Source organism: Corallococcus sp. CA041A (genome assembly GCF_003612075.1).
GTDB classification, from domain to species: Bacteria; Myxococcota; Myxococcia; order Myxococcales; family Myxococcaceae; genus Corallococcus; species Corallococcus exiguus.
Genome location: NZ_RAWF01000005.1, coordinates 1 through 87,324 on the forward strand (window position 1 = coordinate 1; position 87,324 = coordinate 87,324).

The 87,324-nt window shown below is 69.9% G+C and carries 60 protein-coding genes; 38 read left to right on the plus strand and 22 right to left on the minus strand.

Annotated features, from left to right (window positions below):
• The 6 genes from D7V77_RS01445 to tssK all read right to left on the minus strand — a co-directional run.
• On the minus strand, nt 1–445 hold a 445-nt coding region (locus D7V77_RS01445; RefSeq protein ID WP_120574474.1), incomplete at its 3' end, for a hypothetical protein.
• Nucleotides 442–4,143 (minus strand): type VI secretion IcmF C-terminal domain-containing protein, encoded by a 3,702-nt coding sequence (locus D7V77_RS01450; protein ID WP_120574475.1) that lies wholly within the window; start codon nt 4,141–4,143, stop codon nt 442–444. The genes D7V77_RS01450 and D7V77_RS01445, both read right to left, overlap by 4 nt.
• A 3-nt stretch (nt 4,144–4,146) precedes the next feature.
• Nucleotides 4,147–4,464, minus strand: a complete 318-nt coding sequence (locus D7V77_RS01455; protein ID WP_233596578.1) for a hypothetical protein — start codon at nt 4,462–4,464, stop codon at nt 4,147–4,149.
• The gene (locus D7V77_RS01460) at nt 4,461–5,099 is read right to left on the minus strand and encodes a DotU family type IV/VI secretion system protein (protein ID WP_120574476.1); all 639 of its coding nucleotides are present in this window, start codon (nt 5,097–5,099) and stop codon (nt 4,461–4,463) included. The genes D7V77_RS01455 and D7V77_RS01460 overlap by 4 nt, the downstream gene beginning before the upstream one ends.
• Nucleotides 5,100–5,112: 13 nt before the next feature.
• Entirely contained in the window at nt 5,113–5,691 is a 579-nt protein-coding gene (locus D7V77_RS01465; RefSeq protein WP_120574477.1) for a hypothetical protein, read from the minus strand.
• A 27-nt stretch (nt 5,692–5,718) separates the two neighbouring features.
• The gene (tssK, locus tag D7V77_RS01470) at nt 5,719–6,972 is read right to left on the minus strand and encodes a type VI secretion system baseplate subunit TssK (protein WP_120574478.1); all 1,254 of its coding nucleotides are present in this window, start codon (nt 6,970–6,972) and stop codon (nt 5,719–5,721) included.
• Between the two features lie 310 nt (nt 6,973–7,282).
• Here tssK and tssB point away from each other — a divergent pair, with 310 nt between their 5' ends.
• Genes tssB through D7V77_RS01485 form a run of 3 tightly spaced genes read left to right on the plus strand, consistent with a single transcriptional unit; the run spans nt 7,283 to nt 10,091 of the window.
• Nucleotides 7,283–7,843, plus strand: coding sequence for a type VI secretion system contractile sheath small subunit (gene tssB / locus D7V77_RS01475; RefSeq protein WP_120574479.1), 561 nt, complete (start codon nt 7,283–7,285; stop codon nt 7,841–7,843).
• Between the two features lie 50 nt (nt 7,844–7,893).
• Nucleotides 7,894–9,411, plus strand: a complete 1,518-nt coding sequence (tssC, locus tag D7V77_RS01480; RefSeq protein ID WP_120574480.1) for a type VI secretion system contractile sheath large subunit — start codon at nt 7,894–7,896, stop codon at nt 9,409–9,411.
• A gap of 32 nt (nt 9,412–9,443) precedes the next feature.
• The gene (locus D7V77_RS01485) at nt 9,444–10,091 is read left to right on the plus strand and encodes a hypothetical protein (protein WP_120574481.1); all 648 of its coding nucleotides are present in this window, start codon (nt 9,444–9,446) and stop codon (nt 10,089–10,091) included.
• A gap of 63 nt (nt 10,092–10,154) precedes the next feature.
• On the opposite strand, the gene D7V77_RS01490 is transcribed toward D7V77_RS01485, so the two are convergent.
• Nucleotides 10,155–10,754, minus strand: a complete 600-nt coding sequence (locus D7V77_RS01490; protein WP_120574482.1) for a hypothetical protein — start codon at nt 10,752–10,754, stop codon at nt 10,155–10,157.
• Nucleotides 10,755–10,809: 55 nt separating this feature from the next.
• Here D7V77_RS01490 and D7V77_RS01495 point away from each other — a divergent pair, with 55 nt between their 5' ends.
• From D7V77_RS01495 to D7V77_RS01515, 5 genes are read left to right on the plus strand one after another with little or no spacing between them, the layout of a single operon-like run.
• On the plus strand, nt 10,810–11,796 hold the full coding sequence (locus D7V77_RS01495; RefSeq protein WP_120574483.1) for a type VI secretion system protein IglI family protein: 987 nt from the start codon (nt 10,810–10,812) through the stop codon (nt 11,794–11,796).
• 13 nt (nt 11,797–11,809) lie between these two features.
• A complete protein-coding gene (locus D7V77_RS01500) occupies nt 11,810–12,754 on the plus strand; it encodes a hypothetical protein (RefSeq protein WP_120574484.1) in 945 nt (314 codons plus the stop codon).
• Between the two features lie 14 nt (nt 12,755–12,768).
• On the plus strand, nt 12,769–13,155 hold the full coding sequence (locus D7V77_RS01505) for a GPW/gp25 family protein (protein ID WP_120574485.1): 387 nt from the start codon (nt 12,769–12,771) through the stop codon (nt 13,153–13,155).
• Entirely contained in the window at nt 13,152–14,783 is a 1,632-nt protein-coding gene (locus tag D7V77_RS01510) for a hypothetical protein (RefSeq protein ID WP_120574486.1), read from the plus strand. The genes D7V77_RS01505 and D7V77_RS01510 overlap by 4 nt, the downstream gene beginning before the upstream one ends.
• Nucleotides 14,784–14,786: 3 nt before the next feature.
• Entirely contained in the window at nt 14,787–16,454 is a 1,668-nt protein-coding gene (locus D7V77_RS01515) for a type VI secretion system baseplate subunit TssF (RefSeq protein WP_120574487.1), read from the plus strand.
• Nucleotide 16,455: 1 nt separating this feature from the next.
• On the opposite strand, the gene D7V77_RS01520 is transcribed toward D7V77_RS01515, so the two are convergent.
• From D7V77_RS01520 to D7V77_RS01530, 3 genes are read right to left on the minus strand one after another with little or no spacing between them, the layout of a single operon-like run.
• Nucleotides 16,456–16,842, minus strand: a complete 387-nt coding sequence (locus D7V77_RS01520; RefSeq protein ID WP_120574488.1) for a DUF4280 domain-containing protein — start codon at nt 16,840–16,842, stop codon at nt 16,456–16,458.
• Entirely contained in the window at nt 16,842–18,524 is a 1,683-nt protein-coding gene (locus D7V77_RS01525) for an AMP-binding protein (RefSeq protein ID WP_120574489.1), read from the minus strand. The genes D7V77_RS01520 and D7V77_RS01525 overlap by 1 nt, the downstream gene beginning before the upstream one ends.
• The gene (locus D7V77_RS01530) at nt 18,521–19,552 is read right to left on the minus strand and encodes a hypothetical protein (protein WP_120574490.1); all 1,032 of its coding nucleotides are present in this window, start codon (nt 19,550–19,552) and stop codon (nt 18,521–18,523) included. Before D7V77_RS01530 ends, D7V77_RS01525 begins: the two co-directional genes overlap by 4 nt.
• Nucleotides 19,553–19,856: 304 nt before the next feature.
• On the opposite strand from D7V77_RS01530, the gene D7V77_RS01535 reads away from it, so the two are divergent.
• Entirely contained in the window at nt 19,857–21,008 is a 1,152-nt protein-coding gene (locus tag D7V77_RS01535; protein ID WP_120574491.1) for a hypothetical protein, read from the plus strand.
• A gap of 75 nt (nt 21,009–21,083) precedes the next feature.
• Here the strand turns inward: D7V77_RS01535 and D7V77_RS01540 are convergent, their stop codons facing one another.
• Both D7V77_RS01540 and D7V77_RS01545 read right to left on the minus strand, forming a co-directional pair.
• Entirely contained in the window at nt 21,084–23,405 is a 2,322-nt protein-coding gene (locus D7V77_RS01540) for a PAS domain S-box protein (protein WP_158624258.1), read from the minus strand.
• Between the two features lie 201 nt (nt 23,406–23,606).
• Nucleotides 23,607–23,981 (minus strand): DUF1622 domain-containing protein, encoded by a 375-nt coding sequence (locus tag D7V77_RS01545; protein WP_120574493.1) that lies wholly within the window; start codon nt 23,979–23,981, stop codon nt 23,607–23,609.
• A 273-nt stretch (nt 23,982–24,254) separates the two neighbouring features.
• Between D7V77_RS01545 and D7V77_RS01550 the strand changes: the two genes are divergently transcribed.
• The 22 genes from D7V77_RS01550 to D7V77_RS01645 all read left to right on the plus strand — a co-directional run bounded on the left by D7V77_RS01550 (nt 24,255) and on the right by D7V77_RS01645 (nt 58,815).
• Entirely contained in the window at nt 24,255–26,213 is a 1,959-nt protein-coding gene (locus D7V77_RS01550) for a hypothetical protein (protein WP_120574494.1), read from the plus strand.
• A 16-nt stretch (nt 26,214–26,229) separates the two neighbouring features.
• A complete protein-coding gene (locus D7V77_RS01555; protein ID WP_158624259.1) occupies nt 26,230–28,551 on the plus strand; it encodes a phage tail sheath subtilisin-like domain-containing protein in 2,322 nt (773 codons plus the stop codon).
• A complete protein-coding gene (locus tag D7V77_RS01560; protein ID WP_120574496.1) occupies nt 28,551–29,114 on the plus strand; it encodes a phage tail protein in 564 nt (187 codons plus the stop codon). The genes D7V77_RS01555 and D7V77_RS01560 overlap by 1 nt, the downstream gene beginning before the upstream one ends.
• A gap of 24 nt (nt 29,115–29,138) precedes the next feature.
• Nucleotides 29,139–29,630, plus strand: a complete 492-nt coding sequence (locus D7V77_RS01565) for a phage tail protein (RefSeq protein ID WP_120574497.1) — start codon at nt 29,139–29,141, stop codon at nt 29,628–29,630.
• 1 nt (nt 29,631) lies between these two features.
• Complete coding sequence (locus D7V77_RS01570; protein ID WP_120574498.1) at nt 29,632–30,507, plus strand: hypothetical protein; 876 nt, start codon at nt 29,632–29,634, stop codon at nt 30,505–30,507.
• An 18-nt stretch (nt 30,508–30,525) separates the two neighbouring features.
• Complete coding sequence (locus D7V77_RS01575) at nt 30,526–30,738, plus strand: hypothetical protein (protein ID WP_120574499.1); 213 nt, start codon at nt 30,526–30,528, stop codon at nt 30,736–30,738.
• The gene (locus D7V77_RS01580; RefSeq protein WP_120574500.1) at nt 30,735–31,463 is read left to right on the plus strand and encodes a hypothetical protein; all 729 of its coding nucleotides are present in this window, start codon (nt 30,735–30,737) and stop codon (nt 31,461–31,463) included. Before D7V77_RS01575 ends, D7V77_RS01580 begins: the two co-directional genes overlap by 4 nt.
• Before the next feature lie 10 nt (nt 31,464–31,473).
• Nucleotides 31,474–31,752: a LysM domain-containing protein gene (locus D7V77_RS01585; RefSeq protein ID WP_120574501.1), complete on the plus strand. Its 279-nt coding sequence runs from the start codon at nt 31,474–31,476 to the stop codon at nt 31,750–31,752.
• The gene (locus tag D7V77_RS01590; protein WP_120574502.1) at nt 31,752–32,939 is read left to right on the plus strand and encodes a phage late control D family protein; all 1,188 of its coding nucleotides are present in this window, start codon (nt 31,752–31,754) and stop codon (nt 32,937–32,939) included. Before D7V77_RS01585 ends, D7V77_RS01590 begins: the two co-directional genes overlap by 1 nt.
• Nucleotides 32,939–33,313: a GPW/gp25 family protein gene (locus tag D7V77_RS01595; protein ID WP_147451950.1), complete on the plus strand. Its 375-nt coding sequence runs from the start codon at nt 32,939–32,941 to the stop codon at nt 33,311–33,313. The genes D7V77_RS01590 and D7V77_RS01595 overlap by 1 nt, the downstream gene beginning before the upstream one ends.
• Entirely contained in the window at nt 33,310–37,077 is a 3,768-nt protein-coding gene (locus tag D7V77_RS01600; RefSeq protein WP_120574504.1) for a baseplate J/gp47 family protein, read from the plus strand. The genes D7V77_RS01595 and D7V77_RS01600 overlap by 4 nt, the downstream gene beginning before the upstream one ends.
• Nucleotides 37,074–39,587, plus strand: a complete 2,514-nt coding sequence (locus tag D7V77_RS43545) for a hypothetical protein (RefSeq protein WP_158624261.1) — start codon at nt 37,074–37,076, stop codon at nt 39,585–39,587. Before D7V77_RS01600 ends, D7V77_RS43545 begins: the two co-directional genes overlap by 4 nt.
• Nucleotides 39,584–43,354 (plus strand): phage tail protein, encoded by a 3,771-nt coding sequence (locus D7V77_RS01605; protein WP_158624263.1) that lies wholly within the window; start codon nt 39,584–39,586, stop codon nt 43,352–43,354. The genes D7V77_RS43545 and D7V77_RS01605 overlap by 4 nt, the downstream gene beginning before the upstream one ends.
• On the plus strand, nt 43,351–50,958 hold the full coding sequence (locus D7V77_RS01610; RefSeq protein ID WP_120574506.1) for a right-handed parallel beta-helix repeat-containing protein: 7,608 nt from the start codon (nt 43,351–43,353) through the stop codon (nt 50,956–50,958). Before D7V77_RS01605 ends, D7V77_RS01610 begins: the two co-directional genes overlap by 4 nt.
• Nucleotides 50,959–50,989: 31 nt before the next feature.
• The gene (locus D7V77_RS01615; protein ID WP_120574507.1) at nt 50,990–51,331 is read left to right on the plus strand and encodes a hypothetical protein; all 342 of its coding nucleotides are present in this window, start codon (nt 50,990–50,992) and stop codon (nt 51,329–51,331) included.
• Nucleotides 51,331–51,540, plus strand: coding sequence for a hypothetical protein (locus D7V77_RS01620; RefSeq protein WP_120565664.1), 210 nt, complete (start codon nt 51,331–51,333; stop codon nt 51,538–51,540). Before D7V77_RS01615 ends, D7V77_RS01620 begins: the two co-directional genes overlap by 1 nt.
• A complete protein-coding gene (locus tag D7V77_RS01625) occupies nt 51,537–52,724 on the plus strand; it encodes a phage baseplate assembly protein V (protein WP_120574508.1) in 1,188 nt (395 codons plus the stop codon). Before D7V77_RS01620 ends, D7V77_RS01625 begins: the two co-directional genes overlap by 4 nt.
• Before the next feature lie 4 nt (nt 52,725–52,728).
• Complete coding sequence (locus tag D7V77_RS43135) at nt 52,729–52,923, plus strand: hypothetical protein (RefSeq protein ID WP_147451951.1); 195 nt, start codon at nt 52,729–52,731, stop codon at nt 52,921–52,923.
• The gene (locus D7V77_RS01630) at nt 52,892–54,502 is read left to right on the plus strand and encodes a hypothetical protein (RefSeq protein WP_120574509.1); all 1,611 of its coding nucleotides are present in this window, start codon (nt 52,892–52,894) and stop codon (nt 54,500–54,502) included. The genes D7V77_RS43135 and D7V77_RS01630 overlap by 32 nt, the downstream gene beginning before the upstream one ends.
• On the plus strand, nt 54,499–56,661 hold the full coding sequence (locus tag D7V77_RS01635) for a hypothetical protein (RefSeq protein WP_120574510.1): 2,163 nt from the start codon (nt 54,499–54,501) through the stop codon (nt 56,659–56,661). The genes D7V77_RS01630 and D7V77_RS01635 overlap by 4 nt, the downstream gene beginning before the upstream one ends.
• Nucleotides 56,662–57,865: 1,204 nt before the next feature.
• Complete coding sequence (locus D7V77_RS01640) at nt 57,866–58,597, plus strand: hypothetical protein (RefSeq protein WP_147451952.1); 732 nt, start codon at nt 57,866–57,868, stop codon at nt 58,595–58,597.
• Nucleotides 58,594–58,815 carry a hypothetical protein gene (locus D7V77_RS01645; protein WP_120574512.1) on the plus strand — a complete coding sequence of 74 codons (222 nt, stop codon included), beginning with the start codon at nt 58,594–58,596 and terminating at the stop codon, nt 58,813–58,815. Before D7V77_RS01640 ends, D7V77_RS01645 begins: the two co-directional genes overlap by 4 nt.
• Nucleotides 58,816–58,857: 42 nt before the next feature.
• Here D7V77_RS01645 and D7V77_RS43140 read toward each other — a convergent pair whose 3' ends face one another.
• From D7V77_RS43140 to D7V77_RS01675, 6 genes are read right to left on the minus strand one after another with little or no spacing between them, the layout of a single operon-like run.
• Nucleotides 58,858–61,113, minus strand: a complete 2,256-nt coding sequence (locus D7V77_RS43140) for an NACHT domain-containing NTPase (RefSeq protein ID WP_147451953.1) — start codon at nt 61,111–61,113, stop codon at nt 58,858–58,860.
• Between the two features lie 35 nt (nt 61,114–61,148).
• Nucleotides 61,149–62,702, minus strand: a complete 1,554-nt coding sequence (locus D7V77_RS45650) for an SUMF1/EgtB/PvdO family nonheme iron enzyme (RefSeq protein WP_120574513.1) — start codon at nt 62,700–62,702, stop codon at nt 61,149–61,151.
• Nucleotides 62,702–63,472: a hypothetical protein gene (locus tag D7V77_RS01655; protein ID WP_120574514.1), complete on the minus strand. Its 771-nt coding sequence runs from the start codon at nt 63,470–63,472 to the stop codon at nt 62,702–62,704. The genes D7V77_RS45650 and D7V77_RS01655 overlap by 1 nt, the downstream gene beginning before the upstream one ends.
• 15 nt (nt 63,473–63,487) lie before the next feature.
• Entirely contained in the window at nt 63,488–64,012 is a 525-nt protein-coding gene (locus tag D7V77_RS01660) for a hypothetical protein (protein ID WP_120574515.1), read from the minus strand.
• 12 nt (nt 64,013–64,024) lie between these two features.
• Nucleotides 64,025–72,037, minus strand: coding sequence for a hypothetical protein (locus tag D7V77_RS01665; RefSeq protein WP_158624265.1), 8,013 nt, complete (start codon nt 72,035–72,037; stop codon nt 64,025–64,027).
• A gap of 31 nt (nt 72,038–72,068) precedes the next feature.
• On the minus strand, nt 72,069–74,417 hold the full coding sequence (locus tag D7V77_RS01675) for an AAA family ATPase (RefSeq protein ID WP_158624267.1): 2,349 nt from the start codon (nt 74,415–74,417) through the stop codon (nt 72,069–72,071).
• A gap of 146 nt (nt 74,418–74,563) precedes the next feature.
• Between D7V77_RS01675 and D7V77_RS01680 the strand changes: the two genes are divergently transcribed.
• Nucleotides 74,564–75,064, plus strand: a complete 501-nt coding sequence (locus tag D7V77_RS01680) for a flavin reductase family protein (protein ID WP_120574519.1) — start codon at nt 74,564–74,566, stop codon at nt 75,062–75,064.
• Between the two features lie 46 nt (nt 75,065–75,110).
• Entirely contained in the window at nt 75,111–75,695 is a 585-nt protein-coding gene (locus tag D7V77_RS01685) for a superoxide dismutase (RefSeq protein WP_120574520.1), read from the plus strand.
• A gap of 72 nt (nt 75,696–75,767) precedes the next feature.
• On the opposite strand, the gene D7V77_RS01690 is transcribed toward D7V77_RS01685, so the two are convergent.
• The 4 genes from D7V77_RS01690 to D7V77_RS01705 form a co-directional block, all read right to left on the minus strand.
• The gene (locus tag D7V77_RS01690) at nt 75,768–75,977 is read right to left on the minus strand and encodes a hypothetical protein (RefSeq protein WP_120574521.1); all 210 of its coding nucleotides are present in this window, start codon (nt 75,975–75,977) and stop codon (nt 75,768–75,770) included.
• 45 nt (nt 75,978–76,022) lie between these two features.
• On the minus strand, nt 76,023–78,746 hold the full coding sequence (locus D7V77_RS01695; RefSeq protein WP_120574522.1) for a serine/threonine-protein kinase: 2,724 nt from the start codon (nt 78,744–78,746) through the stop codon (nt 76,023–76,025).
• Between the two features lie 30 nt (nt 78,747–78,776).
• Nucleotides 78,777–79,739, minus strand: a complete 963-nt coding sequence (locus tag D7V77_RS01700; protein ID WP_120574523.1) for an SMP-30/gluconolactonase/LRE family protein — start codon at nt 79,737–79,739, stop codon at nt 78,777–78,779.
• A 77-nt stretch (nt 79,740–79,816) separates the two neighbouring features.
• Entirely contained in the window at nt 79,817–80,638 is an 822-nt protein-coding gene (locus tag D7V77_RS01705; protein WP_158624269.1) for a sigma-70 family RNA polymerase sigma factor, read from the minus strand.
• Between the two features lie 221 nt (nt 80,639–80,859).
• On the opposite strand from D7V77_RS01705, the gene D7V77_RS01710 reads away from it, so the two are divergent.
• The 5 genes from D7V77_RS01710 to D7V77_RS01730 all read left to right on the plus strand — a co-directional run.
• A complete protein-coding gene (locus D7V77_RS01710; RefSeq protein ID WP_255424541.1) occupies nt 80,860–81,729 on the plus strand; it encodes a class I SAM-dependent methyltransferase in 870 nt (289 codons plus the stop codon).
• Nucleotides 81,614–83,467 (plus strand): phosphopantetheine-binding protein, encoded by a 1,854-nt coding sequence (locus D7V77_RS01715; RefSeq protein WP_199733717.1) that lies wholly within the window; start codon nt 81,614–81,616, stop codon nt 83,465–83,467. Before D7V77_RS01710 ends, D7V77_RS01715 begins: the two co-directional genes overlap by 116 nt.
• A 97-nt stretch (nt 83,468–83,564) precedes the next feature.
• Nucleotides 83,565–85,292 (plus strand): DUF6178 family protein, encoded by a 1,728-nt coding sequence (locus tag D7V77_RS01720; RefSeq protein ID WP_120574527.1) that lies wholly within the window; start codon nt 83,565–83,567, stop codon nt 85,290–85,292.
• Nucleotides 85,289–86,041 (plus strand): thioesterase II family protein, encoded by a 753-nt coding sequence (locus D7V77_RS01725; protein ID WP_120574528.1) that lies wholly within the window; start codon nt 85,289–85,291, stop codon nt 86,039–86,041. The genes D7V77_RS01720 and D7V77_RS01725 overlap by 4 nt, the downstream gene beginning before the upstream one ends.
• A gap of 6 nt (nt 86,042–86,047) precedes the next feature.
• Nucleotides 86,048–87,324: 3-hydroxyacyl-CoA dehydrogenase NAD-binding domain-containing protein (locus D7V77_RS01730; RefSeq protein WP_233596586.1), on the plus strand; the 1,277-nt coding region annotated here is incomplete at its 3' end.

Sequence of the window (87,324 nt, forward strand, 5' to 3'; positions counted from 1 at the left end):
GCTCGGGCGGCTTCGCCGCGTCGTCGCCTTCCTTGGGCACCGCGGGCTGGGTGCCCGTGCGGATGCGGCCTTCGAGCAGCTCGATTTCCAGCGAGCCGGGCGCGGGCGCGTTCACGAACTGCTGCCAGGTGCCGTCCGGCGCGGTGAAGAGGAACGACACCGCCACCGGCGTGTTGTCCGGCAGAGGCACCTTCATGCGCTGCAACCTGCCCGGGTAGATGACCTCAGACAGCAGCACGTCCGCGTCCGGCTGGAAGATGCGCGCGGACACCTCGCCGTAGGACTCCACGGCGAACTGCTTCGGATCCACCTTGCGCACCAGCATGTACATCGGCCGGCCCTGGTTCGTCCCTGACGGGGCCTTCACGCTCAGGTGCAGCGTGCTCGGCTGACACGCGGCCAGGAAACACAGCGCCAGGGGGATGCAGCCTGCCCACGGTTTCATCGCGGCACCTCGCGGAACGGGATCCAGGGCTCACCCTTGAGCCCGACGCGCAGCTCCATCACCCCGTCCGGGGGCGTGGCTGCTCGCGCTCTCAACGACCACTTGCGGTGCTGCGGGTCTTCCGTGGCCTGGGATGACTCCAGCAGCCGGAAGCAGCTCCACGCCGAACGCGACTTCTCCAGCGACGCGTACTGCACCGACTGCTCCGTGGGCGCACGCAACTCCAGCATCAGCGACGCCGTCTGCTGGTCCCACCACGCCAGCGGGAACTCCTGCCACGACGGACTCTGGTTGTACGCGAGGAACGTCGTCTTGCCGCACTTGAGCGAACCCAGCGTCACGAAGCTGCCCGGTACGGGCGCCTTCGGCAGCGGCAGCGGCATCACCTGCAACATGAGCGGCCGGGGCCTGCCCTCCGCGTCCCACAGCACGCGGGCCAGCCGCGACAGCTTCCCCAAGGAGGGCAACATCCCCTGCGGGAACGCCAGCCGCGACTGGAGCGCGCTTCGCGGTACCCACTCCGAGCCTCGCTCCTCGCACACCGGTGTCAGCACCCGCGTCACGAAGTCCCAGAAGGCTCCGTCGAGCCGGCGCAGCACCTCCAGGTCTTCCTGCGCCACCTCCTGCGACGCGTCCGGCGTGAACGGATAGTGCTTCAGCAGCGGACGCAGGAACCGGCCCGAGGCCTCGTCCCACTGCCGCTCCAGGGTTCGTTCAATCTCCCGCTGGCCCAGCTCGCGCACCGCGAGGAACGGCTGGCGGAAGGGCTGCCGCAGCTCTCCTATGAGCCCCTGCTGGTCCAGCCACGCGTCCACCTTGCGCAGGTAGGACGTGTCGTCCTCCATCATCATCGCGAAGGCCAGCCTCCCCAGCGGCGTGAGCAGCTCCTGGAGCTTCGCGGCCCCGCCGGCCGGCTGAGCGCTGCCAGTGGCCAGGCCTCCCGTGAGCGACGCTGTCGCCTCCGCGGGCACCATGCCCGGACGGGGCACCGCGTTCAGCTCGTCCGACATCTGGGCCACCAGCGCCCGGTAGGGGTTGAGCGCCGTGTAGTTGCCCGTCTCGTCCGGCTTCATCACCGTGGCGATGGGCTTGAAGGGCGCCACCGCGTTGCGCAGGGATTCGTAGAAGGGCCCCTCCAACGGCTCCAGCGCCACGCTCTGGGCGACGTCGCGCAGCATGTCCACCAGGTCCGAGGACGGCTGCGTGAGACGCGACAGCTCCTCCGCCAGGAGCGCGGGAATCACCGCCTGGAAGCGGTAGCCGCCCACGCGCTGGAACAGGCGGTTGCGGTACTGGACCGCGAACTGGTTCACCTTGCGGCGCACGTGCTCGTGGCGCTGCAACACCTCCTCCACCGGCAGCCCCGAACCCTTGATGCGCGTGGTGAACTCATCCACCAGCGGGCGCAACCGCGTGTCGAACTCCAGCCGGTCCGACGCCAGGCTCGCGCCGCTCCGCGCCGCCACCGCCTCCTCGCCCTCCACCACGCCGAAGGGCATGCGCCCCGTCTTCTCGTGGTAGCGCAAGAGCGCCTGGTGCAGGAGCCGCGAGCTGTCCTTGGGCCGGAACTCGAAGGTGCTCTGGAGCACCGGGACCTGGAGCACCGAGGGGCCGTTGCCCGGCAGCCACAGGCCGTCGCGCACCAGCAGCTCCGCCACGTTCATCTTCTGCACCGCCTTCACGCCCAGGAAGGCCTCTTCCTCCATGCGCAGCACGTTCGTCAGCACTTCGCGGTGGTCGTTGATCCACGCCACCGTCCTGATGGTGGAGGGGATGCCCCGGAAGCGGCTGGTGTCCACCCGCGCCTCGGAGGCGGCCAGGAGCTCCAGCGCGCGCGGCAGGCTGCTGAAGCGCGCGCTGTCATCCAGCAGCGTCTGGAGCCTCCGTCGCTCGTCCTGCATGGACTCCAGCTCCGCGTCCAGTTGCTCCAGCGCGCGCGGCTCCACGGCCCGGTTCGCCAGCAGGTCCTGCAACCGCCGCAGGTGCGCCTGCCACGGCATCAGCTGGGACTCCTGCGTGAGCGGCTCCGGGTAGGGCCAGCGCGCCCAGCTGGCTTCGGGCGTGTCCGGCGCGGACCACGGCGGATTGCTCATGACGACGTAGTCGGCCACCAGGGAGTCGTTCAGCCCCACCGCCGTCACCCACGAGCGCCCTCCCTCCAACGCCGCCGCGTCCGCGGCAGGCTCCGCCGAGCCGTCCTCCGACACGAAGCCCCAGTTCGGACGCGTCTTCAGGCTGGACAGCACCAGTTGGCCCAGCGGCTCCTCGCGCGAACCGTGCAACGCGGCCAGCAGGTAGACGACCTGCTCCGGACGGCACGTGTCCGGCTGGCGGTGGCACTTCTCCAGGGCGGGCCGGATGTGGGCCTCGCGGATGCCCCGCGCCAGGCGCTGGCGCAGGTCCTCGCGCGCGTCGGTGAAGCTGTAGCGCAACAGGGGCCACGTGTTCATGGCCCGCCACAACGAGTCCAGGGAGTGGCCCGCGGCGACCACCGGTTCCTGCACCGCGGCCCCGGACACCTCCTGCCCCTGGTCGCGGATGCGCTGGACCATCTCCTCGAAGCGCTGCACGCGTGTGCGCGCCTGGCCCAGCCTCCACGCGAAGTGCCCGTACACGGCCAGGAGCGGCAGCGCGCACGCCAGCCCCAGCAGCACCGCCCGGCGCAGGTGGATGTGCAGGTAGCGCTCGTGGACCGCTTTCGCCGTGCTGGCCTCGGCGGACACCGAGAGGACGTCAGGGTCTCTCGTGTCCTTGTCCGCGGACGACAGCGACACCGTGGCGAGCCGGGGCGCGTACGCCAGCGTCTGGCCCTCCATCAGCGCCGTCACGAAGCGCGACAGCGCCTCGAAAGGGGCGTGGCCCTCCGAATAGAAGTGCTCCAGCCGTTCGAAGGACTCCACCGGAAGCGACGTGAGACCCAGCGCGAGGTAGTGCTCCTGCGCCTTGAGCAGCGAGCCCACCTGTCCCTCCTGGCCCGACGGGGGCAGGGGGAAGCGCAGCGGCACGTGGTAGGCGCGCAAGAGCTTCGCGAAGTCCGCGTAGCCCTCCCGCTCATCCAGGTGGGTGAGGCACAGGCGCGTCTCCAGCTCGCCCCCGCGCACCTCCGACAACAGGTTGAGCTTGCCTCGCAGCAGCTGCGCCGCGCGGCGCACCTCGTCCGGGGGCGTGTCCTGCAGCCAGCGCGCGTCCAGCACCAGCACCGCCAGCGCCTGCTGGCCGCTGCCGAAGCTGTCCTTCCACAGCCGGCGCAGCGCCTCTCGCGCCTGGGGCGACTCGTCCTCCACGAGCTGCGCGGACAGCTCCTGGGCCACCACGTCCGCGCCCAGGTAGACCTGGAGCAGCGAGTCCGTGAGGAGGCTGGGCAGGAACTGCCGCGCCTGCCGCTTCCAGTCCAGGTCCAGCTCGATGAGCCGCGACTTGCCCGCGCCCGCAGGCCCCAGCACCACCACACCTGGCAGGTCCCGTACCGCCACGCGGTGCCGCAGCGGTAGCCCGGCCAGGAACTTCTCGCGCACCTTGCGCAGCCGGTTCTTCGCCAGGGGCTCCGGCGCGGCGGCCCCTCCGGCCGGCGCGCTCTTGCGCTTCGCACGCCACACGAGGAACAGCGGGATGCCAATGGCCAGCAGCGCCATGAGGAGAAGCGCGTAGGGCTTCCACTTCGGTGGGATGAACGCGATCAGTTTCTTGATGACATCCATGGCTCAGCGCTCTCCCCAGCCCAGGACGTTCCCAGCCCGGCCCGAGCGATGCAGGGCCTCCAGGACGTCCTCCAGTGTGTCCACCGTGCCCGCGAACGACGCGCGGGCCTTCTCCTGCTCCTCCGGCGACAACCGCGCGTCACCCGGCCCCGGCATCAGGCGGGCCAGCGTCTGGCCCAGCTCGTCCAGCATCGGCTCCAGGCCATGACGCCCCACCCCCAGGCGCGCGGCGACGGTCTTGCGCACCTCCTGGAGCAGGGCGGGCGCCGCGTCGATGGGCGCCGCGGCCGGAGCCTGGGGTGCGGCGGCTTGTGGCTTCACCGGGTCACCCACCAGAGCAGGCACTGCAGCCCCAGCACGCTCGCGGCGCTGGCCGCGTAGTAGCGGGCGGGAAAGGCGTAGAGCAGCGGCCCGGAGGACTCACCAGCCCCGGCGAAGGCGGGCGGTGGCGGGGGCGTGACGATGCGCGCGGACAGCCGCTCCTGGTACTCGCGCAGCTTCGCGGTGTGTCCCAGGTAGCGGCCTCCGAAGCCCGCCGTGATGCAGAAGTGGAGCATCTCGAAGAGCAGCGCGGGTGAACCCGGCTGATCCAGCCGTTGATCCGCCAGCGTGTAGAAGGCCTCGCCGCCGCCGTCCTCGCCGAAGAGGCGGTACTGCAACAGCGGCCACAGCGGCTGCTCCGAGTCCGCGAGCCTCAGGAGGACGCGCTCGTCCACCAGGTACGTGAAGGGCTTGAGCGCGTCCTGCACCTCCTCGTCGCGGGCGTGGGCGCCCAGGCCCGCGCGCAGCCGCTCAATCACCTCCAGGAGCTCGTCGTGGAGCCTGCGCAGGCCCTCGCGGCCCAAGAGCCCCACGGCCGCGGCCGAACCGGGCGCGGACTGCGGCAGCCACCCGTCCAGCACGGACTGGGCCTGCCGGTACTGCGTGAAGACGACCTGCCAGTGCTCGAGCTTCATCCGCGCCCCCCCGTCAACCCACGTTCACCATGCCGCCCTTGAGTTCCGCCACGCCGTCCGCCTTGAGCCCCAGCTTCGCCTTGGCGGTCACCGTCACCTGCGCTCCCTCCATGGCGACGTCCTTCTGGCCCTCCGCCTTGATGGACGGGGCCTTCAGGGCCACCGCGCCGGTCTTGGCCTCCACCTGGACGTCGTCACCCTCCACGCTGAACTTCTTCGCAGCCTTCAGCGTCACGGCCTCGTCCGAGGAGAGGGTCGCGTCCTTCGCAGCCTTCTGCGTCAGCGCGTCCTTCGTGGTGACCGTGAAGGCCTTGGCGCTCTCCAGCGCGAACGTGTCGTCGCTCTTCCACGACGACGCCTTCGTGGACGTCACCTCGATGGTCTCCGCCTTCAGCACGAAGGACTTGACGGTCACCGTGACGCTGTCCTGCTTCTGCACGATGGTGCTGGTGGCGCTGTCACCCTTCACCTCCAGGGTGATGGCCTCGCCGTCCATCTTCACTGTCTGGAGGATCTTCCCGTCCTTGTCCTCCGTGGTGAGGGTGAGGCCCTTCTCCTTGTCCATGTCGATGATGCAGATGAGCTTGGGCATGCGCGCCGTTCCCCCGTCGGTCCTCCGTCAGGCCCTGCGCCAGTAGAGGAGCACCTGCGCCCCTTCGAGCGCGGGCGTGGCGAAGAAGGTGAGCCCGTCCTCGCGCGTCGCGGACTGCCATTCCTCGCTCTGGGGCGTCAGCTGATACCAGTCGATGTCCGCGTCGAAGGCGTGGGGGAACGACGGGAAGGCCACGTGCCGGTACGGCACGCCCTTCAAGGCCTGGCGACGCACCGCCGGCAGCCGCAGGGGACTGGCCAGCTTCACGCCCTCCATGGAGCGGGGCCGGTCGCGCTCCTGCCGGCGCACCAGCAGGTAGAAGTCATCCGGCGCCGGCGTCTCCCTGGGCAGCGGGGTCAGCTTGAAGTGGCCGTCCTGGAAGTCGAAGACCCGGTAGGACAGGGGGCTGGCCTGAGGGCGGAACCCGCGCGTGAGCAGCTCCATCCACCGCGCGAGCCCCGGGCCCGGCGCTTCGTGCTCGTACGCGGGCAGCTCGTCGTCCGGCTCCGCCTCCAGGTAGCAGCACGTCTCGAAGTACAGCCGCCGCAGCGCCTGCACCAGCGGGTAGGGCGGCGGTTGCAGGCCGTGACGCATGTCCTGGCGCAGCACCTGGAGGCTTCGCACCTCGCACAGCGCCCGCCGCGCGCTGGCCAGCCGGTCGCCTCGCACCAGGCCCTCGCGCAGCGATGTGCGCAGCTGCCCCTGCGCCTGCTGGAGCAGGCCGTCCAGCTGCTCGAACAGGGGCTCCAGGAACGGGTGGGGGCCCACGCTCAAGAGCGGCGGCAGGTGCGTGGCGGACAGCTGCCAGGGCCCGTCCGCGTTCCGGGTGAAGACGGCCAGCGACAGGCTGCTCACCGTGTCGTCCACCACCGGCTCCAGCGACAGGCACAGCCGCCGTCCCGCGCGCACCACGCTGGGGGCTTCTCCGCCCGCGGGCGCCATGTCCTCGCGGGGCTCCAGCACCCCCAGCAGGTGCAGATACACCGTCACCCGCATGCGGCCCGTCTCCTCGAGCGACAGCGGTGTTACATCCGCGTTACCCGGCACCTCCACCAGGTGGCCTCCCGGTAACACCGCGGTCAACTCCTCCAGCGCCACCGAGCCCTTGGCGAGCAACACATTGTTGAAACGCAGCGCGCTCACGCCCACTACCGGAAGGCCCGCGAACCCCGCGTAGCGCCGGGCCTCCGTGGAGAGGGATTCCTCCTGCGCCCGGAAGTGTTCGGGCAGCAGGGTCTGCCCCTCCTGCCACAGGACTCTCGCGAGGGTGTCTGGGTTCATGTCCAGGAGCGGCGGGAGCGGGTTTCCTGTCACGGGGACCGCCCGGGGCAAAAACTTGCTTGGGCTGGGTGACAGTGTTTCAAAAAAACTACCGGCCTGATGCCGGTGGCGTCAAGTCAGCCTGGATGATCCACCGTGCCTGGTTTCTCGCACTGAGGGGCAGGGGATGCCCTGGGTTGAGTCCAATTTGTCTCACCGGGTGCGGATGCGCCCAATGTGTCGGGTTATACGTTGGAGGCGTATTGATTTTTTGTATTCGTATGGTTTATCAATTCCTTCACAAACGGCGGTTCAGTTCTTGGGGGTACTCATGGCCATCACCGACGAAATTCCCAGATCACGCATCACGCTGACCTACCGCACCCAGGTGAACGGAACCCGGGCGGACAAGGCGCTTCCGTTCCGGCTGCTGGTGATGGGGGACTTCTCCAAGGGCACCTCCATTGACCGCAAGAAGGACCTGGATCAGCGGGAGATCCGCAACCTGGATGGCAAGAACCTGAACCAGGTCATCCAGAACATGGGCATGACGCTGAACTTCAGCGTGCCCAACCGCGTGGACAAGAAGGACCCGGTGGATGGGTCGGCGCCGGCGCCGCTGCAGGTGAGCCTCAAGCTGGACTCGATGAAGTCCTTCAGCCCGGTGGACGTGGCGCGTCAGGTTCCGAAGATCAACGCGCTGCTCACGCTGCGCAAGCTGCTGCTGGAGCTGCAGGGCAACCTGGACAACCGCAAGGAGTTCCGCCAGCTGGTGCGCCAGCTCGCGCAGAACCCGGAGGCCGTCCAGAAGCTGAAGACGGAGCTGGCCGCGTTCAAGTCGATGAGCCTGCCGAAGCTGGCCGCGACGAACCCGCAGCCGCCGACGACGTGATGCCGGGCGCAAGCCCCTCCCCACGACCTTCCTGAACGAGAGCTCCTGCCATGCCTACCGCTCCTGCGTCTTCCACCACCGCGACGACCGCCGTGGCCGATGTGCCCCTGGACCTTCCGCTGTTCCTCAACAGCGTGCGCCTGGGCTCCGTGCCCACCGCGCGCGACGCCTCCACCCAGACCGACCTGCTGGTCATCCCCGACGACGCCACCCCCGAGGAGCGCTTCGTCTCCAGCCTGGCGGCCATGGTCCACAACATGGACACGGACGAGGGCCGCTTCGACAAGCAGACGGTGCAGGAGCTGGTCGGCACCATCGACGCGCTGGTGTCGGATCAGCTCAATGCCGTGTTGCACGCGCCGGAGTTCCAGGAGGTGGAGGCGCAGTGGACCGCGCTCAACGACCTGGTGCGTAACACCAACTTCAAGGCCAACGTCGAGCTGAGCCTGCTGGATGTCTCCAAGGAGGAGGCCTACAGCGACCTGGAGACGAACGCGGCGGACGTCGCCGGTTCGGAGTTCTTCAAGAAGCTGTACGTCGCTGAGTACGATCAGTACGGCGGCGCCCCCTACGGCGCGCTGGTGGGCATGTACGAGTTCGCCAACACGCCGCAGGACATGCTGTGGCTCAAGACGATGGGGAAGATCGCCGCGGCCAGCCACGCGCCGTTCGTGGCGTCCGTGTCTCCGCGCTTCTTCGGCTGCGACACCATGAAGGAGGTGTCCCAGCTGCGTGACGTGGCCAGCCTGCTGGACTCGCCCAAGTACTCCGCCTGGAACGCGCTGCGTGACACGGACGAGGCCGCCTACGTGGGCCTCACGCTGCCGCGCTACATCGTCCGGCCGCCCTACAACCCGGAGACCTACCCGGCCCCCGGCATGAACTTCACGGAGGCGGTGAAGGGCGACAAGGAAGAGGAGTACCTCTGGGGCAACGCGGCCATGCTGTTCGCGCGCAACCTGGTGCGCTCGTTCGCGGGCTCCGGCTGGTGCCAGCACATCCGCGGCCCCAAGGGCGGCGGCCTGGTGGCGGGCCTGCCCGTGCACCTGACGCACCTGCGCGGCGAGGAGGAGATGAAGCTGCCCGTGGAGATGTCCATCCCGGACTTCCGCGAGCTGGAGCTCGCCAACGGCGGCTTCATCCCGCTCATCCACAAGAAGGGGAGCGCGGAGGCCGTCTTCTTCAGCGTCCAGTCCCTCAAGAAGGCCAAGGTCTTCGAGGACACGAAGGACTCGGAGAACTCGCAGCTGGTGACGAACCTGGCCTACACGTACTCCATCAGCCGCATCGCGCACTACGTGAAGGCCATCATGCGCGAGAACATCGGCAGCACGGCCAACGCGGCGTACATGCAGCAGCAGCTGGACCGGTGGATCTCCCGGTACGTCACCACGCTGGTGAACCCGGATGACCTGACGCTGCGCTACTACCCCTTCAAGGCCTACAACCTCACCGTGGCGGAAGTGCCCGGCAAGGTGGGCTGGTACCACTGCAACCTCTCCGTCCTCCCGCACATCCAGTTCGAAGGCATGAACGTGGACCTCCGCGTGGATGCGCGGCTCGGCTGACAAACCCCGCAGCAAAATGGAGGACCGAAACCATGGGTGATGGACCGCTTGGCATTTCGTGTGACTGGCAGCAGACCATCCAGCAGCGCCCCCAGAAGAACATCCCGGTGGGCTACCTGCTGGACATCAAGGGGATGGGCAAGGACGACGGCTCGTTCCCCAAGAGCAGCAGCCTCTTCTACACCCCGTTCGTCGGCGATCCCGCCTACGCCGGTGTGGCGTTGGAGGACGTAGGCGCGAAGAAGGCCGTGCGCGCGGTGGGCCTCATCACCCAGCTCCAGTGGGAGGGCGGCAAGCTCGACCCCATTGACTTCACGGTGCTGATCTCGCCGGAGAACAAGGCGGACTTCACCGGCATCACCAACACGGAGATCCGTCAGCTCAAGTTCTGGATCTGCGAGTGGGACAGCGCCCAGGGCAAGTGGTTCGAGAAGTGCTATCCGCTCGGTGACGAGGCCGGTGGCCCCGCCAACGAGATGTCCGCCCGGCTGAACCAGAAGGGCAGCGAGGTGATGATGCACGTGGGTGATCCGGAGAACGTGGGCGTCACGGACGTCAAGTTCTGCCAGATGACCTTCCAGCTCATCCCGGACAAGGCGCACCTGTGCAACATCCACTACGGGCACAACTCGCTGGACAAGGACGTGTACGCCTGGGGCTACGTCGAAGGCAAACAGTAGTCAGCGGTTGAAGCAGGACGGGGAGGGCGGGAAAAGCGCCTTCCCCGTTTCCGCGTTGGGGGGCTACTTGTCAGAGCCCCACTTGGTGACGCGGCGCTCCTGGGAGTTGGTGGCGAACTCCAGGGTGGTGCTCTTCTTGGGCGCGGGCACCACCCGGAACTGGAAGCGGTGGAAGCGGATGTCCAGGTCCTCGGCCAGCGTGGCGGGCTGATTGTCCAGGAAGACCTTGGGGCGGCCCTTCTCCGTGTCCATCAGCGCCTCGGCGGAAGCAGGGCTCTTCAGCTTGGCGGCTTCGAACCAGGTGTCACCCGCTTCATCGAAGTCGATGATGGCCCACGCCAGCTTCAGCCGCAGGTTGTCCAAGGGCTTGGCGAAGTGGTTGAGCACGTTCGCGGCCGTGACGCGGCCCACGTACACGGTGAAGTCCATGGGGCCGGAAGCACCATTCATGGCCAGCCGTTCAATGAGACCAATGCATTGCGCCTTGGGCCCGAAGTCACCCACCGTGGGGGAGAACAGGGTGAGGTCCTTCGCCAGGTTGAGCCCCCCGCAGCCGTTCCATTCCAGCAGATATCCCAGCGCTCCACGAAAGCCGGGCCGGTATTGAAACCCGGTCTGCCAATTGCATTCGAGTTCGAGTACGTCGGGCTTGGCGATGGGCATGGGGTGTCTGTCCTTGTGAATGAAAGACATGTAACATGAAGTGGAAAGACAGACCATGAGAGACCTGAGCCTGTGCCTGCGCCCCGTGGAGGGCGGATCGCTGGAGCGCCTGGAGTCGCATGATCCGCGCTTCCTCACGGTGGCGGACCTGGTGCAGCGGGAGGCCTACGTCGAGGCCGCGGACGCCATCGAGGCCCTGGACGGTGAAGGGGTCTACGAGGTCCGGCTGTCGGCCTACTACCTCTTCGCGACGCTGCGCGAGGACGGGCTCTCGCGCCTGCCGGAGGTGCTGGAGGTGCTGGTCGCGCTCTCGCGCGCGGCGGCGGAGGAGGCCGCGCAGGGCGAGGGGAAGGACAAGTCCAAGCCCGCGGTGCTGCTCAACAAGGCGCTGACGTGGCTGTTCCAGCTCCTGGTGAGCGCGCTGAAGTATCACCACGGCAAGCGGGACGCCGGCTGGGAGGCGTGGACCAAGGGCTTCACGGACGGCAAGCGCAAGGACGCCCTGCGCGGCATCCAGACCCTGCAGGGCGTGCTGGAAGGCCCCGCGTTCCGCAACGGGGCCCAGGGCCTGGCGGGGCTGGGACAGTGGCTGCGGGAGACGACGCAGGAGCGCGCGGCCGCTCCCGCCCCGTCCCCGGAGCCCGCGAAGCCGGCCGCCCCCTCGAAGGGGCGCGGCGCGAAATCCTCCGCGGCTGCGGCGGCCACGCCGCCATCGCCGTTCCCCCGCACGACGGGGCCGCTGCAGCTGCGGGGATCCGTGCACCTGCTGGAGCTGTGCGACAAGCTCAAGGCCTTCGAGGTGCTGGTGGAACGCGGCGACTTCCAGAAGGCCGCGATGGTGAGCGACGACGTGCTCCGGACGCTGGAGGAGTTCGACCCGCGGCGCTACCTGCCGGAGCTGTTCTCGTCGTTCGGCGCGCTGCTCAACCGCCACGTGGGGGACATCCAGGAGCACTGGGAGCGCAAGGACACGATGGAGTGGCGCACGCTGTCGCAGTTCTACCAGGTGGACCTGGGCGCCTTCGTGGGGCCGGGCGAGTGAGGCGGCTCCGCTCATGATCGGCGCCTCGCCGCTGCTGTCCCCGCTGGAGCGGCGCATCCGCGCCCGCGCGAAGGACTTCGACCTGGGACCGCTGCTGCGGCTCTTGGAGACGCAGGGCTATGGCCGGGACCGGGTGCTCTTTGAAAGCAACCCGGAGCCGGTGGCGTCCGCGTCGCTGGTGGAGGCGGTGACGTTCCACCTTGCCCCGGTGCGCCGGGTGGTGGTGACGCTCAACCTGGGCCTCCTGGCCACGCCGGGCCTGTTGCCCAGCTACTTCCTCCAGGTGGCCGAACAGCTGCCGGAGCCGGAGCCGTTCCTCGACTTCATCCGCTTCTTCGACCACCGGCTGCTGCTGGCGCTGGTGGACGCGCTGCACCCCGAACGGGACGCGAGCCTGGTGGGGGACTGGGAGCGCACGAAGGGCTTCTACCTGCGCATGGTGGGCGTGGATTCGCAGGCCACGCTCCAGTGGCTGTTCCAGCAGGTGTTCCCGGAGCTGCGCGTGACGTGTGTCCGCCGCTCCTTCCGCACGCGCTTCTCCGGCATGCGGCCCGCCTTCGGGCCCACGCCGCTGGATGGCACGGGCATCCTGGGCCAGACGTACGCGACGGACATCGGGGGCTTCCAGGTGGAGGTGTTCGCGGACGAGGAGGCGGACATGCGCGGGCGGGACTGGCCCGCGCGGGTGCGCCACCGCTTCCACCGGCACATCCTGCCGCTGCTCGTGCCCGCGCGGATGCAGCTGGAGGTGGTGCTGACGGTGCTCGCGCACGGGCGGACCGTGCGCCTGGGGCCTCGGGGGCAGCTGGGCTACGAACGGCTGCCGGGCGCGGAGGGCAAGCCGCTGCGGCAGCTCATCTTCCTGGGCGACACGTCCGTGCCGGTGGCCGCGCCTCCGCGTGTCGAAGGCGACCGGCAGGGCATGGCCATGGGCACGCCGAAAGCAGCTGGACGTTAGGAGGGGAGGGGACCGTGGGCTTTCTGCACCGGAAGTTCCTGGGGGTGGTGGAGACGCCTCGTGAAGCCGTGCTCCGCAACCTGGGCCACCTGCTCCAGGCCAAGCGCGGCGCGGCGTCCGTGCTGCCCGGCTTCGGGCTGACGGAGACGGGGTTCCGCTCGGACGCGGAGCGCCTCGCGGGCCTGGGCCTGGAGATCCGCGAGACGCTGTCGCGCTACGAGCAGCGCGTGGAGGTGGTGTCCATCGACGAGGCGCCCGCCACGGCAGGCGGCGCGCCCGGCCTGGTGGTGCGCCTGCTCCTGCGTGACTCCCACGAGCCCATGGACCTGCTCCTGGACCCGGGCTCGCGCCGCCTGCGCGAACGGCCTCCGGAAGAGGCAGCTGGGGAGGACGACCCATGAAGTTCACCGAACAGCTGAAGCTGACGCTGGACCTCAAGGCCGGCGACGAGTCCTTCACGCTGCCCGCGGGCAGCATCAAGCGCTTGTCGGTGAAGGCGCGCTCCTACGGCTTCGAGGCCCAGGTGGAGTGGTGGGTGATGTGCAAGGAGAGCGGGGACGAGGACACGCTCTTCACCCCCTTCACCGACACCAAGCCCCTGACGGCGACGCTGACCGTGGATCGCCGCTACGGCGCGCAGGCGGAGGGGCGCGAGGGCGCGGAGGCCCTGCCGCTGAAGTTCATCGGGCGGGTGGAGGAGCGCCACGTCCGCGAGCGCTCGCTGGCGAACGTGAAGGACGCGCCGGTGATGCAGCGGCGCTACCGCATCCGCCTGGTGGACCCCGCGGCGATGCTGTGGCGCCGCCACTTCCCCAGCGGCGTGTGGGTGGACGAGACGCTGCAAGCGGTCATCCAGGCGAACACTCCCGGAGGCCTGGACGTGGCCTACGAGTGGGAGGCGGCGGGGACGAAGCACGGCCTCCACGCGCTGGGGCTGGGCGCGGACGACGACTCCGGCGCCAGCTTCCTGGACTTCCTGCACTGGGTGCAGGCGCGCATGCACGCGGGCATGTTCCTGAACTACGCGGAAGGGAAGTACACGCTCGCGGCCGCGAAGCCCGAAGGCGGCGAGGCGCTGGTGCTCACCCGCGACGAGGTGGCGGAGGTGGACCTGCGCTACCCGGAGCCGCGGCGGGACGCGCTGTCGGTGCTCAACAGCTACGTGGACGCCGGCACGAAGCGCAAGGCGGTGGAGAACGCGGACGCCATCGCGGGTGTCCTCACCGAATGCCTGGTCACCTCCACGCTGGAGGGCACGCTCACGGACCGGGTGACGCTGGAGACGAACCGCCAGCAGATGGAGGGCCCGGAGGTGCGGCTGTCCTTCGCGGGCTATCCCCGCGCGTCGCTGGTGCTCAACGGGCTCTACACGCTGGGGGACTTCAGCACGCAGGCCGCGACGCACGGCAAGCAGTACCGGCTGCACACGCTGGAGCTGGAAGCACGCGCCGTGGAGGCCGACGCCGCGCACGACCCGGACAGCGACGCCAACGACTACGAGCTGAAGTTGAAGGCCACGCTGGAGGAGGCGGCGGACCCCACCTTCCGGCGCCCTCGCTTCCGGCCGCCGCGCTGGCCCTTCCTCGCGGAGGGGCGGGTGGTGAGCGAAGAGGGCGGGGATCCGGACCGCACGTATCAGATCCGCCAGGACGACGAGACGTCGGTGGAGTCGTACCGGGTGAAGTTGCCCTTGTGGGACAAGGAGGTGCTCGTCCCCTATGAGCCGCACCAGCAGCCCGGGCACTTCTACTTCCCCATGGACAAGGGGACGCGGGTGCTGGTGTCGCTGGGCTACCAGCACGCGCGCATGGACCGCTTCCTGGAGTGGCGCCCCGGCGCGCGGCTCCCCAAGGAGTCGCAGGGCAACCACCTGCTCCTGGGCAAGACGGACAAGAGCGAGACGTCCATCCAGCACCTGTACCAGGACTCGAAGCCCATGCTGCGCATCCAGCGCACCCTGGAGAAGGACACCCAGCTCATCGAGGTGACCGAGGGCCGGATGTTCCTGCGCGTGCAGGAGGGGGATTAGGCCATGCGGATGGATGAAGCGCTCTACGCGTCGTTCCTGGAGGAGCTCCAGGCGCTGGAGAAGTTCCGCCTGGGCTACACGGCCCTGCACCCATCCGCGCCGCTGGACGGCGAGGACGCGGACGTGCGGCGGCTCACGGAGGCCATGGCCCTGTTCACCGCGCGCACGCGCCGGGCGGGGCAGCGCGCGTTGGAGCGGAGCACGCTGCGGTTGTTCCAGCAGCACTTCGCCTACCTGCTCAATCCCATTCCCGCCATGGCCATGTTCCGCGCGGAGCCGGACGCGCGCTTCGTGGACGCCGCGGAGCTGCCCCGGGGCACGCCCTTCCTCCTCAACCCGGGCCTGGGCGGCGGTCCCACCGGGCCGCTCTCCCTGCGCACGTTGGCCCCGCTGCGGCTGTTGCCCGTGCGGCTCACCCAGGCGCGGCTGGAGCGCCAGGGCGAGGACGGCGCGCTCCTGCGGCTCGTCTTCGAGGGCGGCTTCCCCCGCAACGACTCACCGGGCGAGGTGCGGCTGCACATCAACCACCTCAACGACTTCCGTGCGTCCCTGGCGGTGTTCTTCCAGCTGAAGGGCGCCGTGCGCTCCGCCACCGTGAGCTTCGATGACGAGGCGATGGAGCACGAGGTGAAGCCCTTCGACGCGCACTCGGGCCCGGTGCGCTTCGGCGCGCCCCGGCCGGTGGCGGCGGATGGCGAGGCGTCCGAACACCCGCTGCAGCGGCTGCGGCAGTTGCTGCACTTCCCGCAGCAGGAGCTGTTCCTGGAGGCCCGCATCCCGCCGGCCCCCCGCAACTGGCAGGGCTTCACCCTGACGCTGCGCCTGACGGGCCGCTGGCCGTCGGAGCTGGTGGTGGGGCCGGACTCGTTCGTGGCGCACGCGGTGCCGGTGGTGAACCTGCAGCGCGCCATGGCGGCACCCGTGGAGCACGACGGCACGAAGGAGCGGCACGCGGTGCAGCACCCGGATTCGTCCATGGGCTTCCGGCTGAACACGGCCACGGGCGTGTACCAGCTGACTCCGAAGGGCATGGTGCCCCTGCGCCCTGGCGCCATCTCCGGAGGCGCGGACACGTACGAGCTGGAGCACGAAGGTCAGGGCCTGGCGCGCACGTCGTGGCTGGCGCTGGACATGCCGGAGGCGTTCCTCAAGCCGGTGCGGCTGGGCGTGGACGGCCTGTGGCACCAGCCGCTGCCGCCGCGCTTCGATGCTCGGGGCTACCGGCCGGTGCTGGCGGACCGCTTCCTGGAAGGCGTGCCGTGGAGCCTGGTGGGCGCGGTGGCGCCCGGCGGGGACAACCCGGTGGAGCACGGGCAGCAGGCCCTGTTGCAGCTGCTGGCGCTGCGCACGCAGCGGTTCCTGGGGCGCGAGGACCTGCTGTTCCTCCTGGAGGTGCTGGGCGTGCGGACGCAGCGGCACTTCAGGGACCTGCTGCCGTCCCTCACGGAGGTGTCCGTGAAGTCCAAGCCCTTCGCCCGGAGCGCCGCGGGCTTCAAGTACGTGTACCAGCTGGGCTTCGGGCCCATGGACGCGTCGCTGCTGCCGCTGGTGGACCTGTTGTGCGGCCGGCTGGTGGAGCTGTTCGCCGTCTGGAGCGCGGAGGACGTGGTGGAGCTGGAGGTGCGCCTGCCCCAGCGGGAGGCGCCCCTGCGCTACGTGCCCCTGCCGTGAGTCACTTCACCTGCGTCTTCGTCTGGCCGGGCACGTTGATCTTGATCATGCCGCCGTAAGCGCAGGTGCACATGGACTTGTCGGTGAGCGCGGGCTTGCCCTTGATGAGTACCGTGGGCGAGCCCGGCGTCCAGGGCGCGGGGAGCATGGGCATGCACGGCATGGGCGTGAGGGCGCCCATCGCGGCGGCGGTGGCGGCGGCCACGGTGGGGTTGGCCATGGACTGGCACATGCCGAAGGGCGGCACGTTCATGCCCGGGATGTTGTCCATGATGGTTGCCGCCGGCGCGGTGGCGTTCACCTGGTTGACGGGCGGCACCGACAGCGTGGAGGGCGCCAGACCGAAGCTGCACTGGAGCATGGCGCCGGACACGACCTGGATTCCCATCAGCGTGACTCCACCCGGGCGCGCAGTGACGTGAGCGCCTGGAACAAGGGGTCCCCCGCCTTCAGCTTCAGGGAGCCCGTGAGGTACTGCGAACGGCACCACTCCTCGTCCACCGGTCCGTCCTGCTTGCCGTCCAGGCGCCGCGCGTGAAGCGCGAAGCGCTCGATGCGGTCCGGCAGCGCGTCCGCGCCCAGGGCCTGTTCGATGCGGCGGCGCACGTCCGCTTCGCTGACCTCCACGCCGGGGGGCAGGTCGCCGGTGAAGACGAGCAGCACGCTGCGATACGCGCCCGCCATGCCGCTCACCGGCACGGCCAGCCCCACCGCGTCCAGCCGGGGGCCAGGGGGCTCGCGCAGCGCGTCCGCGGCCTCCGTGAAGAGGAACACCCGGCCCTCGCGCCGGGGCTCGCGCACGCCGAAGTGGTGGTACTGGCCGCGCACCCGCGTCAGGACGACGTGCGCGGGCGGCCGTCCGGCGTCCGGCAGCGGAGTGAAGAGCCCTGTGTCTCCCGGGGCGTCCTGCCCGCTGTCGGTGAAGTCGCGCAGCGCCCAGGCGCGCCCGGGCGCGGGGGAGATGTCCGTGTGCACGTCCGCCGCCACGCGCCGGTGCGAGCACAGCACCGCGCCCCCCCACGCCGGGTCCACGCACACGTTGCCGCCGGGCACGCTGGCCAGCCCACAGGCCTTGAGCGCGTCGCGCCACGCGTGGAAGTCGAAGGGCGCCTGCGGATCCCTGAACCACAGGCCCACGTTCTTGAGCGGCAGGCGCGCGCGCGCCACCAGGTCGCGCACGGCGGGCGTGAGGCCCAGGGCGCGCACGGGGTGTTCAGTCAGCAGCGCGGGAGAGACGTCCAGGTCCGCGGGATCCACGTGCAGGTACGTCGCGCCGCGCAGGAGCGTGGTGAAGTACAGCGCAGGCAGGTGCTGGAGCGGGTGGAAGCCCGGCGCCGCCAGGTGGTCCCCCGGGTTCAGGCCGAAGGTCAGCAGCCCGTCCACCAGCGCGCTCCGCCACGCGTCCCCGGCGGTGAGCGGCACGGGCACGTCGCTGGGGTTGGCCAGGGGAGAGAAGAGCAGGCCCACTGGCTCCGTCGGCTTGTACGTGTACGACGCGAGCGCGGGCGGCACCTGCGTCTGCATCGGCAGGAGCCGCGCGGCGTGCTTGCCCAGGAGCGGCGCCTGGTGAGGCTCGGCGGCGATGTGCTGGGGCGCGAGCGCGTCCAGCCGGCGCGCCACGAAGGCGCGGGCCCCGGGAGGCAGGAGGCTCACGCACGCGCCCAGGCCCAGCGCGGCGCACAGCGACACCATCAGCTCCGGTCCCGGCGGCAGCATCAGGCACAGCTTCGCGCCCGGCTTCACGCCCAACCCCGCCCAGGCGGTGGCCCGCCGCGTGGCCTGCTCCTGGAGCTGGCGGTAGCTCAGCGTGCGCCAGCCCTGCGTCCGCGAGTACGAGCGCAGCGCGATGCGGTCCGTGGTGGCGTGACGGGCCACCAGGTCGTGGAAGAAGTCGTGGTGCTGGCCGGTGCGGCTCTTGAAGGGCGTGCTCCGGCCGGCGTGGATGGGGGCCATCGCGGAGGCGAAGCCGTCCGGATCCTCCCAGCTTCGCGCGAGCCACGCGGGCACGCTGTCCGGAGGCGGCTGGGTGCCGTCGAACGCGGCGAGCACGATGCGTGGCTCGAAGGTCATGGCGAGGACTGGGGCGCGGGTTCAGGGGGGAGCAGCTCGCGGGTGGGCACCGGCTCCACGCTCGTGTCCGGGACGTACTCCGGCTGCTTCTGGAACTCCTCCAGGCGCAGCTGGGGCACGGGCTCCGGGAGCACCTCCATCCGGGGAGGAGGCTCCTGGCGGAACGACACGCCCAGGAGCACCCGGGCGATGGGCGTGCCCGGGGTGCGTCCCAGGCCGGGCCCGGCGAGCGCGTGCAGCTCCAGGCCCTCCGACAGCGGGATGCGCCCGCCGCCGAGCACCTCCACCGCGGGCTGGTTCATGTCCGACGCGAAGGCGGCCTTCACCGCCAGCTCGCCGCGCAGCCCCTGGCCGGCCGTCGTCAACCCGGCGCCCAGGCGGACCTCCAGCATCTGCCCGGAGGCGCCCGGCGCGGAGAGCGGAATGCGCGAGCGCAGCAGCACGCCGGCCTCCAGCGCGGGCTTGAGGAACCCCACCTGCGTGCCCATGGCGGCCAGGGCGCGCACGCGGATGCCCGCGTCCCGGCCCAGCACCGCCGCGCTGCCGATGGGCAGCCCCACGCCCAGGTCCATGGAGAGGTCCACGGGGTGTTCGTCCCGGCGCGACAAGAGCCCCAGGCGCGCCTGTATCTCCGGGGTGCCCAGGCCCTGCGAGGCCAGCGGCGTCAGGCCCAGGGGCGCTGGATCATCCCCCTGCTGCCACAACACCACGGGCACCTGCGCGCCCACCTCCAGCCACGGCAGCACCCCGTAGCTGCCCGCCAGGACGGAGGACGCGCGGTTGCGCACGGCCTCCAGGCGGCGCTCGCCGTTGAGGAGCACGAGCGGCAGCCGCTGGTACTGGCCCACCAGCCCCAGGCTCATGCCGCCGGGCACCAGCAGTTCGCCGTTGCGCATCACCGCGGTTCCCCGGCCGGGATTGATCTCCAGGTGCTCCAATTCGAAGCCGGGCAGGGCGGACTGGGCCCAGGCGGGCAGGGCGCCCAGCAGGAGCCCCGCGACGAGGGCTCTGTGTACCGACAAGGACATGGGTGGGGCGCTCCGGCCTGCTTCCGTGAAACCCGGTGGCGGGTTCCTTCACGCCGTCATCATACAGAGACATAGCGATGAAAACAGTCTCGCCCCTCGCCTGGATGTTTCAGGGAGTGGGTCCGGGGCACCCTGCCCCCCAGGGTCGTTGACCCGCCGGGTCCTGGAGCCGCTGCGGCGATGTCTGGATGATGGGGCTTCCCATGCTTCGACGGCGGCTCCCGCTTCGCGGCTCGGGCCGGTCAGCGACCTGCTGGAACGGACATGGGGCCTTCGTTCCCAATCCCTGAAGGAAAGCCAGACAATGAGTCTTCTGGATGGACAACCGGGCGGCCTGGATCCGCTGCATGCGGATGTTATCACCGTGAGCACGCTGCTGGGTTTTCTCGCCACGCGAGTGGAGCTCCTGCAACCCGTCACCCTCCACTTCGAGTACGAGCCAGGCCCTACGCGAAGGACGCACGAAGCGGTGGTCCGCCGCCTGGATCAAGCCCTTTATTCAGCGGGCTTCGATTCGGGCGGCATCGGTGGCATCAAGGCTCAGGCGACCGAGCCCTACAACCCCCAGGATCCCAGGACCACGAGTGGCATTGCCATCACAGGGCGTCCCGGAGGGGCGGCGTCGGACGACAAGCACCGGCCCATGAGGGGCCTCAGCTCCATGGCGTTCGCGCAAGATCTTCTCCTGGGCTCGCGCCAGCAAGGCGCGGTGACCACCCAGGAGCGTGGCGCGTACTACGGCGTGGTGGATGACCCCGTCACGGAACAGGTGCGCATGGTTTCCACCGTCCGGAGACTCATCGACTACAACGGTCACGAGGGCAGACGGTGGAGTGCGCAGACGCAGTATCAGGGGGTGATCCGTGCCGGCCCGAATCCAGTCCTGGATCCGTCCTGGGGCTCCTTCGAGCGCGCAAACCTCATCCGTGGCTGGTCGGGCGATCGCATGGTGGTGGGGTATTGCCATGGGATGAACTGGGCAATCCAGCACTGCAAGCTGATTGGACCGTGGACCACTCCGTACGAGGTCGCGGTGGGGAACGCCACCACGAAGCTGGCCTCATGCTTCGGCTGCACGACGTTCATGTACGCGACAGGATATCCGCCCAGCGCAATCCATCTTGGCCGGGCGGAGTCGTGGGTCCCCCTTCCCACCACGCTGAAGGACAATCCAGACTTCAACTTCAGCGAAGACACGCGCATGATCCAGGGGTTGAATGATCTGTGGGCGAGAGATGTGGCGTCATATCTGGAGTTGGGGGCCGATATCGTGGCCGGCGCCGGTGTGTTCGAACAGGGCGTGAGGGACGTCGCGCGTCAGTTGTTGATGCAGGTCAAGTCGCGCATCAGCACCCATGGCAAGAGGGACGCCGCGAACCTGTTCCTTGATGCCCTGACTGTGCATGACTCGGAGACGAACCGGCTCGTGCGAGCACTCAAGAAGCCTCTGGTCTAGCAGGCGTGCGCGCAGCGGCAGGAGTTGGAGCTGCCGCCGCGCCTCCGGCGTGGTGCTGGGTGGGGGTGTATGGAGTCAGCCCAGGGGCAGCTCCACGACGAAGGTCGCGCCGTGGCCGGGCTGGCTCTCCACGCGCAGGGTGCCGTGGTGGGCTTCGACAATCTGTCTGGTGATGAAGAGGCCCAATCCCAGACCGCCGTAATGCCGTGTCGACACGGCGCGGGTGAATTTCTCGAAGATGGCCTGGAGGCTCCCCGGCGAGATGCCGATGCCTTCGTCCCTCACGCTCAGCCTCGCCCGGCCGTGGACCTGCTCCACGCGAATCGTCACCGGGTGGCCCGAGCCGTACTTCAGCGCGTTGGACAGCAGGCTGCTCGCCACCTGTTCCAGCCGGTGGCGGTCCCAGCGGCCCACGACACCGGGTGTCTCGTGGACGATGAGCTCGCAGCCCGCCTTCCCCGCCTGGGCCTGGAAGCGCTCCACCGCGTCGCGCACCACGTCCGCCAGGTCCACGTCCTCCAGTTGCAGCGGTGCGGAGGGGCCCGTGAGCTGCGTCACCTCCAGCAGGTCGTTGATGAGCGTGGTCATCTTCCTTATCTGCCCGGAGACGGTCTCCGCCGTCTTCACCACGCGCTCCCGCAGCGACTCCAGCGTCTGTTCCGCCTGCGCGTCCCTGACCAGGGATTGGAGCTTGAGCTGCAACGGCGTCAGCGGCGTCTTCAATTCATGCGACGCTACCGTCAGGAATTCGTCCCGGAGCGACACGGCGTGCTGGAGCTGGGCCTGTGTCTTTCTCAGCTCGGTGACGTCCTGGAGCGCCAGGAGGACCGCCTCCGGATGGCCGTGCTGGGCGGGCAGGGTGCCCGCCTCCACCAGCAAGGCGTAATGCCCCGTGGGCGTGTGCCAGACGACCGGCTCCGCGTGCACGGGATTGCCCCTCGCCGCGCGGATGCCGGGGATCTCCTCCATGGTCAGCTCGCGGCCCGCTTCGTCCGTGAAGCGGTGCGCGCCGCCCCTGTAGCTCTCCTCCCGCAGGCCCCCGGGGAAATCACCGCCGGCCATCTGCCGGGCCGCCTGGTTCGCGAAGATGATGCGGCCGGTCACGGGCTCCACCAGGATGATGGCCACGGGCGTCCGGTCCAGCATCGCCTCCAGCCACTGCTGCTGGTTCCTCAGGGACGCGGCGGACTCCTCCAGCTTCTTCCGGGCCTCCACCCGAACCGTCACGTCGACGGCGAACGACAGCACGGAGTCCACCTGGCCCCGCACGTCGCGCAGCGGCTGGTACGCCACGTCGAACTGCCGCGTCGACCGGGCCCCGTCGCCCTGGAAGTCGGCGGTGACCGGGACCTCTTTTTCGATGAACGCCTCGCCCTGGCGATAGGCCTTCTCCAAGAGCCGCGAGTACTCGACCCCCCGTTCGCTTTCGACGTCCTTGATGGAGGTGCCCAACAGGTCCGCGCCTCCCGACAGCACCTTGTAGAGGGGGTTCACCAGCGTGAAGACCTGCCGCTCGCCGGAGAGGATGGCGATGGACGCCGGGGCGCTGGTCAGCACGGAGCGCAGCCGCGCGCGCTCGTTCTCCACCTGGGCCTCCGCGTGCTTGCGCTCGGTGATGTCCTCCGCCGTGGACACCCACTCCCGGATGACACCCTGCTCTCCGAACACGGGCACCGCCCGGCCCACGACGTCCCGGTAGCCCCCCGCGTGGAAGCGCAGGCGGAACTCACCCCGGTAGGACGCCTTCGTGCGCAGGGACTCCACCCAGCTGCGCACCACGCGCTTGCGGTCGTCCGGATGGATGGCCGAAAGCCAGCCCAGTCCCAGGTGCTCCGCGTGCGTCTGGCCCGTGAAGGCCAGCCAGCGCGGCGCGGGCTCCACCACCTCGCCCCGGGCGTTGGTGGACCACACCGGCTGCGACATGGCCTCCACCAGTGAGCGGTAGCGCTGCTCGCTGGCCTGGAGCGCGTCGTGGGCCCTGCGCTGTTCGGTGACCTCCGACACGATGACGCCGATGCCCAGCAACACGCCGGCGTTGGTGCGCACCGGGTAGTAGCTGACGAGGAAGTGGCGCTCCATGCCCACCTCCTTCGAGGTGGCGCCCACCACCTCTATCGTCTGCGCGCTCCCTCCCTCCAGGATGCGCTGATACTGGGGACGGAGGGTGGGCCACATCTCCGGGACGATGTCCTGCACCTTGCGCCCCAGGTGCGCGGCGCGCGGGAGGCCATTCATGGCGGCGAGCGCGTCGTTGACCTGGACGAAGCGCTGCTCCATGTCCACCACCGCGAGGCCCACCGGCGTGCTCGCCACCAGCGTCTCGAGGAGCAGCCGGGAATGCGCGTCGGAGAGGGTATCGATGGTCTCCGGGTCGAAGCTTGCGCTGGGGCTCTCCACGCGCGCCTCCTTTGACCCCGGCCCTTCCCGGCGAGCTTGGAGGCAGGGCCTCGTAACGCCGCTTCCCACCATGGGAGTGGCCTGATCTGGAGGGTGTGCATCCCCGACCCCGGTGGGCAATCCACACCGGTCCGGAGGCGCGGCTGCCGCCTGGTCGGCACCCAATGACAGACAGGCAGTGGGCCGGGCCCTCCCATGGGCTCATGCACGCGGAGGGCCGGGCGCATCCTCGTCAACTGGCTTGGATTGCCAGGGCCAGCGCCTGTCGATCTCCACCTCCAGGGTGAAGCTGAGGAAGGTCCGGATGAGGACGATGAGGCCCAGGATGAGCACCTGCCGCAGCGAGGGCGCCCCCGCGACCGTGCGGATGATGTCCGCCGCCACGAGCAGCTCCAGTCCCAGCAGGATGGCGCGGCCCAGGTAGTGGCGAAGCTGCCGGTACGCCTCCCCCCGCCGCGGTCCCCGCACGTCCTGGAGGACGAGCGCCACGGACACCACCGTTCCCACCACCATCACGCCCACGCCCGAGGCGTCGAACAATTGGGCGGCCAGGGCCACCAGATCCTCGAATCGCATCCACCGCTCCCCCTCCGGCAAAGGTGGTTTGCGACGCAGCGGACAGCCACCGCGATCCACCCTCCCCTCGGGATGGGAGACCCGTCGGAATAGACACACAAAATATCAAAGCAATACATGCGTGCAGTGTTGACGGCGGCTGGGCTCCTGATTCATTGTCGCCGCCCTTCGCGTGTCACAGCGGGAGTCGGGCGGTTTCCGAGGGGTGCCGGGGGGTGCCGTGACGCTGCAGCTTGAAGCCAGACATGACATTGCCCTGGAGGGTCGTTTCGCGTGATTCGCGAGATCCTCAGCGGACTGCTATGGCAGGGCCGGGTGGCCTTGCGCAGCGGCGACGTGCGCGTCTTCGCCGCGCATGGCTACGTGGATGAAGGCTACCGCCCTTCGCGCGTGCCATTCCTCTCCGTCGTCGGCCCGCTGGGCTTGTTCCCCGAACCCGAGCGAGAGAACGGCCGCACGGGCGTCGCCACCTTCCGTGTGCCGGGCCACCTTGTCGGCAGGCCTCGCGCTTCCGCGGACAGCGTGCCGCCCAATGGCTCGCTCCAGCTGCGCCTGGATGGCCGCGCCACCGTCACCCTCACGGGGTTGCCGGGCGGCTCGTTTTCTTCCACCGCGACGGGCCCCGCGCTCGCTGACGCCATCAACGCGCGGCTGGCGGATGCGCTCACCGGTGGACTCTTCCAGGAGCCCACGGGCGCGCCGCTCACGGACCCGTTGCTGCTGGAGGCGCTCGCTGGCGTCATCGCGCGCTGGGACGTGGAGGGGAGCCGGCTCGCGATCAGCTCCGACGCGGGCATCCCCTCCATGGAGTTCCGCTCCAGCGTGGAGGTGCTGCCCGTCGCTGGTGGCATCGAGGGCCCTCTGGGCCTGGAGCCTCCGGAGCGCTCTCTAGAGGGCAGGGTGTTCCTCAGCAAGATCCGCGCGCCCAAGGCCATGGCTATCGACGTGCAGGTGGACCTGTGGGCGGGCTCGCAGGTGGACCTGGCGTCCATCATGGACACGGTGGCGCTCTCCATCCCCACGCGCGGACAGCTGGTGCTGCGCCCGTCGCTGCTGGCCGAGGATGTGCCCGAAGGCGCCACGACGGTCCGCCTGCTGACGCGCGGCGAGCCCACCACGGCCCTGTCCCTGGTGCACCTGGAGGCCAGCGATCAGAACCTGGAGCGCGCGCGCGGCGGACGCGTGGACCTGACGCCCGGCGCGTCCTTCCTTCCTGCCGCCGAGGGCCTGCGCCTGTCCGGCACCGGCACCGCCTCCGTCCTCGTCTACCCGATGCCCGCCGTGCCCGACCCCTTCCACGCCGACAATCCGGCCCCGGACGGGCTGGCGCTGTCGGTGGGGCTGCGCGTCGCCGCTGGCGCCGTGGCCGCGCAGTCGTTGCCGGTGGCCGTGCTGATGGCGCAGGGGCAGCCCGTGCTGCGGCTCATCGTCCGCTACGAGCAGGTGGACACCCGGCCCATGGGCGAGGTGGTGGCCACCGCGACGCTGGCGCAGGCCACCGGGACGCAGGTCGCGGAGACGCGCTGGCGGCTTCCGGTGGAGCGGCTGGAGGCCGGCGTGGTGCTGCACGCGCGGCTGGAGGCGGGGGAGGGCGTGGTGTGGCTGTCGGCGGACGGGGTGCCGCAGCCGCTCCAGGACGCGGAGGCCACCCCCGCGCCGCCCGTCGCCGCGCCGGGCGTCACCGTCGCCGCGAGCGACATGGTGCTCACGCTGGGCGCGCAAGCGGGCACGCCGCTGGATTTCACCGTGGACCACGTGCACCTGGTGGCGGAGCCCGTGGGGCCGTTGGATCCGGCGCTGCGCCGCTCCGTCACGGCGGCCTCGCGCCTCAAGCCCGGCGACGTGGTGGTGCTGGGCTCGAGCGACGACGGCTACCGCGTGGGCAAGCAGCGCTTCCAGGCGCTGGTGCTGGGGCTGGATGGCGACCGCGTGACGCTCAGTCGCCCCGTGGAGGGCGCCTGGGCCCGGGGCCGCACGCTCGTGTTCCAGGAGGAGTGCTTCTTCTTCCAGACGCAGCTGCGCCGCCGCGACGACCTCTTGAACCACCTGTACCGCTGCTGCGTGGATTACCGGGTCTCCGCGCTGATGGACGAGCCGAACGCGCGCAGCACCGCCCGCCTCGTCGAGACGCCGCGGGTGGATCTCATCGCGCGCGGTGCTGCGCGAGGCGCCAGCGGCCATCCGGGAACATCTGTCACCGAAGTCGATACCGCCAGGCGCGGGACCATCTGAAACCAGGAGGATGAACGTGGCTGAGCGACTGCATCCGGGCGTCTATGTCGAGGAGATCAGTGCCGGTGCGCGCCCCATTGAAGGGGTGGGCACGTCCACGGCGGCGTTCGTCGGACGCACGGCGCGAGGCATCCCGGCCCTGGCCTCGTTCGTCACCGGCTTCGCCGAGTACGAGCGGGCCTTTGGCGGACACGAGCCCGGGGAGGCGGGGCTCGTCGCGCAGGCGGTGGAGGCCTTCTTCGATTCGGGCGGGCGGCGCGCCTACGTCGTGCGCGTGCTGCCCTCCGACGCGGTGGGCGGCGTGTCCACGCCCCTGGTCGCGAGAGCGGGCGGCAGCCTCAACGCCCTCACGTTCCTGGCGCGGGGCGCGGGCGAGTGGTCCGACTACCTCCGCGTCAACGTGAGCGACTCCCTCAACTTCCCCAGCGAGGCGTTCCGCGTGGAGGTGATGTGGACGGAGGCCGGGGCCACGCGCCGCCTGGAGACGTTCGAGGACGTGCGCATGGACCCGTCCAGCGAGGACTATGTCGGCGACCGCATCAACGACATCTCCCGCTACCTCCGCGTGCGCGACGAGTTCCAGGTGGCGCTCGCCGCGAGGGCACCCGGCGCGGTGCTCGTCCCGGGCGTGCCTCCCCGGCTCAAGGCCGCCGTGCTGGCCAGCACGAAGTACAGCCTCTATGACGGCGGCAAGCTCCAGGTCTCCGCCTGGGACGAGGCCCAGCCGGACCTGCCCCGCACGACGCTGGACGTCTCCATCACCCAGGCCCTGGTGGTGGCCGCCGTGCCGGCCGCCGCGTTCGTCAACGGCCGAGTGCAGCTGACCGCCACGGAGCTCAAGGCCTTCCTCACCCAGGCCGTCACCGCGGCGGGTCTCACCAACACCTTCGTCATCGGCGGCACGGACTCGCCGGAGATTTCGCTGAAGGTGGCCACCGGGCCCACGCTCACCATCCCCAAGCCCACGGGCGCGACGTACGACCTGGACCCGGAGGACGCGAAGGTCACCGTGGGCTCGCCGAGCGGCACCACGGTGGTGCCCATCCCCATCCTGGCGGTGGACAAGGGCGCGGTGACGCCCGCGGAGTTGAACCACTCGCTGAGCGTGGCGCTGGCCGGCAAGGTCGCGTCGGTGGTGACGGACGCGCAGGGCAACACCGTCATCACGGGCCTGGCCACGGCGGCGGGCACCTCCACGCTGTCGCTCTCCGCCACCGGCTTCACCGGCACCGCCGCCGCCGGCACGGCGGGCACGAGCGCGGAGTCCTTCGACGGGCTCCAGCTCTCCATCAGCGAAACGCTCCAGCCCACGGTGCCCACCATGCTCCGGCAGCTGGGCTTCGCGCCGCGCGCGCGTGGCTACTCGGATGACTCGCCCGCGAACCCGGTGGTGCGGCCGTCTTCTGTGACGAACCTGCGGCTCCTGGGCGGCGACGACGGCGCGGGCCTCCTGGACACGTCCGACTTCGCGGGCGACGCGAAGCTGCGCACGGGCCTGCACGCGCTGGACACGGAGGAGGTCAACATCGTGGCGCTGCCCGGCAAGAACGAGGTGTCGTTCATCGCCGCGGGCGTCGCGTACTGCGACAACCGGGGCGACTGCTTCTTCCTCGCGGACGGCCCCGGCGGCGTGGACAAGGACTTCGCGGTGGTGCCGGACGACGCGAAGCAGTTCGTGGAGGGGTTGCCCTCACGCTCGAAGAACTCGGCCATGTTCTACCCGTGGATCCGCGTGGCGGACTCCGTGGGCGTGGGCCGCAACCCCACGCGGCTGGTGCCGCCGTCCGGCCACGTGGCGGGCCTCTTCGCGCGCACGGATACCACGCGCGGCGTGTGGAAGGCGCCCGCCGGCATCGAGGCGTCCCTCGCCAATGCGCTGGGCCTCCAGTACCCCGTCATCGACGCGGAGCAGGACCAACTCAACCCGGCGAGCCTCAACTGCCTGCGCCAGTTCCCCGGCGTGGGGCTGGTGTCGTGGGGCTCGCGGACGCTGTCGCCGGACCCGGAGTGGCGCTACATCCCGGTGCGCCGCACCGCGCTCTTCCTCAAGGAGTCGCTGAGGCGCGGCCTGATGTGGGCGGTGTTCGAGCCCAACGACGAAGAGCTCTGGGGCCGCATCCGCGTCGCCATCGAGTCCTTCATGCTGGGGCTGTTCCGGCAGGGCGCGTTCCAGGGCAGCACGCCGGAAGAGGCCTTCAGCGTCGTCTGCGACCGGAGCACCAACCCGCAGGAGAACGTGGACGCGGGCATCGTCACCGCGCAGGTGGCCTTCGCGCCGCTGAAGCCCGCGGAGTTCGTGGTCATCGAAATCAGCCAGAAGAGCCTGCTGGCGGCCTGATGCCCACGCCCGTCCCCGCCAACGCCCGCAACCCGCTGCGGACCTTCCAATTCCGGCTCCGGATGAGCACGTCCGCGGCCGGCGACTACGTGGCGGGAGTGCGCACCGTGTCCGGCCTGTCCGTCAGCGTGGGCGCCTATGAGACGTGGGAGGGCGGCAACAACCTGCACCGCTACGCCCAGCCCCACAAGGTGAACTGGGAGCCGCTCGTGCTGGAGCAGGGGCTGGCGCTGGACGACACGCTGGAGCGCTGGGCGCGCGCGGTGCTGGAGTTCGCGCGCACCGGCAAGGCGCCCGGCGAGCCGGTGAAGCGCGACCTCTTCATCGACGTGTGGGACGCCTGGGCGCACCCCACGGCGGTGCCCCCGCCCGGAGGCATGGAGGCGCGCATCCGCAGCTTCCACGTGCACAACGCGTGGGTGAGCAAGCTCCACGCCCTGCCCAAGCTGGACGCCATGGCGGGCGAGGTGGCGCTCCTGACGCTGGAGCTCACCCACGAGGGCTGGGAGCCGGTGCCCCGGCCCGTGCTGTCCATGCCCGCGACGAGCCTCCCGACGCCCTGACGTCCCCATTCGAGGAGTGAAGCCATGCCCCGATTCGTCGAATCCACGAAGCGCGACCCGTACCGCAACTTCAACTTCCGCGTGCTCTTCAACAACATCGAGGTGGCCGCGTGCCGGAAGATTTCCGGCATCACCGGCACCGTGGAGGTGGTGAAGTTCCGCTCCGGCAACAGCCCGTCCTCCGTGGACGAGCTGTCCCCGGGCCGGGTGCACTACGAGCCCCTCACGCTGGAGGCGGGCCTCACCCAGGACACGACGTTCCGGGACTGGGCCACCCAGCTCATCCGGCACGAAGCCACGCCCGGATTCCGCTCGGCGGAGCCGGACTTCCGGCGCACCGTGGAGATTCTCGTCTTCGACCTGGACTTCAACCGCGCGGTGAAGAAGTTCGTGCTGCGCAACGCGTGGGTCTCGAAGTTCACCGCGATGTCGGAGCTGGCCGCGGAGGCGAACGAGATCCTCATCGAGTCCCTGGAGGTCCAGCACGAGGGCTTCACGCTGGAGCCGGTGGTCTGACGTGCTCCTGGAACCTCCCATCCCGGTGCTGCTGCCGCACGGCCTCTTCGACGAGGACGGCCGCTGCCACCGCCAGGGCGAGCTGCGCCCGCTCACCGGCCGCGAGGAGTGGGCGCTGGCCCAGGCAGGCGAGCGTCCCGGCCAGCGCGCGGTGAGCGGATGGCTGGCGGCGTGTCTGGGACGGTTGGGGGATTACTCGCGCGTGGACGAGGAGCTGGCGGCCTGCCTCACGCGTGGAGACCGGCACCACCTGGCGCTGCACCTGCGGGCCCGGATGTACGGGGACCGGGCGACGCTGGTGGCGCGCTGCCCCGCGCCTAAGTGCGAGGCGATGGCGGACGTGGACGTGCGGCTCTCCGCGCTCTCTCCGGAGCGGGTGGACGCGGCGCCGGAGGTGCTCATTGTGGCGCTGCCAGAGGGACGGGCGGAGGTGCGCGAGCCCACGGGCGAGGACGACGCGCTGCTCGCGGAAGTGCAGGGCACGCGGGAGGAGCGGTCCGCGCTCCTGTGGTCGCGGCTGGTGGTGGTGGATGGGCAGACGCTGACGCCTTCCGCGTGGCTGGCCCTGCCCGCGCGCTCACGGCACGCGGTGGCGCTGGCGTTGGCGGACGGCACGAGCGCGCCGGACCTGGGGCTCCTGGCGCGCTGTCCGAAGTGCGCCGCGTGGTTGGAGCTGGAGCTGGATCCGTTCGCGCTGCTGGCTCGCGAGCTGCGGGGCGGGGCGGCGCGATTGGAGACGGAGGTGCACGTGCTGGCCTTCCACTACCACTGGTCGGAGGCGGACATCCTGGCCCTGCCGCGGGCCCGGCGGTGGCGCTACCTGGAGCTGCTTCGCAACGAGCTGGAAGGCCGTCCGCTGGTGGATGGCTGGAGCTGACGAGAGGACGCGCACGCCATGGCCCCACCCCCGGTGCAAGGACAGGTCGGACTCACCCGCCGCGAGCTGGAGCGTGAGCTCGCGTGGATGCTGCGCAGCGTGCCGGACAACCCCAAGGAGTTCGTGAAGCTGTTCACCCAGACGGTGGTGGCGCTGATGGACAAGAACAACGAAGCCATTGCCCGGAGCCTCGCCCAGCGCGAGCCGCCCGGCGCTCGGGGCAACGGATGACGCGCAACCTGGACCCGACGCTCATCGCGTTCGACCAGCAGCTCCAGAAGGGCATGCTGGTGACGCTGCCGCCGTCGTCCGCCGACCCGAAGGCGGAGTCAGGCGTGATCGCGCTGCGCTTCCAGTACAACCCGGAGACGGTGACGCGCACGCGCGCGGGCCAGTGGGAGACGAAGCCCGGCAAGACGCCCGAGCAGACCAAGATCCTCACCGACGGTCAGCGCGGCGGCGGCCTGCACGCCAAGAGCGAGACCATTGCCTTGAAGCTCGTCTTCGACGTGACGGAGGCGCTGCTGCGCGACACGAAGGGGGAGGGCATCCAGGGCGTGCTGCCGGAGCTGGCCATGCTGGAGGGCATGGCGCTGGGCAAGGACCAGACGGGGGACGAGGAGAAGAAGCCCGCGACGAAGCTCGTCTCGCTCAACCCCACGGAGCTGCTCTTGATGCTGGGGCCGCGCACCTTCCCGGTGGTCATCACCGGGATGACCATCGTGGAGCAGCGCTTCGACCCGGCGTTGTTCCCGCTGCGCGCGGAGGTGGACCTGCGCATGCGCATCCTGGAGGTGGGGGAGAACGCGGCGAACAGCAAGGTGGCCCAGGCGTTCGCGAACCTGCGCGACCAGCGCCTGCGGATGGAGGACCTGGCGGCGGTGAAGGGCGCGGACGCGAGCACCCTCATCGCGCAGGCCCTGGCGCCGCAGGTGAAGCTCAACGGGGCGAGCTGAAGAGACGGCCATGAGCGACCCTTCCTCGCGACACAAGGACCTGCCGACGTACGCGGTGCCGCTGGGCCCGGAGGGCGCCACGGTGTCGCTGTACGTGCCCCGCGTGGCGCCGAGCGTGCCCACGTCCCTGTTGCACAAGGTGGTGGCGGGGGACCGGTTGGACCTGCTCGCGCAGCGCTACTTCAGCGACCCGTATCAGGCGTGGCGCATCGTGGACGCCAACCCCACCTTCGAGCCCGAGGCGCTCCTGGAGCCGGGAACGGTGCTGTTCATCCCGGAGAAGCCCTGATGGCGGATCAGCGCGCGGCGTTCCTCCAGCTGTGGATCGACGGGCAGCCCATGACGGACGCCCGCGGCAGGGTGTCGCGTCTGGAGGTGGACGAGCGCACCGACGACGCGTCCTCCTTCCACCTGTCCCTGGACATGGCGCCCACGAACTCGGGGGACTGGGACGCGCTGGCGGACGGGCGCTTCGCGCTGCTCAAGCGCGTCACCATCAGCTTCGGGCTGGGCGCTCCGGACAGCGAGGCGCCGGACGTGCAGGACGTGGTGTTCGACGGCTACATCACCGCGGTGGAGCCGTACTTCGGCCCCTCCCGCATGCCGGACTCGTCGCTGGAGGTGTACGGGCTGGACGCGTCGTGCCTGATGCACCTGGAGGAGCGCACGCGCTCGTTCAGCGGGCTGTCCGACGCGGGCATCGTGCGGCAGCTGTACGGTGAATACGGCTTCGCGCTGGACGTGCAGGAGACGGCGCCCGTGCGCGACCCGGCGCGGGCGGTGGTGCTCCAGCGCGGCACGGATGCGTCGCTCCTCCGGTGGCTCGCGCGACGCAACGGCTTCGAGGTCTTCGTGGAGCGCAAGCAGGGGCCGGTGGGCGCGGGCGCCAACGCGGCGCCGGAGAGCGTGGGCCACTTCCACCTGCCCCGGCCGGACGGAGCGAAGCAGCCGGACCTGTCGCTCATTCCTCGCTCCACGCCGACCGTCATCGAGCTCAAGGCGCGTTGGGAGAGTCACCGCCCCACGGAGCTGCATGGCGAGCACATCGACGAGCGTACGCGGCGGATCCGCTCCGCCACGGTGACGGCGCCTCGCTTCCCGCGCATGGGGCCCACGAGTCGCGCGGACATCCTGAAGGCGCGCATGGCGGCGGTGCTGCCGAAGCGGCCCCAGACGAAGGCGGTGGGCCTGCAGTACGTGGACGTGCCGCACGACGTGCCGGAGGTGGAGAACCTGGCGTGGTCGGACTACCGCGAGGCGGACTGGCTCGCGGAGGCGAACGGCACGGTGCAGGGCCTGCGCTACGAGCGCATCCTCCGCGCCCGGCGTCCGGTGGGGCTCGTGGGGGCGGGCAAGCTGATGGATGGCACCTGGTACGTGCGCGGCGCGCGGCACCGCTGGGTGTGGGCGGAGGCGCTGGCCCGCTACGAGGTGGACGTCGACCTGGCGCGCGACGCGCTCAACGGGGTGGCGTGATGGGGCGCGGCCTGAACTTCCCCTTCCAGCTGGGAGACCTGGGCACGCCGCGCACGGTGGGGCCCTCGCAGGTCATCCGCCAGCAGTTGGAGCAACTGCTCTTCACGCTGCCCGGGGAGCGGGTGAACCGGCCACGCTTCGGGTGCGGCGTGCAGCGGATGGTGTTCGGCGCCGCGAGTCCGGAGGCCGCCGCCACGGCCGAGTACATCATCCGCCTCAACGTGCAGGAGTTCATGCGCGACCAGGTGCGCCTGGACGCGGTGAAGGTGATCGCCGGGGACGCCACGCTCTACGTGGACATCCTCTACACGCTGCTGGCGACGGGCGAGGAACACGCGGAGTTGTTCCGCCGGGACCTGGAGGCGCCGCCGTGAGCGCGCGGGTCCTGACATTGCCGCTGGAGGCGTCGCTCGCGGAGGCACAGGCCGCGTTGGAGGCCACTCCGCCGGGCGAGGTGGAGTGGGTGCTGCCCGTGGGCGAGGGCGTGCTCACCTCGAACTTCGTCATCGGCACGCCCGCGCACGCGCTGCGGCTCACGGGCGGCCCGGGCGTGACGCTGAAGCTCGACGGCGGGACGCTCGAAGTCACGGGGCTCGTCACCGGACTGTCGGGCGTGACGGTGGTGGCGTTGGACGCAGGGTTGGTCCTCCTGGGGGCGCGGGTGGAGGTGTCGGACGTCACGGTGAGCGCCACGGCGTCGGGGGATTGCGCGGCGATGAGCGTGGAGACGCCGGACGGCGCGGTGGTCATCGACTCGCTCACGGTGACGCAGGCGAAGGGCGAGGTGGCGACGGGGCTCCGGTTGCTGGCGATGGAGGCCCGCGTCACGGGCCTGTCCGTGGACGGCGTGAGGGCCACGGTGGGTGAGGCCTTTGGCGTGCGTGCTGTCTGCCAACGTTCGCAGTGGGCGGACGTGTCGGTGCGCAACGTCATGGGCATGGAGACGGGCGTGGGCCTGGAGCTCGCGGGCTTCACCCGAGCGGACCTGTCCGGGCTCACGGTGTCGCAGGTCTCCGGGCCGAACGCGACCGGAGCTCGGGTGCTGGTGGCTCGGGAGGAGGGCGAGGGCCTGTCCATGGTGGACGTGTCCGTGAGCGAGGTGGATGCGTTCGGAGTGCAGTGGTGCATCGGGCTCTTGGTGGCCTCGGCGGGCGCGCTCCAGCTGCGTGGCTTCACCGTGCAGCGGGTACAGGGCGGGTTCCCGATGGGCGTGCTCGCACTGGGCGGGCGGAGCCTCGAAGTGGCCATGGGCCAGGTGGAGGATGTCTCCGCCGGAACGCGTGCCACGGGCATGCGGGTGCTGGGGGGACCTTCGCTGGAGCCGGTGGTGGTTCGCGACGTGGAGGTGAGCCGTGTGTCCGCGGCGCCTGTTCCGGTGTCCGCGCAGCCCGAGGCGTCCTGGTCGGACTGGCTCATCGCCGCATTGGATGCACTGTCTGCTTCGGTCGTGGGGCCGCTGACGCTGCCTGCGTTTCCCACCGATGCGGACGTCGTGGGCCTGCACGTGGCCGCGCCGCTGGGCGGCCTGGAGCCGGTGCTGGACGTGGGCACGCCGGGGGAGATCGCCATCGAGGACTGCTCCCTCTTCGTCATCACCGGCACCGCGTTGCAACTGGAGGGCGGACTGCGCACGGCGCTGGTGCGACGCACCGAGGCCTGGACGTCCGTGCATGCGGGCTGGCTCCAGGCGGAGCAGCTGTTGCTCGCGCAGCTCACCTGGCACCGGCATGCGCATGGGCTGCGGCTGGGGCCTGGAGAGATTCGCGCCTACGACTCGCTCTTCACGGCCATCGTGGGCGCGCCGTTCGTGCTGGAGCCGGACGCGGAGCTGTCTGCCTCTCCCGCGCTGTTCGCTCAGGGCGCGGCCCCGCCGTTCCTGGAGGTGGGGCCCCTGCCGTATCGGACGCCGGGGACTCCGGAGGTTCCTCCGGTGTTGCTCACCGGCGGCCTGCCGCCTCCGGAGACCGTGGATCTGCGGCTGGTGCCGGATGCGGCCATCTCGCGCGCGGCCGTGCCGGTTCCGGGCGATGGTCCTCGCGACCCGGCGCCATTCATTGGGGCGTGGGCTCCGGACGTGGTGCCGGGATGTGACGTGAGGGATCCGCAGCCGCGCCCGTGGCTCGCGGCCCCGGAGCGTCCGGCGCCTGGCGCGCTGGTGGACTACCAGGCTCGCGACGCGCAGTCGTTGCTGGCGGTGATGCTGGAGCGGGCCCGCACGGTGATGGCGCCGTGGGAGGACCGGGGGCCCGCGGACTTCACGACCATGTTGCTGGAGGCCGTGGCCGCGCAGCTGGACTCGCTGGCGTATCAGCAGGAGCGCGCGGTGGTGGAGGGCTTCCTGGAGGACGCCCGGCTGCGGCGCTCCGTGGAGGACCACGCGCGTGGACTGGATTACGTGCCGGATCCGGGGCTCTCCGCCACGGTGATGCTGCGGTTCCGGTTGGATCCGGAGGCGCTCGCGGCGCTGGTGAAGGCGCGGTTGGATGAACTGAACCTGTCGGTGCTTCCGCCCGGCACCACCGCGCTGGAGTTCCTTACCGGTGGCGGCGTGCTGGAGATTCCCGCCGAAACGCTGGTGGCGAATGTCTCCACGGACGAGCACTCGCTGGTGTTCGTCACCGAGTCGCCCCTGTCGTACTTCCCCCGGCTGGAGACCGTGACGCTCGCGGAGTCCGTGCAGCTGGGGGACACGGGCGCGACACTCGCGGGGCTGTACCCGGAGCTGGAGCCCGGCCGGTGGCTGATCCTCTACCGGGGCCGCGGCGAGAGCGGGCACGTGGTGCGAGTGACGTCTGTAGCGCTCGCCACCGATACGACCTTCGTCGGGTGGGATCCCCGCAGGTTCGCGCCGGAGGTGTTCCTGGCGCCGGGAGACCCCGCACCCGGGCCTCGCGCGACGGTGCTGGGCAACGTGGTGCCCGCGCATCACGGGCTGCCGGTGACGCCGCTTCCAGAGGGCTTCGAGGCGGACTCGGCGGAGCCCTTCGCGCGCAGCCTCGCGCAGTGGCGTGCGTTGTTGTCCCCGGTCGTGGACGGCAGCGAGGAGCGCGAGTTCGCCCTGCCGTTCCATCCGGTCAGCGTCCAGGCCTTCGGGTATCCACTGCCGGAGGAGACGTCGCGGCGCGGGACGCCCCAGCTCCAGGTGAGCGTGGAGGACGACCCCTGGACGCTGGTGGACGACCTGTCCATCCAGGGGCCGGGGGATGAGGTGTTCGTGCTGCGCGCGACCCCCACGGGTGGCGCCAGCCTGCGCTGGGGCGACGGCGTCAACGGCGCCGTGCTTCCGCCCCGGGAGACGACGCTGGGACTGTCGCTGCGCGTGGGGCTGGGGACGGTGGCCAACGTGGGGGAGGGCGTGCTCACGCGGTTGCTCCAGGTGCCGTTGGATCCGCAGCGCTCCGCGTCCGCGGGCGAGCTGCTGGCCCAATCGATGGACGACGTGCGCGCGTTGGTGCGCGTGGACAATCCGCTGCCCGCGGTGGGGGGGCGCGACGCGGAGTCGCTCGACTCCATTCGCTATCGTGCACCGGCGGGTGTGTCGCAGCCGCTGTCCGCCGTCACGGTCGACGACTACGTGCGGATGCTCCAGCAGATGCCGGAGGTGGCGGGGGCCTCGGCGCGCGCCGTGGACCGGGACCTGCGCACGGTCATCCGCGTGACGGTGTTGCTGCGCGACGAGGACACGCTCGACCGCGACGAGCTGCTGCGCCGATGGGCGGGGGTGCGCAGTCGCCTGGAGGAAATCCGCCTGCTGGGCGTGGACGTGGAAGCGCTGCCGCCCAAATGGGTGCCGCTCGACTTGGACCTGGAGGTGGATGCCTCGCCGCATGCGCAGGCCGACCAGGTGCGCGACGCGGTGGTGGGCGCCATCGCTGGGGACGGCGGCCTGTTGGATCCGGACCGCTCTGGCCTGAACGGCGATGTGCAGCTCGCGGACCTGTACCAGGCGGTGCTGCGCGTCCCGGGCGTGACGGCGGTGCGGGTGAAGCGCTTCCGCCGGCTGGAGCCACAATCGCAGGAGCGGCTGGAGGCGGGCGTCATTCCCATTGGACCCGACGAGGTGGCCACTGCTCGGGGTGGTTACTGGCCGGGTTCGGAAGGCGTCCTCACCGTGCAGGTGTGCGGAGGGCTGCGATGAGCCGCGTTCCCTCCACGCACCAGGCGCTGACGCATGAGCAGCTCCGCACCCGGCTGGGCGAGTCGGCGCGCACCGTCTTCACCCGGCTGGACGAGGCGCCCACGTGGAATCCGCTCGCGTACGCGGCGCCATCGTCGGTGGACCTGGGGCGGGGGCTGCTGGACAGCGTGGCGCTCGCGCTGCACGTGCTGTGGACGTATCAGCAGGCGTGGGCGGAGGAGAGCTTCCTCGCCACCGCGCGGCTGGAGGACTCCGTCTCCAAGCTGCTCGGGCACATCGGTTATCGGCCGAGTCCGGGCACCGCGGCGGTGGGGCTCCAGCACTTCCGCTGCAAGGCGAACGTGCGCGGCACGCTGTCGCCGGGAACGGCGGTGAATTCAGCGGCGGAGGGGGAAGAGACCGCCGCCGTGTTCGAGACGCTCGCGCCGCTGCGCCTGCTGCCGGAGCTCAACGAACTGCGTGCGTTCCTGCCTCCTCCGGTTGGAGCGGGGACAGGAACTGGAACCGGGACGGGGACGGGAACAGGTGGAGGCACGGGGACGGGTGGAACGGGTGGGGGAACCGGTGCGCCTTCAGGCGAGGCGGGTGAGCCCGGGGCTCCTGCTCCCACGGGCGGCATCTTCGGGCCCGGCTCGGTGGTCGCGGGGCTCCAGGATCGCATCGAGGTGCAGCGCCACGGGCCGCTGGAGGAACGGCAGGTGGCTCGCGCCAAGCAGGATGCTCGCAAGCTGGCGTCGTTGATGAAGACGCTGGACCTGGGCGGGGATGCGGCGTGCAAGAGCACGCTGGACGCGCTCTGCGAACAACTGTGCGAGGCCCAGAAGGTCGTGGCGCAGGCGGTGCCTCCGCCCGGCCGTCCCGTGGGCGCGTTGTCCGAGTCGCAGGAGATCCTAGCCCGCCAGCTCCGCAACCTGCAGAAGCGGCAGGCGGACGCACTGGCCGCGTTGGAGGAGGCGCTGGCCCCGTGCGCGGACGAGGACCCGACCGTGCACGCGGTCCGGTTGGACAAGATGGTCACGTTCCTGGATGCCTTCGTGAACAGCCTCATCCAGGAGGCGCGGGATCAACTCGTCATCCTCAAGGGCAGTGAGGCGCTGAATCGGGCGGACCAGGCCTTCGGCGCGGACGCGGGAGTGGCCCGGCCGTTGGGCGTGGCGGCATCCGGTACGGACTCCCTCTACCTGCTGCCGCTGACGGATGCCTCCGGGCTCACTTCACAGGAGCCGCCGGTGCGGCCAGGAGACTGGTTCGTGCTGGCGGAGGACGTGGAGCGTCTGGGCCCTGGAGGAGCGAAGGGCACGGAGCGGATCTACCGCGAAGCACTGCGAGTGCTGCGCGTCCGCACGGAGGTTCCGCCCGGTCAGCGCACGCCGATGACGCAGGTGACGTTCCAGCCGCCGCTGTCGCGCGCGTACGCGTTGGACGGCGTGGTGCTGCTGGGAAACAACATGCTCGTCAGCGAGGGCTCCACTGTGGAGGAGGTCGCCGTTCCCGCGTTGGATCTGCGCACGGTGTCACTGCTGCATGAGCCGGTGACCTGGTTGCGTGATCCGAGCCGCGCGGGAGGCCGCCGGCCGGAGGTGTCCCTGACGGTGGGGGGACGCGCGTGGCATCCGGTGGATTCGTTGTTGGACGCCGCGCCTGATGAGCTGGCCTTCTCGGTGGAGTCGCTGCCGGCCGGGGCCGCGCGGCTGCGCTTCGGGGAAGGGGACCACGGTTCGGCGTTGCCCCTGGGCGCGGAGGTGCGGGTCCGCTACCGGGTTGGCAGAGGGACAGGTGGCAACCGGGCCGCGCTGCGGCTGCTGGCGATGGCGAGCCCGCATCCCTGCGTGGAGAAGACGTTCAACCCGCTGCCGCTGGCCGGAGGAACGGATCCGGAGGCACCAGCGCTGGCGCGCGTGCGAGGGCCCGCCACGGTGGGCGCGATGGACCGCGCCGTGTCGCTCTCGGACGTGCAGGCGCTGACGTTGGTGTTCGACGGCGTGCACCGCGCGAACGTGTTCCGGGATGGCGTGCGCCGCCGTTCGTTGAAGGTGGTGGTGGCCGGGCCGGAAGGAGCAGCCCTGGGCGCAGCCGATCTGGAAGCACTCCACGCGCATCTGGCGGCACGGGTGGCGCCGAAGGTGGAGCTGAACCTGATCAACCGGCAGCGTGTGGAAGTGCGGCTGCGGGTGCTGCTGCGCGTGGTGACGGGGGCGGATCCGGTCGCGGTGCTTCAAGAGACGCGCCTGCGGCTGGGCGTGGACCGAAACCCGGAGCGTGAGCTTGGTCTGCTGGATCCGGATCGCGTGGAGCTGGGACAGGACCTGCAGTTGTCGGACGTGTACGGCGCGCTCGCGGAGATCACGGGCCTGCGCTCGGTGGTGGTGCAGCGGCTGCATCGCGAAGGCACGCCGCCAGCACTCTTCGAGCGCATCGTCACCGCGCCCGGCGAACTGCTCGCATGGGCTCCGCCGTCTGGAGAGAGCGATGGCGTCGCGCTCACCTACGAGGAGGCCCAGGACCTATGAGCCCTCCTTCTCAGCGGCTGAGCCAGCTCCTCCCGGGTCTCTACTCGGCGCGGGACTTCACGCTCGCGGATCAGCCGCTCCTCAAGCTGCTCGCCGTGCTGGGCATGGAGCTGGATGCGTTCGCGCGCGCGGTGGATCAGCTCTGGGATGATCATTTCGTGGAGCGTGCGGGTCCGCAGGCGCTGCCGTTGCTCGCGGAGTTGATGGGCGCACGGCTGATCACCGACGACCCTCGCGTGCAGCGAGGTGTGGTGGCTCGCGCGGTGGCGTGGCGCCGACGGAAGGGCACGCTCGCGTCGCTGGAGGAGGTGCTCTCCGTCACCAGCCTCTGGGATGCGGAAGTGGACGAGTCCTTCCGTTCCCTGCTGGAGACCCAGGACCTCAACGACCTGCTGCCCTGGCGCGGGCGCAGCGCGGTGCTGTGGGATCCCATCGGCCTCGCGGATCAGCTCACCCGCCGCTCGCCTGGCATCGAGCGTCCCCGCGCCGGTGTCCCGGAGCGTGGCCCCTTCATTGGCATCGCGCCCGGGGAGACGCTGGACCAGGCCTTGCGCCGGCTGGGGAGCGCGGATGCGGGCCGTGTCGCCGCGACGCCGCGCACGCTGGACCTGCTGGGCTGGGCACGTCCGGATGTCGCCCTCATCCGTACCGCGCGCCTGACGCCCGTGGAGTTGGAGGAAGTCACCCCGGCCACCGTGCTCACGCTGCCCAACGGCTACCGGGGCTTTCGCGTGGATCCACTGGACCGCGATGGTCCCCTGGTGTGGCTCAAGCCCCTGGAGCGCGCGGACCTCACTGGAGGCCTCACCGCTCGCCATGAGCCCGCGCCTCCGTCGCTCGTCACGGGGCGCACGGCGGCGATGCTGCTCACCCCTACCTCGCTGGCCGAGGACGCCGACGCCGCTGAACGCGCGGATGCCATCACCGTCTCCGTCGACGGCATTCCGCTGGTGGGACCGGAAGCCCTGCCGCTCCTGCGCGGACCGCTGCCCACCGCGCCCGTGGGGCCCTCGCCCACGCTGCGTTTCGCGGACCGGGGCAGGCCTTCGCCCGGAGACACCTGGCGACTGACGCTGCTGGCCGCGCGTGAGAACTCGGACACGGTGCTCCTGTCCACTGAACTGGTGTCGGACGCACTGAACGCCGTCACCGTCTCGCCGGAAGCGAACCAGCTCCTGGGCGGCACCACGGCGGCGTTGCTCGTGGAGCGGGTGAGCGGTGAGCCGCGCCTGCGCGACGTGGACGGCACGTGGCGCACCCTCACCGTGGGTCTGCGCCAGGGGCCTCCTCGCAGCAATGCCATCCGCGTGGACCTGGCCGGTGCGCCGTGGGTCGCTCGCATCGAGCAACACCTCGCGGATGGCAGTCTGCGCCTTGCCCGCTTCGACGTGAGCGCTGACGGCGCGCCCTGGCAGGTGGCGGAGCTCATCGGCGCGTTGCCTCCAGACGGTCCAGGCATGTCCCTGGCCATCGCTGGTGACTCACTGTTGCTGGTGGCACCGGACGGCACGGGGAAGCTGGGCGTGTGGTCGGTGACGGGCCTGGACACCGCGACTCCGACGGGGACGCGGTTGGACACCGCGAGCCCACGGCAGCCCTCGGCGCGACTGGATCCCAGCCTGTGCGTGCGCGGCGGCCGGGTCTTCGTCTTCGGCGGTGACCTGGGCGGTGCGCCCACTGGAGACCTCTGGTCGCTGCCGGTCACGGGCGGACCGTGGCGGCCCCATGCGGTGCGCAACCGCCAGGAGCGCAAGGCCGCGACGCTGCTGAGCACGGCGCAAGGACTGATGCTCCTGGGCGGCGAGGCCGTAACGGGAGAACTGGCCGTGCCGGTGATGCTCTGTGATCCGGCCTCCGCGAGCCCTGTCTGGCGCCCCCTGGCCCCACTGCCCATCACCGCGAACCTGCCCGGCACGCTCGTGGCAACCACCACCGCCGACGGCGTGGAGGCGCTCGTCTGGGCGGACACGACGCGTCCTCAACGGATGACGCTGAAGGCAGGCGAGGATGCCTGGGTCGCCGGACTGCTGGAGGCCTCGGGGACGAACCCGCCGGTTCCGGGCGAAGCGCTGTACGTCGACGGGCGCGTGCTCCTCACGGATCCGGCGCCGCTGCCCGCGTCGGAGGTCGTCTTCTCACTGGGCGGGCGGGGCTACCTGGCCTTCCTGCCAGAGCTGGCCCTGCTCCCGGATGAACTCCTGCGTTTCAACGTCGCCAACGACGGCGCCGCGTTCATCGAGCCTCGCGAGGGCCAGCCGCTCCCGCTCGATTCCCGGCCCGGTGGTGCGTACCACTCGCGGGATGCTTCCGTGGCCGGCGGTGCGCGGCGCTACTCGGTGCCAGGACGGCTGAGTCGCCACCCGTTCCAGCTGCGCCAGCGAAGCCTGGGCCCGTGGACGACGCTCGCTCCGAGCATCGCCTCCGGCATCGTCGCGGTGGATCCACGCCTGGGCCGCGTCGTGCTCCAGGACGACGCTCCCGTGGGCCGCGTCACTGTCTCCGCGCGGGTAGGGCGGGGCGCCTCATTGGGAGCGGGGCTGCTTCCGCCGGACCGCCGTCCGCCCGCCGCGTGGGCGGAGCCGGACTTCCCGTTCATCGATCCGCCGGACCGTCCTGGCGACCGCTCCGGCGCCGGCCTTCCTGTCACCGCGTGGATCTCCCCGGAGCGCGCGGGCGGAGTGCTGGCCGCCGGAGGCCAGGAGCGGCCCATCGTCGCCACCGTCGCGGACGGACTCCAAGCCGTAGCGCTTCCGGCGCTGGCGCCTGGAGGCCAGGCGCGACCCATCGTTGCAAGCGGCTCGCCGTCGGTGCTGACAACCGGAGGCCAAGCACCGACGGACATGGTGAACATCGCGGAAGGAAGCCCATCCGGATCACCTCCGGTGCTGGGCCTCATCGGTTCGCCGCGTCTGGCTCCGGAGCGTCTGTCGCAGGGCCTGGACAACGGGCTGTCCCTCTTCGCCGCGGACACGGGCGCGGCGCCCTGCATCGGCGCGGACGAGCACGGCCTCTCGTTGGCGCTCTACCCGGGCTTCGGAGGCACTGCGGCCACGCGCGTGTGGCTCGCGGGTCTGTGGATCGCGGGACGGCTGGACCTGGTGCTCGCTCGGGGGCAAGCGGACCTGCGCTGGTGCAACCTGGGCGTCCCCGGACAGGTGGGCCTGTGGATGCCGGGCGGTGGGCACCAGGACATCAGCGCGCGGCGTTCGCTGCCTCCCTCCGACGTGGAGCTACGCCTCTACGGCTGCATGGTGGGCGTCATCGAACTGCCGCCCTGGGTGCACCTCATCGCCGCGGGCTGCACCTTCGACGCCGGAGACCGCGACGCCGTCGCCATCCGCGCGGCGGGCGCGACCGTGCGACTGCGGCACTGCACGGTGCTCGGGGCTACGGAAGCGGGCGTGCTGGAGGCTTCCTCCTGCGCCTTCGCGGGCGAGGTGCGCACGGACCAGCCGGACCTGGGCTGGCTGCGCTACAGCCTCTTCGCGCGCGGCGGACAGCCTCCGGTGTCGCACCAGTCGCGGGTGCATACCGTGTCCGTCCAATCGAACCGCCAGACGGACCCGGGCTACCTCGTCCTGGGCGACAACAACGGCCTCGAAGCGCTCCACGCCTCCGAGCGCGGCGGAGTCCCCGGTGCCCACGACGAGCGCTCCGACCACGAGCGCGAACTCTCCGCGCGCACCGACGACAGCATGCCCATTGGCATCACGCCCTTCCACGCCGACCGCAGCCAGGACGACCTCGTTCGGATGAGCCGACCATGACCGTGAAAGCGTACACCTCCAGGTCCCGCTTCGACGAAGCCCGGCGATTCTCCGGCGTCTATCAGCAGATGGGGCGCATGAGCCTCGACGCTGACTGGAACGAGGAGGTGCGGCTGCGCACCGTGGACTCGCGCCGCCGCTCCGCCGACGTCGCCGAGGGCTCGCCCGACGACGGCTTCCGAATCGTCGACACGCACCTGGTGGATCCCATCCGCAACGTGCTCGGCTGGACGGGGCAGGGCCTGCCCGCGGACGACGAGCGCATCATCCCGCGCGAGCTGCGCCTGGACCGCTATGACTCGGAGACGCTGCCGTTCGTGGTTCGCAGCCGGGGCCACATCGCGCTGCGCCGCACGCTGCCCGCGCCGTTGGACCTCGCGGCAGTGCCGCGCTCGGACCGCACCACCTTCACCGCCTCCGTGCTCGTCATCGGCCTGCGCTTCGAACGGCCACTCACCGACGATGAGTTCATCGACCTGCGCGTGGTCGTCGCGGACACGGAAGGGAACGAAGCGGTCCTCTCCGCCGGTCTGGGGCAGCGGCCCACGGGATGGAACGACGTGCGCTTCCCCGTCGCCGCGTTCGCGGGCGTGGACCCGACGAAGCTGAGTTCCTGGGGCGTGCTGGGCCTGCCGCCCGTGGCCCGCACGTGGGTGGCCGCGCTGCGCGTGGAGGACGCGGCGCTGGGGGCCGATATCATTATAAGGGGTGGTGACGGGACGCTGCCGGGCGCGGGCCGCATGCTGCTCGACGGCGTGCGCATCTTCCTGGAGCAGGACCTGCGCTACTCCGTGCAGCTGGATCTACCGGAGGCGGATCCGCTGGCGGCGCTGCCCACGGACGGCTCGAGGCACCACTTCTTCTTCCTCGACTGCTGGGAGCAGACCACCACCCAGTACGACGACGCGTTCCTGGAGGAGCCCGCGCTGGACGGCCAGGACACCACCGTGCGCCTGCGGCTCGTCACCCAGGTGCGCGCGCTCCAGGGGCTGTCTGACACCGACGCGGAGGTCCTGCCCACGCCCACCAGCGGCGCACGCCTCACCACCAACATCCCGAAGGGCGCGCTGCCGGACCGCTTCCCACCAGAGCCGCTGGACCCTTGCCGAGACCGCTGTCTGTCCACGGAGAACGCCTCCACGGGCGAGGGCTACACGGGCTCCGACAACCTCCATTTCCGCGTGGAGTTCTTCCGGGGCGGCGCGCAGCCGGTGGTGCTGTGGTCGCGAGACAACGGCTCCACGGTGCTCCCGCTGACCGCGCCCGCGGCGGCGGATGCGATGACGCTCCAGGTCTCCCCCGCGAGCGCCGCGAAGCTGCGTGCTGGCGACCTCGTCGTCATCGAAGACCGGGTCACCCGGCTCCAGCCGGAAGGCCCGTCGCTGCCAGTACTGCGACTGCTGCGAGGCGTCCAGGCGGACACGGGCAAGCTGGAGCTGGCGGACGCGAGCACGGTGCTCACCACCGACCCCGTGCCGCTCCCCGTGGGAGGCACGCTGGGCCGGGCCTTCAGTCCGGAGCAGGGCGCGGTGGTGCGCCGGTGGGACGGCGGCGACCTGCTGGTGCCCAACGTGCGCTACCGCTTCGACGATGGCATCACCCTGGCGTTCGGCAACACTGAAGGGCGCGCGACCGAATACTGGTCCTTCACCGTGCGAGTGCGCGCGGCGGACGGCGCGGCCCGCGGGGAAGTCGAGCAGCTCACGGACGCGCCCGTGCACGGTCCGGTGCACCACTGCGTGCCCCTGGCGCGAGTGACAGGAGGCGAGACGCGAATCTTCGAGGACCTGCGCCCGCGCTACCTGCCGCTCGCCCAGGTGCGAGACAGATTGGTGGAACTCTCCGAACGCGTCATCGGCCCGGGCGTCTTCACGGTGGTGGTGGGCGACGGCGTGCGCAGCTTCGGCGACGTGGACCAGGACCTGCTCGAAGGCATCACCGGCGACGAGGCGCTCCAGGCGGCGGTGGACCGGATGGGAGGGCAGGGCGGCTCCATCTTCGTGCGAGCCGGCCGCTACAAGCTGGAGCACCCGGTGCTGCTGCGCAACCTGTCCTCCGTGCACCTCCTGGGCGACGGCGAGGCCACCGAGCTGCGCACCCAGGGCTCCGGCGGCGCCTTCTTCGTGGACCGCTGCGGCCTGGATGGCGACGTGCGCATCGAGGACCTCAAGCTGGTGGAGGCCCCCTACGAGGACGTGGTGATTGGCGGTGGCCTCCAGCCCGTGGTGAAGGCGGTGAAGACGAGCGTGGCCATGTCGAACGGCCAGCGCTTCGTGCCGCTGGTGGAGGTGGACGACGACCGGGTGCTGGAGGAGGACGACGTGAAGCACCCGTCCGCCGAAGCCGACTTCGTGGACGTGGTCGTCGACCGCATCAAGGCCATCGTCCCGGGCCAGGGCCGCGCGGCGGGCTCCGTGGTGGCCACCCTGGTGCAGCTGCGCAAGCTGCAACGCCAGCATCCAGGCCAGCCGCTGGAGGACGTGCCGGAAGCGAAGCCGCTGCTCGACGCGCTGGCGGCGCTGCCTCACGGCGTGGTGACGCTGGCGGACTCCAGCGGCGTGACGCTGCGCCGCTGCCACATCCAGGCGAACCAGGCCGGCTCCGAGGCGACAGGCGTGCTGGTGACGGGCACCTGCGCTCGCATCGTCATCGACGAGAACCGCATCGGCGCGGCGACAGGCATCGCGGTGGCGCCGTATGCCCCGTATCTCGCGGAGCGCTTCCTCGCGTCCTTCCCGCGCGCGGGCCTCTTCGTGGACGCGCTGGCCATCACCAACAACCGGCTCCAGCCGCTGGGAGACGCGACCACGGGCATCCACGTGGCGGACGGGCGGCTGGCGGGCGTGGAGGTGCGCGGCAACAGCGTCCAGGGCTTCCAGGTGGGCATCCTGGTGCAGGACCTGGCGGAAGGGGGACTCGCGGGGCCGGTGGACCGCGTGGTGGTGGCGGAGAACCAGATTCTGGGATCCGCGGCCGTGGGCATCCAGGTCGCGGGCGACGGCGTGGACGTCGTGGGCAACGAGATCCGCAACGCCGTGTCGGACAGCCTGTTCCAGGTGGGCATCCAACTGGTGGGCCGGGCGCTGCGCGTGCGCGAGTCGTGGATCTCCCTGCCGGCCGTGCCCGCCGCGTCCGTGCTGGGCGTGGTGGCCGGCATCGTCGTGGGCGACGGCCTGGATGACGGCGCGTCCAACGGCCGCCCCGCCTCGGACGTGGAGGTGGTGGACAACCGCATCGAAGGCGACGGCGAGTCCACGCCGGGCTTCGGCATCCTGCTGGGCGGTCCGCAGCCGGTGTTCGACGTGCGCATCCGGGGCAACGTGGTGCGCGCGCTGGGGGACTCGGCCGTGCGCACCTGGGGCACGGGCGGCGCGGTGGGACGCCTGCGCGTGGAGGACAATCGCTTCGAACAGGTGGCGCTCGCGGACGTGCCGTCGCAGGAGGACAACACGCTGGCGCTGTCCCGCCTGGACCCGGGCCTGGAGACCGTGCTGAGCGCGGACGCGAAGGCCCGTCCCCGGCCGCTCGTGGAGGCGCTGCTCGCCAACGCCACGACCCGCGTGCGCGCTCCCCTGGACGCGGCGCTGCGCTGGCTGGAGCGGCTGACGCTCCGGGGCGCGGTGGTGCTCTCGGGCGTGGACGAGGCGCAGGTGCGCGGCAACCGGCTGCTCCAGGTGGGGCGCACGGAGGCCTACGGCGCGCCCGGACTCCCGGACGCGGAGGTGCGAGCGGCGGGCATCGCGGTGGTGTCCGGCTCCGGCATCACCGTGGAGGGCAACGAGGTGGACGGCGTGCACGCGCCGGTGACGACGACGCAGCCGCCGCCCGTGACGGGGCCGGTGAAGCTGCCGCCCATCACCGTGGTGCTTCAGCAACTCAGTGTCACGAGCTCCACCGTCCGCCCGGAGCGCGCGGACGTGCACAGCGCCGTGGTGGGCCTGTACTCCACATTGTTGCGGTACACGGGCGCGAACGTGGACGGGCGCCAGAAGGCCGGCCGGGGCCTGTACGGCCCGCTCGATACCCTGGTGGTGGAGCTGGAGGACCTGGGGACCGTACCGGACAACATCCTCAACGCGCTGGTGAGCGACGTGGCGGACCTGCGTGCCGCCCAGGGCTTCAACGACCACACCCAGACCTCGCACGCGGTGCGCTCGTCGCTGGCGCGCGCCTCCAGCTTCACCGCGCCGGATCCTGTGTCCCAGGAGGCGTGGGACATGGTGGCGCAATTCGATCTGGCCACTGTGTCCGGCAAGGACGCCGTGGTGGCGACGGCGGACCGCATCAAGGGCGCCTTCGACTCGCTGGTGCAGGGGCTGCCCTCCGACACGCAGGAGGGACTCCTCAAGGCCCTGGCCCGGGTACAGGGCGGGCCGACTGACCTGACCGCGCTGGTCACGCTGGCGGGGGCGTTGAGCCAGGTGGCCCAACTGCGCGAGGCGCAGGCGCAGCGCGCGAGGCATCCCGTCATCGGCCAGGCGGTGGGGCCCAAGAAGACCATCATCGGCACCTTCGCCCAGGCCGCGCTGCAACAGCTGCCGCTCCAGCCGGGCACGCGGGGCGCGAAGGCCAACACGGACGTGCTCGTGCAGCTGCGCCTGTCCAAGGAGGCCCTGACGGATCAGCTCCAGCAGCTTCACCCCGGGCTGGCCTCGCAGGTGGAGGCGGACTACCGCGACGTGGAGCGCACCGGAGGACAGATGCAGCCGATGGTGGATCGCATGCGCGCCACCCTCAAGCAGGTGCTGGACTTCACCACCGGCGTGCTGCCCTCGTCGGACGTCACGCCGGAGGACGGCGCGCGCGTCGCGGCGCAGGGGCTCACCGCCACCATCGGCCTGTACGCCACGAACCTGGACCGGCAGGCGGCGGGCCTCGTCACGGAATCCGACGACACGGTGGAGAAGCAGCTGCGCGCCTTCGGCACCGCGGTGGGGCAGCTGGGCGAGCTGGTGAGCGGCGACGCGGAGCTGTCCGCGCTCTCGTTGCAGGCGCACCAGGCGGTGGTCGACGCCATTGCCCAGCCGCAGAAGCGCATGGAGCAGGTGGCCATCGCCCGGAGTCTCCTGGACCGCATCCGCGTGCAGACGCTGGAGGTGCTGCCCATTCCTCTACCGCCCGTGCCGCCGAAGGCGGAGCCGCTGGAGCGCTGGGTCTCCGCCCTGGGCGCGCTGGTGCTGGCCGTGCGCGGCATGGCGCCGGGGCCGGTGCTCAGCGGCTCGTTGCAGCTCTACCTCTCCCAGTACGACCGCGTGCTGGACATCGCGGGCATCCAGGGGAGATTGCGCACGCTGGCGCTCCAGCGCGTGAGTGACGCCATCACCGCGCTCACCAGCGGTAACGGCGGCACGCCCGCGCGCCAGGCCCTGCACCTGCTGGTGGACGAGCCCGCGACCACCGCCGCGGAGGCCGTCGCCAGATCCAGCGCGGTGACGGCCGAGCTGGACGCAGCCGCGGTCCTGCTGCGCGCCGTGGAGCAGGCCCTGGACCCCGCCGAGGACGACGCATCGCGAGTCGCGCGGCTCCAGGAGTACCTGCGCCAGCGCTCCGACAAGGTCTCCGCGTCGCTCGTCGCCGTCGTCACCGGCATGCAGGAGCTGGACGGCATCCTGGACATGCTGCGCAAGTCGCTGGAGCAACTGGCGCGCGGCGAGGCCCCGGACCCCGGCGACCTGGTGGATCCCGTCTTCGACACCTTCCCGTTGCCCGCGGACGGCCTCTTCGTGTCCGGCGTGCAGGGCCGCGTGCGGCTGGCGGACAACACCGTGCGCGACACCGTCACCGGCATCACCGCCCTGGGCGCGGCGGGGCACCTGTTGACGGAGGCGCCCACGGATCCAGGCTCGCTGCTGGACGTGGACGGCAACCGGCTGGAGGGGTGCGCGGTGTCGGGCCTGCGGCTGCGGCCGGATCTGTCCGTGACGGTGGTCTCCGACAACCACCTCTTCGCGTGCGCGGGTCTGCCCACCGCGGGCGAGCCCGGCCTGGGCCAGGCGGTGGCCTCGTTCGTGGGCTCCGGCGAGCTGGTGGTGAAGGGCAACGTCTTCCTGGAGAGCGGCAACACGCTGCCGCAGGCGGTGCTCCACGAGGTGGCCATCGACTGGCGAGGCGAGACGGTGGTGCGCGGCAACACCGTGCGCCACGCGGGCGGTGGTGGCGGAGGCGCGGGCGTCCTCGTCGTCACCGACACGCTGCCTCCGGACCTGGTGGCGAAGCTGTCGCGCGTGCCCTTCCTCGCCACGGACCCGGTGCCCAAACCGAGCACGGATGGCCGCACGGTCCCCGGCAACTCCGCGCCGTCCTCCATCGCCACGCTCGCGTCGGTGCCCCGCGTGGAGGACCTGGTGCAGCTGGGTTCGTTGAAGCAGAAGTTCGCCGCGGGGCCGGTGCTCAACCGCGCGCTCACGGTGACGGCCGCGGACTTCGCGCCCACCCTGAGCGCCAGCGCGGCGGCCTCGCGCTACCTCTCGGCGACGACGGCGCTGGTGCAGCCCGCGTTGGTGGACTTCCTCGTCAAGCCCCTCCCCATCCTTCCGAAGCCGGTGGTGAAGGAGAAGCGGGGCGTGCAGGTGGAGGGCAACGACATCACCGCGCGAGGCCCGGCGCTGCTCCTGCTGGGCAACGGCGGCGCGGTCATCTCCGTGGCCGTGTCCGGCAATGAGCTGCGCAGCGAGGGCGGCGTGGGCGCGGTGTACCTGCGCCGCGCGGACTCCACTGTCTTCAGCGGCAACCGGTGCGAGTGCCTGGACGCCGTGAACGTCGTCGTCCTGCGCGTGGAGAAAGCGCCGGTGACCTTCACCGGCAACGTGGTGCTGGGAGCGGAGACGGTGACGCCGCCCCCGCCTGTGGTGCGTCCCCAGTGGCTGATGCCCTCGGACAGGCTGACGCTCCAGATTCCCGTGGGCGGAGGCTCCACCCTGGGCGTGCCCCTGGACCAGGAGCTGCTCCTGGGCGGCCTCCAGCGCCGCCGCGACGTGGCGAGCGATGCCTTCTCCACGCTGCTCGCGGAGCTCGTCTTCCAACCCACGCCCCTCCCTCCCCAGGCCCGGGCGGAGATCCCCGCCAAGGGCGTGCTGGACAACACGACGATGCAGGACGTCCGCTCGAAGCTGCCCGCGACCATGGACGTGAGCATGGCGGCCCGGACGCTCTACGGCATCGCGGTGACCAAGGACGACTCGCCCACGAGCGCCCTGCGGGACCTGGTGGACCGCGTCGCGATGCACGCGGACAAGCCCGCGGACGTGCAGGGCCAGGTGCGCTCCGTGCTGACCGCGGCGGACGGCGACCCGAAGAAGGCCCTCCAACTGGTGGACAAGAGCGTGCTCGGCATCGACTCGGCGGCGTCCACGGTGAAGGAGAGCATCCTCAACGTCTCCGTGCTGCACGAGGTGCTGGCGGACTCGTTCTACACGGGCGGCACCACCGGCCCCATCCCGGTGCAGGACGCGGGCATCCGGCCCCTCCCGCCGGAGCCGCTACCGGATCCGTATGCCCACTCCGTCATCATCCTGGGCGGCTCGCGCGTGGCGGCCGTCGGCAATGCGACCACCTCCGGTGTGCACGTCCAGGAAGCCGACGCCGTGGTGGAGCTCAACCCGTAGCGCTGGAAGTCCCTTTCGCGAGGACACCCCCATGCCCGACCCCTTCGCCCTCAGTGGCCGTGTCGCCCTCCAGCGCACCGCGCTGCCCGAAGTCTCCCTCTCCGCCACGCCGGACGCGCCCGACGCGAAGGCCGCGACGCTGGAGAACCTGGCCGGCACGCGCGCGAAGCTGGACCTGGACACCACGGTGCTCCGGGCGCTGGACGTGCGCATCTCGCGCCTGCCGCCGGTGCCCACGGTACCCGTGACGCTCCAGGACCTGGTGCGCGCCGCGCGCCGCAGGCTCGCCTCCGAGCGCCAGCGCGACGTGGGCATCTGGGTGGACACGCGCGTGAAGCTGGCCACGCGGCTGGTGCAGAAGCTGGAGGAGTGATGCGCAAGCTGCTCGAAGCCAGCATGGGGCAGCGCTGCTACCTCTTCACCACGTTGGGCCAGGTGTACGTGGGCCTGGTGGTGGAGCTCATCGACGACGTCGTCCACCTCACCGGGCCGGATGGCGCCACACCCGTCTACATCAACCTGTCGGACGTCTCCGGCGTGCGCCAGTACGACGAGGACGACGACCTGGGGAGCGCGCGATGATCGAACAACTGCTGCAGCAGCTCATCGAACGCACGGAGAGCCGCTACTTCGGCAAGTACCGGGGCTATGTGACGAACGTCTCGGACCCCCTCAACCTGGGGCGCATCCAGTGCGTGGTGCCGCGCCTGATGGGGGACGTGGCCACGGGCTGGGCCATGCCGTGCACGCCATACGCGGGACCGGATCAGGGCCTCTTCGTGGTGCCGGACGTGGGCGCGGGCGTGTGGGTGGAGTTCGAGGGCGGAGACCTGTCCCAACCCATCTGGAGCGGCATGTGGTGGGGGCAGCCCGCGCTCGCGGACCTGGGCCAGCCGGACTCCACCGCGCGAGTGGCCCCGGACGTCAGTGAGATTCCCAAGCACGACTACCCGCCCCAGTCCGCGGTGCCGGGCGTGCGGATGCTCAAGTCCGCCACGGGCCACTACATCGTCCTGGACGACCGGCCGGAGACCGCGCGCGTGGAGATCCACGACCGGCAGGGCAACCGCGTCATCCTGTCCGCGGAAGGCCTGGACCGGCTCATCAGCAACGAGCGCACGGTGAACGAGGGCAACCGCTCCGCGGAGGTGGACGGCGACGACCACCTGGAGGTGGCGGGCAAGCAGGACGAGACGGTGGACGGCAGCCACACCCGCGACGTGGGCGGGGATGTGTCGCTGCACGTGACGGGGTCGCTGACGGAGAAGGTGGACGTGGCGGGCTACTCGCGCACGGTGGGTGGCAGCGGCCTGAAGGAGATTGTCGGCGGCCCGCGTGAGGACCGCATCCAGGGCAGCCTCACGCGCATCGTCTCCGGCGCGTCGCAGGAGACGGCGGTGGGGGGCTTTGGCGTCACGTCCGGCGGCAACGTGAACCTCGCGGCGGGCAAGGCGGTGAAGGTGGCCGCGGCGATGCCGGACCTGCCGGGCCCGTCGCTCAACGCCGTCTCCATCGACGCGCTGGCGGGCAACGTGTCCATCAACACGATGCTGGGCGTGTGCCAGATGGGAGGCCTCACCGCCATCTCGCCCATGGTGTTGGGGGACGGGCTGGCCATCCACTTCACGATGCTGGCGCAGATCCTCAAGGCGGTGAACCCGATGACGGTGGCCGCGTACGGGCCGCTCCTGGATGTCTGGGCGGCGATGACGCCGATGCTGGACTGGTCCTACTTCGGCTTCGTCAAGCGCATGCCGGTGGGGTGACGCGATGCAGGCTCCTGACTGGAAGCCATTGGAAGCCTCGGTGCTGCGCGAGCGGCTGGAGGAGGTGAAGGCCCTGCTGCTCCAGGCGGCGGCGGTGGGCGTGGCCCAGGACGCCGAGCGGCTGGAGAAGCTGATGGAGCTGGAACAACGCACCCGGGAGGACGCGCGTGGCCGAGTTCAACGACGCCGCTATCGCTGAGCTCCACGGCGCGCTGGAGGCCTGCTGCGAGGACCTGGCGAAGGCATTGGAGGATGCGGAAGGCACGGACGCCACCGGCACGGACGCCGGGGGCGGGCCCGCGTGGCGGCCGCTGCTGATCGGCGTGCCGCCGGGGTTGGCGCAGCTGGTGGGCATCATCAAGCCGCCGCTGCAGATCATCATCGCGGTGCTCCAGTTCGTGCAGGCGCTGCTCCAGGCGCTAGCGGCCATCCTCCTGGGGCTGCCGGATCCGTTCCGGGCGCTCATCCTCGCGGCCTACGAGCTGCTCAAGGACATCATCAACGACCTGCTCAACGCGGGCGCGTACCTCTACGCGGACGCACCGGGCATCGGGCCCACGGAGACGAACCTGGCGGAGACGGGCTTCATCCCGAACATCCCCAAGGACTTCAAGGCGGGCTTCGCGCTGGAGCGCCCGCCGGTGACGCCGGACGGCTTCGCGCGCTGGGCGGGGCGGTTCGTCGCGTCCTTCGATGATCCGGGGGATGACTCGCGCCCGACGGTGACGGACGGCGCGCCGGTGCAGGCGGTGTTCATCGTGATGGCGGCGCCGTCGCTGGATGCGCTCCGGCAGGCGCTGTACCTGCTGGGCAAGCTGCTCAACATCAGCGCGTTCAAGAAGGCGTTCGAGAAGTACCCGAAGGGCGCGCTGGATCCACGCCGAAGCCGGGCGCGCGGAAGGTCGGTGAAGCCGGACTGGAAGTCCGCGCGCATGCGCGACCTGTTCCCGGACCTGGAGAAGCTGCTCATCCTCCCGGAGGCACTGAGGGCGCTGCTCCTGTCGGTGGACAACCTGGCGACGCTGCTCCGGAGTCTCGCCGCCGCGATGCAGGACAAGGTGCAGGTGTTGATGAAGCTGGCGCAGGCGGTGCAGGCCATCATCGACCTGCTGAACGCGCTCAAGTCCGCGGGCATGTACGCGCTGCCGGTGTCCACGACAGGCGGAGTGGCGGGGCTGAAGCAGGCCTTCCTCACTGCGACGAACAGGCCCCCGGGAGGCTACGTGGGAGGCATCTGCCTGCTGGCGGCGGGGCCCAACCTGGCGAAGGCCGCGATGCTCTGGGAGCTGCTGGGCCTGTCGTCCGCGATGGAGCTGGCGTCGGGAGACCTCACACTCCAGGACGTGAAGAAGGCCCTGCTGGAGAGCGAGGCGGCGCAGGTGCTGGAGGCGAGCGGGGACGAAGTGAAGGACGCCTGGGGCAACCTGAAGACGACAGCCCAGAAGCAGGCGGACAAGTTCGTGAACGCGGTGGAGAAGGCGCCCGAGCGGTTCGTGAAGGCGTTGGGGCGCACGCCAGATGAACTGAAGGCCGCTGCCGAGCGGAGCCGCGCCGCGCTGGTGGAGGTGCTGGACCAGTCGAAGGAGCACGTGGAGGAACAGAAGGAGATCCTGGAGGGCATGGCGTCCACGAAGCACGCCCAGCGCCGGGGAGGGCGTTCGCTGGCGATCGGCTTCGGAGGTCCGGGCGCGTCCGAACGTCCGCCGAGTCCGCAGCCCCCCGCGGCTGACACATCCACGCCGCCACCGAACACGCCAAAGAAGGGAACCGGCCCGTGAGCGCGGTGACACGCCTGAGCGCGGAGCTGGACGGCTGGACAGCGGCCTGGAAGCAGCTGGAGGCGTTCCTGGACCGAATGGACGGCGTGGCGGATCAGGACGCGCCGCACGTCCAGACGGTGTGCGCGCTCCTGCCCGTGTTCAACGTCATCGAGCGGGCCCGTCGTCGCGCGGTGGGCATCGCGCTAGCGCCAGCCCTGGCTGCCGCGCCCCGGGGCGAAGGACTGCCGAGTGTGTCCGTCGGTTCGCTCGTGGGGAGTGAGAGCCGGCTGCCGGGCGTGGAGGAGTTGGAGTTCGCGGTGGGCACCATCGGAGCGGATGGAGACGGAAAGCTCACGGGGGCGGCGGTGCTCGCGGGCACGGTGACGCTGTTCGCGTTCCGCGACGAGAAGCACGGCGGTGAGGTGGCGGTGCGAGTGCCCACGTATGACTTCGGGCCCCTGTCGGTGAGCGGCACCGTGGAGGACGCCATCGACGCGGGGCTGTTCACCACGGACCAGCGGAAGGATGCGGCGGAGAGCGGCGTCGCGGAGCTGGGGACCTGGACGGGCCTGCGCACCACGAGGCGGGCGGAGTTGAAGACGACATCGGAGACGGTGTCCCTGAGCAGCGTGCTGGATGGGCTGAGCATCTCGTCGGCATCCAGCGCCTTCGACCCGGTGGCGTCCGGGGCCTCGACCCGCCAGAGCGAGTGCCTGTCGGACCGGAACGTGCTGCTCCAGGCGAAGGCCACGCTTGAGGAGCAGGGCGCGGCACCTGAGTTGACGGATGCGCTCCAACGCGCGGCGGACTCACTTCAGGCGTCGGCGACGGACTACGGCGCGGTGGCCACGGCGCTCCATCCGCCACGCACCGTGACTGCGTCCGTGTCGGGGCTGGCATCGTTGAAGACCACGCTGCGGAGGGCGGATTCACCGGGCATCCCCGGCCAGCTGTCCAACGAGCTGACGACGTTGGACATCGAGGCAGGGAAGGGAATGGACGAGGCGGTGGCGTCGCGGCTGGCATATCCGGACGGGTCGCTGCGGATGCTCCGGACGTTGGAGTGGTCGCTGCGCTTCCACTGGGTGTTCCGTCAGCGATGGTTCGACGTGCGCAACCGGGCTGCGCTGGCACCGCTGCTGAAGCTCGTGCTGAAGCCATTCTGCGACAGCCTGACGCGAGTGCTCGCGGGACAGTCCACGGGAATCCCGCTGGTGGGACCGGTGGCCCTGGTGAAGGACACGCTCACGCAGGCGACGGCGTTGTCGGTGACGCCTACGGTGGACCTGGGACAAGTGCAGCCGGGACATGTGGCGAACGTGGGAGGGGACCGGCCCACGCTGGCGCTGGTGCTGGGCTGGGAGGTGAAAGGAGCCGAGAAGCGGCTGATCATCGCGCCGCTGAATGTGTCCATCGCGACGGATGCGAAGCTGCCCGGAGTCGCCGGAATGGTGAGGGGCGGGTCGCCCGTGAGTGGAAGCGCGGTGTCCATCTCCACGCAGGAGTTGATGGATGGACACGCGGCGGCGGGTCCGCAGGCGGACGGGGTGGTGCAGGAGATCATCGCCCTGGGCGCGAAGCTGAACCTGATCCTGGGGCAGGGCGGCGGCGCGCTGGGTCTGGTGCCGTCATCGGTGGCCGCGCCGTATCCAGGCCAGACGTTCAAGTTGCTGCCGCCGGTGGAGGTCGGCGCGACGCGACTGTTCCTGGATGGCAGCCCGCTGACGAGCACATCTGGCTCGAGCAAACCGGTGCAGGTCGCAAGGCCGGGGGAGCTGTTGCTCGTGCGCGGAGCGGACGACGAAGGGACGTGGTGGCAGGGAGTGGCCACCGTGGACACGGTGGACGTGCGCACGGGCGCGGCGGCCCGAGCGGACGACGAGGTGACAACGACGCCCACGCCGCTGTGCTGCGAGGACGACGAGGAGGTCGTGGTCATCACGCTGCGCGATCTGCAGATGCCCAAGGCGCTGGTGCGCGACGTGACGCTGCGGCGCGACTTCAAGGGCTTCGGAGGCCCGAGCCTCGCCACGGGAGTCATGCTCCCCATCGAGCTGGATTCAGGCACGGCCAACATCACGGTGCAGGACGGCGGCGTGACGAAGACGGTGTTGAGGGACCCGGAGTTGAGAGCCGCGACCACGGTCCTCAAGTCCTGGCTGGGAGTGCCGACATGAGCGAAGCCAGAGACGACCTCTTCGCGGTGGCCGCGCTGCTCGCGGAACTGGACCGGGTGCTCCATCCCCTGGAGCGGGGAGAGCGCGGGGACTTCAAGGTGGATCCACCGCTGCCACCGTCCCGCCCAACGCCGGGAGCGCGAAGGCGGGAAGGGGAGTCAGGCCGCGCGGTGAAGACCGCCTCTCCCTCGACGGGCCCCAGGTCCATGGGGCTCACGGAGCCTGACAACGCGGCGCCACTTGTGCTCAAGCGTCCTGAGCGGGTCGAAGTCCCGGCCGTAACGGAACCCATCGCACCCATCCGCCGTCGCGTTCCCCGACCTGTCGGCACGTCGGCACAGCTCAAGGAACCAAGGCCACCGGTCGAACTCGTGACCCGAAGCCCAGACGGGCAACTACCTCCCACGCTCGCGCTCCCCGTTGTCCCCAGCGCCCCAGAGGTTCAGACGGAGGTCACGGAGCCACGACCACGCCGTCCTCGCACCGCGGGCGGGGATGTCACTTCACAACGAAGCGACCGGCCCGAACCTGAAAGCCAGAAAGCCCTTGAGGTCCCGCTCGCCGTCGAAACACGCGTGAAGGCCCCAAGTCCGCGAAGGAGCCGGGTGCCGAGACCCGCCGTGGAGAGGAACGCCGAGCCCCCACGGATCAGCGCACGGGTCCCGGAGTCCTCAACACGCCGTCATCGCTTCGCGCGCGCCACCACCCAAGCGTCGCCACAGGCTCCCCCAGTGGAGCAAAGGGAGATGCCGCCACGGGCATCGCCACGGAGGATCCGGACACCCAGAGCCGTGGATCGACGGCCAGCACCGGACACCCGAAAGGTCCCTCCGTTCCAGGAGGAACTCGGGCCACGTCGTCACGACAGACCTGAGTCACGGACTCCGCATCCTTCCCAATCGGAGGAACGGGGCGAAGCCATCCTCTCCCCATCACCGGCCACGAGGCACACAGCACCAGTCCCGGTGCACATCGAAGTGAAGACGTTGCTTCCTCCGCCGCGAGTCCAGGCACCGCCACGGCCTCAAGCACTGGATGAAGAACCCGTGTGGGAAGAAGCGCCGGAACACGAACTGGAAACAAGCACACGGGCCTTCTTCATGAACGGCCGTCGCCTCACGGCGAGGGACGCCGAAGCGCTCCATCAAGCAGAACAGCGACTGCGGCGCCGGATGGTCGGCCGTTCGCTGTGGAGGAGGCGAGGATGAACGCACTTCCTCCAAGACAGAGATTGGGCCACCTGCTGCGCTCCCTTGCGAAACAGCTTCCGGGCCAGCTCGACGGCCTGTTGGAGAACGCCAGGTTCAAGGACGGCGCTGCGGCGCTCCAACGACTGACGGATCCGGCGCACGTGGAGCAGGCACTGACACGCATGTCGCCAGAAGAAGCCGGCTGGTTCGCAAACCTGCTCACCGAGCGCTGGTCCTGGATCGCCGAAGTCCAACTGGAGCCCGAAGTGGCCATCGTCGCGCCAGACGAACTCTGGCTGGGCGCGGAGCCCATCCGCGTGCCGTTGTCGCTCGCGGCGGTGGGGCTGGACGAAGGGTTCGAAGCGGTCTGGGAAGGCGCGGTCCTCCCAGGTCCACCCGCAGCCAGTGCCACGCTCCTGGCGAGACCCCCCGAAGGCAAGGCCCCCGGTGTCGCCCGGGTCCGCGCCCAGGTCCGAGCGAGCGTGAAGGGTCAGCGCTGCGTGCTCATCGCGCAGGCGCAGGTCGCGCTGAGGAGACCGTCGGTGGTGGTGAGCGACGACCGGCGCAGGCTGCTGGTCCAGGACCACGCGGGACGTCCGGCCGTGGGCTGCCGTCTGGAGATCGGCCCAGACGTGCACCTCACCGGCGCGGGGGGCCTGGTGGACCTGGAAGTCCCAGCGCAGCCCGGTGTGTCGCTCAAGCTGGAAGGCATCCCGGCCGGACGCATTCCCGGAGGCAATCCATGAAGACAATCACGCCCCAGACGCGGAAGACACCCGAGCGCAAGCCCACGATGAACAAGGCCATCGCACCGACACAGCAGCCCAAGGCGGACACAGCCAGGGCCCAACTGGGAGCCACGGCCAAAGGGCCCACCATGAAGGCCGCAGCGGGAGGCAGCTTCAAGGCGAAGAGCGCGCCCCGGGTTGCGGCGAACCCCAGCATCCGGATGCCCAGGAAATAGGCTGCGCATGTGGTTGAGAGAAATATCGTGCCACGCTCATGATTAATGAACCTTGGGCGGAATCTTGCCTGAAAACAGGCAGTCGGCAATCGAATCCCAAGCGCTCCTTGTCACCCGTGTTGCTGCAGATTTGCAGTCTAGAATCAATCGGCAGACCTGGAGGTACTGCTCGAAGACCGGCGCTTGACCGTTCCAGGTTTTCAGTTGTGCGGGTAGGCCAAGAGCCGAACTGTATGTGCTTCGCACTGCACTCCAGTGCTCGGCCAATTCGTTCGGTGTAGATGCTTCTCGTACTGGTTTGAGCACCACCATCAAGTCGCTTGCCGCACGTGTCCAATCGCCAATCAGGAGGTTCGACTGTGCTAGCCTTGAAAATGTGGCCATGAGCCTCTCGCCACAAGCCAGCAGTGCTTGACCATTGATGTTGGGGGCGATTCTTGTGTCTCCTTCTGGAGCTTGGATGAGTACAGGGGCGAAATCAACTGTCGATTGGCTGTCTGGATCAAGGCTCGTTGCAAGCTCCCTGGTCCACAAATGGTTGTAGCTCCTGTGTCTGTCGACTGTTTTTGTTAGCGCCTGGGCTCGATCGATGGTGTTGGGTTCAAGAATGGCGTTTACAAGGGATGAGAGAGTTGTGTAGTCGCGAAGAAGGGTGATTGCGAAAGCTCGATGTGCGGCTGTCCGCATCGAATCGGATGCAGGTTGAGCATGCGTGAGTGCCCAGGTGAGCGTGAGTTTGAGGTGTGTATTTTGATTGGCCAAGCCACTGGCGGCCTCCGTCATTTTGGCGAGAAAGAAATCCGCCTTTCCCTCTAGTCCTGCGATGAGTATGAACACTTCGCGCCATCGAGCATCCGTGATGTGTAGTTTTATCGCTTCGAGAATTTTTTTGTTCTGCACATGCCAGCAAGCTGTCAAGTACTCTTGAAGGGTCAGATGAGAGAAGGACCATGCGTCTTGAGCTCGCTGAACTAGGAGTCCTTGCTGAATCTCAATTGCCTCTAGAATTAAGTCGCTATCGATCTGCTTGGGTGCCTGAAGCTCATTTTTGAGGAACTGCGTAATGGCTTCGGTCAATTCTCTCCGATTGAAGAAATAGCGGTCGGCCTTGAAGGCAGGCGCTGCAATTTCGGTCAGCATGCCGACCTCCAGGCTGGGATGTAGGTCGCGATAGATGGGATTGTTGTGGACGCGCTTGTTGTTCGCCCATCTGAATAGAAGAATTTCAAGTGCTTGACGATACAATTCGCTTCTGTTGGGAGGGAGGCGCATTGTTTCGTCAAATGCGAGGCATAGAAATGTCAACAGGAGTGGTGTGTTGGCGAGTTCTTTTGATGATATGTTTTCTGGATCGTTAATGAGCCTCAGGAATTCGCCGGCGGTGTTTTGCTTCTTGTCGTTTTCGCTTCTAAACCAGCCGCGAACAAAAGTTGATATTTGCTTGTCGTCGAAGTCTGCGAGCAGGACGTCCGTGAAGCGAGTAAGGAAGTTCTTGTAGAATGCCGTCCGGCATGAAATGACGAATCGGTTTCGACTGTGTTTGTCGATGAAATCTCTGATGTGGGCAATGGCTGCGTCGAGGCGATCGCCTGGAATTTCGTCAACACCGTCGAATAGAAGTAGGAGTTGACCTTTAGCTAGTAGTGCGGTTGTAAGTTCCTTTGATTCAGGTAGGCCGCATACTGCGATTTCATCCGCGACAAGAGCGCCGAGGTCAATTTCTTCTGTGCGAAATCTTCGAAGCTCAATAAGGACAGGTAGGTGGTCGTGCGTGTATCTGCTGTTCGCTTCGTCGCTCAGTCCTGGTTTAATTCCAAGATGAACTTTGAGGGCGTTGGTCCATGTCCGCCGGGGGAGCAGTGCTTCAAGACCCAAGCGCCTTAGGAATGTGGATTTGCCTGCGCCGGGCGCCCCTAGGACATTTAAGAATTGCTCTTCATTGGCTAGATCAAGACAGTCGCGCTTGCTTGCTGTGTATGTGCCCTGGGGGAGTCGTTTTTTCCCCTCTCGCTGGAAGGACAGTTGCAGTTCGTCGATCGAGCGGTAGTTGCTGATTGTGCGAGGGGATAGTGCCTGTGCTGCTACGTATATTTCCCTGATTGGTATAGGTTCGTCCATATTGAGGACTTTCATGTCCCCGTAGCGTTCAAGAAAATTCCGCGCGTATTTTTGCATGCCCTGCTGGACGGCATTCTTGTCTGACAGGAGCGTGCTAATGCTTTTGATGGAGCTGGTGATGAGTTGGAAGGCGACGGCGGCGCTTTGTTCGACGAACTGGTCTTCGATTGTTCCGGACATGGTTCTTGTCTGTTTGGCTGGGTGGTTGGATTTTGTTATTGTGGTGTTTTTTTGTTGCTGAGGGTCCAGCGCGCAGATCCGGCCTTGGCGTTTGATGAGGGCGGGCTGGGCTGTGAAGAGCATAGTGGTTGTGATTGGCCACCCAGAAGCAGTCGCTTGCCTGTGGCTCTGTCCTCTACCCATTGAGGAATCGACTTTGTAATGCCGAGCACGCCCCAGGGCGAAGCCCGCGAAGCTCCGTCGTCCCGCATCGAATTGCCCCAGGGGAACAGCCGCCCGTCCGGCCCACGGGCGGCCATCTCCCATTCCTCGCTGGAAGGCAGCCTCAGCGCCACGCCTTCAATGCGTGACAGCGCCGCGCACAGCGCTTCTGCCTCCGCGAAAGTGCACGGCAGCGACTCCTCCGCGTCCGGCCCCGCCGTGCCCACCGGTCCCTGCGAAGCCGCCATCGCCCAGGCCGCCGCGGCCCGGCTCACGGGAACCCGAGCAACGAAGAACCCCGGAGACATCACCCGCCGCAGCGTCGGCCCCGTCCCCAACCAATGCTCCACCGGAGGCACCCAGCGCGCCTCCAACCCGGAGCGGCGCAGCCGGTACGTGCCTTCCCGTTCCACCACCGCTTCGGGCAGTCCCACCGGGCGCGGCCCCGGATCCACCGGCGTCGTGAGCGCATGCAACAGCAGCGTGGGGTCGTCCCGAACATCCGCGGGGCCCGACAGCGCGCGCAGCAGCGGAGCCATCCGCTCGCGCTTCGGTGAGCCCTCTGGAGGCAGCGGCCGGCCCGCGAGCACATGGACCACCAGGTCCCGCAGGTTCGAATAGAACTGCCGGTCCCTCGGGTCCGCGCCCTCCCGCGTCGACGTAGGCATCCGAGCCTCGCGCAGCGCCGGCAGCACCTCCCTCGCCTGGAGCCGGGCCGCCGCCATCACCGCCGTCACCCGAACCTCCGCGTCCGCGTCCACCAGCGCGGAGCGCAGCACCGCGTCGACGTCCGGATTGGACGCCGCCTGATCATGGATGAGCCAGCGCAATACCTGCCGCCGCTGCTCCTCCCCTGGCAGGTGCGCGAACAGCACGGAGCGGTCCGGGTGCGCCTCCTTCTCCGCCTTCAACCGCGCGAACGCTTCCTCCGTCCCATCCGGCACCAGCGACGCCAGCACGCGCTCCGCGGTCCGAGACACGCTGAACTCCGGATGGAAGCGCAGCGCCGCCACGCGCTCCATCGACGAGCGCTCGCGCAGCGTCTCCGTGGCCAGTAACCCCAGCAACACTTCCCGCGTCTCCGACGAAGCCAGCAGCGCCGCGAGCGCCGGGGCCTCCATCACCGGCACCGCCTTGCGCACGGCCACCCATTCCCCCACGGCGTCAGGTCCGGAGAACTCCAGCACCCGAAGCCGGAGCACCGGGTTGAACGTGTAATGGATCGCCGAGTCCGTCCCGCGCTTCACGTACACCGCGAACTCCGGCTCGCCTGGGATGAGCGGAGGCGTCTGGCTTTCGGACTGGACGAACCAGCCCAGCGCGGACAGCACCCGGTCCATCGCCTCGAAAGAAACCTCAGGCCGGGCGACAAGGGCAGGGGAGCGCATCAGGCCGGTTTCACGAGTGCATGCAGCGACTCACCCACCCGCGCCACCGGCCGCCCCTCCACGCCCACGAAGTACGCGCGAGCCGCCCAAAGCAGGTCACTCCACGAGACCTGCTCCGCGGCCTTGATCTTCGGAAAGCCCTCCACGAAGGACTCCCACGCGGGCCGCACCGCTTCAGACGGTGCCCCGACCTTCATCGCCGTCGCCAGGTAGCGCACGAAGCCCTGGACGTTGAAGCCGAACTGCTCCCCGGGCGTGAGCGTCGCCGGAAGCTTCCCACCCCCCACCAGCTTCGCCGCCAGGTCCGGCTCCCCCAGACAGAGCGCCACCAGCCCGCAGCGATAGAGCAACACGTCATCCAGCTTCTTCACCTTCTTCGCGAGGGCCTCCAGCCACGCCTTCGCGGGCGAAGCCGTCACCATTCCCTGCGCGGCCCCGCACGCTTCCGCCGCGTTCACGAAGGACAGCACCTGGAGGGCGACTCGCGGCGGATCCACCGAATCGAAGAACCCCCCGGCCTGCTCGATTCCGGCCGCACACAGCGGCACCAGGGGCGCGGCCGCCGTGCGGGCCTCCTCGGCTCCCGTCAACACGATGAGCGACGCGAGCACATCCGCCAGCGTCCGCAGGTATTGAACGGGCGTGTTCGCCTTCGTCAGCGCGATGGGCGAGAAGCGCTTCATGAGCTCGCGCGCGTGGGTGTCCTCTCCCCACTCGGCGGAGAAGATCCCGGCCCAGGTGCCTGGAACGTTCACGGGGATTCCAGCCATGTCACTCCGCCTCGTTCACGGCTGCTGCCGTTGCTGGAAGAGGGCCATGTGGTGCTTCCACAGGGCGCGGTGCGCATCTTTGACGGTCGTCGCGGCGCGCTGCAATCGCTCGAAGAGGCCACCGTCCTCCGCCTCCTCGCGCAGCTTCGAGACGAACTTCGTCTCCGTCTTCAGCCCCGCATCCTTGCTCCGCTGGAGCCGCGCCAGGTTGCCCGACTCCCAGGCCTCCAGGTCCAGTTCGCGCGCCAACGTCAGCAGCGTGTCCACCTCCGCCTCCGTGCGGGTGAAGCGCTCCAGGAACCGCTCCACCGTTCCGTATGTCTTCTTCTCCTCCGGCGCGCCGGCCTCGGTGAGCAACAGGCTCTTGGCCACGCCCACGTCCAGCCTGGGGATGCTCCGCAGGGGCGCATCACAGAAGGGACAGGCCGACGGTTCCTGGAGGACGGTCCGCCGGCCTCCGGTCAGGTCCACCCGGTTGTGGACGGTGAACGTGGAGCCGCACACGAAGCAGGTGACGGAGGTGGAAGGAGCGACGCGCATGTCGGAACCTCATCATGGAGGAGGCCAGCGGGGCGGCAAGAGATCGATGACGCGGCGGCCGAAGCTCTCCGCGTCCGTTTCAATGGGCTGCCGGAAGTACCGGGGGTCTCCCGGCCCGTAGTAGTGGCCGCCGGAGCCAGGCAGGTTGCGCCACCACCGGCGTGAGAACGGATGCGACTGTCGGCCTATCGAGTACTGGTAGGCCTGATACGCCTGATAGTAGTGACGCGACTCATGGACGGCGGTGCCCACCGCGTCGCCCACGTCCAGGTTCTCGTTGATGACGATGACGCCACGCCGGCTCACGGGCGCGAGCCGGCCCTGGTGCGTGACGTTGAAGTCCCATTCCATCCATCCGTAGTCCCCAGCCGGCAGGTTCTGGAACTGGACTTGTGGACGGCGCGACCGGGGGATGCCCATTGCGTCCATGGCCGCGCCCACCGACTTCTTGAGGGCCTGCTGCCGGTCCCGGAGCGACAGCGTGCCGAACGTCGAGGGGTCCAGCTCCGGGATGTCCTCCAGCCCCGCTTGCAGGTCCCGCATCTGCGCCAGCTCGAAGCGCTTGAACCGGCGGCTGCTCCAGCTGCGAGAGACGGTGATGTCGAAGTCCCCCCAGCCCAGCACGTTGCCGGTGGGACCTATCGTGCGAATGCGCTTCGCGGTCTCGAACGGTTCGATGATCCGGGCGATCTCCCCCGGCTTCACGTTCGGGTCCAGGCTGTGGATGAGCCCCTTCAGCTGCTTTGGATCGATATTGTACTGGGCCAGCAGGCCTGGCTTGCGCTTCGTGCCCTTGAGCGCTGACTCCACCTTCTTCAGCACCTTCAGCGTGGCCCCGACGCGGCCCTTCTTCAGCTCGTCCCTGAAGGCAACCATCAGGGCATCGAGCTCCGCGCGGGGGGCCGAACCGTGGGGCATGACCTCCCGGACCAGCGACATCTTGCGCCACGCGTCCGCGATGCGTTCGACGCGGTCGACGAGCTCCCAGCCCGGCGGAGGCATGGGGGTGATGGGCCCCACGCGCAGCTCGATGGAGATCCGCCACTCGTCGATGGCCTTGGTCAGCGCCTCCAGGTGCGCCGGCCCCAGGCCTCTCGCCCGGGCCCAGGCCAGGTCCGACAGCTGCGCTTGCAGGTCGTCCAGGTTCTTGCGGAGGTTCTCTCCCACCGCAGTGAAGTCCTTGAGCCTGGGGGCGTGCTTGCCGCCCTTCACCTCGACCAGGTGGAGCTTCGCGCTCGTCGGATCCGCGGCGTGGTCGAACTCGACGATGATTTCATCGATGCCGCTGCCTTGCTCCGCGCCCCTGGGCTTGAAGTCCAGCCGCCGGAATCGCTCCGTCGGCCCCAGCCGTTCGCCGAGCAGCGCCTCCGTGAACGCCAGGGATTTCTGCTTCTCCACCACCTCGCCCGCCTCGGTGGTGATGAAGCCGCGCGGCTCCCAGCGGTTGCCGGAGCGCTTGGACAGGATGAGCTCGATGTATTCCGTCTCACCGCTGGCGCGCGTCACCTCCACCAGCTTGTAGTAGCGGAGCTCCTTGGGGCGGTACTTGACCTCCTGCCACGCGGGGCCGATCTGCGCCACCGTGTCCGACGGATCCAGCACCAGCGTGGTGCGCGCCCGCTGCGCGTCGGTGAACACCTGGCGCGGCGCGCTCTTGATGAACGGATCATCCAGCTCCGGCCCCCCCTTCGAGAACGGCCCCACCTCCGGGTGGTCGGCGTGGAGCACGGTGTTGGGCCACACGTCGTTGGGCCGGCCTGACTGCCGGATGACCGGCTCCGTGTCCGTCACGGTGAGCACCAGGGCCTTCTTCTTCCCACCTCCGCGCGTCGTGACCGCCGGCGGCTTCGTTTCCGGAACGACCACCTCCGGTGGCTTCGCCGGGGTGAATTCCATCTCCAGCTGCCTGGCCCCCTCCGCCTCCCGCGGAGGCACGGGCGGTTTCTTCTTGCTGAACAGCCGTGGAGGCTCATTCAGGTACTGCGGCTTCGAGCGCACGCCCTGGCCGAACTCCGCCATGTCCAGGGGCGTGAAGGCATCCACCTCCTTCATCCGCTGGCGCAGGTTCTCCAGCGTCTTCTTGCCCTGCCGGATGCGGCGGGTCGCCTCCTCCGGCTCCATGGACACGCCGCGCTTGCCCTCCAGCGACGTGAGCAGCGACTCCTGCGCGTCGATCTCCAGGAGCAGCTTCTTGCGATAGAGCTCGAACTGCTTCTCGATGGGCAGCTTGTCCCAGTGCCGCAGCGCCCGTTCGTCCAGGGCCTTGATCAGGTCGCGCGTCGCCTTGTCGTGGCGCTGGAGCAGGTGCAGGCCCTCCTCGCCCAGGTCGGACAGGTCCGCGCCCGCCTTGACGATGATGGTGGGCTTGCCGCGCCGGAACATCGTGACGGCCTGCGCGGACTTGCTGTCGGTGAGGGCTTCGAAGTCCGCCTCGGAGATCAGCTCGATGGGCGTGTTCGCGAACGCCTTTCGCTGCGCGGGCGGGATGTGCTCCAGCAGCTCCTTGCGCATGGCGCGCTGGAGCTGCTGCCGGTCGAAGTCGCCCGACATCTGCTTGAGCAGGCCCTCGTCGAACTCGCGCAGGAACTCCTTCATGTTCCCGGCGGGGTTCTCCGCCTTCCACTTCTTGAAGAGGGTCAGCCGCTCCTTGGGCGTGCCCCGGAAGTTGAGCAGGTCCTGGGTGCGCGGTGGCACGTGGGGCTTGGAGATGCCGCCCAGCGCGCCCAGCCCTCCGGCCATCACCGCGCCCGGCGCCGCCTGCAGGGCGGTGCCGGCCAGCACGTTGAAGAGCGCGTTGCCGCCCTTGTAGTTCGCGTCGTTGAGGACGTTGCCCAGGAACGCGGAGGGCACGGACTGCGCCAGGCCTTCCGCGCCCTGGGCCAGGCCGTGCGCCGTCATCCGCGCCAGCACGCCGCCTTCCTCCGCCATGCGCGCCAGGAACCCCAGCTTGAGCAGCTTCGTGCCCATGCCGGCGGTGGCCGCGGCGGTGAGGGCGTCCACCGCGCCCATGCCCGCGTCGGTGGCGGCCTCCTCCCAGCCGTAGGCGCTGCCCTTCATGGCGGCCTTGGTCACCATCGTCACCGCGGCCGTCGCCACCGCCGTGCCCACCAGCACCGGCGTGCTGGCCATGAACGCGCCGAACGCGGCCCAGAACCCCGCGCCCGCGGGCGGGAAGAAGATGCTGACGATGACGCCGATGATGACCACCACCGCCATCACCACCGCGGTGAGGACCATCACCAGCCGGTCGGTGATGAAGTCCACCTGCTCGCGGTGCATCTGCACCGACTCGTCGGCGTACTCGCCCTGGCGCTGCACGCGCTCGGACTTCTTCTCCCAGTCGTCCTGCCACTTGCGCAGCCCGTCGGCGGTGTAGTTCTTGTCCCCGGGCTTGGGGCGCATCCGCTCGTGCAGCTCCAGCGCGCTCACCTCGGCGTCGAGCGCGGACGCCTGGTCCAGCACCAGCTGGTACTCCGAGGACGCCAGGCTGTTGGTGGAGCTCGCCTCGAAGTGCACCCGGCGCCAGGCGCGGTCCGCCTTCTCACGGGGCGTGACGGGCTCGCCGTAGTCCACCATGTCGAGGATGTCGAAGGCCTCGCGTCCGCTCAGCTCCTCGTCGATGCGCGCGCGGAAGCGCTCGAAGGGCGTGCGCGTGTCACCAGGGTCGGCGGGGTGGTCCTTGGCCCACTCCTCGGCCATGGCTTGAATCTCCGCCTTCGTCTTCCCGGCGAAGACCTCCTTGAGCGCGTCCTCGTCCGTGCCCACCCCCTGCACGGCGTACTGAACGATTTCCGCGTCGGTGAGGTAGCCCTTCGTCAGCATCGCCGCGACGGCGTCCCGGTCCGCGCCGGACGTGTCCATCAGGACGGCCTGCTCGAAGGTCGCCTGGAGGTGCGTGCCCTCCACGTAGGCGCTGTCGTACTCGGCCGCCAGCGCCTTCATGTTCGCCATGGCGTCGGCCTGGGCCTGGGCCTTCGCCTTGCCGTCCACCTCCTTGCGTTCCTTCGCGATGCGGGCCTGGACCTTCTCGGGGCTCCACTTGTCCAGGAACTCCAATTCACTGATGCGGCCCTTGCGGCGGTCCTCCTCGGTGAGCGGGCCTTCGCTGGCGGGCTTGACCTTCGCCTCGTCCAGGCCGCGCTCGATGTCCATCCGCTCCTGGATGTCCAGGTAGCCGTCGCGGCGCGCGTCGGCGACCTGTCGCTTGCCCTGCGCGGACATGGCGTCGCGGATGACCTTGTCGTCCGCGTAGAAGACGCTGGTGTGCTCGATGCGGATGCGCGCGGCATCCACCTGGAGTCCCTTGTCGTCGCGCAGGCCCTCGATGAGCTTGAGGTCCTCGCCCTTCATCTCGTCGTGGAACGCGGCGCTGAGCGCGCTCTCGCCCGCGGTGCGCTGGGTCCAATCCGTGCCGTATTGCTGCTCATACGACGCGTCGATGGCCTGGTTGCGCTTGAGCAGCTCCGCGCGGAACGTCTGGGTGTCCCAGCCGTACTGCTGGGCGTCGGCCTCCGTCTCCTTGCGGATGCGGTCGTAGACGCCCTCCATGGCCTTGCGGTCGGTGCCCAGGCCGAAGAACCACCCGCCGCGCATGGCGCGGTCCATCTCGATGGCGCGCGCGTCCTCGGTGCGGCCCTCCACCAGGGCGTGCATCTCGTCCGCGTCGTGCGTCGTGCGCGCGCCGCTGCGCAGCTCGTCGTCCATCTGGGCGACGAGGTCCTTGCCGTACTTCAGCTGGTAGGCCTTCTTGATGGCTTCGATCTGCTCCGGCGTCTTGCCGCGAAGCAGGTTGAAGATGGCGTCCTCGTCCGTGCCCCAGCCGGTCCCGAGGAAGGTGCCCTCCATGGCGTCGTTCAGCTCGACGGCGGCGGCCTTGGAGGCGTTGCCGGAGAGCAGCGCCTCCGCCTTGTCCCAGTCGTGCGTGGTGGTGCTGAAGAAGTCGTCCAGCTCGCTCTTGAGCCGCTCGCGCAGGTTCTCGTTGTGCTCCTGCTGGTAGAGGAGCTCGATGTAGTGGCCCTGGAGCGGGTTGAGGTTGGCGAGCGCGTCGAAGATCTTCTTCTCGTCCGTGCCCCACTGGTCCACGCCCTCCCAGACCTTGAGGGAGATGTTGCGAGCGCGGTTGCTGAAGAGGGGCTCCTGCTGGTCGACGACGACCTTGAGCCGCTCCAGGTCGGTGGACGCGAGCAGCTCCTTCTCCAGGGCCTCCATGAGCGGCTTGCGGCGCTGGCCGATGATGCGCACGGCCAGTCCCTCCGCGAGCGCCTGCACCGCGTCCTTGCCACCCTTGCCGTAGTAGGAGAGCAGGATGGCCTTCTGCTCCTCGCTGAGGGCGTTGTTCCCCTTGATGGTCTCCTCGTCCAGCTCCTCGCCCTGGCGCAGGCGCACCTCCGCGAGGAACAGCATGTTCTGATCCAGCGACGTCTTGTTCTCCGCCGCGCGAGCGGTCTCCCAAGCGCGGCTCTCGTCGTGGGCGGCCGCCAGCCAGTCGATGATCCACCCGAGCAGCCGGTCCCAGAAGCCGCGCTCGTAGCCGATCTGCTTCGCGTGCCAGTCGCGGATGACCTCCCGGGCCTCCTTGCCCGCGTCGCGCAGCTCCTGCTGATAGCGCTCCACGCTCTGGTCGATGTCGCGCTTCGCCTTCGAGACGACGGCGCCATTCTCCTTGCGGCGGTCGTCCAGCCACTTCTTGGTGGGGCGGTACGCCTCCGTGGCGGCCTTGAGCTTCACCGGATCATCGCCGGCGTCCTTCTTGAGCTCCCACTCGTCCTGGAGCGCGGCGAGCTCGTAGGCGTGCATCTGGTCGCTCGCGGCCTTCACGAAGGCTTCCTTGAAGCGCTTGCCGTTCTGGTCGTACCGGACGACCCAGTTGCTCACCTTGGTGTCCACGGCTGCGATGAGTGCATCGCGCTTGCGCCGGGCCTCGGTCAGGTCGACGCCGCCCTTGATGGCGGCGGCCTTGGCCTCGGACTGCGCATCGAGCGACGCGCGCATGCGCGACAGGGAATCAGCGAACGACTTGCCGCCCTCCTCCAGGCTCTTCTTCGCGTCCTCGTGCGCCTTGCTGAGCGTGCCGGTGGTTGCGACGTGCGAGTCCACCAGTTGCTTGCGGCGGGCTTCCACCTTCGCGTCCAGGTCCTCCTTCTTGATCTGAGCGGCGTCCGCGACGCGCTGGAGCTCCGCGGCGAAGATGGGGCGTTCGGCGGCGATGAGAGCGATGCCCCAGGACGCATCCAGGCCGCCCGGGACATAGGCCTCGCGGGCCTTCTGGACGGAGGCGTCCGCGTACTTGTCCGGAGCGGCGAGCAGCCGAGCCAGCACGTCGCCAATGTCCACGCGAGCGAAGTCGGGGACGTTGATGGGCGCGGGGGCGGCCTGTTCGAGGACGGTGATGCCCTTCGCGGGTTCCTTGGGCTGGACCTTCGCCTTCTTCTGCTTGTCGGCCTCGGCGGTGATCTTCTTCTGGAGGCGCGTCCAGTCCTTGAGCTGCTCCGGGTCGGTGGGCTTGGGGCCGCCGGGCTTGTAGACGAGGTCGCCGAGCGGGCCCTTGATGAGCATGTGCCCGCCGTCGTCGCGCACGAGCTGCGCGCCAATCTCCGGCACGTGGCCCAGCGGGCTCTTCCGCAGGTCGGGGAGTTTGGCGTCCTTGACGTCCAGCTTCCGGTCGCACTTCGCATCCACCAGCGAAGAGGCCTTGCCGGTGGGATCATCCGGGATGGCTGGAAGGTCCTTCGGCTGCTTCGCCGGGGTGATGGCCTTCTTGCCTTCGTCCTCCAGTTGCTTGAGGCGCGCGGCGCGGACCGCGTTGGGGTCCACGGCGGCCTGGGTGATCTTGAACGTGTAGCGGGGCGCCGGAGGAAGCTGTGGCTCTGGCACCTGCGCCGTGCTGCTGGCGATGCGGCCCTTCCATGCGGCGACCGGATCCGCGTCCGCGCTCACCGCTGGCGCCGCGGGGATGGGCCCCGCCGTGACAGGTGCTGCCCGAGCAGGAGGCGGCGCGGGAAGGCTGGCGGGGGGCTCCACCGCCGCGACGGCACCCGTCGGATCCGGAGCGGTTTCGAGACCGTGCTTGATGCCTTGGACGCCCTGCGCATGGGCCGCGGCCAGCTCCTTCTGCCACTCCATCGCGGCCGGAGGCACGGGCACCCTGGGGCCTGTGTCGACCGCGGCATCCGTCTGGATGGGAGGAGGCTCCTGGGGCCCTGCGCCAGGGGAGGCCTGACGCACGACGATGTGGACATCGCTCTGGCTCGACAGCGCGGACACCAGCGTGTCGATGCGCGCGGCGTCGTCCATGCCGCCGGGAGCGGCCCCCGTGGGGATGGATGCCGGCGCGGGAGCTTGCTCAGGCGTTGCCACGTCGCCGCCCGCGCTGGGCGCTTCGACGGTGGTTGCTGCAATGGCATCAGGCGCTGGAGAAGTGCTGCCCCCGAGTCCCGCTGCTTCCGACTCCTCAGTGACCGTGGAGGGTTCGAGGTCTGAATCACGGGCCTCGGCGAGCCGCGCGGCGGTGTCTCCGAGTTGCTCAGCGGAGCCCAGAGGCAGGACGGCCATGCGCGCCGCATCACGCCGTCGAGCATCCTCCTCCTGCTGCGCGAGGGTCGCGGGCTGGGACGCGCCAGCCGCCTGCGCGAGCCCGGTGTTCGGCTGTGGCGCGAGCCCATGGATGCCCAGCTCCGCCTCGACGGCGCCGGGAGTGGAGAGCAGCGCGACCTCCGGCGGGTGGACCGGGCAAGGCTCGAAAAGATGCGAGCGCGGACCGCCCAGCATCCGCCACGCTGGGTCGCTCCACCGGCGCTCCATGTCGCGAGCGGCATCACGGAGCACAGGCCCGTGGAGAGCAGGGGCCGCGCCCTTCAGCGACGCGAGCCGCGCCGCCAGCTCACGCGCGGGATTGGACGAGGAAGGGCCCCGGGGAACGACACCCGGAGCACGAGGAAGGGCCGCGGAGGACGAGGGAGTGCGCCCGGAGCTCTTCCGGAGCATGGCCTTGGCGGAGGCCTTCGGGCCCTGGTCACGGATGCGCACGGTCCCCCCCGCACCATCAGCGCGAGGGACGCTAGGTCATCTCCACATCGAGGACCAGCGAGGCCCGGATGGGATGTCCATGACTGCTCCAGAAGCGATGGAGCAGGTCGAAGTCATAACTCTCCTGGACGCGAGGTGTGAGCTTGCGGCCATCCAGCTCGTGCGGGAGTCCACGGGAGAGCAACCCATGCAGCACGCCGAGCAGCTCATGTTCCTCCTCCGCGCGATGGGACCACGCGGAGACGATGAGCCCCAGCCGCAGCGCACCGTTCTGGGTGACAGCCAGCCGGTAGAGCGCAAGCGACACGGCGGGCCGCTTCCCCGCGAGCGCCTCCCGGGTGGGAGAGCCGTGGAGGATGTGGACCTCCTTGAGGAAGTGTTGTCTGAGCTGCGAGTCCAGTGCCTCCTGGAACACTTCCGCCACGCGACGAAGGCGTGTGCCCGCGTCCGAAGGAGCCTCCGCCTCCGGACGCCGCGAGAGCCGGCCCAGTTCGTACAGCTCCAGCGCGACCGCGCGCTCCAGGTGCTCCTGAGACAGCGGGGCACCCGCCTGTTCGGCGAGGAAGATGGCCTTGAGCGCGGCGTTGCGGATGTCACCGCCCGCCAGCCGGTGCCGCTGCGCCAGGCCCGTCAGGTCGAGAGCCCCCGCGCGAGGCACGCCCTCCGGAAGCATCAGCTCCCAGATGCGGCGTCGCTCGTCGACCTCGGGGAAGGGGAACTCGATGCGCGCGTGGAAGCGGCGCAAGAAGGCTTCATCGATGGCCGTCTGAAGATTGGTGGCGAGGATGATCAGCCCGTCGTGACGTTCGATGCGCTGGAGGAGGAAGCCGACCTCCAGGTTGGCGAAGCGGTCATTGGCGTTGCTGACCTCCGTGCGCGCGGAGAACAGCGAGTCCGCCTCGTCGAAGAACAGCACGGCGCCGGAGCGCTCGCCGTGGGACAGCACTTCGTCGATGTTCTTCTCCGTCTCACCCACGTACTTGCTGACGAGCCGGGACAGGTCGATGACATACAGCGGCCGGCCCACCGCATGGGCAATGACCTCCGCCGCCAGGGTCTTTCCCGTGCCGGAGCGTCCGGAGAAAAGCGCCACCGGGCCCGTGTGCATCCGGAAGCGACGTGACAGGCCACGCTCTTCGGCGACGCGATCGCGCTGCGCCACGTAGAACAACAGGCGCTCCAACGCCGCGCGAGTGGTGTCACGCACCACGAGGTCCTCGAACGTTCGCGATGTCTCCAGCCGGTAGCCATGGCGCAAGGGCACCTGGACCAGCCGCGAGGCCGCGGCACGAAGCGCATCCACGTCACCGCCGGGAGCCGAGTCGAACACGCGGCGGATTTCCTGAACCCCGCCCCGAAAGCCAGACGCCAGCCGTCCCGCATCCGCCTCCGTCAATGACAGTCCCCGAACCCGTGCCTCCTCCAGCCACAGGGTCCGCCGCTGGACGAAGCCTGGAGCGGGAGCCTCATGGTGCGGCACGGCGAAGGGTTGCGCGGAGTCCGCGAGTACCAGGGCCCGCCCGCCAAACCGTTGGCACAATCCAGACAGCGTCTCCGTGACGGAGAGTGCCAGCCCCCGCTCCCCACCGGACATGTCCACGGCCAGCATCGCGCCGCGCACGGACGCCAGACGCCAAAGGGCCCGGGCCATGGAAACCGGCTCCGGAGCCCCGGCCCACCGAGCGACGACCAGCGGCACACCGGCTTCGTCAGCGAGGCGCATCGCCACGCCCAGCCGCTCCCCCTCGCCATGCACGACAGCGAACGTCCCGAGTGACGAAGAAGGCGGCACCTCCGGTCCATGCCATTCCAGCGAGAGCTCGCCCAGCACGGAGGGACGGGGCAGTTCCAGCAGGGCCTCGCGGACCTCCGGAGCCAGGTCCACGGGCCGGAGCATGGGAGGAAAAGCGCCAGCGCCCGTCTGCAACAATCCACCGCCCACCAGGAGTCCGCTGTCGGTCAGGGACGCCAGCAAGCGCCGCGCGCGAGCAGGCGTGCGTCCCAGGACGGTGAGCAGCAATCGCTCCACGTTCCATCCCTGCGCGGTCTCGTCCTGGAGCACGGCGAACAGGCGCGAATACCGGGGCTCCAGCCACGTCGCGAGCAGGAGCAACAGCGCCTCCTCCTCCACGGTGTCGACGCGAAGTGAAGCCCGCAGCCGCGCGAAGGGAAGGGGAGGCGAAGTCCCCAGGAGCGGCGTCTCCGCGAGCGCCGAGCTGAAGGCGAGCTCGGCGGTGGAAGGGCGCACGGTGGTGCGCACGGCATCCCAGCCATTCTCCTGTTCCCCCCGGAGCTTCGAAGCGCGGGCCTCCTCCAGGTCACACACCTGGACGAGCAGCGCATCCAGACGCCTCAGCGTCTCCCCCCACAACGGATCCATGGGCGCCTCCAGCCGGCCAGCATACGGAGGGCGGGTGGATCCGGCCATGGACGGGCCCGGAGGGCAGGTTCCACTGCGTTGGTATTCCGCCAATGGATTGGAGGAAGTGCTGACCGGGTGGCGGGGCGGGTGGTAGAGACCGGCACATGACTCAGAGTGGTACTGAAGGGGTGTCGGCCCTGGACTTCCGGGACGCGATGTCCCGGTGGGCGAGCGGGGTGGCGGTGGTCTCCGTCCGTGACGCGGACGGGATCGCGGCGACGACGGTCAGCTCCTTCAGCTCCCTCTCCCTGACGCCTCCGCTGATTGCCCTGGCGCTGCAGCAGTCCTCCCGCACGCTCAAGCGCGTGGAGGCCGCCCGCCGCTTCAGTGTGAGCGTGCTGTCCACCATCCAACGCGACGTGTCGGTCCGCTGCGCGAAGGGGGAGGCCGAAGGCCGGATGTTCGACGAAGGTGCCTTCGTGCAGGACAGCCTGGTGGGTCTGGCGTGCGCTCTGTTGGATGTGCACCGTTACGGCGATCACCTGTTGCTGGTGGGCCGTGTGGAGCGCATCCAGCGGGGAGTGGACGAAGAACCGTTGCTCTACTGGAACCGGGGGTATCGCGCGCTGACGGCGCACCCGGAGCCAGGGCCCGCCCCGAAGTAGCGAACGAGTAGCTGAAACCTCACTGAACCCGGAAAGGACGCACCCGATGCCCTTCACGCTGCCCGAGCTCCCGTACAAGAAGGACGCGCTGGCCCCTCACATGAGCCAGGAGACGCTGGAGTTCCACCACGACAAGCACCACGCCGCGTACGTCAACAAGCTCAACGAGCTGACCGCGGGCAAGCCCGAGGCCAGCAAGTCGCTGGAGGACGTCATCCTCAGCAGCGACGGCCCCGTGTTCAACAACGCGGCCCAGGTGTGGAACCACACCTTCTTCTGGAACTGCATGAAGCCGGCCGGCGGCGGCAAGCCGACGGGTGACATCGCGGCCGCCATCGACCGCGACTTCGGCTCCTACGACGAGTTCAAGAAGCAGTTCACCGAAGCCGCCATCACGCAGTTCGGCTCCGGCTGGGCCTGGCTGGTGAAGGACGGCAACAAGCTGTCCATCATGAAGACGTCCAACGCGGACCTGCCGCTGAAGCACGGCAAGAAGGCGCTGCTCACCATCGACGTCTGGGAGCACGCCTACTACATCGACTTCCGCAACCTGCGCCCCAAGTTCATCGAGACCTTCCTCAACAGCCTCGTGAACTGGGACTTCGTGAACGAGAACCTGAAGAACGCCTGATGTGAAGTGAAGTGACGGGAACCGCGCGGCCCGGCTCGGCACGGTCCGGAGCGGCGCGGTTCTCGGATGCGTTCAGCGCGGCTCGCACCAGTCAATGCGGCACTTGTCGAACTGGACGTAGCAGGCCTCTTCCTGCGCCGGAGTCGTCGCGTTGCGCATGCACCGGGCGCGCATGTCGATACAGTACGGACAGGGACCTGCCGCCTCGGCCTGGGTGTTGGTGAATCCCGCCGCGAATCCCAGACATGCCGCCATCGCCGCCAGCGCCATCTTGAGCTTCATCACGACCTCCGGTTGGGTTTGGACCGCAATGGAAGTCTAGCACCGTTATTGCGGGGAAGACCGGGCTCCCACCAATCCCTCCACCAGATACAGCCGGGAAAGCGCCTCGTTGTAGCTGTATGTGTAGAACTTTCCGTCCTCGGAGATCGCCATCGTCATCACGGAGATGAAGCCTGGCATGACGCCCCCCGCTGGAAGGGTCAGGTGCGGTGTGCTCGCGCCGGTCTTCACGTCGACCCTGGAGACGCGCACCGGGAGCGAGACGCTTCGCAGATAGAGCGCCGTTCCGCTCGCGTCCCAGCCCGCCACCCATTGATTCGTGAACCGGCCGGGGACGGTGCCTTGCGCCTCACCCGTCTGGGAGAACAGGCGGAGGCTTCCCTCCGCGTCCACGGTCGCGAGGCGGAGGCCATCGGGTGAGATGACCGTGTGGAAGCCCGTGCCTTCCTCCGTGATGGGCCTGGGGGCTCCGGAGCCGGGTTCGAAGACCCAGAGCCGGGCAGGACGTCCCTCTTCGTGCGCGCGAAGGAGCAACCGCTTCCCATCCGGGAACCAGCGCGCCGTGAGCACCGTGGTGACAGGAGCGAGCGACAGCGACCGAGGCTCGCCCGCGCCCGTGGGCAGCAGCAGGAACTCCATCTGTTCGCCGTAGCGCACCAGCAGCACCTGCTTGCCGTCCGGAGACAGCGCCATGGGGATGCCGTCGCCCAGGCGGATCGGTGGTGCGCCATCGGAGGTGCGCAGATAGGCGCCGTAGGTGGGGCCCTCCACCTCCGCGCCCTCGGTGAAGAGGAAGGTCCGGCCATCGCGGGACATGTCCGTCATGAACGACGAGTCCGACCACGTCAGGTCCCGCTCCGTGCCCGCGTGCCCGAACGCCAGCCCCGTGCGGATCATCGGGTGATCCACCAGGACGGAGCCGTCCTGGGAGATGTCATGCAGCACCATCCGCCCGGCGATCCGATCCACCGGCCGCGTCGTGCCGCGCAGGTCGACCGCGAACAGCTCGGAGTCCGCGCCTGTACGCGAGGCGGTGAACCACACCTCGCTTCCATCGGGAGACCACGCCAGGCCCCGGATGCTCGCCCAGTCCGACGAAAGCTCGCGGGGCGGACCGTCCTTCTCCAGCACCCAGACCCCGCCCCGGTCGTCCTTGGGATGTGCATGGAACAGAAAGGCGATCCGCGCTCCGTCGGGGGAGACGCGTGCGTGGCTGATCCATCCCTGGGATTCGAAGCGCACCGTGCCGGGGGGCTGCTCCAGCCGGAAGTTCTCGCCCACGCGGCGCACCACCGCGAGCGGTCCATCCGCACGTCCCCAGTCCGCCTCCAGCACGCCATCGAGCACGGCCCGGGGCGCGCCGCCCGCGAGCGGCATCAAGCCGAGCGTCCCGCTGCCATGCTCGGCGTCGAAGAACCGGGGCTCGAGCAGCACCGCCAGCTCCCCCTTCGAGGACGCGGCGAGCACATCCGCGTGCTGCCCCAGCGGTTGTGACAGCGGACGCTCCGTGCGCGCGCTGTAGAGCTCCGCGGGTCCTCCCTCCCACGCCGCGCCATAGAGCAACGTGTGTCCGTCCGCGGAGAACCGGGCGTTGAGCACGTGGCCCCGGCGGAACGTGACGGGGCGGTACGTCGGGCGTGAGGACTGCGCCGTTGGCACCGCCGCAGTCGCCGGCCTGTGTCCGAACGCCAGGAAGCCACCCACGACAGACAGCAGCACGGCCGCCGCGGCCACCCACAGGGCAGGGCGTGGGAACACTCCGCGCCGCAAGGCCAGGGGCGCACCACGAGCCGCGATGGACTCCAGGGCGAAGGCCAGGTCCTGCGCGGACTGGAACCGTTCGCCTGGATCCTTCGCCAGACAGCGAGCAATCACCGTCCCCAGCTCTCCCGGCAGCACGGGAGGCGCATCGCGGAGCGCGGCGCTCATCCGCTCCACCGGGCTGTCACCGCCAAAGGGAGCACGGCCGCTCACGGCCTCGCAGAGCACCGCGCCGAGCGAGAACACATCCGCGCGAGCATCCACGCCCTGGCCGCGGATCTGCTCCGGAGCCATGTACCCGGCGGTGCCCACCACCGCGCCGCTCTGGGTGAGCGAGGCGTCCTCGATGCGCTCGGTGAGCCGGGCCAGCCCGAAGTCGAGGACCCGCGCGCTGCCGTTCGAGCACAGGAAGATGTTCGCGGGCTTGAGGTCGCGGTGGATGACGCCACGCGCGTGCGCGGCCGCGAGCCCCTGTGACAACTGGATGCCCAGCCGCAGCGCCTGCTCTGGTGGAAGCGGCCCACGCATCAGCCGCGCCCGCAGGGTGCCCCCCTCCAGCCACTCGGTGACGAGGTACGGCACGTCCTCGTGGGTCCCCACGTCGAACAGCGTGAGCAGGTGGGGATGGGACAGCGCGCCCGCCGCGCGGGCCTCCTGTCGGAAACGGGCCAGGCGCTCCGCGTCCTGCGCGAACCGGAGCGGGAGCACCTTCAAGGCCACGTCCCGTCCCAGCCGCCCATCGCGAGCCCGGTACACGTCCCCCATCGCGCCACTGCCCGCATGGGCGACGATGACGTACGGCCCCACCCGCTCCCCAGGAGCGAACGAGCGGGGCGGAGCCGCCTCCACGAACCGGCCCTCCGCGTGCCACGTCGCCGCGACGGCCGCGAGCAGCGACCCGCAGGAATCGCAGCGGGACAGGTGCGTCTCCGCGAGGGCGCGCTGCTCATGCGGCAGGCGGTCCTCCACGAAGGCGAGAATCGTTTCCTCGGAGGGACATCCCGACATGGTGGGACGCGACTCTAGGATTGTTCGCGCTCAGGGCAGAAGAGGGGGGACGGCGACCCGGTACGCGCGGAAGGGCAGGGCCGGGGTCCCCGGCGTGCCGAAGAAGAACCCCATCTGCGACTCCAGCACCCACGCGCCGTCCTTCGTGATCGCGGCGGCGGTCGGCTCCACGAAGCCGTTGGCGAGCACCTCCTTCGCGCCAGCGCCTTCACCCAGCGTCACCAGCGAAGCCCGCCCCACCGTGTTCTCCACGACGAACAGCCGGCCCGAATCCACCCACTCGACCCCGTCCGGCGTCTCCAGCGCCGGCGTCACCGGGATGTTCACGGGCGCCGCCGCGCTGCCATCCGGCTGGATATCGATGGAGAACAGCGCGCCCGTGTCGCTCTTCACGACGTAGAGCCGGTTCGCCCCGTCGTAGGCGATGCCGTTGAGCGTGATGAGGCCCGGCTCGGAGGGCTCGTACGCGGCATCCGAGGACCACGTGTCGAGCGCCGTCCCACCCACGGCCAGCCGGAAGACCGCGTTCCCGAACGAGTCCGTCACGTACACGTTGCCCGCGGCATCGACGGCGACGTCGTTGCAGAAGCTGACCTGGCTGGGCATGGCATGGCTGGCCTTCAGGGCACCCGTGGAGAGCGCATACCCGTTCAGGTACGAGGCCTGCGCGGGCAGCAGCAGGTCGTCGTAGGTGCAGGCCCAGAGCGTGTCGTGGGCCTCATCCACCTCGAGCCCGTAGACGCCGAATGAGGCCCGGCCCGGGACGAAGACCTCGGCCCCCAGCGAGCCCGGCTTGGCGCGCGCGATGGCGCCGGTGCCCAGGCTGCCCGCGTAGAGCGTGCCGTCCTTCGAGGCCGCGATGCCCTCTGGAAAGAAGGCCTCGCCGGGCCACTGCACCTCGGTGGGGATGGAGGGGGCATCGTCGGGGAACGGCTCGCAGGCGGAGACGGTGGCGGCGAGGGTGACGACGGACAGCCAGGAAGAGACGCGCATGGGGCTTTCCTCGGTGAGGCCCGGAAGGGGCCTTTCGACGCCCTGACACCGGCCGGGAAATCCCTTGCAGCGAAAGTTCAGCCCCCCGGACCGAGCAGCCGCGTCAGGCTGAGGTCCACCTGGCTCACGACCAGCGCCGCGATGCTGTCCACCGAGGACGCGCCCACCCCCAGGCGTTCGCACAGCCGCCGCGTCGTGGCCTCCGCCACCTGCTCCCGCGCGCGGCTGAGCCACCGCGACACCGTGGACATGTGGACGCGGTAGAGCGCCGCGATGGCGTCCAGCGACAGCGACTCCACGTGGTACAGGCGCATCAGCGTGCGGTCCCGGTCGGACAGCTCACCCAGCGCCGTGCGCACGGCCTCCGTGAAGGCCTCGCGGTACCGCGAGCGCAGGTGTTCGAGCTCTGGCCCCAGCTGCTCGCCGAACGCGGACTCAACGGAGTCCTGCGCGGCGGTGTCGGCCCGGGCTTCGGAGCGCTTGAGGTTGAGCGCGATGCGCAGCGCCGCCACCCGCACCCATCCGCCCAGCGCGCCGCCGCCGGTGAACTCCGAAATCTTCGGCTCACAGCCAGCGGCAGCCGTGAACAGCTTCTCCCGGAGCACCTGTCGCACCTCCGCGACGAAAGCGGGCGAGCGGTCCACGCCGGACACGAACGCGCCGACATCGCGCAGGTAGCCGTCCTCGAAGAACTGGAGCGCGGCGCGGTCGTGCCGCAGGCACCCGAAGGCCAGGTACAACTCCGAGAAGGCAGGCGAGGCCCCTTCGAGCGCCTCCAGCAGCCCCGTTGGAGACGTCAATCGCTCAGCGACGAACACCACGAAGGCGAGCGCCTCCAGCTCCAGTCCGGGCCAGCGCGACCGGGCGCGCTCGAGCGACGCGCGGAGCAGTTCCTCCAAGTGCGTGGGCTCCGGAAGTGAAGCGGGCGCGCGGCCAGGCGCCGCGAGAAAAGCGGAGGCCAGGGGGGTGGGAGCAGGGGACACATCCGGGACGCTAGCACCCCTACCGGGCGGAGGAATGTCGGGGGGCGGCTCGGCGGACCGCGTGACGCGCGCTTCGGTAATGCAAGGACATACGCTCGGCGCTGTCGGACTACTTCAACCACCTCTGCGCGGAGGCCATCCGCGCGCAGGTGGAGCGGCGGCTCGCGCAGGACCCCACGGCCACGGTGACCGTGCTGGAGGTGGGCGCGGGCACGGGCGGCACGAGTGAGTTCGTGCTGAAGCGGCTGGACGGGCTGGGCGGCCGGGTGAAGTACCTCTACACGGACATCTCCCAGGCGTTCGTCCGGCACGGCGCCGAGCGGTACGGCGCGCGCCACCCGTTCGCCGACTTCCGCACCTTCGACGTGGAGACGCCGGTGGACCGGCAGGACCTGGGGCCGGGCAGCGTGGACATCGCCTTTGGCGCCAACGTCCTGCACGCCACCCGCGACATCCGCCGCACCGTCGCCAACCTCAAGCGCCTGCTGCGGCCGGGGGGCCTGCTCGTGGTGAGCGACGCCACGGCGGTGCAGGGCTATGTCACCATGACCTTCGGCCTGATGAAGGGCTGGTGGCGCTTCGACGATGCCCGCGTCCGCATGGAGGGCTCGCCCCTGCTCGACGCGGGCCAGTGGCTGCGGGTGCTGAAGGCCGGCGGCTTCCAGACGGCGCTGGCGCTGGGCTCGCCCATCGCGGCGCCCCAGGTGTCGCGCCAGTGCCTGGTGATGGCGGTGAGTGACGGGCTCACGTGGACGGAGGCGGAGGCCCGCGAGTCCCAGGCCGCGCCCCTCGCACCGCGAGCATCCGCGCCGTCCACGCCCCGGTCCGCCGCCGGAGCAGGGGAGCTCCGGGGCCGCGTGCTCGTCGTCGCTGACCGCGCTGCACCTGGCGGTGGAGAGCCTGAAGCGGGGCGAGTGCCGCCTGGCCATCGCGGGCGGCGTCAACCTCATCCTCCACCCGCTGCACTACCAGCGGCTGTGCAGCGTGAACATGCTGGCCCGGGATGACCGCAACAAGGCGTTCGGCGCGGGCGCGGACGGCTTCGTGGACGGGGAGGGCGTGGGCGCGGTGCTGCTCAAGCCCCTGCGAGAGGCGCTGCGCGACGGCGACCCCATCCACGCCGTCATCAAGGCCACGGCCATCAACACCGGCGGCAGGACGAGCGGCTTCACCGTGCCCAACCTGAACGCGCAGGCGGAGGTGGTGGCCACCGCGCTCCAGCGCTCCGGCGTCCCGGCGGACAGCATCTCCTACGTGGAGGCGCACGGCACCGGCACCGCGCTCGGCGACCCCATCGAGGTCGCCGCGCTCACCAAGGCCTTCCGGACCCGGACGCCCGCGGTGGGCTTCTGTGCCCTGGGGTCGGTGAAGTCGAACATCGGTCACCTGGAGTCCGCGGCGGGCATCGCCGGCCTCACCAAGGTCGTCCTCCAGCTCAAGGAGCGCATGCTGGTGCCCACGCTGCACGCGGACACGGCCAACCCGAAGATCGCCTTCGAGGGTTCGCCCTTCCACGTCCAGCAGCGGCTCGCCCCCTGGGAGCTGCCCGCCAGCGCCGGAGCACACGCGAAGCGGCGCGCGGGACTCAGCTCGTTCGGGGCGGGCGGCGCCAACGCGCACGTCATCCTGGAGGAGCACACCGTCGCGCCCCAGGCCACGCACCGCCAGGCCCTGGCCGCCCCCGGTGTCTTCGTCCTCTCCGCGAAGCGCCCGGAGTCCCTGCGAGCCAGCGCGGAGCGGATGCGGACCTTCCTGCGCCAGCACCGCGACCGGCTGTCGCTCGAGGACGTGCTCTACACCCTGCAGGTGGGCCGCAAGGCGTGGAGCGCCCGGCTGGCGCTCGTCGTCACGTCGCTCGACGACGTGGTGGAGAAGCTGGACGCGTTCCTGTCCGGCCGCGCGCCGGTGGACGGGCTGTGGGAGGGCACCGCGACCGGGGAGGGCCGCGATACCGGCCACGCCCACGACCCGCGCGAGCTCGCCCGCCAGTGGGTCGGCGGCGCGACGGTCGACTGGGCCTCGCTGCACCGCGGCGGCCCGCGGCGCATCCACCTGCCCACGTACGCCTTCGACCGGAAGCGCTGCTGGTTCACGCAGGCCGCGCCGGAGCCCGTCGTTCAGCCCGCCGCCAAGGCAGCCGTCGAGCCTGTCGCCGAGCCTGTCCGGGCCGCACCCGAGCCGGATGAACCGGGGGCGCGCATCCTCCATGTCGCCGCGGAGGTGATGAAGCGTCAGGCGTCTGACTTCGACCCGCGCCAGTCCCTCCAGGACCAGGGGGTGGACCACTTCGACATGATGACCATCATCCTGCGCCTCAAGTCGGCCTTCGGCGCCGCCTTCGAACCGATGACGGTGGTGTCCGGCGGCAGCATCGCGGAGATCGCGGACGCCATCCGGGCGCGGACGCAGCCCCAGGCGGACGCCCCTCCCGCGCCTCCGCCCGCCCCGGAGTCGGACGTCCAGACGCGCGTGGCGCCCAAGGTGCGCGCGGCCGCCGCCCGCATCCTCAAGGTGTCCGAGTCGGAGATCGACATGCACGCGGACATCAGCGAGTACGGCCTGGACTCCATCAACGTCATGTTCATGGTGGCCAAGCTGCGCGAGGACTTCGGGGTCATGCTGGAACCGGGAGACGTGGTCGCGCACCGCACGCTCTCCGAGCTCGCCCACTACGTGGCCGGCCTCCAGCTCCCCGTCCCGCCGGCCTCCGCCCGGAATGGCATCCAGGAACGAGAGTCCACTTGAATTCAGTGGATTCCAGAAAAGACTGTCAGTGCTCGGGGCGTTCTAGTATTCGTCTGGCGAAGCGCCGTGGGGCAGGCGCATTGCTTGGGGAGAAGTCATGACGAAGGCATTGTCGACCTCTTCGAACAGCCGTCCGCAGCAACTCCTGACACGCATCCTGGAGGAGCCGGAGCTGGTCAGCATCGTGCAGGGGTTGGAAGCCCCCGTGCTTTCCAAGCTCATCGACCACATCGGCCTGGAGGACTCCGGGGAGATCGTCGCCCTGGCGACGACCGAACAGCTCAAGAAGATCTTCGACGAGGACCTCTGGCGCAGCGCGAAGCCTGGCAAGGACCAGACGTTCGACGCGGAGCGCTTCAGCCTCTGGCTCCAGGTGATGATGGAGGCCGGGGTGGAGTTCGCCGCGCAAAAGCTGGCGGAGCTGGACGAGGACCTGGTCACCCTGGCCGTCTGCAAGCACGTGCTGGTCATCAACATCGACGCGATGGCCGAGCGGATGTCTGGCAACAGCCGCTCGGACGACGATGACCTGACGGACAAGGCCCTGGAGAGCTGTCTGTATGAGGAGTTCGCCGAATACCAGATCATCGCCAAGGATCATCTGAGCTGGGATTCGCTCATCGCGGTCCTGGTGGAGCTGGACAAGAACCACCATGACTTCCTGATGCGGATGCTGGATCGCTGCTGCTACATCTCCACGGAGTACATCGACGACAACGGCGGTCTGTTCAACGTCCTCAACAGCGAGGAGATGCTGGAGTCGGACGTGGCGGCGGACCGCGAGGACCGGCGCGAGGCGGAGGGCTACGTGGCGCCCTCGTCGGCGGCCAGCTTCCTCAACCTGGCGCGCGTCACGCCCACGGAGGAACTCGTGGCCTCCCGCGCCCCGGACCCCATCACCCAGTCCTACTTCAAGTCGCTGGATCGCGCGGCGAAGGAGGCGGCGAAGAAGGGACCCACGCAGGCCCTGCCGCAGGGCGCGCCGTCGCAGAAGGTGGTGAAGTTCCTCCAGGAGCTGCGCGAGGCGGAGGTGCTGGAGGCGCCGGCCCAGCACCCGCTGCTCGCCGCCGGGGAGCCACAGGCCGCGCACGCGGAGCCGTTGTTCAAGCGGGCCGTCCTCGCGGTCCGCGACCGCGAGCCGAAGGCGTACATGGACCGGCTGCGGGAGCTGAGCTACCTGGCCAACGTCCTCATCTCCGGGTGCGCCTATGCGGGCCGCGCGTTCCGTCCGCTGGAGGCCGCGGACGCGGCGGTGGCGGTCTGCAACCTGGGCATGGAGCGGCTGTTGCGGGAGGCCGCGGGCAACCGGCCCGGGGACCCCACCGTCGACGACGCCGCGGACCTGCTGGAGCGCCAGGAACTGGTGAAGCTCTTCCAGGTGGGCTGGAGCCTCCTGCACCGCGACGTGCAGATGTTCACGGCGCGCACGCTCCAGGAGACGCTGACCCGGCTGGCCGAGGGCCAGCGCGACGCGCAGAAGTCCAAGGAGCTGACGCGGATGGCCGCCACGCTGAAGGCGGACGTCAACGCGGGCAAGCCCTGTCAGTCCCGCGGCCGGTTGGACGGGCTGGGCCACGTGCTGGACCGCCAGGTCATCCTCGCGGTGAAGGCGCTGCTCAGTGATTATCCCTTCCTGCCGCGCGCCATCTCGGGCGGCTCCAAGGAGACGGACAAGCGCGACACGCGGTTCATCTTCACGCAGCAGCAGATCCACGCGGTGCAGGCGTTCGTCCAGGGCATCGGTGCGCCCGCGAAGAAGGCGTCCACCTCCGCGCCTCCGGCCTCGCCCGGGGACCGCTCAACGGGCAAGGACGGGCGGGGGTGATTGATTCACGCTGGCTCGTCCGTCCCGTGCCTCGGCCCGGGGCACGGGTGAGGCTCTTCTTCCTGCCCTTCGCGGGGGGAGGAGCCTCGGTGTTCCGGACCTGGCATCGGGACCTGCCCGAGTCGGTGGAGGGGTGCGCGCTCGAGTTGCCGGGGCGTGGCGCGCGCATCCGCGAGCTGCCGAGCCTGCGGTTGGAGCCGCTCGTCCAGGGACTGGCGGACACGCTGGAGCCGCTGCTCGACCGGCCCTTCGCGCTGTTCGGTCACAGCATGGGCGGGCTCATCTCCTTCGAACTCGTGCGCGAGCTGCGCCGCCGGCACGCGCCCCTGCCGTGCCACCTGTTCATCTCCGCGTTCGCCGCGCCCCAGCACTCGCGGTGGTCGCCCCAGGTGCACCTGATGTCCAACGAGGAGTTCCTCCAGTTCCTCGTGCGCCTGGAGGGAACGCCCCCGGAGGTGCTCGCGAGCCCCGGGCTGATGGACATGCTGATGCCCATCATCCGCGCGGACTGGGCGGTCATCGAGTCGTACACCTACCGGCGCGAGGCGCCGCTCCCGGTGCCCCTCACCGTCCTGGGCGGCGAGGACGACAAGGCGGTGGCGCGCGTGGCCCTGGAGGAGTGGGCCGAGCAGACCCGGGAGCCCTTCACGCTGGAGATGTTCCCCGGAGGCCACTTCTTCCCGCGGACGAGCGCCGAGCCGCTGCTCCAGCTCTTCCGGAGGGTGCTCCGGCCCTGGACGGGGAGCTGAGGGCCCATGGCCTCCCGCATCCAACGCGTCGCCGTGCTGGGCACGGGGGCCCCGGCTCTGGGGCTCGCCGCGCACCTGGCCAACGTGGGCGTCCCCGTGCTCCTGCTCGACGTGGAGCGCCCCGGCGCCGCGGCAGAGGGCCTGGCGCGGGCCCTGGACGCCACGCCGTCCCCGTTCTTCCACCGCTCCCTGGCGAGGCTCGTGACGCCAGGTGCGCTCCCGGGTGACGCGGAGGCGCTGCGCGGCTGCGGGCTCGTGGTGGACGCCACGCAGGGGACGCGGGCCAGGACGTCGGAGCTGCTCGCGCGGCTGGAGCCCCTGCTCGCACCGCAGGCGCTGGTGGCCGTGGACACGTCCCGGCTGCCGCTGCGCGAGCTGGTGGCGGGGCGCGCTCCTGACTTCCTCCGCCGCTTCCTGGGGATGCACTTCCTGCCGCCCGTGAGGAGGGCGCGCCTGGTAGAGCTGGTGCCGGGCCCCGGGACGGAGGCGGTCCGGGTGGAACAGGCGAGGGCCTTCGCGCGGGACGTGCTGGGCCTGAGCGTCGTGGTGGCCCGGGAGTCGCCGCACCTCGTCGCCGAGCGCGCCGCGGCCCACGCGTTCGTCACCTGTCTCCAGCGGATGGAGGCGCACGGGCTGGCGCTGGGGGACGTGGAGGGGCTGACGGCCTTGTTGTTCTCGCGCGAGCGGGGCTGCTTCCAGGCCCTGGAGGACTGGGGGGCCAGCGCCTTCGTGGACGTCGTGGAGCGCTGCCACGCGGAGCTGCCAGAGGAGCGCGCTGGCTTCCAGCTTCCACCCGGATGGCGCGCGGGACCTCCCTCGCCGGCGGCACGCCGGGAGTCGGACCCAACGCTGACGCGGACGTTGCGGCCGTTGCTGGCGGAGGACGACGCGAGCGCGCGGCTGCGCAAGCTCATCGCGGACGAGGGCCGGGCCGGCCGCTTCGCCTGGGAGGTGGTGTCGCGAATCCTGTCCCACGCGGCCCGCTGCGTGGGCGCGGTGGCGCGCTCACCCCGGGACGTGGACGTGGCGCTGACGCGGGGCTTCCAGTGGGAGCTCGGCCCGTTCGCGATGTGGGCCGCGCTCGGGGTGACGCAGACCGCGGACCGGATGCGGCGGGACGGCCTGCCGGTGCCAGCAGGCGTCGAGCGGAGGCTGCTGGAGGACCCGTCGCTGGAGAGCGGGGCAGGGGACCCCCGGGCCGCGCCGCGAGCGCCAGTCCCGCGGGGCGGGCGGGTCCCGGTCCTCTCCAGTCCAGGCGCGGAGGCGTGGGACCTGGGGGACGG

Bases quoted from the DNA above. Each gene is read 5' to 3' on its own strand.
- D7V77_RS01450 (WP_120574475.1), bottom strand. From the start codon at position 4,143: ATGGATGTCATCAAGAAACTGATCGCGTTCATCCCACCGAAGTGGAAG.
- D7V77_RS01460 (WP_120574476.1), bottom strand. From the start codon at position 5,099: ATGAAGCTCGAGCACTGGCAGGTCGTCTTCACGCAGTACCGGCAGGCC.
- D7V77_RS01465 (WP_120574477.1), bottom strand. From the start codon at position 5,691: ATGCCCAAGCTCATCTGCATCATCGACATGGACAAGGAGAAGGGCCTC.
- tssK (WP_120574478.1), bottom strand. From the start codon at position 6,972: ATGAACCCAGACACCCTCGCGAGAGTCCTGTGGCAGGAGGGGCAGACC.
- tssB (WP_120574479.1), top strand. From the start codon at position 7,283: ATGGCCATCACCGACGAAATTCCCAGATCACGCATCACGCTGACCTAC.
- tssC (WP_120574480.1), top strand. From the start codon at position 7,894: ATGCCTACCGCTCCTGCGTCTTCCACCACCGCGACGACCGCCGTGGCC.
- D7V77_RS01485 (WP_120574481.1), top strand. From the start codon at position 9,444: ATGGGTGATGGACCGCTTGGCATTTCGTGTGACTGGCAGCAGACCATC.
- D7V77_RS01490 (WP_120574482.1), bottom strand. From the start codon at position 10,754: ATGCCCATCGCCAAGCCCGACGTACTCGAACTCGAATGCAATTGGCAG.
- D7V77_RS01495 (WP_120574483.1), top strand. From the start codon at position 10,810: ATGAGAGACCTGAGCCTGTGCCTGCGCCCCGTGGAGGGCGGATCGCTG.
- D7V77_RS01500 (WP_120574484.1), top strand. From the start codon at position 11,810: ATGATCGGCGCCTCGCCGCTGCTGTCCCCGCTGGAGCGGCGCATCCGC.
- D7V77_RS01510 (WP_120574486.1), top strand. From the start codon at position 13,152: ATGAAGTTCACCGAACAGCTGAAGCTGACGCTGGACCTCAAGGCCGGC.
- D7V77_RS01515 (WP_120574487.1), top strand. From the start codon at position 14,787: ATGCGGATGGATGAAGCGCTCTACGCGTCGTTCCTGGAGGAGCTCCAG.
- D7V77_RS01520 (WP_120574488.1), bottom strand. From the start codon at position 16,842: ATGGGAATCCAGGTCGTGTCCGGCGCCATGCTCCAGTGCAGCTTCGGT.
- D7V77_RS01525 (WP_120574489.1), bottom strand. From the start codon at position 18,524: ATGACCTTCGAGCCACGCATCGTGCTCGCCGCGTTCGACGGCACCCAG.
- D7V77_RS01530 (WP_120574490.1), bottom strand. From the start codon at position 19,552: ATGTCCTTGTCGGTACACAGAGCCCTCGTCGCGGGGCTCCTGCTGGGC.
- D7V77_RS01535 (WP_120574491.1), top strand. From the start codon at position 19,857: ATGAGTCTTCTGGATGGACAACCGGGCGGCCTGGATCCGCTGCATGCG.
- D7V77_RS01545 (WP_120574493.1), bottom strand. From the start codon at position 23,981: ATGCGATTCGAGGATCTGGTGGCCCTGGCCGCCCAATTGTTCGACGCC.
- D7V77_RS01560 (WP_120574496.1), top strand. From the start codon at position 28,551: ATGCCCACGCCCGTCCCCGCCAACGCCCGCAACCCGCTGCGGACCTTC.
- D7V77_RS01565 (WP_120574497.1), top strand. From the start codon at position 29,139: ATGCCCCGATTCGTCGAATCCACGAAGCGCGACCCGTACCGCAACTTC.
- D7V77_RS01575 (WP_120574499.1), top strand. From the start codon at position 30,526: ATGGCCCCACCCCCGGTGCAAGGACAGGTCGGACTCACCCGCCGCGAG.
- D7V77_RS01580 (WP_120574500.1), top strand. From the start codon at position 30,735: ATGACGCGCAACCTGGACCCGACGCTCATCGCGTTCGACCAGCAGCTC.
- D7V77_RS01585 (WP_120574501.1), top strand. From the start codon at position 31,474: ATGAGCGACCCTTCCTCGCGACACAAGGACCTGCCGACGTACGCGGTG.
- D7V77_RS01590 (WP_120574502.1), top strand. From the start codon at position 31,752: ATGGCGGATCAGCGCGCGGCGTTCCTCCAGCTGTGGATCGACGGGCAG.
- D7V77_RS01595 (WP_147451950.1), top strand. From the start codon at position 32,939: ATGGGGCGCGGCCTGAACTTCCCCTTCCAGCTGGGAGACCTGGGCACG.
- D7V77_RS43545 (WP_158624261.1), top strand. From the start codon at position 37,074: ATGAGCCGCGTTCCCTCCACGCACCAGGCGCTGACGCATGAGCAGCTC.
- D7V77_RS01605 (WP_158624263.1), top strand. From the start codon at position 39,584: ATGAGCCCTCCTTCTCAGCGGCTGAGCCAGCTCCTCCCGGGTCTCTAC.
- D7V77_RS01610 (WP_120574506.1), top strand. From the start codon at position 43,351: ATGACCGTGAAAGCGTACACCTCCAGGTCCCGCTTCGACGAAGCCCGG.
- D7V77_RS01615 (WP_120574507.1), top strand. From the start codon at position 50,990: ATGCCCGACCCCTTCGCCCTCAGTGGCCGTGTCGCCCTCCAGCGCACC.
- D7V77_RS01620 (WP_120565664.1), top strand. From the start codon at position 51,331: ATGCGCAAGCTGCTCGAAGCCAGCATGGGGCAGCGCTGCTACCTCTTC.
- D7V77_RS01625 (WP_120574508.1), top strand. From the start codon at position 51,537: ATGATCGAACAACTGCTGCAGCAGCTCATCGAACGCACGGAGAGCCGC.
- D7V77_RS43135 (WP_147451951.1), top strand. From the start codon at position 52,729: ATGCAGGCTCCTGACTGGAAGCCATTGGAAGCCTCGGTGCTGCGCGAG.
- D7V77_RS01640 (WP_147451952.1), top strand. From the start codon at position 57,866: ATGAACGCACTTCCTCCAAGACAGAGATTGGGCCACCTGCTGCGCTCC.
- D7V77_RS01645 (WP_120574512.1), top strand. From the start codon at position 58,594: ATGAAGACAATCACGCCCCAGACGCGGAAGACACCCGAGCGCAAGCCC.
- D7V77_RS43140 (WP_147451953.1), bottom strand. From the start codon at position 61,113: ATGTCCGGAACAATCGAAGACCAGTTCGTCGAACAAAGCGCCGCCGTC.
- D7V77_RS45650 (WP_120574513.1), bottom strand. From the start codon at position 62,702: ATGCGCTCCCCTGCCCTTGTCGCCCGGCCTGAGGTTTCTTTCGAGGCG.
- D7V77_RS01655 (WP_120574514.1), bottom strand. From the start codon at position 63,472: ATGGCTGGAATCCCCGTGAACGTTCCAGGCACCTGGGCCGGGATCTTC.
- D7V77_RS01660 (WP_120574515.1), bottom strand. From the start codon at position 64,012: ATGCGCGTCGCTCCTTCCACCTCCGTCACCTGCTTCGTGTGCGGCTCC.
- D7V77_RS01675 (WP_158624267.1), bottom strand. From the start codon at position 74,417: ATGGATCCGTTGTGGGGGGAGACGCTGAGGCGTCTGGATGCGCTGCTC.
- D7V77_RS01680 (WP_120574519.1), top strand. From the start codon at position 74,564: ATGACTCAGAGTGGTACTGAAGGGGTGTCGGCCCTGGACTTCCGGGAC.
- D7V77_RS01685 (WP_120574520.1), top strand. From the start codon at position 75,111: ATGCCCTTCACGCTGCCCGAGCTCCCGTACAAGAAGGACGCGCTGGCC.
- D7V77_RS01690 (WP_120574521.1), bottom strand. From the start codon at position 75,977: ATGAAGCTCAAGATGGCGCTGGCGGCGATGGCGGCATGTCTGGGATTC.
- D7V77_RS01695 (WP_120574522.1), bottom strand. From the start codon at position 78,746: ATGTCGGGATGTCCCTCCGAGGAAACGATTCTCGCCTTCGTGGAGGAC.
- D7V77_RS01700 (WP_120574523.1), bottom strand. From the start codon at position 79,739: ATGCGCGTCTCTTCCTGGCTGTCCGTCGTCACCCTCGCCGCCACCGTC.
- D7V77_RS01720 (WP_120574527.1), top strand. From the start codon at position 83,565: ATGACGAAGGCATTGTCGACCTCTTCGAACAGCCGTCCGCAGCAACTC.